This is a genomic window from Streptomyces sp. NPDC090127, assembly GCF_044746945.1.
Taxonomy (GTDB): Bacteria; Actinomycetota; Actinomycetes; order Streptomycetales; family Streptomycetaceae; genus Streptomyces.
Window position 1 is genome coordinate 381,419 of record NZ_JBIVDE010000006.1, and the last position, 111,181, is coordinate 492,599.

102 protein-coding genes, 5 tRNA genes and 2 riboswitches (1 of these 109 only partly in view) are annotated in these 111,181 nt (G+C 71.5%); of the genes, 44 read left to right on the top strand and 63 right to left on the bottom strand.

Going from position 1 to position 111,181, the window contains the following annotated elements; translation table 11 throughout:
* Positions 1-1,156: 1,156 nt before the first annotated feature.
* Positions 1,157-1,435 (bottom strand): DUF397 domain-containing protein, encoded by a 279-nt coding sequence (locus tag ACIPPS_RS23680; RefSeq protein ID WP_401435414.1) that lies wholly within the window; start codon positions 1,433-1,435, stop codon positions 1,157-1,159.
* Positions 1,395-2,243, bottom strand: coding sequence for a Scr1 family TA system antitoxin-like transcriptional regulator (locus ACIPPS_RS23685; protein ID WP_401435417.1), 849 nt, complete (start codon positions 2,241-2,243; stop codon positions 1,395-1,397). The genes ACIPPS_RS23680 and ACIPPS_RS23685 overlap by 41 nt, the downstream gene beginning before the upstream one ends.
* Positions 2,244-2,327: 84 nt before the next feature.
* On the opposite strand from ACIPPS_RS23685, the gene ACIPPS_RS23690 reads away from it, so the two are divergent.
* From ACIPPS_RS23690 to ACIPPS_RS23700, 3 genes are all read left to right on the top strand, one after another.
* Positions 2,328-2,744 (top strand): ATP-binding protein, encoded by a 417-nt coding sequence (locus tag ACIPPS_RS23690; protein ID WP_401435419.1) that lies wholly within the window; start codon positions 2,328-2,330, stop codon positions 2,742-2,744.
* Positions 2,745-2,947: 203 nt separating this feature from the next.
* Positions 2,948-3,997 carry an ABC transporter substrate-binding protein gene (locus ACIPPS_RS23695; RefSeq protein ID WP_401435422.1) on the top strand — a complete coding sequence of 350 codons (1,050 nt, stop codon included), beginning with the start codon at positions 2,948-2,950 and terminating at the stop codon, positions 3,995-3,997.
* Positions 3,998-4,000: 3 nt separating this feature from the next.
* Positions 4,001-4,936: a siderophore-interacting protein gene (locus ACIPPS_RS23700; protein WP_401435424.1), complete on the top strand. Its 936-nt coding sequence runs from the start codon at positions 4,001-4,003 to the stop codon at positions 4,934-4,936.
* Positions 4,937-5,156: 220 nt separating this feature from the next.
* Here ACIPPS_RS23700 and ACIPPS_RS23705 read toward each other — a convergent pair whose 3' ends face one another.
* On the bottom strand, positions 5,157-6,758 hold the full coding sequence (locus tag ACIPPS_RS23705) for a beta-N-acetylhexosaminidase (protein WP_401435427.1): 1,602 nt from the start codon (positions 6,756-6,758) through the stop codon (positions 5,157-5,159).
* Between the two features lie 256 nt (positions 6,759-7,014).
* On the opposite strand from ACIPPS_RS23705, the gene ACIPPS_RS23710 reads away from it, so the two are divergent.
* Positions 7,015-7,290 (top strand): hypothetical protein, encoded by a 276-nt coding sequence (locus ACIPPS_RS23710; RefSeq protein WP_361969256.1) that lies wholly within the window; start codon positions 7,015-7,017, stop codon positions 7,288-7,290.
* A gap of 34 nt (positions 7,291-7,324) precedes the next feature.
* Positions 7,325-9,142 carry a glutamine--fructose-6-phosphate transaminase (isomerizing) gene (glmS, locus tag ACIPPS_RS23715; RefSeq protein ID WP_401435430.1) on the top strand — a complete coding sequence of 606 codons (1,818 nt, stop codon included), beginning with the start codon at positions 7,325-7,327 and terminating at the stop codon, positions 9,140-9,142.
* A 250-nt stretch (positions 9,143-9,392) separates the two neighbouring features.
* Here the strand turns inward: glmS and ACIPPS_RS23720 are convergent, their stop codons facing one another.
* Both ACIPPS_RS23720 and ACIPPS_RS23725 read right to left on the bottom strand, forming a co-directional pair.
* Positions 9,393-9,956 carry a GPR1/FUN34/YaaH family transporter gene (locus ACIPPS_RS23720; RefSeq protein ID WP_401435433.1) on the bottom strand — a complete coding sequence of 188 codons (564 nt, stop codon included), beginning with the start codon at positions 9,954-9,956 and terminating at the stop codon, positions 9,393-9,395.
* Between the two features lie 165 nt (positions 9,957-10,121).
* Entirely contained in the window at positions 10,122-10,643 is a 522-nt protein-coding gene (locus tag ACIPPS_RS23725) for a universal stress protein (protein ID WP_401435435.1), read from the bottom strand.
* Positions 10,644-10,973: 330 nt separating this feature from the next.
* On the opposite strand from ACIPPS_RS23725, the gene ACIPPS_RS23730 reads away from it, so the two are divergent.
* From ACIPPS_RS23730 to ACIPPS_RS23760, 7 genes are all read left to right on the top strand, one after another.
* Entirely contained in the window at positions 10,974-11,414 is a 441-nt protein-coding gene (locus tag ACIPPS_RS23730; protein WP_401435437.1) for a hypothetical protein, read from the top strand.
* A gap of 397 nt (positions 11,415-11,811) precedes the next feature.
* The gene (locus tag ACIPPS_RS23735) at positions 11,812-12,984 is read left to right on the top strand and encodes a helix-turn-helix domain-containing protein (RefSeq protein WP_401435440.1); all 1,173 of its coding nucleotides are present in this window, start codon (positions 11,812-11,814) and stop codon (positions 12,982-12,984) included.
* 207 nt (positions 12,985-13,191) lie between these two features.
* The gene (orn, locus tag ACIPPS_RS23740) at positions 13,192-13,794 is read left to right on the top strand and encodes an oligoribonuclease (RefSeq protein WP_401435443.1); all 603 of its coding nucleotides are present in this window, start codon (positions 13,192-13,194) and stop codon (positions 13,792-13,794) included.
* 152 nt (positions 13,795-13,946) lie between these two features.
* Positions 13,947-14,019, top strand: a tRNA-His gene (locus tag ACIPPS_RS23745).
* A 186-nt stretch (positions 14,020-14,205) separates the two neighbouring features.
* Positions 14,206-15,888 (top strand): aspartate-alanine antiporter, encoded by a 1,683-nt coding sequence (gene aspT / locus ACIPPS_RS23750; protein ID WP_401435445.1) that lies wholly within the window; start codon positions 14,206-14,208, stop codon positions 15,886-15,888.
* Positions 15,889-15,897: 9 nt separating this feature from the next.
* Positions 15,898-17,601: an aspartate-alanine antiporter gene (gene aspT, locus ACIPPS_RS23755; RefSeq protein ID WP_401435447.1), complete on the top strand. Its 1,704-nt coding sequence runs from the start codon at positions 15,898-15,900 to the stop codon at positions 17,599-17,601.
* Between the two features lie 55 nt (positions 17,602-17,656).
* Positions 17,657-19,312: a bifunctional aspartate transaminase/aspartate 4-decarboxylase gene (locus ACIPPS_RS23760; RefSeq protein ID WP_401435449.1), complete on the top strand. Its 1,656-nt coding sequence runs from the start codon at positions 17,657-17,659 to the stop codon at positions 19,310-19,312.
* A gap of 98 nt (positions 19,313-19,410) precedes the next feature.
* Here ACIPPS_RS23760 and ACIPPS_RS23765 read toward each other — a convergent pair whose 3' ends face one another.
* From ACIPPS_RS23765 to ACIPPS_RS23775, 3 genes are all read right to left on the bottom strand, one after another.
* Positions 19,411-20,916, bottom strand: coding sequence for a cellulose binding domain-containing protein (locus tag ACIPPS_RS23765; protein ID WP_401435452.1), 1,506 nt, complete (start codon positions 20,914-20,916; stop codon positions 19,411-19,413).
* 411 nt (positions 20,917-21,327) lie between these two features.
* Entirely contained in the window at positions 21,328-22,725 is a 1,398-nt protein-coding gene (locus ACIPPS_RS23770) for an ATP-binding protein (RefSeq protein WP_401435454.1), read from the bottom strand.
* Complete coding sequence (locus ACIPPS_RS23775) at positions 22,722-23,423, bottom strand: response regulator transcription factor (protein WP_401435456.1); 702 nt, start codon at positions 23,421-23,423, stop codon at positions 22,722-22,724. Before ACIPPS_RS23775 ends, ACIPPS_RS23770 begins: the two co-directional genes overlap by 4 nt.
* A 78-nt stretch (positions 23,424-23,501) precedes the next feature.
* On the opposite strand from ACIPPS_RS23775, the gene ACIPPS_RS23780 reads away from it, so the two are divergent.
* Positions 23,502-24,062 carry a hypothetical protein gene (locus ACIPPS_RS23780; RefSeq protein ID WP_401435458.1) on the top strand — a complete coding sequence of 187 codons (561 nt, stop codon included), beginning with the start codon at positions 23,502-23,504 and terminating at the stop codon, positions 24,060-24,062.
* 30 nt (positions 24,063-24,092) lie between these two features.
* Here the strand turns inward: ACIPPS_RS23780 and ACIPPS_RS23785 are convergent, their stop codons facing one another.
* Together ACIPPS_RS23785 and ACIPPS_RS23790 are read right to left on the bottom strand one after the other, a co-directional pair.
* Complete coding sequence (locus ACIPPS_RS23785; RefSeq protein ID WP_401435823.1) at positions 24,093-24,968, bottom strand: spermidine synthase; 876 nt, start codon at positions 24,966-24,968, stop codon at positions 24,093-24,095.
* Positions 24,969-25,219: 251 nt separating this feature from the next.
* Complete coding sequence (locus ACIPPS_RS23790; RefSeq protein WP_401435460.1) at positions 25,220-25,723, bottom strand: hypothetical protein; 504 nt, start codon at positions 25,721-25,723, stop codon at positions 25,220-25,222.
* 222 nt (positions 25,724-25,945) lie between these two features.
* Here ACIPPS_RS23790 and ACIPPS_RS23795 point away from each other — a divergent pair, with 222 nt between their 5' ends.
* Positions 25,946-27,235, top strand: coding sequence for a tetratricopeptide repeat protein (locus ACIPPS_RS23795; RefSeq protein ID WP_401435462.1), 1,290 nt, complete (start codon positions 25,946-25,948; stop codon positions 27,233-27,235).
* 301 nt (positions 27,236-27,536) lie between these two features.
* On the opposite strand, the gene ACIPPS_RS23800 is transcribed toward ACIPPS_RS23795, so the two are convergent.
* Entirely contained in the window at positions 27,537-28,136 is a 600-nt protein-coding gene (locus ACIPPS_RS23800) for a histidine phosphatase family protein (protein ID WP_401435464.1), read from the bottom strand.
* 148 nt (positions 28,137-28,284) lie between these two features.
* Here ACIPPS_RS23800 and ACIPPS_RS23805 point away from each other — a divergent pair, with 148 nt between their 5' ends.
* From ACIPPS_RS23805 to ACIPPS_RS23815, 3 genes are all read left to right on the top strand, one after another.
* Entirely contained in the window at positions 28,285-29,475 is a 1,191-nt protein-coding gene (locus ACIPPS_RS23805; RefSeq protein ID WP_401435467.1) for a hypothetical protein, read from the top strand.
* Positions 29,476-29,548: 73 nt separating this feature from the next.
* Entirely contained in the window at positions 29,549-31,138 is a 1,590-nt protein-coding gene (locus tag ACIPPS_RS23810; protein WP_401435469.1) for a hypothetical protein, read from the top strand.
* A gap of 50 nt (positions 31,139-31,188) precedes the next feature.
* Positions 31,189-32,517: an AAA family ATPase gene (locus tag ACIPPS_RS23815; RefSeq protein ID WP_401435825.1), complete on the top strand. Its 1,329-nt coding sequence runs from the start codon at positions 31,189-31,191 to the stop codon at positions 32,515-32,517.
* A gap of 47 nt (positions 32,518-32,564) precedes the next feature.
* Here ACIPPS_RS23815 and ACIPPS_RS23820 read toward each other — a convergent pair whose 3' ends face one another.
* Positions 32,565-33,146 (bottom strand): peroxiredoxin-like family protein, encoded by a 582-nt coding sequence (locus ACIPPS_RS23820; RefSeq protein ID WP_401435471.1) that lies wholly within the window; start codon positions 33,144-33,146, stop codon positions 32,565-32,567.
* A gap of 67 nt (positions 33,147-33,213) precedes the next feature.
* Between ACIPPS_RS23820 and ACIPPS_RS23825 the strand changes: the two genes are divergently transcribed.
* From ACIPPS_RS23825 to ACIPPS_RS23840, 4 genes are all read left to right on the top strand, one after another.
* Entirely contained in the window at positions 33,214-33,828 is a 615-nt protein-coding gene (locus ACIPPS_RS23825; protein ID WP_401435474.1) for a TetR/AcrR family transcriptional regulator, read from the top strand.
* Between the two features lie 97 nt (positions 33,829-33,925).
* Positions 33,926-34,282: a hypothetical protein gene (locus ACIPPS_RS23830; protein WP_401435476.1), complete on the top strand. Its 357-nt coding sequence runs from the start codon at positions 33,926-33,928 to the stop codon at positions 34,280-34,282.
* Positions 34,283-34,511: 229 nt separating this feature from the next.
* On the top strand, positions 34,512-35,183 hold the full coding sequence (locus tag ACIPPS_RS23835; protein WP_401435478.1) for a bifunctional DNA primase/polymerase: 672 nt from the start codon (positions 34,512-34,514) through the stop codon (positions 35,181-35,183).
* Positions 35,174-35,247, top strand: a tRNA-Lys gene (locus ACIPPS_RS23840). The genes ACIPPS_RS23835 and ACIPPS_RS23840 overlap by 10 nt, the downstream gene beginning before the upstream one ends.
* Before the next feature lie 114 nt (positions 35,248-35,361).
* On the opposite strand, the gene ACIPPS_RS23845 is transcribed toward ACIPPS_RS23840, so the two are convergent.
* Positions 35,362-36,645: a M6 family metalloprotease domain-containing protein gene (locus ACIPPS_RS23845; protein WP_401435480.1), complete on the bottom strand. Its 1,284-nt coding sequence runs from the start codon at positions 36,643-36,645 to the stop codon at positions 35,362-35,364.
* A 324-nt stretch (positions 36,646-36,969) separates the two neighbouring features.
* Between ACIPPS_RS23845 and ACIPPS_RS23850 the strand changes: the two genes are divergently transcribed.
* Positions 36,970-39,015 carry a putative bifunctional diguanylate cyclase/phosphodiesterase gene (locus ACIPPS_RS23850; protein ID WP_401435482.1) on the top strand — a complete coding sequence of 682 codons (2,046 nt, stop codon included), beginning with the start codon at positions 36,970-36,972 and terminating at the stop codon, positions 39,013-39,015.
* A gap of 314 nt (positions 39,016-39,329) precedes the next feature.
* Here the strand turns inward: ACIPPS_RS23850 and ACIPPS_RS23855 are convergent, their stop codons facing one another.
* Positions 39,330-41,033: a glycosyl hydrolase family 18 protein gene (locus ACIPPS_RS23855; protein WP_401435484.1), complete on the bottom strand. Its 1,704-nt coding sequence runs from the start codon at positions 41,031-41,033 to the stop codon at positions 39,330-39,332.
* A gap of 246 nt (positions 41,034-41,279) precedes the next feature.
* Positions 41,280-42,359, bottom strand: coding sequence for an LLM class flavin-dependent oxidoreductase (locus tag ACIPPS_RS23860; protein WP_401435486.1), 1,080 nt, complete (start codon positions 42,357-42,359; stop codon positions 41,280-41,282).
* Positions 42,360-42,489: 130 nt separating this feature from the next.
* Here ACIPPS_RS23860 and ehuB point away from each other — a divergent pair, with 130 nt between their 5' ends.
* The 6 genes from ehuB (at position 42,490) to ACIPPS_RS23890 (ending at position 46,514) form a co-directional block, all read left to right on the top strand.
* Entirely contained in the window at positions 42,490-43,344 is an 855-nt protein-coding gene (gene ehuB, locus ACIPPS_RS23865) for an ectoine/hydroxyectoine ABC transporter substrate-binding protein EhuB (RefSeq protein ID WP_401435488.1), read from the top strand.
* Positions 43,341-44,000 carry an ectoine/hydroxyectoine ABC transporter permease subunit EhuC gene (gene ehuC / locus ACIPPS_RS23870; RefSeq protein WP_401435491.1) on the top strand — a complete coding sequence of 220 codons (660 nt, stop codon included), beginning with the start codon at positions 43,341-43,343 and terminating at the stop codon, positions 43,998-44,000. Before ehuB ends, ehuC begins: the two co-directional genes overlap by 4 nt.
* On the top strand, positions 43,997-44,647 hold the full coding sequence (ehuD, locus tag ACIPPS_RS23875; RefSeq protein WP_401435493.1) for an ectoine/hydroxyectoine ABC transporter permease subunit EhuD: 651 nt from the start codon (positions 43,997-43,999) through the stop codon (positions 44,645-44,647). The genes ehuC and ehuD overlap by 4 nt, the downstream gene beginning before the upstream one ends.
* On the top strand, positions 44,637-45,419 hold the full coding sequence (gene ehuA, locus ACIPPS_RS23880; RefSeq protein ID WP_401435496.1) for an ectoine/hydroxyectoine ABC transporter ATP-binding protein EhuA: 783 nt from the start codon (positions 44,637-44,639) through the stop codon (positions 45,417-45,419). Before ehuD ends, ehuA begins: the two co-directional genes overlap by 11 nt.
* A gap of 167 nt (positions 45,420-45,586) precedes the next feature.
* The gene (locus ACIPPS_RS23885; protein ID WP_137989151.1) at positions 45,587-46,345 is read left to right on the top strand and encodes an IclR family transcriptional regulator; all 759 of its coding nucleotides are present in this window, start codon (positions 45,587-45,589) and stop codon (positions 46,343-46,345) included.
* A gap of 95 nt (positions 46,346-46,440) precedes the next feature.
* Positions 46,441-46,514 (top strand) — tRNA-Lys (locus tag ACIPPS_RS23890).
* 76 nt (positions 46,515-46,590) lie between these two features.
* Here the strand turns inward: ACIPPS_RS23890 and ACIPPS_RS23895 are convergent.
* The 6 genes from ACIPPS_RS23895 to ACIPPS_RS23920 form a co-directional block, all read right to left on the bottom strand.
* Positions 46,591-47,253 carry a response regulator gene (locus tag ACIPPS_RS23895; protein ID WP_401435500.1) on the bottom strand — a complete coding sequence of 221 codons (663 nt, stop codon included), beginning with the start codon at positions 47,251-47,253 and terminating at the stop codon, positions 46,591-46,593.
* Positions 47,184-48,488 carry a sensor domain-containing protein gene (locus ACIPPS_RS23900; RefSeq protein WP_401435503.1) on the bottom strand — a complete coding sequence of 435 codons (1,305 nt, stop codon included), beginning with the start codon at positions 48,486-48,488 and terminating at the stop codon, positions 47,184-47,186. Before ACIPPS_RS23900 ends, ACIPPS_RS23895 begins: the two co-directional genes overlap by 70 nt.
* A gap of 108 nt (positions 48,489-48,596) precedes the next feature.
* Positions 48,597-50,267: an AMP-binding protein gene (locus ACIPPS_RS23905; protein WP_401435505.1), complete on the bottom strand. Its 1,671-nt coding sequence runs from the start codon at positions 50,265-50,267 to the stop codon at positions 48,597-48,599.
* Positions 50,268-50,292: 25 nt separating this feature from the next.
* Positions 50,293-50,883 (bottom strand): lytic polysaccharide monooxygenase, encoded by a 591-nt coding sequence (locus ACIPPS_RS23910; RefSeq protein WP_401435508.1) that lies wholly within the window; start codon positions 50,881-50,883, stop codon positions 50,293-50,295.
* Positions 50,884-51,019: 136 nt separating this feature from the next.
* The gene (locus ACIPPS_RS23915) at positions 51,020-52,750 is read right to left on the bottom strand and encodes an SPFH domain-containing protein (protein ID WP_401435510.1); all 1,731 of its coding nucleotides are present in this window, start codon (positions 52,748-52,750) and stop codon (positions 51,020-51,022) included.
* Positions 52,751-53,731: 981 nt separating this feature from the next.
* Entirely contained in the window at positions 53,732-55,153 is a 1,422-nt protein-coding gene (locus ACIPPS_RS23920; RefSeq protein ID WP_401435513.1) for a peptidoglycan-binding protein, read from the bottom strand.
* 184 nt (positions 55,154-55,337) lie between these two features.
* Between ACIPPS_RS23920 and ACIPPS_RS23925 the strand changes: the two genes are divergently transcribed.
* Positions 55,338-55,411: transfer RNA gene (locus ACIPPS_RS23925), tRNA-Lys, on the top strand.
* Positions 55,412-55,838: 427 nt separating this feature from the next.
* Here the strand turns inward: ACIPPS_RS23925 and ACIPPS_RS23930 are convergent.
* The 13 genes from ACIPPS_RS23930 to ACIPPS_RS23990 form a co-directional block, all read right to left on the bottom strand.
* On the bottom strand, positions 55,839-56,525 hold the full coding sequence (locus tag ACIPPS_RS23930) for a class F sortase (protein WP_401435827.1): 687 nt from the start codon (positions 56,523-56,525) through the stop codon (positions 55,839-55,841).
* 45 nt (positions 56,526-56,570) lie between these two features.
* Positions 56,571-57,185, bottom strand: a complete 615-nt coding sequence (locus tag ACIPPS_RS23935) for a hypothetical protein (RefSeq protein WP_401435515.1) — start codon at positions 57,183-57,185, stop codon at positions 56,571-56,573.
* Between the two features lie 107 nt (positions 57,186-57,292).
* A complete protein-coding gene (locus ACIPPS_RS23940) occupies positions 57,293-58,072 on the bottom strand; it encodes an HAD-IIA family hydrolase (protein ID WP_401435518.1) in 780 nt (259 codons plus the stop codon).
* 81 nt (positions 58,073-58,153) lie between these two features.
* Positions 58,154-59,713 (bottom strand): alkaline phosphatase family protein, encoded by a 1,560-nt coding sequence (locus ACIPPS_RS23945; protein WP_401435520.1) that lies wholly within the window; start codon positions 59,711-59,713, stop codon positions 58,154-58,156.
* A gap of 150 nt (positions 59,714-59,863) precedes the next feature.
* Positions 59,864-60,931, bottom strand: a complete 1,068-nt coding sequence (locus ACIPPS_RS23950; RefSeq protein WP_401435522.1) for a 2-aminoethylphosphonate ABC transporter substrate-binding protein — start codon at positions 60,929-60,931, stop codon at positions 59,864-59,866.
* A gap of 22 nt (positions 60,932-60,953) precedes the next feature.
* Positions 60,954-61,751, bottom strand: coding sequence for an ABC transporter permease (locus tag ACIPPS_RS23955; protein ID WP_401435524.1), 798 nt, complete (start codon positions 61,749-61,751; stop codon positions 60,954-60,956).
* The gene (locus tag ACIPPS_RS23960) at positions 61,738-62,640 is read right to left on the bottom strand and encodes a 2-aminoethylphosphonate ABC transporter permease subunit (protein ID WP_401435527.1); all 903 of its coding nucleotides are present in this window, start codon (positions 62,638-62,640) and stop codon (positions 61,738-61,740) included. The genes ACIPPS_RS23955 and ACIPPS_RS23960 overlap by 14 nt, the downstream gene beginning before the upstream one ends.
* Complete coding sequence (locus ACIPPS_RS23965; protein WP_401435830.1) at positions 62,633-63,694, bottom strand: ABC transporter ATP-binding protein; 1,062 nt, start codon at positions 63,692-63,694, stop codon at positions 62,633-62,635. The genes ACIPPS_RS23960 and ACIPPS_RS23965 overlap by 8 nt, the downstream gene beginning before the upstream one ends.
* Before the next feature lie 206 nt (positions 63,695-63,900).
* Positions 63,901-64,602 carry a phosphonatase-like hydrolase gene (locus ACIPPS_RS23970; RefSeq protein WP_401435529.1) on the bottom strand — a complete coding sequence of 234 codons (702 nt, stop codon included), beginning with the start codon at positions 64,600-64,602 and terminating at the stop codon, positions 63,901-63,903.
* 5 nt (positions 64,603-64,607) lie between these two features.
* Positions 64,608-65,759, bottom strand: coding sequence for a TIGR03364 family FAD-dependent oxidoreductase (locus ACIPPS_RS23975; protein ID WP_401435532.1), 1,152 nt, complete (start codon positions 65,757-65,759; stop codon positions 64,608-64,610).
* A gap of 217 nt (positions 65,760-65,976) precedes the next feature.
* Complete coding sequence (locus tag ACIPPS_RS23980) at positions 65,977-66,741, bottom strand: GntR family transcriptional regulator (protein WP_401435534.1); 765 nt, start codon at positions 66,739-66,741, stop codon at positions 65,977-65,979.
* 90 nt (positions 66,742-66,831) lie between these two features.
* Complete coding sequence (locus ACIPPS_RS23985; protein ID WP_401435537.1) at positions 66,832-67,962, bottom strand: LPXTG cell wall anchor domain-containing protein; 1,131 nt, start codon at positions 67,960-67,962, stop codon at positions 66,832-66,834.
* Positions 67,963-68,086: 124 nt separating this feature from the next.
* Complete coding sequence (locus tag ACIPPS_RS23990; RefSeq protein ID WP_401435539.1) at positions 68,087-69,337, bottom strand: ROK family protein; 1,251 nt, start codon at positions 69,335-69,337, stop codon at positions 68,087-68,089.
* Between ACIPPS_RS23990 and ACIPPS_RS23995 the strand changes: the two genes are divergently transcribed.
* Positions 69,336-70,418 (top strand): Gfo/Idh/MocA family oxidoreductase, encoded by a 1,083-nt coding sequence (locus ACIPPS_RS23995; protein WP_401435542.1) that lies wholly within the window; start codon positions 69,336-69,338, stop codon positions 70,416-70,418. The two genes, ACIPPS_RS23990 and ACIPPS_RS23995, sit on opposite strands and share 2 nt — an antisense overlap.
* Entirely contained in the window at positions 70,415-70,888 is a 474-nt protein-coding gene (locus tag ACIPPS_RS24000) for a heme-degrading domain-containing protein (protein ID WP_401435545.1), read from the top strand. Before ACIPPS_RS23995 ends, ACIPPS_RS24000 begins: the two co-directional genes overlap by 4 nt.
* A 221-nt stretch (positions 70,889-71,109) precedes the next feature.
* Here the strand turns inward: ACIPPS_RS24000 and ACIPPS_RS24005 are convergent, their stop codons facing one another.
* The 4 genes from ACIPPS_RS24005 to ACIPPS_RS24020 form a co-directional block, all read right to left on the bottom strand.
* Positions 71,110-71,967: a fumarylacetoacetate hydrolase family protein gene (locus ACIPPS_RS24005; RefSeq protein WP_401435548.1), complete on the bottom strand. Its 858-nt coding sequence runs from the start codon at positions 71,965-71,967 to the stop codon at positions 71,110-71,112.
* A gap of 134 nt (positions 71,968-72,101) precedes the next feature.
* Entirely contained in the window at positions 72,102-72,797 is a 696-nt protein-coding gene (locus tag ACIPPS_RS24010; protein WP_401435551.1) for a YidC/Oxa1 family membrane protein insertase, read from the bottom strand.
* An 81-nt stretch (positions 72,798-72,878) separates the two neighbouring features.
* Positions 72,879-73,217, bottom strand: a complete 339-nt coding sequence (locus tag ACIPPS_RS24015; RefSeq protein ID WP_401435553.1) for a DUF6412 domain-containing protein — start codon at positions 73,215-73,217, stop codon at positions 72,879-72,881.
* A gap of 22 nt (positions 73,218-73,239) precedes the next feature.
* Positions 73,240-74,055 carry a class E sortase gene (locus ACIPPS_RS24020; RefSeq protein WP_401435555.1) on the bottom strand — a complete coding sequence of 272 codons (816 nt, stop codon included), beginning with the start codon at positions 74,053-74,055 and terminating at the stop codon, positions 73,240-73,242.
* Positions 74,056-74,118: 63 nt separating this feature from the next.
* Between ACIPPS_RS24020 and ACIPPS_RS24025 the strand changes: the two genes are divergently transcribed.
* Positions 74,119-75,117 carry an SEC-C domain-containing protein gene (locus ACIPPS_RS24025; RefSeq protein ID WP_401435832.1) on the top strand — a complete coding sequence of 333 codons (999 nt, stop codon included), beginning with the start codon at positions 74,119-74,121 and terminating at the stop codon, positions 75,115-75,117.
* A gap of 115 nt (positions 75,118-75,232) precedes the next feature.
* Complete coding sequence (locus tag ACIPPS_RS24030) at positions 75,233-78,370, top strand: DUF3427 domain-containing protein (RefSeq protein ID WP_401435557.1); 3,138 nt, start codon at positions 75,233-75,235, stop codon at positions 78,368-78,370.
* Positions 78,371-78,430: 60 nt separating this feature from the next.
* On the opposite strand, the gene ACIPPS_RS24035 is transcribed toward ACIPPS_RS24030, so the two are convergent.
* Positions 78,431-79,177, bottom strand: coding sequence for a hypothetical protein (locus ACIPPS_RS24035; protein WP_401435560.1), 747 nt, complete (start codon positions 79,175-79,177; stop codon positions 78,431-78,433).
* Between the two features lie 258 nt (positions 79,178-79,435).
* On the opposite strand from ACIPPS_RS24035, the gene ACIPPS_RS24040 reads away from it, so the two are divergent.
* Both ACIPPS_RS24040 and ACIPPS_RS24045 read left to right on the top strand, forming a co-directional pair.
* On the top strand, positions 79,436-81,211 hold the full coding sequence (locus tag ACIPPS_RS24040) for a DUF262 domain-containing protein (RefSeq protein WP_401435563.1): 1,776 nt from the start codon (positions 79,436-79,438) through the stop codon (positions 81,209-81,211).
* A gap of 82 nt (positions 81,212-81,293) precedes the next feature.
* Positions 81,294-81,596, top strand: a complete 303-nt coding sequence (locus ACIPPS_RS24045) for a hypothetical protein (RefSeq protein ID WP_401435566.1) — start codon at positions 81,294-81,296, stop codon at positions 81,594-81,596.
* A gap of 439 nt (positions 81,597-82,035) precedes the next feature.
* Here ACIPPS_RS24045 and ACIPPS_RS24050 read toward each other — a convergent pair whose 3' ends face one another.
* The 4 genes from ACIPPS_RS24050 to ACIPPS_RS24065 form a co-directional block, all read right to left on the bottom strand.
* Positions 82,036-83,340, bottom strand: a complete 1,305-nt coding sequence (locus tag ACIPPS_RS24050; RefSeq protein WP_401435569.1) for a DUF445 domain-containing protein — start codon at positions 83,338-83,340, stop codon at positions 82,036-82,038.
* Between the two features lie 17 nt (positions 83,341-83,357).
* On the bottom strand, positions 83,358-84,347 hold the full coding sequence (locus ACIPPS_RS24055) for an ATP-binding cassette domain-containing protein (protein WP_401435572.1): 990 nt from the start codon (positions 84,345-84,347) through the stop codon (positions 83,358-83,360).
* Positions 84,348-84,430: 83 nt separating this feature from the next.
* Entirely contained in the window at positions 84,431-85,207 is a 777-nt protein-coding gene (locus tag ACIPPS_RS24060; protein WP_401435835.1) for an ABC transporter permease, read from the bottom strand.
* A gap of 19 nt (positions 85,208-85,226) precedes the next feature.
* Positions 85,227-86,027: an ABC transporter permease gene (locus tag ACIPPS_RS24065; RefSeq protein WP_401435838.1), complete on the bottom strand. Its 801-nt coding sequence runs from the start codon at positions 86,025-86,027 to the stop codon at positions 85,227-85,229.
* Between the two features lie 234 nt (positions 86,028-86,261).
* Between ACIPPS_RS24065 and ACIPPS_RS24070 the strand changes: the two genes are divergently transcribed.
* Complete coding sequence (locus ACIPPS_RS24070; protein ID WP_401435574.1) at positions 86,262-88,691, top strand: transglycosylase domain-containing protein; 2,430 nt, start codon at positions 86,262-86,264, stop codon at positions 88,689-88,691.
* Here the strand turns inward: ACIPPS_RS24070 and ACIPPS_RS24075 are convergent.
* The 3 genes from ACIPPS_RS24075 to ACIPPS_RS24085 form a co-directional block, all read right to left on the bottom strand.
* Positions 88,685-89,005: a DMT family transporter gene (locus ACIPPS_RS24075; RefSeq protein ID WP_401435577.1), complete on the bottom strand. Its 321-nt coding sequence runs from the start codon at positions 89,003-89,005 to the stop codon at positions 88,685-88,687. The two genes, ACIPPS_RS24070 and ACIPPS_RS24075, sit on opposite strands and share 7 nt — an antisense overlap.
* Positions 89,006-89,037: 32 nt before the next feature.
* Positions 89,038-89,107, bottom strand: a riboswitch (guanidine-III (ykkC-III) riboswitch).
* A 70-nt stretch (positions 89,108-89,177) separates the two neighbouring features.
* Entirely contained in the window at positions 89,178-89,516 is a 339-nt protein-coding gene (locus ACIPPS_RS24080) for a co-chaperone GroES (protein ID WP_260229654.1), read from the bottom strand.
* A gap of 46 nt (positions 89,517-89,562) precedes the next feature.
* A complete protein-coding gene (locus tag ACIPPS_RS24085; RefSeq protein WP_401435579.1) occupies positions 89,563-89,883 on the bottom strand; it encodes a DUF3618 domain-containing protein in 321 nt (106 codons plus the stop codon).
* A 122-nt stretch (positions 89,884-90,005) separates the two neighbouring features.
* Here ACIPPS_RS24085 and bcp point away from each other — a divergent pair, with 122 nt between their 5' ends.
* From bcp to ACIPPS_RS24100, 3 genes are all read left to right on the top strand, one after another.
* Positions 90,006-90,479 (top strand): thioredoxin-dependent thiol peroxidase, encoded by a 474-nt coding sequence (bcp, locus tag ACIPPS_RS24090; protein WP_401435581.1) that lies wholly within the window; start codon positions 90,006-90,008, stop codon positions 90,477-90,479.
* A 148-nt stretch (positions 90,480-90,627) separates the two neighbouring features.
* On the top strand, positions 90,628-92,130 hold the full coding sequence (gene proP, locus ACIPPS_RS24095; RefSeq protein WP_401435583.1) for a glycine betaine/L-proline transporter ProP: 1,503 nt from the start codon (positions 90,628-90,630) through the stop codon (positions 92,128-92,130).
* A 198-nt stretch (positions 92,131-92,328) separates the two neighbouring features.
* Positions 92,329-92,401 (top strand) — tRNA-Leu (locus ACIPPS_RS24100).
* Positions 92,402-92,453: 52 nt separating this feature from the next.
* On the opposite strand, the gene rdgB is transcribed toward ACIPPS_RS24100, so the two are convergent.
* The 4 genes from rdgB to ACIPPS_RS24120 all read right to left on the bottom strand — a co-directional run bounded on the left by rdgB (position 92,454) and on the right by ACIPPS_RS24120 (position 94,659).
* Positions 92,454-93,056, bottom strand: coding sequence for an RdgB/HAM1 family non-canonical purine NTP pyrophosphatase (rdgB, locus tag ACIPPS_RS24105; RefSeq protein ID WP_401435585.1), 603 nt, complete (start codon positions 93,054-93,056; stop codon positions 92,454-92,456).
* 8 nt (positions 93,057-93,064) lie between these two features.
* The gene (locus tag ACIPPS_RS24110; protein WP_401435841.1) at positions 93,065-93,421 is read right to left on the bottom strand and encodes a hypothetical protein; all 357 of its coding nucleotides are present in this window, start codon (positions 93,419-93,421) and stop codon (positions 93,065-93,067) included.
* A gap of 153 nt (positions 93,422-93,574) precedes the next feature.
* A complete protein-coding gene (gene rph, locus ACIPPS_RS24115; protein WP_401435588.1) occupies positions 93,575-94,306 on the bottom strand; it encodes a ribonuclease PH in 732 nt (243 codons plus the stop codon).
* 119 nt (positions 94,307-94,425) lie between these two features.
* Positions 94,426-94,659, bottom strand: a complete 234-nt coding sequence (locus ACIPPS_RS24120) for a glucose PTS transporter subunit EIIB (RefSeq protein ID WP_401435590.1) — start codon at positions 94,657-94,659, stop codon at positions 94,426-94,428.
* Positions 94,660-94,895: 236 nt separating this feature from the next.
* On the opposite strand from ACIPPS_RS24120, the gene ACIPPS_RS24125 reads away from it, so the two are divergent.
* Entirely contained in the window at positions 94,896-96,194 is a 1,299-nt protein-coding gene (locus tag ACIPPS_RS24125; protein WP_401435592.1) for a PTS transporter subunit EIIC, read from the top strand.
* 278 nt (positions 96,195-96,472) lie between these two features.
* Positions 96,473-97,738, top strand: coding sequence for a PTS transporter subunit EIIC (locus ACIPPS_RS24130; RefSeq protein WP_401435595.1), 1,266 nt, complete (start codon positions 96,473-96,475; stop codon positions 97,736-97,738).
* A gap of 103 nt (positions 97,739-97,841) precedes the next feature.
* Here ACIPPS_RS24130 and ACIPPS_RS24135 read toward each other — a convergent pair whose 3' ends face one another.
* Entirely contained in the window at positions 97,842-98,594 is a 753-nt protein-coding gene (locus tag ACIPPS_RS24135) for an MBL fold metallo-hydrolase (RefSeq protein WP_401435598.1), read from the bottom strand.
* Positions 98,595-98,782: 188 nt separating this feature from the next.
* On the opposite strand from ACIPPS_RS24135, the gene ACIPPS_RS24140 reads away from it, so the two are divergent.
* On the top strand, positions 98,783-99,334 hold the full coding sequence (locus ACIPPS_RS24140; RefSeq protein ID WP_401435601.1) for a type II toxin-antitoxin system PemK/MazF family toxin: 552 nt from the start codon (positions 98,783-98,785) through the stop codon (positions 99,332-99,334).
* 34 nt (positions 99,335-99,368) lie between these two features.
* Here ACIPPS_RS24140 and ACIPPS_RS24145 read toward each other — a convergent pair whose 3' ends face one another.
* The 10 genes from ACIPPS_RS24145 to clpS form a co-directional block, all read right to left on the bottom strand.
* The gene (locus ACIPPS_RS24145; RefSeq protein WP_401435603.1) at positions 99,369-100,319 is read right to left on the bottom strand and encodes a PLP-dependent cysteine synthase family protein; all 951 of its coding nucleotides are present in this window, start codon (positions 100,317-100,319) and stop codon (positions 99,369-99,371) included.
* A gap of 5 nt (positions 100,320-100,324) precedes the next feature.
* On the bottom strand, positions 100,325-100,603 hold the full coding sequence (locus ACIPPS_RS24150; RefSeq protein ID WP_401435606.1) for a MoaD/ThiS family protein: 279 nt from the start codon (positions 100,601-100,603) through the stop codon (positions 100,325-100,327).
* 98 nt (positions 100,604-100,701) lie between these two features.
* Positions 100,702-100,800: a putative leader peptide gene (locus ACIPPS_RS24155; RefSeq protein WP_361962636.1), complete on the bottom strand. Its 99-nt coding sequence runs from the start codon at positions 100,798-100,800 to the stop codon at positions 100,702-100,704.
* Positions 100,801-100,844: 44 nt separating this feature from the next.
* A complete protein-coding gene (locus ACIPPS_RS24160) occupies positions 100,845-101,648 on the bottom strand; it encodes an ABC transporter ATP-binding protein (RefSeq protein WP_401435608.1) in 804 nt (267 codons plus the stop codon).
* A complete protein-coding gene (locus ACIPPS_RS24165; RefSeq protein WP_401435844.1) occupies positions 101,645-102,706 on the bottom strand; it encodes a FecCD family ABC transporter permease in 1,062 nt (353 codons plus the stop codon). The genes ACIPPS_RS24160 and ACIPPS_RS24165 overlap by 4 nt, the downstream gene beginning before the upstream one ends.
* Positions 102,707-102,780: 74 nt before the next feature.
* Positions 102,781-103,755: an ABC transporter substrate-binding protein gene (locus ACIPPS_RS24170; RefSeq protein WP_401435611.1), complete on the bottom strand. Its 975-nt coding sequence runs from the start codon at positions 103,753-103,755 to the stop codon at positions 102,781-102,783.
* A 59-nt stretch (positions 103,756-103,814) separates the two neighbouring features.
* Positions 103,815-103,886: riboswitch (cobalamin riboswitch) on the bottom strand.
* Between the two features lie 111 nt (positions 103,887-103,997).
* Complete coding sequence (locus ACIPPS_RS24175) at positions 103,998-104,423, bottom strand: Mov34/MPN/PAD-1 family protein (RefSeq protein WP_401435613.1); 426 nt, start codon at positions 104,421-104,423, stop codon at positions 103,998-104,000.
* A gap of 77 nt (positions 104,424-104,500) precedes the next feature.
* Complete coding sequence (locus ACIPPS_RS24180; protein ID WP_401435616.1) at positions 104,501-105,952, bottom strand: amino acid permease; 1,452 nt, start codon at positions 105,950-105,952, stop codon at positions 104,501-104,503.
* Between the two features lie 300 nt (positions 105,953-106,252).
* Positions 106,253-106,840, bottom strand: a complete 588-nt coding sequence (locus ACIPPS_RS24185) for a DUF2017 domain-containing protein (protein ID WP_401435618.1) — start codon at positions 106,838-106,840, stop codon at positions 106,253-106,255.
* Positions 106,840-107,154 carry an ATP-dependent Clp protease adapter ClpS gene (gene clpS / locus ACIPPS_RS24190; protein ID WP_401435621.1) on the bottom strand — a complete coding sequence of 105 codons (315 nt, stop codon included), beginning with the start codon at positions 107,152-107,154 and terminating at the stop codon, positions 106,840-106,842. The genes ACIPPS_RS24185 and clpS overlap by 1 nt, the downstream gene beginning before the upstream one ends.
* A 103-nt stretch (positions 107,155-107,257) precedes the next feature.
* Here clpS and ACIPPS_RS24195 point away from each other — a divergent pair, with 103 nt between their 5' ends.
* Together ACIPPS_RS24195 and ACIPPS_RS24200 are read left to right on the top strand one after the other, a co-directional pair.
* On the top strand, positions 107,258-108,586 hold the full coding sequence (locus ACIPPS_RS24195; RefSeq protein WP_401435624.1) for a nicotinate phosphoribosyltransferase: 1,329 nt from the start codon (positions 107,258-107,260) through the stop codon (positions 108,584-108,586).
* A 109-nt stretch (positions 108,587-108,695) separates the two neighbouring features.
* Positions 108,696-109,283 (top strand): isochorismatase family protein, encoded by a 588-nt coding sequence (locus ACIPPS_RS24200; protein WP_401435626.1) that lies wholly within the window; start codon positions 108,696-108,698, stop codon positions 109,281-109,283.
* 23 nt (positions 109,284-109,306) lie between these two features.
* Here the strand turns inward: ACIPPS_RS24200 and ACIPPS_RS24205 are convergent, their stop codons facing one another.
* Together ACIPPS_RS24205 and ACIPPS_RS24210 are read right to left on the bottom strand one after the other, a co-directional pair.
* Positions 109,307-109,612 (bottom strand): hypothetical protein, encoded by a 306-nt coding sequence (locus tag ACIPPS_RS24205; RefSeq protein ID WP_401435628.1) that lies wholly within the window; start codon positions 109,610-109,612, stop codon positions 109,307-109,309.
* A 124-nt stretch (positions 109,613-109,736) separates the two neighbouring features.
* Positions 109,737-111,181: the 3' portion of an immune inhibitor A domain-containing protein gene (locus ACIPPS_RS24210; RefSeq protein WP_401435630.1), read on the bottom strand. Its footprint extends 991 nt past the window's final position; only the last 1,445 of its 2,436 coding nucleotides appear in the window; its start codon lies beyond the right edge, outside the window; its stop codon occupies positions 109,737-109,739.

Genomic DNA, 111,181 nt, shown 5'->3' on the forward strand with positions numbered 1-111,181 from the left:
GGGCCCGGAGCCGGGCGGCCGGAAGCCGGGGCGGCCCGGAGCCGGGCGGCCGGAAGCCGGGGCGGCCCGGAGCCGGGCGGCCGGAAGCCGGGGCGGCCCGGAGCCGGGCGGCCGGAAGCCGGGGCGGTTGGGAGCCGGGCGGTCCGGAGCCGGGCGGTCCGGAGCCGGGCGGTCCGGAGCCGGGGCCTTGCGGGTCTCTGGCTTCCTGGGCGGTCGAGGCCCTGGGCCCGGTGAGTCTCTGGCTCGGCCGCCCTCGTTCCGAGTGTGGCGGGTTCCACCGGCGCCTCAAGGGCGCTCCTTCGTCGCGTCGCTTCGCGATGGCCTGACGGCCACCCTTGACCCGCCGCCTCCACCCGCCTTTTCACACTCGGAGGGCGGCCGGGGGGCGTGGCCACGCGACCAGGCCGGGGGCGGCGCGGCTCGGCTCAGCGCCCGCAGCCCGGCGGGTGGGACAACGCGGCGGTGGAATGGGGCGGCCCGGCGACGCCAAGCGTCCGCCCCCCGGTGGACAACCAGACATCATGCCCCGCTGGTCACCCTGGGTGGGTGGAGCGACGGTAACTGCCCGGACTACGCCTGCGGGACGTCGAATACCCCCGAAACGGCCCCCACCGAGGGCAGTTACCGCGAGTACGCCGCACTTTCTCCGGTTCAGACCCGCAGAACGGCAACCGGCGGCACCGGAAGCTCCGCCGACGACGGCAACCGCGCGAAGTCGCCCCCACCGTCCGATTCGTCCCCGCAGGCGGGCCATTGGCGCGGTGCTACCGCGAGTACGGCGCAGTTACACCCGTCGGCCCCGACTCTCACCACCCACCGGGCAGTGACCAGCGGGGCATGAGGCCCGGCCGCCCACCGGCCGTCGCGCCGCCAAGCCGTGCCGGGCCGCCCCATTCCACTGCCGCGCCATCCCACCCACGCGGCCGCAGGCGCCGATCCCAGCTCAGACACCCGCCCGGCCCCCCGCGTGGCCACGCCCCCCCCCGGCCGCCCCCCTCGTCCCTCAGGCGACCGGGGGCGGTGGGTCAAGGGTGGAGCGTTAGCGGAATCGGCGTAGCCGACGCGACGAAGGAGCGCCCTTGACGCACCGACCCCGGTCGCCACACTCAGAACGAGGGTGGCCGGACCAGAGGCTCGCGAGGGTCCGTCGCCACGGTCAGCCGAGGAGACCTTCGGCCGTGGCCGTCACGAACGCGGAGAACGCGGCGGGGCTCGCCAGGAAGACGGGGCCCTCGGGGTCCTTGGAGTCCCGGACGGCGACGTGAGCGGCGAGGTCGGCGACCTCGATGCACTCGCCTCCGGTATTGCCGCTATAGCTGGACTTACGCCAGGCCGTGGCGCCAAGGGGCGCGCACTCAATGCAGTCGCCACCGTTGGGGCCGCTGTAGCTGGACTTACGCCACTGCGCGCTGGTCAGGCCCTGGTTGGTCCCCATAACGTTCCTCCATCACGCGCATGATCAGTTCCGCTGAATCCTCCACGGAGAGGGCGGACGCCTGCAAGTGAGCGTAACGAAGAGCGGCTTCCTTGACCGTGTCGGAATCGGCGGTCATGTGTCCCGCGATGAGGTCCTCCGTGTAAACGATGTCCGGATCGCCGTCGAACCGAAGCGCAGTAAAGGATCCGATCAGGCTGGCGTGCTCACCCGCCGCGAAGGGCAGTACCTGGATCCGCAACCAGCGGTTGGCTCGGAAACCCAAAAGGTTCGCGAGTTGGTTTCGCATGGCCTCTCGGCCCCCGATCGGCCGATGCAACGCCGCCTCGTCCAGGATGACCCAGGCCATCGGCGGCTGCTTCCTGTTCAGGATGCGCTGGCGCTCCATTCGAGCAGCCAACAGCCCTTCGAGGTCGTCGGGCAGACCCGTCACCAACACCGCCCGCGCGTACTCCTCCGTCTGGAGCAACCCGTACACGAGCTGCGCCTGGTACGTAGAGATGTACGTCGCCTTCGCCTCCATCTCCGCATACGGCTGGAACCACGTAGGCAACTGGCTCTTCAGAACCAACCCCACCAGCCGCGAGAACAACCCGCCCGTCATCAGCGCCGCGTCGAGCCGTTCCGAGAACTCGCGTGTGGGGACCTTCTTCGCCGTCTCTATCTGGCCGATCAGCGACGCCGTGCAGTAGACGATGTCGCCCAACTGCTGCTGGTTCAGCCCCGCCTCCTCCCTCAACCGGCGGAGTTCCGAGCCGTAATAGTCCAGCGGCGAGGCGCTCGGATCCAGACTGCGGATGTTGGCCACGACGAGGTCACCCCCAAGCTCACGCATCGCTGCGTTCGTTTCGCTCCGTAGCCGAGCGTAACCAGATCACCCCACTCTGGTGCCATGAATCACGCAACCGACCTCTATCCGGCGGAACTTCGCCACAGCTACCGCATGGGCTTCACCGTCGGTGAGCACTCCGCCGGTCACATGCGCCGCATCCTGCGCATGTTCCTCCACCGTTGGGGGCTCGACCACCTCACCGACGCCGCCGAACTCGCGCTCACCGAGCTCGTCGCCAACGTCGTACGGCACGTTCCCGGGCGCCGCTGCACCGTGCTGATCCTGCGGGAGCCGCACGCCCTGCGGGTGGAGGTGGCCGACCCGGCGCCCGGGTCGCTCTACGCGAAGGCGGCCGATCCGCTCGCGGAGGGCGGGCGGGGGCTCACGCTCGTCGAGGCCGTGACCGACCGATGGGGCGTGGAGCCGTCCGCCGACGGCAAGACGGTCTGGTTCGAGTGCGACAGCGCACCGGCCTGAACCTGCCCACCCCGCCGACCCGCTGACCCGCCGACCCGTCACTCCGCCCAACCCGCCGACCCGCCGACCCGTCACCCCGCCCGGCCCGCCGACCCGTCGCCCCCGCTCCGACCGGAACCCACCCCTCCAGATCGACAGAAGTTAGGTTACCCTACCCTCACATCGCCCAGGCCTGACCGGCCCGCACCGAAAGCGACTTCGCCATGCCCAGCAACGCCCGAGCCACCTCCCTCACCCGTCGCGGTCTGCTCGCCGCAGGCGGCGCCCTCGGGCTCGGCGCCGCGCTCGCCGCCTGCGGCAGCGAGAAGGCCGGAAGCGACGCTTCCTCCGGCACCTCGGAGAAGGCCGGCCCCTGGAAGTTCACCGACGACCGGGGCGCCGCCGTCGAGGCGAAGTCCACGCCGAAGAACATCGTCGCCTTCACCGGCATGGCCGCCGCCCTCAAGGACTTCGGCATCGAGGTCAAGGGCGTCTTCGGTCCGACCACGGTCAAGGACCCGAAGACGGGCGAGGTGAAGCCGGACGTCCAGGCGGGCGACCTCGACATCGCCAAGGTCAAGGTGATCGGCAACGTCTGGGGCGAGTTCAAGATCGAGGAGTACCTCAAGCTCAACCCGGACGTCCTCATCACGGACATGTGGGAGAAGAACGACCTCTGGTACGTCCCGGCCGAGCAGAAGGACAAGATCCTCAAGGTCGCCCCGAGCGTCGCCCTGTGGGCCTCGGACAAGTCCATGCCGTTCGTGCTCCAGCGCCACGTCGACCTCGCGGCCTCCCTCGGCGCCGACGTGAAGACCAAGAAGGTCCAGGACGACAAGGCCCGCTTCGAGGCGGCCGCCGAGCGCGTCCGGCAGGCCGCCAAGGCCAAGAAGGACATCAAGGTCCTGATCGGCTCCGGTTCCCCCGACCTGTTCTACGTCTCCACCCCGGTCCGGCCGACCGACACGCTCTACTTCAAGGAGCTGGGCGTCAACCTGGTCACCCCGACCGCGCTCGACCAGGGCGGCTGGTTCGAGGGTCTCAGCTGGGAGAACGTCGACAAGTACCAGGCCGACATCATCATGCTCGACAACCGCACCTCGGCCCTCCAGCCCGAGGCGCTCAAGGCCAAGCCGACGTGGGCCGCGCTGCCCGCCGTCAAGGCCGGCCAGGTCATACCGCGTGTGACCGAGCCGATCTACTCGTACGCCAAGTGCGCCCCGCTCCTCGAGGACCTGGCCAAGGCCCTGGAGAACGCGAAGAAGGTGTCCTGACCCATGGCGAACGCCGAGACCGCCCCGTTCCAGTTCTTCCGCCTCCAGGTCGACCGGACGAGGCGGCTCGGCCCGTCGCTGGTCCGTGTCACCTTCACCGGCGAGGACCTGACGTCCTTCGCCTCCGGCGGGCGCGACCAGTCGCTCTCCCTCTTCCTCCCGCACCCGGGCCAGCAGGCCCCGGTCCTGCCGCCGTTGGACGACGGCGCGGACATGTACGCGATCCTCGGCGCCTGGCGCGCGATGCCGGCCGACGAGCGGGCCGTGATGCGCTCGTACACCGTCCGCGAGCAGCGTCCCGGCCCCGTCGGCCGGACCGACGGACAGACCGGGGGTCTGAGCGACGGCCGGACCGTCGGCCAGAGCGACGGCCGGACCGACAGCCCGACCGGCGGACAGGCCGAGGTCGACATCGACTTCGCCCTCCACGAGGACGGCGGCCCCGCCGGCCGCTGGGCGCGGCAGGCATCGCCCGGTGACCGCGTCGTCGTGCTCGGCCCCGCGACGCCCGCCAACACCGCCGTACGCTTCCAGCTCCCGCCCGACGCCGACTCCGTCCTCCTCTGGGCCGACGAGACGGCCCTGCCGGCCGCCGCAGCGATCCTGGAGTGGCTGCCCGCCGGCACGCCCGCGCAGGTCTACCTCGAAGTCCCGTACTCCGGTGACCGGATCGAGCTGACCACCGAGGCCGACGCCACCGTCACCTGGCTGGTGCGGGAGGAGGGCGCACCGTCCGCCGTGGACGCGGTGCGCGCCGCCGAGTTGCCGGGCGGGGCTCCGTACGTCTGGATCGCGGGCGAGTCGGGTTCGGTGAAGGAGCTGCGCCGCCACTTCGTACGCGAGCGTGAACTCGACCGCCGCCGCGTCACGTTCGTCGGCTACTGGCGCAAGGGCCTCTCCGAGGACGCCCTGCGCGAGACGCCCGAGGACGCGGCGTAGCGACCGGCGCGGGCCCGGCGGAGAGTACGGTCCTCCGCCGGGCCCGTGCTTCGTTCGACCCAACCGTGCGCCGGGCCCGCGCTTCGTTCGACCCAACCGTGCGCCGGGCCCGCGCTTCCTTCGACCCAACCGTGCGCCGGGCCCGCGCTTCGTTCGACCCAACCGTGCGCCGGGCCCGCGCCTCGTTCCATTCAGCCGTCGGCCGGGCCCGCGCTGCGTCCTACTCAGCCGCGGGCCACGGCACCTGCGGCGACCGGTAGTAGTCGATGCCCAGCGCCTCGAACCGCGGCCCCTGCGCCGCGAGCCGGAGCTTGTACGCGTCCCAGTCGTGCGTGGCCGCCGGGGACCAGCCCAGTTCGGCCACGCCCGGCAGGCGCGGGAAGGCCATCTGGTCGATGTGCGCGCTCTGCGAGAGGGTCTCCGTCCAGAGCGGCGCCTCGACGCCCTTCACGGCCTCGGCGGGCGCCCCCGGGAGGTAGGCGGCCGGATTCCAGTCGTACGACCTGTCGACCTCGACGTAGCCGGCCCAGGCGAGGCCCAGCTTGGTGTCCTTGGTGTACTTCATGTCGAGGTAGACCCGGTCGGCGGGCGAGAGGATCAGCCCGGTGCCGTTGCGCGCCGCCGCGGCGACCTGCTCCTTCTCCGCGGCGCTCGTGCGGTCGAGGCCCCAGTACTGGGCGAGGGCGCCCTTGGCGGGCGTGGCGCCCGTCAGCTGGTGCCAGCCGACGACGGTCTTGCCGTACTTCGCGACGATCGGCTGGACCCGCTCCATGAAGGCCACGTAGTCCTCGTGGGGCGTGGAGTGCGCCTCGTCGCCGCCGATGTGGAGGTATCTGCCCGGGGTGATCGCGGCGAGCTCGCGGATGACGTCGTCCACGAAGTCGTACGTGATGTCCTTCGGCACGCACAGGGAGCTGAAGCCGACGGCGGTGCCGGTGTAGAGCGGCGGGGCGACGCCGTCGCAGTTCAGCTCGGCGTAGGAGGCGAGGGCCGCGTTGGTGTGGCCGGGCAGGTCGATCTCGGGGACGACCTCCTGGTGGCGGGAGGCCGCGTAGCGGACGATCTCCTTGTAGTCGGCCTTCGTGTAGTAGCCGCCGGGGCCGCCGCCGACCTGGGTGGAGCCGCCGTAGGTGGCGAGCCGGGGCCAGGAGTCGATGGCGATGCGCCAGCCCTGGTCGTCGGAGAGGTGCAGGTGCAGCTTGTTCACCTTGTAGAGGGCGAGCTGGTCGATGTACCGCTTGACCTGTTCGACGGTGAAGAAGTGGCGGGAGACGTCGAGCATCGCGCCGCGGTAGGCGTAGCGCGGGGTGTCGGTGATGGTGCCGCCGGCGATCTTCCAGGGCCCGGGCTGGACGGTCTTCTTCTCCACGGCTGCCGGGAGTTGCTGGCGCAGGGTCTGGACGCCGCGGAAGAGGCCGGTGGGCTTGTGGGCGGTGAGGGTGATGCCGGCGGTTCCGGACTCCAGCCGGTAGCCCTCGTCGCCGAGCGCCTTCTCGCCGCCGCTGAGGCGGAGCCGGATGCCGCCGCGCGCGTCGTCCTCGTCGACGACGCGCAGGGGGTGGCCGGTGGAGGGGCGAAGGATCCCGGCGAGGTAGTCGGCGACGGCGCGGGAGTCGCGGGAGTGCTCGTCGATCCGGATGCGGGTGGCGGCGGTGATCGTGTACGGCTGTCCGGCCGGGGCCACGGAGGCCGGGACCGGGACGATCTGGCCGAGCGGACGGGTCTCCGGGGCGGCGGTGGGGCCGACGGCGGAGTGGCTGACGGGGGCGGCCCCGACGCAGGAGATGCCGGCCGCCGTAAGGAGCAGCACGGCGCCGAGCATGCGGGGAAGCGTTCTGCGCTGTCTCACAGACTTGGTCCCTTTCGATGGGCTTCCGATGGGCCTCGCGGCTGTGGATATGCGTATCCGAACAGTCACCATGCGTACCGCGCACCCCTCCCGTGGTCAAGGTGTAGACCAATTTCTCCCTCAGGGAGGTGTAGACCAGTTCCCCCTCGGGCCGGTGATCATGAAGGTATCTGCCCGAATTCGGGCAGGATTCTTGCGAAGCGCCGGGGGTACCCCTCAGTATTCACAGGTGCTCGATCGCCGCCCGTCGCATGACGACCTCATCGACCACCTGGTGCGTAGCACCGCGCTCCAGCGCGGTGAGGCCGCCCGGGTGGTGCTCGACGTGCTGGCGTACTTCGACGAGTCGACCGAGGACTTCGTCCGTCGCCGCCACCGCGAACTGCAGTCCGGCGGCGCCGTGAACGCCGAGATCTTCGAACGCATCGCGGCGGAACTGCCGCACCGCGCCGTGGCGCCACCGGAGCTCTCGCTCCGGCAGCTGCGCCGCATCGTCTACGGCTGAGCACGCTCACCAACCTGGAGGGGTAAGAACCTTTATGTGTGGAATCGTCGGTTACATCGGAAAGCGCGACGTGGCCCCGCTGCTGCTGGAAGGCCTGCAGCGGCTGGAGTACCGGGGGTACGACTCCGCCGGCATCGTCATCACCAGCCCGAAGGCCACCGGCCTGAAGATGGTCAAGGCCAAGGGCCGGGTCCGTGACCTGGAGGCCCGTGTCCCCAAGCGCTTCACCGGCACCACCGGCATCGCCCACACCCGCTGGGCCACCCACGGCGCGCCGAGCGACATCAACTCGCACCCGCACCTGGACCCGGAGAACAAGGTCGCGGTCGTCCACAACGGCATCGTCGACAACGCCCAGGAGCTCCGCGCCAAGCTGGAGGCCGACGGCGTCGTCTTCGCCTCCGAGACCGACACCGAGGTCATCACCCACCTGATCGCCCGCTCCCAGGCCACCACCCTGGAGGAGAAGGTCCGCGAGGCGCTCAAGGTCATCGAGGGCACCTACGGCATCGCGGTCATGCACGCCGAGTTCAACGACCGCATCGTGGTGGCCCGCAACGGCTCCCCGGTCGTCCTCGGCATCGGCGAGAAGGAGATGTTCGTCGCCTCCGACGTCGCCGCCCTGATCGCCCACACCCGCCAGGTCGTCACCCTCGACGACGGCGAGATGGCCACGCTGAAGGCCGACGACTTCCGTACGTACACGACCTCGGGCGCCACCACGACGGCCACCCCGGAGACCGTGGAGTGGGAGGCCGCCTCCTACGACATGGGCGGCCACGACACGTACATGCACAAGGAGATCTCCGAGCAGCCCGACGCGGTCGACCGCGTGCTGCGCGGCCGGATCGACGACCGGTTCTCCACCGTCCACCTGGGCGGCCTGAACCTGGACGCCCGCGAGGCCCGCACGATCCGCCGGATCAAGATCCTCGGCTGTGGCACCTCGTACCACGCCGGCCTCATCGGCGCCGGGCTCATCGAGTCCATGGCCCGTATCCCCGCCGACGCCGAGCCGGCCTCGGAGTTCCGCTACCGCAACCCGGTCGTGGACCCCGACACCCTCTACATCGCCGTCTCCCAGTCCGGTGAGACGTACGACGTGCTGGCCGCCGTGCAGGAGCTGAAGCGCAAGGGCGCCCGTGTCATCGGCGTCGTCAACGTGGTCGGCTCGGCCATCGCCCGCGAGGCCGACGGCGGCGTGTACGTGCACGCGGGCCCCGAGGTCTGCGTCGTCTCCACCAAGTGCTTCACCAACACGGTGACCGCCTTCGCGCTGATCGCCCTGCACCTGGGCCGCATCCGCGACCTGTCGGTGACCGACGGCAAGCGGATCATCGAGGGCCTGCGCAAGCTGCCCGGCCAGATCAGCGAGATCCTCGAGACCGAGGACGAGATCAAGAAGATCGCCGAGGCGTACGCGGGCGCCCAGTCGATGATGTTCATCGGCCGCGTGCGGGGCTACCCCGTCGCCCTGGAGGCCTCCCTGAAGCTCAAGGAGATCTCGTACATCCACGCCGAGGCGTACCCGGCCTCCGAGCTGAAGCACGGCCCGCTCGCGCTGATCGAGCCCGCCCTGCCGACGGTCGCGATCGTCCCCGACGACGACCTGCTGGAGAAGAACCGCGCCGCCCTCGAGGAGATCAAGGCCCGTTCCGGCCGTATCCTCGCCGTCGCGCACCAGCCGCAGGCGAAGGCCGACCACACCATCGTCGTGCCGAAGAACGAGGACGAGCTGGACCCGATCCTGATGGGCATCCCGCTCCAGCTCCTCGCCTACCACACGGCGCTCGCCATGGGCCGCGACATCGACAAGCCGCGCAACCTGGCCAAGTCCGTCACGGTCGAGTAGCCGGCGGTCCCCCGCTCCGGCGAAGCCGAGAGCAGGGGGACTCCGGGCCTGTCCCCCGGAGCTCTCGACCACGGCCGGGAAAGCCCGTCCGCCCGTCTTCCGGACCTGTCCCCGGAGGGCCGGACGCCCGGCCGGACACGAAGCGGTCCCCGCGCACCTCACCGGTGCGCGGGGACCGCTTTTTTCTCGAGACGAGACGTCAGCCGGGTCTCGGCCCGGGTCTCGCCCGGGACGGCGGCCCGCCGTGGCGTCAGCTCGCCGGCGCCGCCCTGCGGCCCGAGCGGCTCACCGACGTCGGCCAGTGGGCCACCGCCGCCGTCGCGCCGTACCAGGCCGCCAGGCCCGCCACCGCGGCGACCCAGCCGCCCGCCTTCGCCAGACCGCCGTTGCCGGCGAGGGCCCCGATGCCGAGCAGCAGCAGCGCGACGAACAGCAGCCCGTAGACGCCCTGTCCGAACAGACCACTGCCCGCGGACGCCATGGTCAGGGTGAGCGCGAGGAGCGCCCACAGCAGCAGGAAGAGACCGCTCGCCTCGGCCGACCCGCCGTCGCCGACCCCGGTCCCCCAGGTGAACCAGAAGGCGCCGAGCGCCGAATAGGCGGTGCCCTCACCGGCGTCGCCCGCCCGCAGGGCGAGCAGTCCGACGAGGAAGAGCGCCACCCCGCCGACCCAGGTGGCGAGGGATGCGGCGTCCGACGCCGCGACGTTGTCGATGACGCCGGTGCTGCCGACGCCGAAGGCCAGCAGGGTCAGTCCGAGCGCGAGGTGGCCGAGAGTGGAGGTCGTGTTTCCCGCGGCGACGTCATTGTCCACGGCGGGCTCCCTTCAGATGCGCAGTTGTGCTGCGTGAGCTGCTTGTTTCCGGTGACCTTTAACTACCCTTCACAAGCACACAAATCACCTGGCGGTGGCCGAAATTATCGCCGCGCCAAGGGAGTTGACGCGGCGCGGAGAGAGTCGGGGCTCAGGGACGGGCGGTCACGGGATGACGATCACGGGCCGCTGCGCGCGCTTGGCGAGCCGGCCGGCCACCGAGCCGAAGAGCCGGCCGACGATCCCGTGCGTCGAGCCGACCACGATCGCGTCGGCGGAGTACTCCCGGCCGACCTCCTCCAGCTCGTGGCAGATGTCGCCGCCGCGCTCGACGAGGATCCAGGGCACCTCGGCCAGGTAGTCCGCGCAGGCGAGCTCCAGACCGAGCACCTCGGTGCGGTGGTCCGGGACGTCGACGAAGACCGGCGGCTCGCACCCCGCCCAGACGGTGGTGGGGAGCCGGTTGGCCACGTGCACGATGATCAGGCCGGAGCCGGAGCGGCGCGCCATGCCGATGGCGTACGCGAGGGCCCGCTCACTGGAGGTCGAGCCGTCGAAGCCGACGACCACTCCGTGCTGAAAGGCGGGATCACAGGAGTGACGTGGCTGTTCCACCGCGAGGGGGTCGACCGTGGAATCGGCGACGCGCTTGCGGTCCGCGGGTTCGGGGAATTCGTGACCGGCCATCGGTGTCTCGGCGAAGAAGATCCTTGTGGGAAGGGAAAGCGAAGGTCGTACGGAACAACTGTCGGCGGAGCTGTGTCCGGGAATCATCTTCCCAAGCCCATACCCCCAAGGGTACGGCGACACCTCTCTCCTGCCCAGAGCCGTCCATGCCCACACGCGGGGCCCGCACGGCGTTCCAGGGAGCATGCACGAGCCCGTCCCGTTATGGCAATGCCGCTTGTGCCCTACAGGTGTCCGTACGGGGGGCCAAACGGACGCCCCCGACAGTGACCGGAACGTTCCGCTTCTCGTTGCCACAGGTCCAGTCACCCGTCGCAGGGAGCCCCGCCCGTGCCCGCACCAACGGCCGCCGCCACCGCCCGCCCCGCCGACCTCCACGCGCCCGCCTCCCCCGCCGCCCCGGCGCGAGGACCCGGCCGCCGACGCTCCCCGGAGCCGCCGGGGCGCGCGACGGAGAACGCGGCGGGGGGCGGGGCGGGGGCCGCCTCGGGGGCCGGGTCCGCCGGGGCGGCGGACTCGGCCGCGGAGTCGGCGGGCGACGTCGTCCGGTGGGCCGCCTTCTGCTGCGTCCTGGTCCCGGTCGTGCTCGTGGCCTACGGCACCTCGCTGGGCGGGGCCGTCGGGACGGCGCTCGGGCTCGCGGCGGTGACGGCGGTCTGCCGGGTGCTGCTGCGCCGTGCGGAGCACGGTCTGCGGGCCGAGGCGGCGGCTCCTCGCGCGACCCCCCGCGCCCACCGCTCGCACGGCGGCCGGAACCACCGCCAGGGCTGAGGAACCCCCCGCGAAGCTGACGCATTCGCACACTCACACCCATGCGTTTTCAGCCAAGTTCCAGATGCCGGCGAGTCCTTGGCGGAATGTCCCCTCAACCCTGGTGCCACCAGGCCCGAAAGCCTCGTGGCGGGCCCACGCACCCTACGGGGACGGGCCATGCGGGGGACGCGCACTTCCCTGCGCGGCCCACGAGTGGAACCCTTCGTGATCGAATGCTTCGCGCCAAGTTGCCTTGTCGACAATGTGCCGGATCGAGAACTTGTCACGCCGGCGCCACGGAACACAGTAGATTCGATCATGGGTATCGAAGACTGGGGTCTCGTGCAAAACCGAGGGGAATCGTGCAGGAGCGACAGGACCAGGGAGACGCGAACACCGAGGGGGGCTTAGCGTCATGAGCCAGGACTCCGCCGTAACGGAGGCCGCACGGAAGTTGTCCGGGCGCCGCCGCCGCGAAGTAGTCGCGGTGCTGCTGTTCAGCGGCGGCCCCATCTTCGAGAGCTCCATCCCGCTCTCCGTGTTCGGCATCGACCGGCAGGACGCCGGAGTACCGCGTTACCGGCTGCTGGTGTGCGCCGGCGAGGACGGCCCGCTGCGGACCACAGGGGGCCTCGAACTGACCGCGCCGTACGGCCTGGACGCGATCAGCCGCGCCGGCACCGTCGTCGTGCCGGCCTGGCGGTCGATCACCTCGCCGCCGCCGCCGGAAGCACTCGAAGCGCTGCGCCGGGCACACGAAGAGGGCGCGCGGATCGTCGGGCTGTGCACCGGCGCGTTCGTGCTCGCCGCCGCCGGGCTGCTCGACGGCCGCCCGGCCACCACACACTGGATGTACGCGCCGACGCTCGCGAAGCGCTATCCCTCGGTCCACGTGGACCCGCGGGAGCTCTTCGTCGACGACGGGGACGTCCTGACGTCGGCCGGCACCGCGGCCGGAATCGACCTCTGTCTGCACATCGTGCGGACCGACCACGGCGCGGAGGCCGCGGGCGCCCTGGCGCGCCGGCTGGTCGTCCCGCCGCGGCGCAGCGGCGGGCAGGAGCGCTATCTCGACAGGTCTTTACCTGAGGAGATCGGCGCCGACCCGCTCGCGGAGGTCGTCGCCTGGGCCCTGGAGCACCTCCACGAGCAGTTCGACGTGGAGACGCTCGCGGCCCGCGCGTACATGTCACGGCGTACGTTCGACCGGCGCTTCCGGTCGCTGACGGGGTCCGCCCCGCTCCAGTGGCTGATCACCCAGCGGGTGCTCCAGGCGCAGCGGCTGCTCGAGACCTCCGACTACTCGGTCGACGAGGTCGCGGGACGGTGCGGCTTCCGCTCGCCGGTGGCGCTGCGCGGGCACTTCCGCCGCCAGCTCGGCTCCTCGCCGGCCGCGTACCGCGCGGCCTACCGGGCCCGGCGCCCGCAGGCAGAGACGACGACGGCGGTGCTCGACCCGCTGGTGCCGTCGCAGGGGGCGCAGGTCGTCCGGCGCCCCGGGGGCGGCCCGCTGGACCCGGGCAGGTCGCAGTCCGACGCGTACGCCACCGGGCGCGCGGCCCTGCCGGGCCAGCGCAGCGCCCCCTAGGGGGCGCCCAGATCGCGCGTGCCACAAGCCGCGCCACGTCACAACCGACGGGCGTCCGGGGTCACCTCTCCCGGGCGCCCGTCGGCGCGTGCCCGTCCGCACGCGTCGGTGCATGCCCGTACGCGCCCGTCACCGCAGGCCGGAACGCACTCGCCCCCGTCGACCTGTGCCGGTCCGATCCGGGAGGCACCCCCTAAGGTAGGACGCATGAACGATCGCATGGTGTGGATCGACTGCGAGATGACCGGGCTCTCGTTGACGGACGACGCACTCATCGAGGTGGCCGCACTGGTCACCGACTCGGAACTGAACGTGCTCGGCGACGGCGTGGACATCGTGATCCGTCCGCCGGAGGCGGCCCTGGAGACCATGCCCGAGATCGTGCGCCAGATGCACACCTCCTCGGGCCTCCTCGACGCGCTGGCCGACGGCACGACCCTCGCCGACGCCGAGGCGCAGGTCCTCGCCTACGTGCGCGAGCACGTCAAGGAGCCCGGCAGGGCGCCGCTGTGCGGGAACTCGGTCTCCACCGACCGGGGCTTCCTCTCGCGGGACATGCCGGCGCTGGAGAGCCATCTGCACTACCGGATCGTCGATGTCTCCTCGGTCAAGGAGCTGGCCCGCCGCTGGTACCCGAGGGCGTACTTCAACAGTCCGGAGAAGAGCGGCAACCACCGCGCGCTCGCCGACATCCGCGAGTCCATCGCCGAGCTGCGCTACTACCGCGAGGCGGTCTTCGTCCCGCAGCCCGGACCGGACTCGGACACCGCGAAGCAGATCGCGGCCCGCCACGTCCTCCCGCCGCAGTAGCCCGGCGGACCGGGCAATCCCCCAGCTCGCGCCCCTGACGCCCTGACGGCTCCCTGACGGCCCCCGGTCGAATGCGGGCGCGAGCACCCTCCCGGACCCTGTAGACTTCTTCTCGGCCGGTCGGGGAAACCTTCGGGAAACCGCCGGTCATGGTGGGTGTAGCTCAGCTGGTAGAGCACCTGGTTGTGGTCCAGGATGCCGCGGGTTCGAGTCCCGTCACTCACCCTGAAGGGTCGAGGTCCCGGTTCGAAAGAACCGGGGCCTCGGTCGTTTTCCGGAGCCGTTCAAGCGCACCCGTTCGACGGTCACCCGTTCGGGCGTGACGTCGAGCCCCGGGCCGGAACGGCACGCTAGCGTCGCCCCATGTCCGTTATCTTCACTTCTGTCCGCCCTCGGGCGCGGTGAGGCCGCATGGGAGTCCTCCGTGACAACCCCGAACTGGCCCTCTTCCTCTGCCTCGCCGCCGGCTATCTGCTCGGCAAGCTTCGCGTCGGCCCACTCACCCTCGGCGGCATCTGCGGCACGCTGATCGTCTCGCTGCTGCTCGGCGCCTGGGCGAAGGTCACCATCTCCGACGACGTCAAGACGATCTTCTTCGCGCTCTTCATCTTCTCGCTCGGCTACATGGCCGGTCCGCAGTTCTTCGCCAACCTCAACAAGAAGAGCCTCCGCTTCTTCGCCCTCTGCTTCATCGAACTGGTCTCGGTGGTCGGCATCGCCTACGGGCTCGCCAAGGCCTTCGACCTCGACGTCGGCACCGCCTCGGGCATCCTGGCCGGCGCCGCCACCGAGTCCGCCGTCGTCGGCACGGCCACCGAGGCGATCGGGAACCTCTCCGACCTGACGCAGGACCAGATCACCCAGTACCAGGGCCATGTGGCCACCGCGTACACCGTCTGCTACCTCTTCGGCCTGGTCACCATCGTCATCTACACCAGCCAGATCATGCCGATGCTCCTGCGCATCAACCTCCGGGACGCCTCCCGGGAGCTGTGGGAGCGGCTGCGCGGCGGGGGCGGTGCGCTGGAGGACGACGAGCGCGAGGCGCTGCCCGGCATGGTCGGCCGTACCCATCTGGTGACGACGGCCGACGGCCGGACCGTCGGCGAGCTGGAGGACTCCTTCGGCGGCCGGGTCACCGTCGAGGCGGTGAAGCGGGGCGGCAAGACCCTCACCCCGCCGCCCCGGGACTTCGAGCTGACCCTCTCCGACCTGGTCCTGATGGTCGGCCGGCGGGCCGACATCATCGCGGCGGGCCGGATCATCGGCCCGGAGACCCCGGCCGTCCCCGGCCTCGACACCCCGCTCGCCACCCAGCAGGTCTCCCTGACCGACAGGTCGGTGGTGGGCAAGAGCCTCGACACCCTGCGCAAGGAGCACCCCGAGTTCGCCTCCGGCGGCGTCTACGTCACCGATGTGCTGCGCAACGAACAGCACCTGCCGGCCACGCCCGAGACCGTCGTGCACCGGGGCGACGTCGTCACGCTGGTCGGGGCCCGCTCGGGCCTGGGCAAGCTGGTGTCGAAGATCGGCGCGGTGGTGAAGAACGACGCCACCGACTTCATCTACCTGGGGCTCGGCATCGCCTGCGGCTCGCTGCTCGGCCAGATCGTGGTGACCTTCGGCGACGTCCCCATGTCGCTGGGGACCGGCGGCGGCTGTCTGATCTCGGGGCTCCTCTTCGGCTGGTTCCGCTCCCGTACGCAGACCTTCGGGGCGTTCCCGCCGCAGGCCGCCTCCACGCTCAAGGACATGGGGCTCGCCATCTTCATCGCCTGCACGGGTCTGGTCTCGGGTCCGCAGGCCTGGCCGCTGCTCAAGGAGTACGGGGCGCTGCTGCCGTTCGCCGGGATCGCGATGGTCCTCGTCCCCGCCACGCTCTCGCTGATCGTCGGCCGCAAGCTGCTGAAGATCGAGAAGCCGCTGCTGATCGGGGCCATCGCGGGACAGCAGTGCTCGACGCCCGCGATCACCTCGATCACGCAGGTGGCGCAGAGCTCGGTGCCGATGCTCGGCTACACGATCACGTACACGCTCTCGAACTTCCTGCTCCCGCTGACCGGTCCGTTCCTCGTCGGCGTCCTGGGAGCGTGAGCGGCCTTCATGATCGATTTCCTCAACCGGAACATCTTCCAGCCCCACCCCGAGCTGCTGGTCTTCCTCACCGTCGCCCTCGGCTTCCTCTTCGGCAAGCTCCGCTACCGGGCCATCGCGCTGGGCGCCGTCACCGGCTGTCTGGTGGCGGGGCTGCTGCTCGGGGCGCAGTTCAAGGTGACCGTCGACGGCACGGTGAAGAACCTCTTCTTCACCATGTTCCTCTTCGCGCTCGGCTACAAGGTCGGCCCGCAGTTCTTCCGGGGGCTGAAGAAGGACGGCATGCCCCAGGTGATCAACGCGGTCGTGGTCTGTGTGACCGGCCTGCTGGTCTGCTGGGGCTTCGCGGCGATGCTCGGCTACGGCCCCGGCCTCTCGGCCGGCCTGCTCGGCGGGGCGCTCACCCAGTCCGCCGTCATCGGCGTCGCCCAGGACGCGATCGGCAATCTGCCGGGGCTGTCCGCCGACCAGATCAAGAACGAGGAGAACCTGGTCGCGATCGGCTACGCCGTCACGTATCCGCTCGGCACGATCCTCTGCGCGATGCTGCTCGCCAACGTCATCCCCCGGCTCTACCGCCGGGACCTGGCCGCCGAGTCGGCCGCGCTCGCCGCCGAACTCGACGCCCCCGGGGACAACCCCGACCTCGCCGAGGGCTACTACGAGGTGGTCCTCCGGGCGTACCGACTGGAACGCCCCGATCTCGTGGGCCGGACCATCGACGACTTCGAGCAGCAGCAGAAGGCGCTGGGCCACCGCATCTACCTCACGCGGGTGCGGCGGGACGGCGCCATCCTGGACCACGACCAGTCCACGGTGCTGCGCGAGGGCGACGTGCTCGCGGTGAGCGCGCTGCGGGGTTCGCTCGTCGCCTTCGACGCCCGGACGCACATCGGCGCGGAGACGGACGACGTCGACCTGCTCGGCTACCAGACGGAGACGCTGCACGTCGTCGCCTCGGACAAGGAGCAGCTCGGGAAGAGCATCGCGGAGCTGCGGCGCGAGCCGTTCATGGTCGGCGTCTTCGTCGACAAGCTCTACCGGTCCGGTGCGGAGTTCCCGTACCGGCTCTCCACGAAGCTGGAGCGCGGCGACACCGTCATCCTGTCCGGGCCGAAGCGGCTCGTGGACCCGGCGGGCCGGGCGCTGGGCAAGCCGGTGCCGACCTCGTTCGCCACCGACATGCTCTGGGTCGGGCTCGGCATCTTCCTCGGCGGCTGCGTCGGCATCCCCGCGCTGACCGTGTCGGGCGTGCCGATCTCGCTCTCCACCTCCGGCGGCGCGCTGATCATGGGTCTGGTCTTCGGCTGGATCCGCGGCAGGTACCCGACGTACGGCAATGTCCCGCCGGGCGCCCAGTGGTTCATGGACACCCTGGGGCTCTGCCTCTTCGTCGCCGTCGTCGGCATCAACGCCGGGCCGAGCTTCACCAGCGGTCTCTCGGAGGCCGGCTGGGGGCTGCTGCTGTGGGGCGCGGTCGCCACGGTGATCCCGCTGGTCGTGGGGTTCCTGGTGGGCCACTACGTCCAGAAGATCCGTTTCCCGATCCTGATGGGCGTCCTCGCGGGCGACCAGACGACGACCGCGGCGATCGGCGCGATCAACGAGTCGTCCAAGTCCCAGATCCCGACGCTCGGTTACACGATCCCCTACGCGGTCGGCAACGTGCTGCTGACCATCTGGGGCGCCGTGATCGTCATCCTCCACCACTGACGCCAGGCCGGGCCACGCCACGCCACGCCACGCCACGAAGGAACAGGTGCATCCCATGCCGAAGACCACGTTCAGCCGCGAGGAGATCAAGTCCTACGCGCAGCTGTCGCCGTTCGAGCTGAAGGACATGTTCATCCGGATCGCGCAGACCGCGCAGGCCGACGAGCCGGGCCAGAAGGGGAAGACCCAGACGCAGATGCTCAACGCGGGGCGCGGCAACCCGAACTGGGTGGCCACCGGTCCGCGCGAGGCGTTCCACGCGCTGGGCTACTTCGCGCTCGCCGAGTCGCGCCGGGTGTGGACCGCCGACGACCTGGGTGGGATGCCGGAGAAGGTCGGGGCGGGCGAGCGCTTCGACACGTTCGCCCGCCGCCACCCGGACCTGCCCGGCATCGACCTGCTGGTGAAGTGCGTGGCGTACGCGGTCGAGCGGTTCGGCTTCGACAAGGACGCGTTCGTGCACGAACTGACGGACAGCTCGATCGGCGACAACTACCCGGTGCCGGACCGGATCCTGGAGCACACGCAGGAGATCGTGCGGGGCTACGTCTCGGACGAGATGTTCGCCGGGAACCCGCCGGACGGCGCCGGGAAGCTGTCGCTCTTCGCCACCGAGGGCGGCACGGCGGCGATGTGCTACATCTTCGACTCCCTGATGAAGAACGGGATCCTGCGCAAGGGCGACCGGATCGCGCTGATGGTGCCGGTCTTCACGCCGTACATCGAGATCCCCGAGCTGGACACGTACGAGTTCGACGTGGTCCGGGTCGAGGCGAGCATCTTCGCGGAGACCGGCGTACGGGAGTGGCGCTACCCGGCCGAGGAGGTCGCCAAGCTGGCCGACCCGGCGGTCAAGCTGGTCTGCCTGGTGAACCCCTCGAACCCGCCGTCGCTGGCGCTGAGCGAGCGGGTCGCGGGCCAGATCAAGGACATCGTGGCGACGAGCAACCCGAACCTGATCATCGTGACGGACGACGTGTACGGCACGTTCGTGCCGGGCTTCCGCTCGATCGCCGCCGACCTGCCCCGCAACACCCTGCTGGTGTACTCGTACTCCAAGCACTACGGGGCCACCGGCTGGCGGCTCGGGGTCATCGGCCTCCACGACGACAACGTCGTCGACGCGATGATCGCCGGGCTTCCGGCGGAGGAGAAGGACCGGCTGAGGCGCCGGTACGGCACGCTGTCGCTCGAACCGGAGAAGATCCGCTTCATCGACCGGCTGGTGGCGGACTCCCGGCAGGTGGCGCTCAACCACACGGCGGGCCTGTCGCTGCCGCAGCAGGTGATGATGACGCTCTTCTCCCTCTTCGACATGGTCGAGGAGGGCCAGGCGTACAAGGAGCGGATCCGCGGGATCGTGGCGCGCCGCCTCGGACTGCTGCTCGAAGGGGCCCAGATGAAGATCGCGGAAGATCCGAAGCGGGCCGCCTACTACATCGAGCTGGACCTGCTCGCGGAGGCCGAGCGCGTCCACGGGAAGGACTTCGCGGCCTACCTGGAGAAGAACTACGAGCCGGTCGACGCGCTGTTCCGGCTGGCGGAGCAGACGGGCGTGGTCCTCCTGAACGGCGGCGGCTTCGACGGCCCGCAGTGGTCGGTACGGGTGTCGCTGGCGAACCTGGACGACCTGGACTACCTGAAGATCGGCCACCACCTGCGGGCGATCTTCAACGACTACGCGGAGGAGTGGCGGACCGCGAAGGCGTGAGAAGGGGCGCGCCCCGGCCGGGGGGTAGGGGCACCGGCCGGGGCGCGCGTTGTGGGGGGACAGGGGGGTCGGAGGTCTCCCTCGGGAGAGGGGGCCGGCTACTTGTAGGCGGCGAAGGCCTTGGTGAAGGCCAGCGGCTGCTGGAGGATCGAGGAGCAGGTGGCGTCGGCGTGGTTCACGGCGCCGGCCGCGCACTGCTTGTCGCGGGTCGAGGACCACATCGACAGCCAGCCGATGCCCTTGGCCTTGGCGAAGTCGACCAGCTGGGTGGCGTCGTCGACCGTGAAGATCTCGGTCGTGACGTCGTTGACCCCGATCATCGGGGTGACGGCCACGGCCTTCCAGGCGGCGGCGTCGCTCAGGCCGAGGACGCCCTTGATCTGGGCCTGGGTGGCGGTCGCGGCCTGGACGGCGTACGTACCCATGTCGGCGCTGTAGGCCGGTCCGTAGTCCATGGCCATGATGTTGACCGCGTCGATGCGGACGCCGTTGCGCTGGGCGTCGGCGAGCAGGTCGACGCCAGGCTGGGTCAGGCCCTCGGGCATGACCGGCAGGGTGAAGGAGACGTTCAGGCCGGGGTGTGCCTTCTGGAGCTGGGCGATGGCCTGCGCGCGGCGGGTGTTGGCGGCCGTGTCCGGAAGGGCGGCGCCCTCGATGTCGAAGTCGACCTTGGTGAGCTTGTACCGGTCGACGACCTTGCCGTACGCGGCGGCGAGGTCGGCGGAGTTCGCGCAGTTCAGGGCCAGCTCGTGGCCGGCGGCGCCGCCGAAGGAGACCCGGACGTCGCCGCCCTTGGCCCGCAGGGCGTCGATCTGGGCGGCCACCTTGTCGCTGCCCAGGTCGGTCACCCCGCCCCAGAGCGGGGCGCAGGAGCCGCCGGAGGTGATGAAGGCGAGGTTGAACTCCTTCGCCCCGGTGGCGTCGGCGGTCGCGAGCATGTCGTACGTCGGGTAGAGCGAGGTGTCGACGTAGGGGGCGAACTTCGCGGCGGCGGCCGGGGTCCCGGTGGCGGTGGCCGTCGGGGTGGGCGTCGGGGCGGTGGTCGAGGGGCTCGCGGTGGCGGTCGGGGCCGCGGTCGTCGGGGCGGTGGTGGCGGGCGCGCTCGGGGTCGCGGTGGCCGTGGGCTGCCCGGTCGGCCGCCCGCTGGGGGTCGGGGTGGCGCCGCCGACGGAGCAGGAGGCCTTGTTGATCAGGCAGTTGGCGGGGTCGCCCGCCTCGCCCGCCGCCGAGGTCACGAAGCCGACGGTGACGGACTGCCCGGGGGCGAGCTCCTTGTTCCAGCTCGCGGGCTTCACGGTGACGTGCCGGCCGGAGACGGTGTGGTCGCCGTTCCACAGCGAGCCGATGGTCGTCCCCTCGGGCAGGTCGAACTCCAGCGTCCAGCCCCCCGGCTGGACGCTGGAGGTCTCGTTGGTGACGACGTACTGCCCGGTGTAGCCGCCGTTCCAGGAGCTGGTGCGGGTGTACGCGGCCCCCACGGCGGCGGCCTGCGCGGTGCCGGTGAGCGCGAACGCCGCGCCGCCGGCCACGGCCGCCGCGACGACCGCGCCGATGACCTTCGTCCTGCCGCTCGTCCTGCGCCGGTGCGAACTGGTGGTGCTCATCGCGTGCCTGCCTCTGTGCCGGGGGTGGGGGGTGGCTGCGGCAGCACGCTAGCGACAGACAAACGGACAAATGCCCAGGAGAGGGCCAGGGTTGGGGATCCTTAGGCTCCGCTTAAGGACCGCATCGGGACGAGGAAAGGTTCAGAGGCGGTACGGAGGCGTTCCGCGGCGGGCCGGGCGGCGTTACCCGGGGGCCGGGCGGCGTTCCGCGGGCGGGGCGGGCGGCGTTCCCCGGGCGGGGCGGGCGGCGGTTCCCCGGGCGGGGCAGGCGGCGGTTCCCCGGGCGGGCCGGGCGGCGTTCCCCGGGGGCCGGGCGGCGTTCCCCGGGGGCCGGGCGGCGTTCCCCGGGCGGGGCGCGCCGCGCCGGGGGTGTTCCTCGTTCCTCAGCGGGTGCGCGCGCCCGGGTGTTCCTCAGCGGGTGCGCTGGGCGGACGGCTTCTTGCGGCGGCCGCGCTGGCCGCGGCGGCCGGCCGTGCCGCCGGAGCGGCGCCCGTCCAGGCCGATCCAGATGCGGACCTCGGTGCCGCCGAGCACCGAGTGCCCGATGCGGACGTCCCCGCCGGTGGCCTCCGCCATCTGCCGGACGATGTCCAGGCCGAGGCCGGTCGAGCCGTCCCGGTGGCCGCTGTTGCCGCGCGTCAGGGCGGCGGCCGGGTCGGCGATGCCCGGTCCAGCGTCGGAGACCAGGACGATGACCGCGTCGTCGCCGTTGTGGACGTCCAGGGAGAAGGCGGTGCCCTCCGGGGTGTGCCGGAAGACGTTGCCGAGCAGCGCGTCGAGCGCGGCGACCAGTTCGGGCCGGGCGACCGGGATCCGTACCGGGCGCTCGATGCCCGCGACCCGTACCTTACGGCCCTCGTCCTCGGCGAGCGCGGACCAGAACTCCATCCGGTCCCGTACGACCTCGGAGGCGTCGCAGCCCGCGCCGGGCCCCGTGGCCTGGGTCTGCGGCTTCGCCTCCCGCGCCGTGCGGATGATCGTGTCGACCTCGCGTTCCAGCTGCGCGACGGCGGCCCGGGTCTGCTCGGCCGCGGGGCCGGAGCCGAGCGAGGCGGTGTTGAGCCGGAGCACGGTCAGCGGGGTGCGCAGCCGGTGGGAGAGGTCGGCGGCCAGTTCGCGCTCGTTGGCGAGGAGCTGGACGACCTGGTCGGCCATCGAGTTGAAGGCGATCGCGGCCGACTTCAGCTCCGGCGGCCCCTCCTCGGGGACCCGCGCGCCGAGCTTGCCCTCGCCCAGGTCGTGGGCGGCGCCCGCGAGACGCTGCGCGGGCTGGACCATCCGTACGCCGAGCCGGTCGGCGACGGCGACCGAACCGACGATCAGGGCGATGCCGACACCGGCGAGCACGAGCCAGGCGGTGGCGACACCGTTGGTGGCCTCGCCCTCGGGGACGAAGAGTTCGACGACGGCGACCTGGCCGGAGGAGAGCGCCGTGGGCTGGAGCAGCACCGAGCCGCCCTCCACCTCGGCGATGGAGGCCCGCCCCAGCTCCCGGGTGGTCCGCAGGTCCTTCTCGGCGGCCCGGCGCGTACCGATCTCCACGGCCTTGGCACCCGGTTCGTCGGCCGCCGGGACGTGGACGGCCATCCGCCCGGCGGCGCCGTCCTCGGTGGTCGCCACGGCCCGGTCGAGCTCGTCGCGGTCGGTGGTGATGGCGAGGACCGGCGCGAGCCCGGCGGCGCGCCGCTCGGCGTTGGAGAAGGCCCGGTCGCTCGCCATCTCCTTGACGACGAGTCCGAGCGGTACGGCGAAGGCGACGACGACCATGGCGGTGACGGCCAGCGACACCTTGACGAGGGCCCATCTCACGGCTGCTGCTCCCGGGGCGGTTCGAGCTTCACGCCCACCCCGCGCAGGGTGTGCAGATAACGGGGGCGGGCGGCCGTTTCGCCCAATTTGCGTCGCAGCCATGACAAATGTACGTCGATGGTCTGGTCGTCCCCGTAGGACTGCTGCCACACCTCGGCGAGCAGCTCCTTGCGCGGCACGACCACACCGGGCCGGCCGGCCAGGAAGGCGAGCAGGTCGAACTCCCGCCGGGTCAGGTCCAGCCGGCCCCCGTCGAGCTCCGCCTGCCGGCGCAGCGGGTCGATGGAGAGCCCACCGACCTGGATCACCCGGGACGGCGGCGCCTCCCCCGCCGCGGCACGCGAGCGCCGCAGCACGGCGGCCATCCGCGCCGAGAGGTGCTCCACGGAGAAGGGCTTGGTGAGGTAGTCGTCCGCACCGTCGTTGAGCAGCCGGACGATCTCCGTCTCGTCGTCCCGCGCCGTCGCGATGATCACCGGGACGTCGGTGATGCCGCGCAGCATCTTCAGCGCCTCGGACCCGTCCAGATCGGGCAGTCCGAGGTCCAGGATGACCACGTCGAAACGGAAATGGGCGACCTCGCGCAGCGCCTCCAGGGCCGTGCCGACGCTCCGTACGGTGTGGGAGGCCTCGGTCAGGTGCCGGATGAGGGCGGAGCGCACGAACTGGTCGTCCTCGACCACGAGCACACTTGCCATGGCCCGCACCGTACGCCATACGGGGGAACCCGAGGCAAGGTCCACCCTGCGGGACGGCCCGGGCGGCGGTGGTGCAGTATGGCCCGGATGCGTAGAGGACTCGTTCACGCCATGGCGTGGTCGCTCGCCACGGGCGCGGCGGTCACGCTCTCCTGGTGGGGTGTGCACACGGTGATGGCCGGCACGGTCTACGACCCGCCGCGCGCCCTGCCGATCCCGGCCGGACCGAGCAGCGAAGGACCGGACGCCGGGGGCGTCGGGCTGCCCGCCTCCTCGTCCACGCAGCGGCCGAAGCCGCCCCCCACCTCGACCCCGCCGACCGGCCCCGGCACGCCCACCGCGCCCACGTCACCGACCCCCTCGCACACCCCCACCACCCCGAAGCCGCCCACCACGGAGCCGGCGCGGGACGACGGCGGCAGCGTGAAGAGCTACACGGTCGACGGCGGCCGGGTCGCCTTCGACCTCGGCGAGAGCTCGGCGGAGCTGGTCTCCGCCATCCCGGCCTCGGGCTGGCAGATGCAGGTGTGGAAGCAACCCACCTGGATCCGGGTCACGTTCACCAGGGACGGCCGTGAGCTGTCGGTCTTCTGCGTGTGGCACGACACCGCGCCCCGCGTGGAGATCGAGGACCGCTAGCCTCCGCGCGGGAGGCCGGGGCTCGCCTCGTCAGCGGAACACGGCGGCCGGCGGTACGGGCGAGGGTTTGGCGCTGGCGTCGGTGACCGGGGTCGCGCCGCCTGCGAAGTCGACGAGTGCCCGGCCGTGTTCGACCCGGCCGGGGTGCGGGTCGGTCGCCACCCGGCGGGTCAGGTCGGCGACGGGCAGCTCGCGGTCGGAGGCCAGGAGCACGGCGTTGCCGAAGCGGCGGCCGCGCAGCACGGTCGGGTCGGCGGTCAGCGCGAGCTCGGGGAAGACGGTGGCGGCGGTCGCGATCTGGCCGCGCAGATGCGTCAGCGGCGGCCCGTCGGCGAGGTTCGCCGCGTAGAGACCGCCCGGCCGCAGGGCCCGGCGGACCTCGGCGAGGAACTCCGCGCTGGTCAGGTGCGCGGGGGTGCGGGCGCCGCTGAAGACGTCGGCGATGATCAGGTCCGCCCAGCCGTCCTGCACCTTGGCGAGCCCGGCACGGGCGTCGGTGGAGCGGACCCGGATGCGGGCGGTCGCGTCGAGCGGCAGCTCACGACGGACGAGCTGGACCAGCGAGCCGTCGAGCTCCACGATCTGCTGGGTGGAGCGAGGCCGGGTGGCGGCGATGTAGCGGGCGAGCGTGAAGGCCCCGCCGCCGAGGTGGACGACCTGGAGGGGCCGGTTCGGCGGGGCGGCGAGATCGGCTATGTGGCCGAGGCGCCGCTGGTACTCGAAGGAGAGATGGGCCGGGTCGTCGAGGTCGACGTGCGACTGCGGGGCGCCGTCGATGAGCAGCGTCCAGCCGCGGGGCCGCTCCCGGTCGGGTATGAGCTCCGCGAGTCCGCCGTCGACGGTCTCGACGACGGCGACGGCGGCTGCCGCCCGTTCACGCTGTCTGTTCCTGGCCACGTGCCCCATTATCGGCATGCGCGCCAGGTACCCGCCCGACGAGCGCGGGGGCCGTGTGCGCCGGCGCGCCGGGAGTACGTGCCGGGCGCCGCGAGCCGGGCCGCGTACACCGGTGCCGCGCGCGTGCGTGCCGGGCGCCGCGGGCCGGGCCGCGTACACCGGTGCCGCGCGCGTGCGTGCCGGGCGCCGCGGGCCGGGGTCGAGAGCCGGGCGCGCGCACGTGCCGGGCGCCGCGGGCCCGGCATGATCCACAAGCCCCCCTAGCGGCAGCCGTCGGCCGCCTCGATGAGACGGGCGGCCTGGCCGAGGGCCTCGCGGAGCACGGCCGGGTCGGTGACCTCGCCGGTGTCGCCGGGCGGCAGCAGCCAGCCGGCCGGGCGCGGCGCGTCACCGGCGGGCTCGGGAAGCTCGGGCAGTTCGGCGAGTTCCGGCAGTTCGGGGATCCGCAGGCCCCGGCCGGAGGTCTGCGTACACGCGCTGCCCGGCATGTCCCAGCCCGCCGCCGTGCCGGGCGGTACCAGGAAGCCGAGGGTGTCGCAGGCGCCGTCGTGCAGCACGGGGCCGACGGCCGGGGTCCCGCCGCGACGGAGGATGTCGACGGCTTCCAGGCCCTGGCGGACCGGCACGGTCACCAGGTCGCAGGGGGCGGCGTGCGGGGCGCCACCGACAGGGGCCGCGCCGGCAGGGGCCGCGCCGGCATGGGGGGCACTGGCGTCCGGGGTGGGTGCGTGCAGTGCGGTCGACTGCGATCCGATCTCCAACAAGGGACCCCTCCTCGCTCTTGAGAAGACACGTTCCGTCTCTCCACATGGTTCAACGCCCGTGCGCGTCAACGGCTACGGCGGCACGCCGCCGCAAAGGATGGCAGTTCATGGCAGATTGCGAGCGAGATATCCGATTTATGGCAAAACTCTGCGTGCGCGACCGGTCACAGCAGGTACGTTCTCCCCCGCCGGAACACCGGCAGCACAGGAGAGGGCTCGGCCATGGCGGTGTCAGGGGCAGTTCCCAATCTCGCCTTCCGCCGGCTCCGCGGACAGCACTCGCCGGCGGAGTTCGCCGCGACGGTCCGACGGGCGGCGCGGGAGATCGGCGAGCAGGTCGCGTGCGACGCCCGCTACATCGGGCGCGTGGAGGCGGGTGAGATCCGCTGTCCCAACTACGCGTACGAGCGGGTGTTCCTGCACATGTTCCCCGGTCTCGCCCTGGCGGACCTGGGCTTCTCGGCGCGGGAGACCGTACGCGGCCGTCGGCCGGCCGTCCCCGCCGGGGCACCGCCCGGACCCGCCCTCACCACCCGGAACGATGAGGAGAGCGACGTGCTGCGTCGCGCATTCATGACGAGCGGCACCGCCACCGTGGCGGCCGTCTCGCTGGGACTCGGCGGCACGGCCGTCGCGATCCCCGCCCCGCGCGGGGCCCACAGGATCGGCGAGGCCGAGGTCCGCGCCGTCGAGGACGCCGTACGGCAGATCCGGCTGCTCGACGACCGGCACGGCGCCGAGGGCCTCTACAAGGCCGCCGCCCAACCGCTGCGCGCGGCGTACGCGCTGCTCGACGCGGGCACCACGGCCCGCCGCTCCACCGAGGACCGGCTGCACGCGGGCGCCGGCGAGCTGGCGATCTCGGTGGGCTGGCTGGCCCACGACTCGGGCCGCTTCGACGACGCCCGGTCGCACTACGCGGAGGCCCTGGCCACCGCGCGCGTGGCGGGCGATCCCGCCCTGGAGGCACACGCCTTCTGCAACACGTCGTTCCTGGCCAGGGACGCGGGACGGTTCCGGGAGGCGGTCCGGGCCGCGCAGGCCGGGCTACGGGCCGCCCAGCCGCTTGCCTCCCACCGGCTGCTGTCGCTGCTCTCGCTGCGGGAGGCGGGCGCCTGGGCGGGACTCGGTGACCGGTCCGCCTGCGAGCAGGCCCTCGGCCGCGCGCACGGCCACTTCGCCAAGGGGCAGAGCGACCGGGACCCGGAGTGGATGTCGTTCTTCGGGGAGCCCGAACTGGAGGCGCTGGAGGCGCACTGCTGGTCGGCGCTGGGCGACTGGGGCCGGGCGGCCCGCCACGCCCACCGCGCGACCGTCCTGCAGAACCCCCACTTCGCCCGCAACCTGGCCCTCTACCGGGCCCAGCTCGCCAGCAACCTGGCCCACGCGGGCCGCCCGGACGAGGCGTCGGCGGAGGCCCGGCGCGTGATGGACTCCCTGGGCGACGTCCAGTCCTCCCGCATCCGCCGCATCCTCACGGAGACGAGCGAGGTCCTGGCGACGGCCCGCTGATGGGCGCGGGGCTGGTGCCCGCGGGGCGACCGGGGCCGGGCGGGGGGCTGGTGCACGCGGGCCGACCGGGACACGCGCGGGGCTGGTACACGCGGGCCGACCGGGACACGCGCGGGGCTCGTGCACGCGGGCCGACCGGGTCAGGCGCGGCGACCGGGGCCGGGCGACCGGAGCAGGGACACGCGCGGCGACCGGGGCCGGGCGACCGGAGCTGGGACACGCGCGGCGACCGGCAGGCGGCTCCCCGCGCCGAGGGACTCCTCGTGCCGAGGGTCGGCAGGCCGGGCCACCCGGCCTGCGGCTACTGCCACTCCATGTGGCCGGTGTCGTTCCAGCGCTCCACCGCCGGCTCGCCGTACGCCCAGCCGAGGATCGACAGGCTCGTGGGGTCGAGGCGGATCCGGGCACCGAAGGAGACCTCCTCGCCCAGCCAGCGGGCGGCGAGCGAGCGCAGGATGTGGCCGTGCGCGAAGACCAGGACGTCCCGGTCCTCCGACCGCGCCCACTCCACGACCTCGTCCGCCCGCGCCGCGACCTGGGCCAGCGACTCGCCCTCGGGCACGGCGTCGCGCCACAGCAACCAGCCGGGCTGCCGCCCCTGGATCTGCTCCGGGGTGAGCCCTTCGTACGCCCCGTAGTCCCACTCCATCAGCGCGTCCCAGTCCTGGGCCCCCTCCCCGAAGCCGGCCAGGTCGCAGGTCTCCCGCGCGCGCACCAGCGGGCTCGTGCGGACCTCCACGCCCGGCAGACCGTTCCACGCCCCCCGGTGCAGTCGCTCGCCGAGCAGCTTCGCGCCGCGTCGGCCCTCTTCGAGGAGGGGAATGTCCGTCCTGCCGGTGTGGCGGCCGAGCAGGGACCATTCGGTCTGGCCGTGCCGGGCGAGCAGGATGCGCGGTGCCATGAAGGCTCCTGAGTCTTCGACGGGGCTGTGTTCAGGGTGTACCTCCATCATCTCCCACCTGAATTCCGGACGACATGCGGGCGACCCCGGCGGGCCCGTGAGCACGAACGACGGTCGGATGTCAGTGGCGGATGGGAGACTTCCGCGGGTGAGCGAATCCCTCGACAGCGGAGCCTCCCCCCCTCCGCAGACGACACGACGGCCCGGGGCCTCCCCCGCCGCGGCGAAGCCGCGCGTCCGGGAGCGGCTCGCCGAGCTGCGCGGGCCGGCCGTGGTGCCGCATCCGCTGGACGCGCGGGCTCTGGCGGCGCTCGCCGCCAACCCCGGCTGCCGGCGGCGCGCGCTGCTCGACGGCGCCGGGGTGGACAAGACCGCGCTCGCGGCGAAGCTCGGCTCACCGGCCGCGTTCGGGCAGTCGCAGTTCGCCTTCATGCGGGGCAACGCCTTCGAGGCGAAGGTCAAGGCGGACGGGGGGCGTGAGCTGCTGCGGCTGCTCGGCATCGAGGAGCCCGGCGAGGTCCGGGTCCCGGACCTCGCGGCGGCCGGCCCCGAGGGCCGCGCCGCCCGCACCGCGCTCGCCCTGCGCGAGGCGACGGCCGCCGGGGCGTGGGCGCTGCTCGACCACCCGATGCTGGCCCTGGAGGTGGCGGGCTCGCCCGCCTATCTGGAGCCCGACGCCGTGGTGGTGCACCCCGACCGCCGGTGGACGGTCGTGGAGATCAAGTCCTTCCCGATGATCGACGGTTCGGCGGACGCGGCCAAGGTGGGCGCGGCGGCCCGCCAGTCGGCGGTGTACGTACTGGCCCTGGAGCGGGTCGCGGCGCTGACCGAGGGCGCCGAGGTGGCGCACCACGTGCTCCTCGTCTGCCCGAAGGACTTCTCCAACCTGCCGACGGCCTCCGTCGTCGACGTACGCAAGCAGCTGTCGGTGACCCGCCGTCAGCTGGCCCGGCTCACCCGCGTCGAGGACATCGCGGCCGCGCTGCCGCAGGGCGTCACCTTCGACGTGGAGGCCTGCTCGGCGGACGAGCTCACGGCGGCGGTGGAGTCGGTCCCGCACGCGTACGCACCGGAGTGCCTGTCCGCCTGCGAGCTGGCCTTCCACTGCCGCGACCGGGCCCGGCAGGCGGAGGCCGTGGAGACGCTGGGCCGTTCGGTACGGGGCGAGTTGGGCGGCCTGACGACGGTCGGCTCGGTTCTGGCGGCGGCGCGGGGCGAGGGGGGCGACGCGACCGACCCGACGGTCGAGGCGCTCCGCCGGGCACGGGCCCTGCGCGACGAGGCGCTCGCGACGGCCGTCCCGGCCGCCAGGTCCGACCGGACGACGCCCGCATGCTGACCCGCCACCCCCAGCCCGGCCGGACCGCCGCGCGCCCGCGCCCCTGCGTCGACCGAGCCTTCGGAGGCCGCTCATGTCGCTGATCTCCACCCTCGCCCGCATGGAGGCCGTCGAGGCCGGGCGGGCCCAGCCGCTGGCCACGGTCCGGCACCGGCACGTCTCGGAGCGGCCCCTCGTCCTCGTACCGCTGACGACGGCCGGGGAGGCGGGTGCGCCGCTCGGCGCGCTCGTCGGGACGGACCGGGACGAGCCCCGGCTCCTGGTCGTCGCGCAGCCGCGCGACCGGGACCTCCGGTTCGCGTTCCTCGCCGACCTGGCCGAGGAGGTCCTGCCGTACATCGACGCGTTCACCGACGTCGTCGAGGCGGCCGAACGGAACGAGACGGACCCGGAGACGGGCAAGAAGGTCAAGGTCGAGGTCGATCTCTGCGCGGACGCGCCGCAGTTGGTCGTGCCGAGCCGGGCGGGCGTCGAGTACGTCCGGCTGCTCGGGCGGTCGATGCGGTTCCGGCGTACGGCCGAACAGGACCCGGAGACGCCGTTCCCCGCCCCGCCGCGCGTACCGCTGCTCGGCCGCTGGCTCACCCACCTCGGCGAGCGGGCCCGCGTCCCGGGCTCCTCGCTGCTGCTGTCGGCGACGGACCTGCTGAACCGGCACTGGGCGACCGGCCAGTCCTCCCTGGAGGACCAGCACCTCGGCGCGCTCCTGGCCTGGATCGACCCCGACGACGGCGTTTCCGGGGCCGAGGCGGCGCTCCGTGCCGAGCTGGGCCGGGACCGCGAGGGTCAGCTGCTCTGCCCGCCGGCCGGTCCGGCGACCGACCCGGCCTTCGACAACCGGCTGCTCGCGCCCGCGATCGAGCGCTTCGACCGAGCCCGGCAGGCGCTGGCCGCCGCCGAGGACGGCGCGAGCGCCGACGAGCGCCTTGCCGAACTGCACCGCGCCGAGCGGGAGATCCGTCGGCTGATCGCGTCCCAGCTCAGGCCGACCTGGGACGCGGTGTGGCGCGCGCTCGACCTGCTGCGGGAGCTTCCCGAGGGCGCGCGGGTGCCCGACCGGTGGACCCGCGACCGCTGGTCGTTCACCGGACACCGTGACCGGGTGGCCGCGGGCGAGCCGCCGCAGCCCCGCCGCGACGACGCGGTGGCGGCGGCCCAGAAGCTCGCCACGCGCGAGGCGGCGCAGGGCCAGCTGGACGCGCAGGAGGCCCTGGACGACCCGCTGGTGCTCGCCGGACGCCGGCTCGCGGGCGAGGCGTTCGTCGCGGAGGTGGTGGAGGTGACGATGGCCTGGTCGGAGTCGAAGCGCCCCTCGCCGCGCCCGCTGCTCACGGTCCGTACGGACGACCGGCCGCACCTGGGCGCCGGGGTCAAGGTCTTCCGCTCGCTCGAAGGCAAGCCGCAGACGGCGGAGTTCGTACGGCACGAGGAGGACGGCTCGCTCGTGCTGCGGGTCACCGACCGGATGGGCCGCGCGAAGGAACCGGCCGAGGGGTCGGTGCCGGAGAAGGGTGAGCTGCTCGCCTGGACGCTGTTCGAGCACGACCAGCGGATGGGCGCGAAGCTGCCCGACCCGGAGGAGACGCCCTGGACGCACGGCGGGCCTCCGCGCGCCGACGTCGCCGAACTGCCCGACGCCATGACGCCGGAGGACGTGCTGTGACCCCCGAGCCCTTCACCCGTACGCCCCTGTCCCCCGAGCCCTCCACCCGCGTGCCCTTCGATCCCTCGGCCGAGGCCGCGAGGGCCACCGCCGGGATCCTTGCGGACACCCTGCACGGGGACGCCCGGGGCGTCGTCGTGGACTCGCCGCCGGGTGCGGGCAAGTCGACGCTCGTGGTCCGCGCGGCGCTCGAACTCGCTGCGGCGGGGCGCCCGTTGATGGTGGTCGCGCAGACGAACGCCCAGGTGGACGATCTGGTGCTGCGGCTCGCGGAGAAGCAGCCGGACCTGCCGGTGGGGCGGCTGCACTCGAACGACAGCGATCCGTACGACAAGGCCCTCGACGACCTGGAGAACGTACGGAAGTCGGCGAAGGCGGGGGACCTGGCGGGTCTGGACGTGGTCGTCTCGACGGCCGCGAAGTGGGCGCACGTGAAGAACGTCGAGCCGTGGGCGCACGCGATCGTGGACGAGGCGTACCAGATGCGTTCGGACGCGCTGCTCGCGGTGGCGGGGCTCTTCGAGCGGGCGCTGTTCGTGGGAGACCCGGGGCAGTTGGACCCGTTCTCGGTGGTCGGCGCGGAGCAGTGGGCGGGTCTGTCGTACGACCCGTCGGCGAGCGCGGTCTCCACGCTCCTCGCGCACAACCCGGAGCTGCCGCAGCACCGGCTGCCGGTGTCCTGGCGGCTGCCGGCGTCGGCGGCGCCGCTGGTGTCCGACGCGTTCTACCCGTACACCCGGTTCCGCAGCGGTACGGACCACGGCGACCGGCGGCTGACGTTCGGGGTTCCGTCGGACGGCTCGGGGCCCGACCGGGTCCTGGACGAGGCGGCCGAGTCGGGCTGGGGCCTGCTGGAGCTGCCCGCCCGGCACACCCCGCGCACGGACCCGGAGGCGGTCGGGGCGGTGGCCCTGGTGGTGCGGCGCCTGCTCGACCGGGGTGGTGCGGCGGTCAGCGAGCGGGGGCCGGACCCGGTCCCGCTGACCCCGGACCGGATCGCGGTCGGCACGGCCCACCGCGACCAGGCGGCGGCGGTCCGCGCGGCGCTGGCCGACCTGGGCGTCACGGGCGTGACCGTGGACACGGCGAACCGCCTCCAGGGCCGGGAGTACGACGTGACGGTCGTCCTCCACCCGCTGTCGGGCCGCCCGGACGCCACGGCCTTCCACCTGGAGACGGGCCGCCTGTGCGTCCTGGCCTCCCGCCACCGCCACGCCTGCGTCGTCGTCTGCCGCGCGGGCGTCGCCGACCTCCTGGACGACCACCCGTCGACGGAACCGGTCCAGCTCGGCGTCACGGTCAAGTTCCCGGACGGCTGGGAGGCGAACCATGCGGTCCTCTCCCATCTGGCGGAGCACCGCGTGCCCTGGCGTCCCTGACAACCGGGCCCGGGGGCGGTGCCCTTCGTCGTGGGTGGGGGCTGTGGTCAGGGGTTCGGGGTGGGGGTGCGGCGGGTCTCGGTGGCCAGGGTGAGGAGGGTGTCGACCGGCCACTGGTCGTCGGCGTGGGCGCCGTACTTCGCGGCGGCCACGCGGCCGTCCGAGTCGATCAGGAAGTCCGCCGGCAGGCCGAGTCGGCCGCCCCGCGGGCTCCGCACCGGCGGCCGTTCACGCCCGCGCAGCATGCCCCAGGTGCCGAGCGTCACGGCGCGGACGATCGGCCCCCAGGCGCGCGGGGAGAGCAGCGAGCGGGGCGAGGCCTCCACCCCGAACGCCGCGTAGAGCCGTTTGTCCGGGTCGGCGACGACGGGGAACGGCAGGCCGTCCAGGTGGGGGTGCAGTTCCCGCGCCGGCGAGTGGAAGACCACGACCTCCTGGATTCCGGCCGACTCGATCTCGGCATGCCGGCGGACGATCGACCGCAGGTGGAAGTGGCAGATCGGGCAGCCCGCGAAGCGGCGGAACTGCAGGTGGACGAGCCGGTCGGGGTCGGGGTCCGGTAAGGCGACGGACGCACCGAGGACCGGGTCGAGGCGGCTGACGGGAACGCGTGCGCCGGGCACGAGCATGGGCACCCCCAGGTAGGCGTACGGTGTACTCCCATCAGCATAGGCGTACGGTGTACGCTGTCAACCCATGCCGCGCCCCCGCTCCCTCACCCAGGACCACCTGGCCGCCGCCGCCCTCGCCGTCATCGACCGCGACGGGCTCTCCGGCCTGTCGATGCGCGCCGTCGCCCAGGAGCTCGGCATGAGCACCATGGGGCTCTACCGGTACGTCGCCGACCGCGACGAGCTGGAGGGCCTCGTCGCCGAGCGCGTCCTCAGCTCCGTCGACCCGACCCCGCCGCCCCCGGGACCGCCCTGGCGGGACCGGGTCGTGGAGCTGGTCGCCCGTCTGCGCACGAGCGTCGGCGCGCACCCCGCGGCCGTACCGCTGACCGTCAGCCACCGGCACCGGCTGCCCGGGCTGCTCCGCTGGTCGGAGTCGGTCCTGGAGCTCCTCGCCGAGGCGGGCGTCGAGGGCGAACGGCGGGTCGTCGCCCTGCGCGGCCTCGTCGCGTACGTCGTCGGCGCCATCCAGCTCGAACACCTCGGGTCCCTCGCCGGCGCCGGCACGAGCACCATCGCCGATCTGCCGCGGGAGCACTTCCCGTACATGGCGGAGGCGGCCCGGGACGCGCCCGGGATCGACGCCGAACGGGAGTTCTTCGGAGGGCTCGCGGTGTACCTGCGCGGCCTCGGGGACTGAGCGCGTCCGCACCCTCGTCTCGCCCTCTTGCGCGGCGCGAGACAATGGAAGTCGGCCCGGGAGTCCGGGCCGTGCGTGTGCGAGGAGGAGAAGGACCATGGCGGAATCCGCGGAGCGGCACGAGCAACGGCGACTCCGGCCCGCGCCGCTGATCTTCGAGCCCGCAGAGGCGACCGCGGATCCGGAGCACTTCTTCGACCTGGAGTCGATCGACGACCCGCGCGAGCTGCTGGCGCGGGCGACGGAGCTGACGCTCGCGTTCCGCGCGGCGACGGACCGGGCGATCGAGTACCAGGCGATGGCGGCGGCCCAGCTGGCCGACCCGCGCCGCTTCGACCGTCTGACGGCTGCGGACGTCGCCGAGCGCGCGGAGTGGACCGAGGACTACGCCCGCCGCATGATCGACTTCGGCCGGGACCTGCTCCGCGGCTCCGGCGCCCCGACGGACGACTGAGTCGGGGCCCGAATTCCCCGCGGGCGGACGGCCGAGGTCGGGCCCCGCACGGGTAACGACCGACGGACGGCCGACGTCGGTCGCCGGATGTCCGACGCGCGGCGGATGCGCCGGACGACTGGACCGTTTGGCATATGCCGGGGCGAAAGATACTCCTCCGGCACCCGCCCTGTCCGGGTTTCCGGCAACACGCTGAAACAACTCCGTCACTGCCGGTAGATCTTGACGCATGAGTGCATGGCTGCGAGACGAGACCCCCCTGAGCCCGGCCCAGAGCGACACCGACGAGCGGCGGAGCGAGCGGCACGACATCTTCCGGTTCCTCCGGGACCCGGACGACCGCCGCCATCACTCCGCCCACGTCACCGCCGCCGGCGCCGACTGGCTCGCCTCCGCCGCCGCGTACCCGCGCTCCACGCTCGCGCTCTGGGAGGCCCGCCCCTCCGCCCCCGCCGTGCTGTCCTGCGGGACGGCCTTCGACGTCGTGAACGTGGACGCCCTCTTCGGACGCCGGATGCTCGACCGGCTCTGGGCCGAGGGCCCGGGCTCGGGGCCCGTCGCCGTCCACCGGGGCCGGATGCTGCTCTTCGCCGCGCCCGGCACCGCCCAGCGGTTACCGGCGCTGCTGCACTGGGAGGAGTGGGGCGACTCGGTCCCGCCGCCGCTCTGTCACGGCCTCGGGGACGCCGTCACGATCCCCCCGCTCACCCCCGCCCGGCCGGTCGATCCCCGCTGGGTCGTCGCCCCCGACACCCGGCATCCCTGGCTGCCCGGCCCCGAGGTCATGCTCTGGGCGTGCGTCCGGGCGGTCCGCGCCGCCTCCGCCGCCGACGTGCGGATATCGATTTTTCCTGGCGCCGATCAGAGTGCTAAGGTCTACGACGTCAGCAGGCGCCGCTAGCTCAGTTGGTTAGAGCAGCTGACTCTTAATCAGCGGGTCCGGGGTTCGAGTCCCTGGCGGCGCACAGACGAAGAAGGCCCCTCGCGCAAGCGGGGGGCCTTCTTGCTGTACGACGACGGGGGCGGCGCCGTCACGACGACAGCGGCCGGTGCCGCCACGACGACAGGGCCCGGCGCCGTCACGACGACGGGGACGGCACCGTCACCTTCACCGTCCAGGCTCCCGCCCCCGTCCGGTCCGCGACCTCCACCCGCGTGCCGTCGCCGGGGACGGTGAACGTCTCGCCCACCCCCAGCGGCGCGTCCGCCAGCGGCGGGTACACCGACCGGTCGAAGCAGGCCTCGGTCCGGGGGTGGGTGTCCACGACCTCGATCGGGCCGTCGCCGGACGCCGCCTCGTTCCGTACGCGGTAGATCAGCACGCCCTCCTTGCAGGTGCCCTCGTCGTTGCCGGTGGCGCCCCGGGCCTCGATCGCGAGGGCCGACCCCATGCCCGTACGGACGACCGCGAGGCGGTTGCCGAGCGAGCCGCCGGCCACCGGAGCCGCCGCCAGTGCCTCCAGGCTGAACAGGCTGCTGCCCGGCCCCTGGACACAGGTGACCTGGTGCCGGTCCAGCCAGCCCAGCTTCCACTTGTGCCAGCCGAAGGGCTCCGGCGCGAGCCCGAACTGGCTGCCCATGACGTCCCAATCACCCACATGGGTGTCCCAGTCGCCCTTGCCGTCCACGGGCCGGTGGTAGAGGTCCGGCAGGTCGAAGACGTGCCCGGTCTCGTGCGCGAGGACGTTGCGGTCCGGCGGATGCCGCTCGAAGACGGTGACGACCCGCTTGATGTCCTTGCCGTCGACCGTGAGCGGCTGCTCCAGGTTCACCACCTTGGTGGCGTCGGAGTCCACGCCCGGCGCGTCGGGGTCGGCGACCAGGTAGACGATGTCGTACCGGGCGAAGTCGACCTTCCGGTCCGCCGCCGCCAGCGCGTCGCGCAGATACGCCGTCCGCTTCGCCGCGTCCCAGTCACGCCGTATCGAGTAGTCCGTCGACGCCTTCGGCATGGCCGTCCACTCCGGCCGGGCGTCCGCGCGCAGCGCGAAGCGGCCGTACGAGGCGCGCCGGAAGAAGTCGCTCGTGCCGGGGAAGTGGTCGGCCGCCAGCTCCCCGGGGCTGGTCAGCGGCTCGGAGTCGGGGAACGACAGGAAGATCATGACGGCGTCGAGCGAGCGGGCCGGCTTCGGATACGCGGCGTTCCAGGTGTCGAGGCCGAGGGAATGGTGCGCGGCGGTACGGGGCAGGGCGCACGGCCCTGCCGTCGAGGCGCCCACGGCGGGGCCGGCCACGAGCCCGGTCGCGGCGAGCGCCACGAGGGAGGTGAAGGCGGCGGCGGAGGCGCGCAGCCGCGCGCGGTCCACTCCCCCGGGTGGCTGCTGACCCCTCACGTGGACCTCCGGCTGCGGAATGCGGGACACCTCAACCACCTTGTGACGGTTTGCGGTGTTTCGCACTATTCCGCTGCCCCAGTCGGGTGAGCGGGCGACACGGGGTCGACGCGACACGAGCCCTCAACGGCTCACGGAACGTCACAATCGGTCAGGCCGTCACAGTCCCCCGTCAGACCCGCGCAGAAACGATCGGCCGGACCGTGCGGGGCGACGTCCGGGGGCGCTCGCCGAGCCGCGGGGCGGCCGTGAAGCTGGAACGGCCCCCGGGGCAGCCTCTATGATCGGCACACTTTCCTTGGCCGACCATCCCGACCACGTCTGTACGGCCCGACTGCACTACGGGAGCGAGCGGTGAGCGGAACCCCCGAAGGACCGGTGCACGCCCGGCTCTCGCCCGTACGGGAGCCCGCGCTCCCGATCACGGAGCGTCACCACGACCACCCGGACGGCCATCCCGTCCCGGGCAGCCCGCCGTCCGAAGCCGAACTCCGCGACTACCGCGCCGCCTTCCGCGCCGCCCAGCTCGCCATGGCCGTCGTCGACCAGGACGGCCTGGTCGTGTCGGCCAACGACGCCCTCGGCACCCTCTTCGGCACCGGGGCGGCCGCGCTCCGCGAGCAGGCCGCCGCCGACCTCGTCGACCTCGCCTCCGACGGCCGCACCTGGCACGCGTACCGCGAGGTGCTGCGCGGGCGCCGCTCCCGCTTCCGCTGCACCCGGCGGCTCAAGCACCCGGACGGACGCTCGCTCTGGGCCGAGGTCACCGTCTCCCCCGTGCCCGAGAGCCGCCGTGTGCTGCTCTCCATCGCGGACATCAGCGACCGGCGCGAGCTCCAGGCCCGGCTGCGCCACCTCCAGATGCACGACCCGGTGACCCGGCTGCCCAACCGGACGCTCTTCTTCGAGCGCCTCTCGGTCGCCCTGGAGACCGCCGCCGCCCAGGACGAGGCGCACGAGGCCCAGCAGGCGCACGAGGCCCAGCAGGCCCAGCAGGCGCACGAGACCCACCAGGCGGACGGGCTCCACCGGGCGCCTGCGTCCCACCCCGCGCCCGCGCCCGCGTCCAACCAAGCGCACGAGACCCGCCCGTCGCACACGTCCCGCCCCTCACACACGTCCCACCGGTCCTATGAGTCGTACGGGCATGGCGGAACAGGGCGGATCGGGCTCTGCTACCTCGACCTCGACGGCTTCAAGGCGGTCAACGACACCCTCGGGCACCGGGTCGGAGACCGGCTTCTCGCCGCCGTGGCCGCCCGGCTGACGGAGTGTGCGGACAACGACGGGTACACCAGGAGCGGCGGCCACCTGGTCGCGCGGCTCGGGGGCGACGAGTTCGCGATCCTCGTCGAGGACTCCACCGGGACCGAACAGCTCGCGGATCTGGCGCAGTCCGTCCTCTGCGCCCTTCAGCGCCCCTTCGACCTCGCCGGGCAGCGGCTCTCGGTCTCCGCCTCGATCGGGGTCGTGGAGCGCGGCGCGCGCGGGACGACCGCGACGGGTCTGATGCAGGCCGCCGACACCACGCTGTACTGGGCGAAGGCCGACGGCAAGGCCCGCTGGACGCTCTTCGACCCCGAGCGCAACGCCCACCGGATGACCCGGCAGGCGCTCTCCTCCACCCTCCGGCCGGCCGTGGAGCGCGGTGAGTTCGGCCTCGAGTACCAGCCGCTGGTCGGACTCGCGGACGGGGCGGTGCACGGGGTGGAGGCGCTGGTGCGCTGGAACCATCCACAGTTCGGCACGCTTCCGCCGAATCGGTTCGTCGGCATCGCCGAGGAGGACGGCTCGATCGTCGAGCTGGGACGGTGGGTGCTGCGGACCGCGTGCGCGCAGGCCCGGCAGTGGCAGAAGGACCATCCGCGCGAGCGGCCGCTGTTCGTGAGCGTGAACGTGGCCGTACGGCAGGTCTGGGACTCCGACCTGGTCGCGGACGTGGCGGGCATCCTGGCGGAGACGGGGCTCGCGCCGCATCTGCTCCAGCTGGAGCTGACCGAGTCCGCGGTGATGGGTTCGGCGGGCCGGCCGCTCCAGGCGCTCCAGGCGCTGAGCGACATGGGCGTGCGGATCGCCATCGACGACTTCGGCACCGGCTATTCGAACCTGGCGTACCTGAGCCGGCTCCCGGTCTCGGTCCTCAAGCTGGACGGATCGTTCGTGCGCGGCTTCCAGGACGAGGCGCACGCCAATCCGGCGGACGAGCTGATCGTGGAGGCGCTGGTGCAGCTGGCGCACCGGCTGGGTCTGACGGTCACCGCCGAGTGCGTGGAGACCTCGGGGCAGGCGACCCGGCTGCGGCGCATCGGCTGCGACACGGGCCAGGGCTGGCTGTACTCGCGGGCGGTGGCCCCGGACCGGATCGCGGAGCTGATCGGCTCGTCGCCGCTGCCGGTCTGACCGGCTCGTCGCCGCTGCCGGTCTGACCGGCTCGTCGCCGCTGCCGGTCTGACCGGCGGGCGAATCGGGGCGCCGCGGCACGCTGCCGATGAGGCGCGGCGGAAGGTCCCGGAACCGGCCTCCCCTGCCGTCCGCCCGGCCGGAGGCATGGAACTGCCCCCGGCCGGAGGGACATTCCGGGCGGGGGCAGTGGTTCTGGGGTGCTCAGCGGGGAGCCGGCTGGCGCCCCGCTGAGCGGTGGGGGGTGGGCCTGTCGTTCCGAACGGGACCTAGCAGGCGCCCTGGTCCTTCCGGACGGTCCTTCCGGACGGGACCTAGCAGGCGCCCTGGTCCTTCCAGACACCCCACTCGCCGGTCGTGCCCGGCGCCTCGTTCTGCGTCCACCACTGGGCGAGCCACTTGCGGCCGTTGTGGGAGACGACGGTCCCGCCGTTGTAGACCGTTCCGGCCACGTACGCCGGGACCGAGCCGCAGCCCGTGGGCGGCGTGGTCGGCGGGGTCGTGGGCGGGGTGGTCGGAGGCGTCGTGGGCGGGGTGGTGGGCGGCGTGGTGGGCGGGACGGTGGTGCCGCCGAGGGCGGCGCTGATCTGGTTCAGGAGCGTGATGTTGTTGTCCAGGCCGAGGAGCGAGTACATCATCGCGCCGGCCAGGCCGCGCTGCTTGCCGTAGTCCACGCGGGCCTGGACGGACCGCTGGTTCAGCCCGGTGAAGAACTCGCCGTCCTTGTAGAAGTACGAGGCCTTGGCCTGGTCGTCCCAGTAGGTGGTCGCCGCGTTGTCGACGATGCCGCCGAGCTCCTTGTAGTGGGCGATGCCGGCCTGCTGGCTGAGCGGACGGGCGCCGGAGCCGCCGGTGGCGGGCTGGGCGAGACCGCCCGCGGCACCGGCCGGGACGCCCTTCCAGCCGCGGTAGTAGAACTCGTAGCCGAGCGTCAGCTTGTTGGCGGGGAAGCCGCCGGCGATGCCGTAGGCGGGCTTGCCGTCGATCCAGGAGTCGATCGCGTTGTCGATCGAGTACTTCTCGGTGCCGGGCGCGATGGGGTCGGTCGGGTCGTTCGAGCCCGAGTACAGCGGGGACTGGTGGTACGTCGGCCCGTCGCCGTCCCAGGCGCCGTGCATGTCGTACGTCATGATGTTCGCGTAGTCGAGGTACGCGCCGATCTTGTCCGTCTCGATGTACTTGATCTTGTCCTGGCCGGCCGGGAGGGCCGCGGTCAGCAGGTACTTCTTGCCGCCGTTGGCCGCGCCCTCGGCGTCGAGCTGCTTGCGGAACTCCTGGAGCAGGAGGGTGAAGTTCTGCTTGTCCTCGGGGCCGTAGTGGTTGCCGAGGTGGCCGCCGGAGGAGCCGGGGTACTCCCAGTCGATGTCGATGCCGTCGAAGATGCCGGCCGCGGTGCCGGGGCCGCCGAAGCCGCCCTCCACCGGGAGGTCACCCTTGATGTACTGCTTGATGCAGGAGGCGACGAGCTTCTTGCGGGAGGCGTCGGTCTTGGCCGCGTCGTGGAAGAACTTGGAGTAGGTCCAGCCGCCGAGCGAGATGTTGATCTTCAGGTGCGGGTACTTCGCCTTCAGCTCCTTGAACTGGTTGAAGACGCCCACGATCGGCTGGTTCCACGTGTCGGCGACGCCGTCCACGCTGTCGGCCGCGCCGAAGGACTTCTGGTAGTCGGCGTAGCTGTCGCCCGCGCCGTCGCCCGCGTTGGGGTTGTTGTCGTCACCGGCGGCCTTGTTGGCCTCGAAACAGGTGAGGTCGGTGGGGTGGATGTTGCCGAACGAGTAGTTGATGATGTCCAGTTTGCCCGCGATACCCCGGGTGTCGAGGTGCTTCGGGTAGAAGGCGTTCCCGTACACGCTCCACTGGTCGTAGTACGCGATGCGGACGTTGCCGTCGGCGGCTGCGGCGGCGGTCGTGGTGGAACCGGCCGCCTGGGCGGAGCCGATGCCGACGGTCGCGGCGAGCGCGCCTGCGGCGAGTGCCGTGCTCACGAGCGCGGCTATCAAGGGCTTACGGGGGTGCACGTTCGGCCTCCGAGGGGGTGACGCGATACGGGAGTTGGAGCAGTGATAGCCCCTGCGCGAACAGCACGTCAATGGTCTGAACCAGATTGAGGACTAGACCAATTGGCAGGAGAAAGGCCTTGTCAGAGCGGTGCAGCACAAAAGCGGACCGCCCGCCACCACAGGTGACGAGCGGTTTAAGGTTCGCTTAGGAGTGCCGGGGCCGACTGTTGCGCCATGAACCAACCGGCCTGCGACACCCAGGTTTTACTCGGCCGGAACGCCGTCCTCCGGCATCCCGTACGCGTCCGCGATCAACGCGTAACTGCGCAACCGGGCGTCGCCCCCGTGGGCGTTGGCCGTGATCATCAGCTCGTCGGCCCCCGTGCGCCCCCGCAGACCGTCGAGGCCGGCCCGGACCTCGTCCGGCGTGCCGTGCACGATGTTCGCGAGCCAGCTGTCCACGAACTCCTGCTCGGTGGGGCTGAAGGGGTACGCCTCCGCCTCCTCGGGCGTCGGGATCAGACCCGGCCTGCCCGTGCGCAGCCGCAGCATCGACAGCGCGCCGGTGAGCACCTGGCGGCGGGCCTCCTTGGCGTCCTCGTTCGCCAGCGCGGCGACGCCGATCATGGCGTACGGAGCGTCGAGGACCGCCGAGGGGCGGAAGGAGTCCCGGTAGAGGTCGAGCGCGGGGACCGTGTTCTGCGCGGAGAAGTGGTGGGCGAAGGCGAAGGGCAGCCCGAGCGTGCCGGCCAGCCGCGCGCTGAAGCCGGAGGAGCCGAGCAGCCAGATCGGCGGCCGTCCGGCGGGCCCCTGCACCGGGCCGGGCACGGCGTGGATCCTGCTGTACGGGTGCCCGTCGGGGAAGTCGTCGTCCAGGAACCGGGTCAGCTCGGCCAGTTGCTGCGGGAAGTCGTCCGCGCCCTCGTTCAGGGTGCGGGTCCCGCGCAGGGCGGCGGCGGTGGCGCCGTCCGTGCCGGGCGCGCGGCCGAGCCCGAGGTCGACCCGGCCGGGGGCGAAGGCCTCCAGCGTGCCGAACTGCTCGGCGATCACCAGCGGGGCGTGGTTGGGCAGCATGACCCCGCCCGAGCCGAGCCGGATGCGCTCGGTGTGGGCGGCGAGATGGGCCAGGATCACGGCCGGCGAGGACGAGGCGACGCCGGGCATCGAGTGGTGCTCGGCGACCCAGTGGCGGTGGTAGCCGCGCCGCTCGGCGAGCTTGCTGATCTCGACACTGGTGGCCAGCGCCTGGCTCGCGGTCCGTCCGCTGCCGACGGTCACCAGGTCCAGTACGGACAGCGGTACGGGCGAATCCCCGTGTGCCGTGCCCCGAATCGCGTCGCTCACCGTGTGCCGACCCTTCTGCGCGAAGACGTGTGTACGACCACGCACAACAGGAGGCTGGCTCCGGTTATTCCGCGGATCGAAAGGAATGAGCCACTCAAGTTCGGGTAGCCGCGCGCCCATGCCTCGACCCATGAACCAGATACGACGGCGGACCATGCTGTGGGGGACCGCGGCCGCCGCCACCACCGCGGCCACCGGCTGCGCGCGGGTCGCCTCGGGCGACGCCCTCGGCCGGCTCAGATCGCAGGGCACCGTGCGTCTCGGCATCGCCGGCGAGGTGCCGTACGGATACGTCGACGAGCAGGGCGCGTTCACCGGGGAGGCCCCCGAGCTGGCCCGGGTGATCTTCGGCCGGCTCGGCGTCCCGGACGTCCAGCCCGTCGCCACCGACTTCGCCTCCCTCATACCCGGGCTCGGCTCGCAGCAGTTCGACGTGGTGTCGGCCGGGATGTACATCAACAAGGAGCGCTGCGCGCAGGTGCTCTTCGCGGACCCCGAGTACCAGATGCTCGACTCCTTCATCGTCCGCAAGGGCAACCCGCTGAACCTCCGCTCGTACGAGGACGTCGTCCGCGCCAAGGCCCGCTTCGCGTCCGGCAGCGGGTACGCCGAGATCGCCTACGCGGTGGCCGCCGGCTATCCGGAGCGGGACATCGTGGTCCTCCAGGACCAGGTCGCGGGCCTGAACGCGGTCGAGTCCGGCCGTGTCGACGTCTTCGCCGGCACCGCCCTGACCGCCCGCTCGGTGGTCCGCAAGTCCAGCAGGGCCGAGGCCACCGAGCCCTTCGCGGCCGTCGTCGACGGCAAGCGGAAGATCGACGGCGGCGGCTTCGCCTTCCGCCCCACCGACACCGGCCTGCGGGACGCCTTCAACACCGAGCTGCACCGCATGAAGAAGAGCGGCGAACTCTTCCGGATCCTGCGGCGCTTCGGCTTCACCCAGGCCGAGATGACCACGCTGACCGCCGAGGAGCTGTGCCGATGACCGCCGGACTCTGGCAGAACTGGGTCCTGCCCGGCATCTGGATCACCCTCCAGCTCCTGATCGCCTCCACCGCGCTCGCCGCGGTCGTCGCCTTCACCGTCGGCACCGCCCGCACCCACCGCTCCCGCGCCGTCCGCTTCCTGGCCGGGCTCTACACCGAGGTCTTCCGCGGCACCTCCGCGCTGATCCTGATGTTCTGGCTGTTCTTCGTCCTGCCGCCGCTGGTCGGCTGGCAGCTGGTCCCGATGTGGGCGGCGATCCTCGCGCTCGGCCTCTCCTACGGGGCGTACGGAGCCGAGATCGTGCGCGGCGCCCTGAACGCCGTACCGAAGGCGCAGCGCGAGGCGGGGGTGGCGCTCAGCTTCACGCCCTGGCAGCGGCTGCGTCTCGTCCTGCTGCCGCAGGCCGTGCCCGAGATGATCCCGTCCTTCTGCAACCTGCTCGTCGAGCTGCTCAAGGGCACCGCCCTCGTCTCGCTGCTCGGCGTCGGCGACGTCTCCTTCGCCGCGTACCTGGTACGGCTCGCCACCCAGGAGAGTGGCGGGATCTACACGGTCACGCTGGTCGTGTACTTCGTGATCGCGCTGGTGATCACCCGCTCGATGAAGGCGCTGGAGAAGCGCACCAAGGCGAACCTGGGGGTGGTGGCCAAGTGAACTGGGACTGGTCCGCGGTGGTGGACTTCCTGCCGCGCTTCTGGGACGGCGTCCTCATCACCCTCCAGGTGCTGGTGCTCGGCTCGCTGATCTCGTTCTCGCTCGGCCTGGTCTGGGCGCTGGGCTTCCGCTCCGGCAGCAGGCTGGTGCGCTGGCCGGTGCACGCCGTCACCGAGTTCGTCCGCACCACTCCCCTGCTCGTGCAGCTCTTCTTCCTCTTCTTCGTGCTGCCGGAGTGGGGCGTGCAGTTCTCCGCCCTGACCACGGGCACGCTCGCGATCGGGCTGCACTACTCGACGTACACCGCGCAGGTCTACCGGGCCGGCATCGACGCCGTACCGGCCGGGCAGTGGGAGGCGGCGACGGCGCTCAGCCTGCCGCGCCACCGGACCTGGGTGGCGGTGATCCTGCCGCAGGCCCTGCGCCGGATCACTCCCGCGCTCGGGAACTACGTCATCGCGATGCTGAAGGACACCCCGATCCTGGCCGGAATCGGTGTGCTCGAACTCCTCCAGCAGACCCGTCTCGAATCCGCCGCCACCTTCCAGTACACCGAGCCGCTCACCGTGGTCGGGGTGGCCTTCGTCCTGATCGCGTACCCCGCGTCCCTGCTCGTCCGCACCCTGGAGCGCCGCCTTGCCCACTGAAGCCCTTGATCCCGCCCGCGAAGCCCTCGACCCCGCCCGCGAGCTCGTCCGATTCGAGAACGTCACCAAGCGGTTCGGTGACCAGACGGTCCTCGACGACCTCAGCTTCTCCGTCCGTCCGGGGCAGCACGTCACCCTGATCGGACCCTCCGGTTCCGGCAAGACGACGATCCTGCGGCTGCTGATGACCTTGGAGACGCCCGACGCGGGGACCATCCGGGTCAACGGCGGGAAGCTCTACCCGGCCGGGGAGAAGCACCGGCGGGAGGTGCGCCGGAAGATCGGGATGGTCTTCCAGCACTTCAATCTCTTCCCCCACATGTCGGTGCTGCGCAACATCACCGAGGCGCCGGTACGGAGCCTGGGCAGGAGCCGCGAGGAGGCCGAGGCGCGCGGGCGGGAGCTGCTCGACATGGTCGGTCTGTCCGACAAGTGCGAGGCCAGGCCCGCGCAGTTGTCCGGCGGGCAGCAGCAGCGGGTCGCGATCGCGCGGGCGCTGGCGATGGAGCCGCAGGTGCTGCTGCTGGACGAGGTGACCTCGGCGCTCGACCCGGAGCTCGTGGCGGGCGTGCTCGACCTCCTCCGGGAGATCGCGTCCACGACCGACATCACCATGATCTGCGTGACGCACGAGATGAACTTCGCCCGGGACATCTCCGACGAGGTCCTGATGTTCGACGAGGGACGGGTGATCGAGTCCGGTTCTCCGGAAAAAATCTTCTCGGCTCCGGAGCACGCGCGTACCCGTGAGTTCCTCGGCGCGGTGCTCTGACCTGAGACTCTCGCACGGTGCTGTGACCATGGCATATGCCAGAGTGGTGCGCCCCAGCGTACGGCGCTGGGGCGCCGCATCAATCTCGCCAACAGCCGCCCCGAAAAGGGTGCTTGACGGCTATCGTGGTACGGAAGCTTGCGGTCACAACCTGGTAGGGGGAAACCGTGGCGCTGAAGCCCGAGCCCACTGCGCCGTTCCACTCGGTGCAATACGCCCTGCGCGTCCTTGAGACGGTCTCACGGCACGGTGGCGGGGTGACGGACGTCCAGATCGCTCGTGAGACCGGTCTGCCCGTCGCCCACCTGTCCTCCCTGCTGCTGATGCTCCGTCGCGAGGGTTACGTCGAGCAGGTCGCCGACGGCGCCTATGTGATCGGCGACTCCCTGGTCCTCCTGGGTTCCGGCCTCACCCGGCGCGAGGCCCTGGAGGGCAAGCTCCAGGAGACACTGACCGAGCTGCGCGACTCCGTCGGCGCCGCGGTCTACATCAGCCGGTACATCGACGGCGAGGTGAAGATCACCCAGTTCGCCGACGGGCCGCGCACGCCCAAGGTCAACGAGTGGGTGGACTTCCGCTCGGCCGCGCACGCGAGCGCGGTCGGCAAGTGCCTGCTGACCCAGCTGGACCAGAACGGCCGCCGGGACCACCTCTCGCGCCACAAGATCGCCCGGCTCACCTCCCGGACGATCACCAACGAGAAGGTGCTGTTCTCCAAGCTCGACAGCCAGCCGCCGACGGTCCCGGTGCTCGACCTCCAGGAGTACGCGGTGGGCACGGTCTGCGCGGCGGTGCCGCTGACGGCCGGCGCGGCCGTGGGCTGCCTGGCGCTGTCGCTGCCGATCGAGCACGCCCACCGGCTGCGCTCGGCGGCCGACACGCTGAACCGCAGGGCCGCTCCGGTGGTGCTCTCCCTGGCGATCTGAGCAGGTCGGGGCGGAGACGGGGGATGTGATCCGGTCCTCGGGCGTGGTGGTCGGAACCACCCCCGGGGACCAGGTAGTATTTTCTCTGTCAGCAGGCGCCGCTAGCTCAGTTGGTTAGAGCAGCTGACTCTTAATCAGCGGGTCCGGGGTTCGAGTCCCTGGCGGCGCACAGACGGAAGAAGCCCCTCGCGCAGGCGGGGGGCTTCTTCGTGCTTTCCTCCGCCCCGCTCCCCGCTCCCGCCGTCCTACGCCCGGAGATAGGTGAGGACGGCGAGGACCCGGCGGTGCGTCTCTCCCGCGGGCGGCAGGTCCAGCTTCCCCAGGATGTTCCCGATGTGCTTGCCGACGGCCGCCTCGGTGACGACGAGCCGACGGGCGATCTCGCCGTTCGAGTGCCCCTCCGCGACAAGGCCGAGGACCTCGCGCTCGCGCGGGGTCAGCGCCGCCAGCGGATCACGGCGGCGACGCAGCAGCTGCCGTACGACCTCGGGGTCCACGACCGTGCCGCCGTCGGCGACCCGGGTGAGCGCGTCGAGGAACTCCTCGACCTGGCCGACCCGGTCCTTCAGCAGGTAGCCGACGCCCGTGCCGTCGCCCGCGTCCAGGAGGTCGGCGGCGTAGCTCCGCTGGACGTACTGGCTCAGGACGAGGACGGGCAGGTCCGGGCGCTCGGCGCGCAGGGCGACGGCGGCGCGGAGCCCCTCGTCCTGGAAGCCGGGCGGCATCCGGACGTCGGTGACGACGATGTCCGGATCGTGGGCGGTGACGGCCGCGCGCAGTCCGTCCGCGTCGCCCACGGCGGCGACCACCTCGTGGCCGAAACGGGCCAGCAGCCCGATCAGGCCCTCGCGGAGGAGGACGCTGTCCTCGGCGAGGACGACCCGGAGGGATCGGGCAGCGGTCGGCACGGGATCTCCACTCGTAGGACGGTCGGCCCGTCCGGCGGGCTGATGATCGTCAGTGTGCCATCGAGGACGGCGAGCCGGTCGGCCAGTCCGGTGAGGCCGGTACCGCGGGCGGGATCGGCCCCGCCCCGCCCGTCGTCCTCCACCGTGAGCGTCAGGCGGTCCGGATCCGTGTGCCGGGCGCGGACGCGCGCGCGGGTCGCGCCGCTGTGCCTGCCGATGTTGGCCAGGGCCTCGCAGACGGCGAAGTAGCCGGCGCTCTCCACGGCGGTGGGCAGCCGGGGCAGGTCGATGTCGGTGGTGACCGGGACGGCGGAGCGGTCGGCGGCGTCGGTGAGGGCCGCGGCGAGGCCGTAGTCGGCGAGGACCTGCGGATGGATGCCGTGGATGAGTTCGCGCAGCTCGGTCAGGACCCGGCCGGCCTCCGCGTGGGCCTGGGCGATCCGCTCGGCGAGCGGTCCGGGCGGGGCGTCGAGCCGGGCGATCCCCAGCGTCATGGTGAGGGCGACCAGGCGCTGTTGGGCGCCGTCGTGGAGATCGCGTTCGATCCGCCGCCGCTCGGCCTCGAAGGCGTCGACGAGCCGCGCCCGGGAGGCGGTGACCTCACCGATCCGCTCGCGCAGCTCGGCCTCGCGCGGGGCGAGCAGGGCGCGGCTGAGGGCGGCGCGGGCGCCGGCGAGCGCGCCCAGCGGGTAGAGCAGGGCGACGAGGAGCAGCGCCCCGAGCAGGGCGGCGGCGAACGCCTGCGGATAGGAGGTGACCAGGTACGCCTTGACGACCTTGGCCTCCTGACCGTCGACGGCGAGCTGGAGCGGGGTGCTCATCAGGGCGGCGGGCAGGCCGAGGGCGACGGCGAGCACGATCAGGTCCAGCGGCCACAGGACGGTGGCGTGCAGGACGGCGTACGCGAGCTCCCGCCAGGTCGCCTGCTCCCGGACCCGGACCCGGAGCCAGGCCGCGAGACCGGGTGCGTCGGGCACCCGGTGCGGGTCGGCGGCCGGGTCGAGGTCGACGAGCCGGAGCCGGCGGCGTTCGAGGCCGCCGAGGGCGACCCCGGCGAGGAGGAGCAGCGGCAGGCCGACGAGGACGAGCGAGAAGACGACGAGCAGCAGCAGGACGAGGAGCGCGGGTACGCCGGTCACCACCCCGGTCGCCAGATACCCGGCGGCCCGCCAGGGCCAGCCGGTCCGCGGATACCGGGCCCGGGTGAGGGCCTGCCAGGGGGTTCGGGGCGTCATGGGGATCACGGTAGGCGTGGGCCGCGGGACGGGGCCATGGGCCTGGGTGGCGTACGGGGGTGGGTCTGGCCCTACCCCGGTACGCCACCGGTCCCGTGCCCGTCGGGGTCAGGTCGTGGCGCCCGGGCCCCGGGGTGACCGGTCGTGGACGGCGTACGTGGAGCGGAGGTCGGTGAGGGCCCGCGGGGTGAGGCGCTCGTACGGGCTGTGCGGCGTGGGGCGCCACCAGACCGGGTCCGGGCAGAGGAAGGACTCCCGGCGCAGGGCCACGCGGTGGATCTTGTTGGTGGCGGTCAGGGGGAGGGCGGGGACGATCCGTACGAAGCGCGGGGGCATCTTGGTGCCCAGGTCCGGCTGGGCGGCGAGGAACGCCGCGAAGGCGATCGGGTCGAACGCGGCGCCCTCGCGCAGGGCGAGCGCCGTCATCACCTGGTCGCCCGCGACCGGGTCGGGTATCGCGTAGACGGCGACGCCCGCCGCCCGCTCCCAGCGGGACAGGATCTGCTCGATGACCGCCGCCGCGAGGTTCTCGCTGTCGACGCGCAGACGGTCGTCCGTACGGCCGGCGAAGTACAGGAAGCCCCTCGCGTCCCGGTAGAAGAGGTCGCCGGTCCAGTACCAGCCGCCGCGCAGCCGGGCCGCGTCCGCCCCGGGGTTGCGCCAGTAGCCCTCGAAGGGGTTCCGGCCCCGGTTGACGAGTTCGCCGATCGCGACGGAGGCGTTGCGCAGCCGCCCCTCGGGCGAGAGGTCGGCCGGCGGGCACTCCTCGCCGGTCGCCGGGTCCACGACCGCCAGGTCGTCGTGCGGCGCCGCCCGGCCGATCGCGCCGACCGGGGTGTCGGGGGTCCGCTGGATCGCCGCGCCGCCCTCCGACGAGCCGTAGCCCTCGACGAGCCGGGCGCCGAAGCGGGCCTCGAAACGGGCCGCGTCCACCGCCCCCGCCTCCGTACCGAAGCCGAGCCGCAGCCCGTGCACGCGGTCGTCAGGACCGGCCGGGGTCGCGAGGAGGTACTGGATCGCCCGGCCGACGTACGTGAAGTAGGTCGCGCCGAACTCCCGTACGTCGGTGAGGAAGCCGGAGGCCGAGAAGCGGTCCCGCAGCGCGACGGCCGCACCGGCGGCGAGCGCCGGGGCCCAGTCCGCGATGACCGCGTTGCCGTGGAACATGGGCATGCAGACGTAGTGGACGTCGTCGGGCCGCACCCCGAACTGGCCGACGAGCGAGCGGCCGGCCGCCGCCAGGCGGCCCTGGCTGCAGATCGCCGCCTTGGGCGCGCCGGTCGAGCCGGAGGTGAAGTAGAGCAGCATCCGGCTGCGGGGCGTCACGGGGCGGGCGACGGCCGCACCGGGTTTCGCGCCCTCGAAGGGGGCCAGCAGCTCCCGGTAGGCGTCGGTGTCGGTCACGAGGACGCGTACGCCCGGCAGGGGAAGCCCGTCGAGCAGGGGAAGGTACGCGCGCTGGGTGACCAGGACACGGCAGTCGGTGTGCGTGATGTCGCGGGCCAGTTCGGCGCCGCGCCGGGTGGGGTTGACGCCGGCGACGGCGGCCCCCGCGAGGGCCGCCGCGCTCAGCCAGAGCGGGAATTCCGGTGTGTTGTCGAGCAGTACCCCGAGGTGCGGCTCGGCACCCCGGGGCAGCAGATCGACGAGCAGCGCCGCCCGTGCGGCGGCCCCGGTGGCGACCTGGTGATGGCTGAGGACCGTGTCCCGCGTCCTCAGGCCGACCCGGTGGTCGCCCCACTGCCGTCGCACGAGCTCCGCCACGGTGGCTTCGGTCATACGCCGGACGGTAACTGACGCTACGTCAGAACTGAACATCCGAACACGCGTAGAACGCGTTCGAGGTGTCCGCGATCGTCCAGACCGCCAGGATCACGTGGCGCCCCGTCTTGCCCCCGGGGAGGGTCCCCGAGTGCGAGAGCGTGGCCGGCGGCTGCGCGTTGTTGTACGGGACGGTGAGGAACGGCTGCGGGTCGAGTGCGGCCCGGGTGAGCTTCTGGGTGCCGTTCCAGCCGTTCTTGGTGATGTAGTACTTGAAGTCGGTGGTGCTGTGCCGGGCGGTGAACTGCCAGCGGAAGGTGTGACTCTGGCCCGCGTTGAGCTTCGTCGTGGGCCAGGCGCCGCCCCGGGGGTCGTCGAGCTGGGCGAACTGGGAGTTCCCGCCGGCGCAGATCGTGCCGTCGGCGGGCCCGCCGCCCGGGAAGCCCTTGGGGCCCTCGACCGACTGCGGCTCCCACTGGATGTTGCCGCAGTTGGTCACGGTGCCGTTGGCGCAGAGCTTCTGTCGACTGATCGGTGAGTCGGTGTAGCCGTGGCTGCTGGCGCTGCTGGTGGCGAAGAGGGAGGCGCCGGCGACGCCGAGCGCCACCGCCGCCACGCCTATCTTTTTGCGCATGCTGTCGCTCCTGATGAACGTGGGGGAGTTCCGAGCCGTGCTGCACGCGTGCGGGGGTGTTGCCTGTGCGGTAGTGCCTATTCCGGTCTAGACCAAGTACCAAGGTATTGACGGAACTTGAACATGTCCATACCAGTCACGCGCCTTCCACAGGACCCGTCCGACCGGTGTAGAACGCCACCGTCAGGTCCTTGACCAGCGCCTTGCGCTCGTAGTCGTCCAGTTCGACGAGACCACGCGTGGTCAGCCGGTGGACCACGTCGTCCACGGCGTCCACGACGGAGGTCAGCACGCTGTCGCGGTGCTTGGCGTCGATCGCGGCGATCCGGCGGCGCTGCATGGCCGCCGCGATCTCGGGGGCGTACTCGATCCGGGTCGGCTGGGCCGAGAACACGTCGATGCCGACCGGGGCGCACTCGGCGGAGAGCATCCGGGTCAGCGCCTCGCCGACGGCCTCGGCGTCGCGCAGGGTCGGGGCGTCCTCGTGGAAGGCGTCGGCCGGGAGCTGGGAGAGGACGCGGGCCATCGCCGCCTCGACCTGCTCGCGCAGGTACTCCTCGTGACCTTCGACGCCGAACGCGGCGCGGACGGTGTCCCGGATGCGCCAGACGACGAGGACGACGACGTTCAGCGCGGTGCCCTTGGCGTCGACCGAGGCGAGCGGCTCGCTGCGCCAGTGGCGCAGGCGGACGTCGACCCGGCGGCGCAGGAGGAGGGGGCTGACCCAGACGAGGCCGGTACGGCGGACGGTCCCCCGGTAGTCGCCGAAGAGGGTGAGGACGAAGGCGTAGCCGACGCGACCCCGGCCGAGACCGCCGAGCGAGAAGAGGGTGGCGAGGACGCCGGCGGCGAGCAGGGCCCACTGGCCGAGGTGGATGCCCTGGTACGGGCGTGGGGGGAGCCGGAGCATCTGGACGAGCTGCTCGGGGACGGCCCCGGTCCACCAGAGGATCGCGGCGCATCCGGCGAGCGCGAGCATCCCGCCCACGACCCCCATCCACCCGGGCAGCACGGGCCCGGCCCGCTCGACGAGCTTGGGGTCGGCGGTGGGCGCGGGGCGGGAGGCCTGGGGGCGGGCGGGGGCGGGGATGGCGGCCTTGGGGGATGCGGTGTTGGGGGATGCGGTGGTGGGGGATGCGGTGGTGGGGGATGCGGTCTTGGGTGGCTTGCCGCCCTGGGTCTTGCCGCCCTTGGGGGTCTTCTTCGCCTTGGTGGTGTCGGCCTTGGGGGCGGGCGGGGTGGGGGCGGCCATCGCGACGGTGGCGGGACCGCCGTCGTCGTCCTCCCGGGCGACGCGGGTGCGGGGGTCGGGCTCGGGCTCGTCGCGGAAGAGCAGGTGCACGGGGATCGACCCGGTCGTGTCGACGCCGATCACGTTCTTGCGCCGCACGGCGGGCCGCGCGGCGACGTGCGCCTCGGCGACGACGGGCACGGCGACGACACCGACCTCCCCGCGCACGATCCGCCGCAGGTCGAACCCACGGCGGGGCTCGTCGCCGACGGGGGTGGGGGTGGGGGCGTGGGGGGCGTTGACGCGGGTGGTGCCTGCGTGGGGGGTGCTGGCGTGGGGGGCGGGTGTGTCGGTGGTGGGGGCCTCGGGGGCGGGGCGCGGGGCGGGTGTGTCGGCGGCGGGGGTATCGGGAGTGGTGCCGGGGGCCGGTCCGGCGAGGGTGGTGGTGGCGGGGGTGGCAGCCGTGGCGGAGGCGGCGGTGGCGGCGGAGGTGGCGGTACGGGACTCGGCCGCCGCGCCGGTCGGGGCCTCCGCGAGCGCGGTCGCGGCGGGGCGGTTCACCGCGCCGGCGGGCGTCGGCGTGCCATCGATACCGAGCGCCGCGCGGAGCGCCGCGGCCCGGGCGGCGGCGTCCACCTCGTACGCGGTGCCGCTACGGACACCGGCCGCGCCGGGGGCGGGGGCCGCCGGGGGCGCGGTGGAGGGCCCGGTGACGGGCGTGACCGGGGTGACGGGAGTGGCGGGAGTGATGGGAGTGGCGGGGGTCGTGGGAGCTCCCGGCGCGACCGGGGTGACGGGGGTCCCGGGCGCGTTCGGGGTGACCGGGGTGACCGGGGAACCGGGTGCACCGGGTGCGCCCCCGGCACTGGGTACACCTGAGGCAGCCGGCGTATCCGAGGTGCCTGGGATCCCCGAGGCGCCCGCCGTAGCCGAGGTGCCCGAGGCGCCTGGCGTACCCGAGGTTCCCGGGATACCGGAGTTACCCGAGACGCCCGAGGAACCCGGCGCACCCAAGACGCCCGAGGAACTCGGCGCACCCAAGGCTCCCGGGAGACCCGAGGAACCCTCAGTACCCGAGGAACCCTCAGTACCCGAGGCTCCGGGCCCACCCAAGGAGCCCACCCCACCCGCCGCGTCCAAGGAACCCGCCGTACCCGCCGTACCCTGGGCGGCGTCCGCGCGCGTGGTCCCCGGAGTCGTCGGAGTGGCGGTGGTCGGGGTGGTGGTGGACCAGGGGGCGGTGGTGGTGAGGAGGCTCGGCGGGGCGGCCGTACGGGAAGGGGTCGCCGTCCCCGGGTGAACCGGGGCAGCATCGGGTTCCGGCGCCTGATGCCCCGTCATCGCGCCGTGGCCCGGCACGGGCTCCGGCTGTCCCGGCGCTCCGGAGACGGTGGCGCCCAGGGAGAGGGCCTCCGGGGCGGCCGGGCCCGGGCCGGACCGCTCCTGGCCGATCCACGCCCCGTCGGACCGCTCCTCCGGCGGGTGGCCCGTCGGTCTCGGGGCGCGCGGCTCCGTCGTCAGACGGCGGGCCGTCCGGGCCGCGTCGCGGCTGGCCGCCGCTCCCGAGTCCGGATTGGGGGTCGTTGCGGTCATGGAGTCCACCTCATGCTCTCGGGGTCATCGGAACAGGCGCCGCCAGGTCTCCGGGCCCGGGTAGCCGTCGGCCGCGCCGCCGCGCCATCCCTGTGCCCGCTGGAACGCCTCGACATTGCGACGGTCCGCCTCGCTCCAGCGCGGACCAGGACCCGACAGGTAGTGCTTGCCGTAGCCCCGCTTCACCAGCTGTTTGCCCAGCTTCTCCACATATGCGTTGGATTGGCCCGGACGGAAGTAGCCACGCCCGGGAAACCCCGGCGCATTCGCGCTCGAACCCCCCGAACCACTCGAACCGCCGATGCCCCGCCCCTGCCCCGACACGAGCAGGCGCCAGGTCTGCGACCCCGGCAGGCCGTCCGCCTCCGCGCCCTTCCAGCCCTGCGCCCGCTGGAACGCCTGAGTCGCCCGCCGGTCCGCCTCGCCCCAGCGCGGGCCGGGACCCTGGCGGTAGTACGCCGTGCCGCCGCGCTGCACGAGCAGCCTGCCGAGCTGGGTGACGTACGCGTTGTTCGCGCCGGGCCCGAACATCGCCGCGCCCGGGTACGGCGTCGCCGTCGAGGCCGCGCCTCCCCCGCTGCCGCCGCTCACGACGCCCTTGTAGCGGTAGGCCACGTAGCGGTCGGAGTTGTTCCAGTAGGACAGTGGCGTCGCCTGGCGACGGGTCCGCGGCTTGGTCTGCTCGTACGCGATGTACGACGTGTGGGTGTAGTCGGTCCAGCCGCCGAAGATCGTGACGTGCGAGCCCTTGGTCGGGTTGGCCGGGTTGTGGAAGAGCAGGATGTCGCCGGGCTGGAGCTCGCCGCGGCCGATCCGCTCGCCGAACCGGTCCAGGCTTCCGGTCCACTCGTTGCCGCGCAGGTTCCACGCCATCGAGATGTAGCCCGAGCAGTCCTGGCGGTAGCCGTCGGACCAGTACCGCTCCATCGAGTACGGGACCTGGGCGGACACCCATCGCTTGGCGCGGTTGACGATCTCGGCCCGGGTGGTCTTCCGTAGGGACTCGGTGGAGATCTGACTACCCGTCGGGGTCGCGCCGGGCGCCGGCTGCCCGGGCGGACCGGGGGCTCCGTGCAGCGGGCCTGCTCCGCCCTGAGGGGTGTCGTCGCCGGACCGGGCGGCGTCGGGATCCGCGGGAGCGGCCGGATCCGCGGGAGCGGCCGATCTTGTGGGGGTGAACGGTCCCGCAGGGGCGGCCGGCCCCGCGGGGGCGTCCGTCGGCCGGGCGGGGGCGTCCGTCGGCCGGGCGAGGGCGCTCGCGCCCCCGCCGCCGAGCACCACGCCCGCCGCGGTCACCAGGACCAGCGCGCGGCGCGCCCCGTGCGCCGCCGGGTGACCGCCCGCCCGGACGGGGAGGCCCAGGGCGAGATCGCGCCGCTGCTGGGCGCAGCCCGCGCAGCCGCAGTCGGCAGCGGGCTCGAACTCTTCGAAGACCGGCACACTCATGCGATTCCCCTCCACACTCGTCAAGATCTTTTGGCCCTTGTGCACGGGCGCCAGTGTCTCAACTGTCCGGACATATCGCATTTTGACGGATCGAAGGCCTGATACGACCATCCGACAGGCCGGAAGAGACCGTTAATGGTCCGGAGCACACCTGGGTGTCGGGTAGAGTTATCCAGGTCAGCACGCGCCGCTAGCTCAGTTGGTTAGAGCAGCTGACTCTTAATCAGCGGGTCCGGGGTTCGAGTCCCTGGCGGCGCACGCGCAGTCGAGGCCCCCTCACCATCGGTGAGGGGGCCTCGATCGTTTTCCACGCGGAGAGGATGGCGGCGCCGACTCCGCTCCGTAGCGCCTCGGTCACGTTCCGGCCATCCGGCCCCTCCCTCGCCCTCCCGCCCCAACCGTCCATCTCCGCTGGCAGGTTGGCCGACCAGGGGCGGAACTCCCGTACGGAACAAGTCGATCTCCGCAGGGCGTCACGGAGGTCGAGGCGGAGGCACGTGGGCCCGTTCTACAGTGGCGGAACCCGAACCTCCCGCGTCGGCGCCGGGCTTCTCCCGCAGCCCGCGCGCTCGCGGTCGAGGCCGGCCCGGCCGTCGGTCGCCCGGTCGCGCGGTCCGCGAGCAGCGATCCGCGGTCCGACGTCCGTCGGCCGGGCTCGGTGATCAACGGCGACGGCCGACGGGGCTCACGCCTCGCCCGAGCCCGTACCCGACCCGGCGCCCGAGCGCGCACTTGCGCCCGTGGCCGTACCCGTGGGCGCCGCACTCGTACCCGTACCCGTCCCCGTCAGATACGCGGAGACGACCACGTTCGCCGTGTAGGTGCCGGACGCGCGGTCGAAGGTCCCGCCGCAGGTGATCAGGCGCAGCTCGGCCCGGCCGGCCTGGTGCTGGCCGTACACCTTCCGCGCGTCGAAGCGGTCCCGGGGGAAGACGCGGACGTCGTCGATCGTGAATTCGGCGACCGATCCGTCCGTACGGGTCACCCGCACCGTGGCGCCGGGGCGGGCGGCGCTGAGGCCGTAGAAGACGGCGGGGCGGGTCTCGGTGTCGACGTGGCCGACGAACAGGGCCGCGCCCACCGCGCCAGGCTGCGTGCCGGAGCGGAACCAGCCCACCGAATGGGGCATCTCGAACGGCGGCGGGTCGATGGCGCCCCCCTGGTCCAGGCCGCGCCCGACGACCGGCGCCGTGATGCCGAGCGAGGGGATCTCCACCCGGCGCGGTTCGGCGGGCGCCATGGGCCGGTGGGCCGGGGGCAGCGGGGCGCCGAGGGGGCGGCCGACGGCCGCGATGTCGCCGGTGGCGGGGGCGGAGGCACCCCCGGGCAGCTCGGCGATCTCCCGGCCGCCGAGCCAGAGCCCGAGGACCAGGACCCGTTCCCGTCGCCCGGCCCGTTCCCGGAGCCGGGGGACATGTCAGTCGCCTGCCCGGCGGCCCCGCGCGCTGCGGAAGGCGACGGCCACCGCCGCGACCGCGGCCAGGCCCAGGCCGACCAGGGTGTACGGGGTCCCGAGGCCGTTCTCGCTGGTGGTCTGGGCGACGCCCGGTGCCACGGGCGCCGCCGGGACCGCCGGAGCCGCCAGGGCCGCGCCACCGCCACCGGCCCTGACCGGGGCGTACGGGCTGGGGTGGTGGGTCGGCCGGTGGGTGGGGTGGTGCGTGGGCTCGGGCTTGTGCTTCTCGACCTGGACCACGCCCACATCGCGGTGCTCGCGGCCGTCGCAGGTCACGGTGACCTTGTAGGCACCGCGCTCCAGCCCCGGCTTGATCGTGGTGACGCCGTAGAGGCGGTGGTCGCCTCCGTCGCGGCCGGTGAGCTCGGCGTCGCCGACGAACGCCTTGGACCTGGCGGCGCCGGTCGTGCCCTTGCAGCCCTGCACCCGCACGTCGACGTCCGCGCCGGGCTTGACCGTGGACGGGGTGACGGTGACCTTGACACCCTCCCCGGCGACGGCGGTACCGGCCGTGGGGGCCAGTACCAGAATGGCGGCCGCCCCTGCGGCACGGAGAGCAATGGGACCTGAACGCATCGTGACCTCCTGGTACTGGCAGGGTCACCCGGTTCGGCCGCTTCCGCATCCGCAGGGGTCCGGTCGGGCGTCCTGCGACGCCGCTGACCAGCGCTTCCGCCCGGAGACTAGACCCTGTCGACCAGGTCGGCGATCGAGTCGACGATCTTGGAGGGGCGGAACGGGAAGCGGTCGATCTCGGCCTGGGTGGTGAGCCCGGTGAGCACCAGGAAGGTCTGCATGCCCGCTTCCAGGCCGGCCAGGATGTCGGTGTCCATCCGGTCGCCGATCATGGCGCTGGTCTCGGAGTGGGCGCCGATGGCGTTCAGGCCGGTCCGCATCATCAGCGGGTTCGGCTTGCCCGCGAAGTACGGGGCCTTGCCGGTGGCCTTCGTGATGAGCGCGGCGACGGAGCCGGTGGCCGGCAGCGGTCCCTCCAGGGAGGGGCCGGTCTCGTCGGGGTTGGTGCAGATGAACCGGGCGCCGGCGTTGATGAGCCGGACGGCCTTGGTCATGGCCTCGAAGGAGTACGTCCGGGTCTCGCCGAGGACCACGTAGTCGGGGTCGTGGTCGGTGAGGACGTAGCCGATGTCGTGCAGCGCGGTGGTCAGGCCGGCCTCGCCGATGACGTAGGCGGTGCCGCCGGGGCGCTGGTCGTCGAGGAACTTGGCGGTCGCGAGCGCCGAGGTCCAGATGTTCTCGACCGGCACCTGGAGGCCCATGCGCGCGAGGCGGGCGTGCAGGTCCCGGGCGGTGTAGATCGAGTTGTTGGTGAGGACCAGGAAGGGCCTCTCGCTCTCCCGCAGCTTCTTGATGAACGCGTCGGCGCCGGGGATCGGAACGCCCTCGTGGATGAGGACGCCGTCCATGTCGGTGAGCCAGGATTCGATCGGCTTGCGCTCTGCCATGTGCGGGGACTCCTGCCGTACCAAAATCGTGCGGTGTGCTGGGGGCGCCCCCACAGCGCTGTGGCGACGCCCCCAGCCTAATCAAGAGGCCGTGACCTTGACCCCGTCGATCACCCAGTACCAGTTGTTGGAGCCGGTGTAGCGGAAGCGGAAGCTCACGCTGGAGGACCCGGCCGGGACGTTCACGGTGAGGGACTGGGGCTGGGAGATCACGTCGGAGGTGTAGCTCTTGACGACGGTCGGCGTGCCGCCGTTGAAGACCGCCTGGACCTGGGCGGTCTGGCTGCCCTCCTGACGGTAGAAGGTGGTGAAGTCGAGGGTCGCCCGCGTCTTGCCGGAGACGCTGTACGCCGGGGTGACCAGCGTCGAGTCGTACGTACCGGAGAAGGACTTGTCGGCCCACTCGTCGGAGTCGGCGACGGCGAAGACGCCTCGGGCGCGGACGTTGAGCTCACGGGACTGGTCGCGCTGGCTGCGGGACCAGAACTCGTCGGTCGCGAAGGCCCAGCCGCGCCACTCGGTCATGCCGCCGGTGCCCATGGCGTTGTTGATGACGGACCAGCCGCTGGGCGCGGTGTGGGTGAAGCCGAGCACTCCGGCCGGGATACCGGTCTCGTCGACGCGCCCGCCGAGGGAGGAGTGCAGCGCGTCGAACGGGTCGGTGGAGCGCTGCTGGATCGGCTTGCCGTCCAGGCCCCAGGCGGGGTCGGGAACGATGCCGAGCTGGTGGAAGACGGTCGCGGCGACGTCGACGAGCCGGGTGTCGATGGGCCGGGCGCCGGCGGCGATGCCGGGGCCCTGGGCGAGGACGAAGGTGCGGCGCTCCTCGATGGCGGAGCCGCCGTGGCCGCCGCCGTCGGTGTGGCCGTGGTCGGTGGTGACCATGACCGTCCAGCGCTCGGTGGCGTAGGAGGGGCGGGCCTTGATCGCGGCGAGGAGGCGGCCGAGGTAGGCGTCCTGGACGGCGATGGCGTCGAGGTACTTCTGGCTGGCGGCGCCGTAGGAGTGGCCCATCTCGTCGGTCTCGCCGAAGTAGACGAAGAGGACGTCCGGGTTCTGGTTGCGGAGGATGGACTCGGTGGCGTCCGTGATGATCTTGTCGTTCACGGCGTAGTCGTTGTTGTAGACGAGCTTGGCGTCGGCGCCGGGGGTGACCGTGCCGTGCGTGTCGAGCTCGGGCCAGTCGACGGCGGCGAAGAGCGAGAGGTCGGGGCGGACCTGGTTCAACCGGGCCAGGAATCCGGGGTACTTGCCGTAGTTCTTGCCGGTGAAGGTGTTGTCCTTCACGCCGTGCTTGTCGGGCCACACACCCGTGGAGATGGTCGACCAGCCGGGGCCGGAGGAGGTGGCGGCCATCGGGTTGGCGTAGAGCAGGGACAGGCCGTACGTGCCGCCCGCCATCAGGGACTTCAGCGTCGGCGCGTCGGCGGCGTCAATCCGGTCGTACCGCAGCCCGTCCATGCCGACGACGAGCACCTTGTCCTTGCTGGTGCCGTTCGGGAGCGTGGGGGCGGCGGTGGCGGCGGCGTGGGCGGCCGGCGCGGTGACGACGGCGCCGGCCGCCGCGGCGGCGGCGGTGGCGCCCGCGGCGGCGAGCACGGTGCGGCGGGACATGCCGGTGGATATGCCGGAGAGCGGCATCTCGGATCCTCCGTAGAAGGGGGTGACGACACGCCAACGCCCCCGATTCCTCGGGGGCGTTGGTCCGTACCCGTTATCTTTCCGCGATCTACGGAGGCTGACCAGAGCCGTACGGTGAACTCTTGGCGGCCGGTGGTTGGCGGCCGGTGATCAGCTTCCGGTGGCCGTCTTCCACGCGTCGACGTACGTGGTCAGGTTCGTGTCGATGTCGACCCAGTCCGGCTCGAAGACCTCGACGCCCTCGATCAGCTTCGCCAGCTCGATGGCGTTGGCGTCGGTCGCCTTGACGTCCTTACGGGCCGGGAAGCCGCCGCCGACCGCGCTGACCTCGCGCTGCGCCTGCTCGGCGAGCATGAAGTCGAGCAGCTTCTTGCCGTTCTCGGTGTGCGGGGCCTTGTTCACCAGGCCGGCGGCGTACGGCAGGGCGAACGTGGTGGGCTTGCCGCCCTCCTTGGCCGGGAACCAGATGCCGAGGTTCGGCATGGACTTGGACTGCGCGAAGTTCATCTGGACGTCGCCGTTGGCGACGAGGATCTCGCCCTTGTCGACCTTGGGGGCGAGCTTGGAGGTGGAGGAGGACGGGCCGACGTTGTTGGCCTGGAGCTTCTTCAGGTACTCCATCGCCGGCTCCTTGCCGCCGAAGTCGTTCATCGCCTTGATGACGACGGCCGTGCCGTCACCCGCGACACCGGGGGTGGAGTACTGGAGCTTGTTCTCGAACTTCCCGTCGAGGAGTTCCTCCCAGGTCGTGGGGGCCTCCTTCAGCTGCTGCTTGTTGTAGATGAAGCCGAAGTAGTTGTTGACGACCGAGGTCCACTTGCCGTCGGCGGCCTTGTTCCCGCCGTCGACCTGCTCCGAGCCCTTCGGGGCGTAGGCCTGGAGGAGCCCCTTGGAGTCGGCCTGCTGGATGAAGGGCGGCAGGGTCACGATGACGTCGGCCTGGGTGTTGTTCTTCTCGCGGACGGCGCGCTGCACCATCTCGCCCGAACCGCCCTCGACGTACTTGACCTTGATGCCGGTCTCCTTCTCGAAGTCGGCGAAGACCTTGTCGTACCAGCCGTCGCCCTTCTCCCCCTTGAGACCGTCGGCGCTGTAGACGGTGACGATCTTCTCGTCGGAGGCGGCGGAGGAGCCACCGCAGGCGGTGAGGCCGGCGGCGAGGGCGAGGCTGCCGGTGACGGCGGCGATCGGCTTGACGAGCTTGGACGGGGTACGCATGACGTCGTTCTCTCCTGGAGGCTTAGCGGTAGGACGCTTTGGTACGGATACGGGAGACCGCGAGCAGGACGATCAGGGTCGTGGCCATCAGGACCACGGCGAGCGCCGAGCCGGTGAAGAGGGAGCCACGGTCGGTGGCCGTGAAGATCAGCACCGGCAGGGGCATCCAGTCCGGCGGGTAGAGCATCATCGTGGCGCTCAACTCACCCATGGACAGGGCGAAGCAGAGCCCGGCGGCCGCGTTCAGGGACGGCAGCAGGAGCGGCAGCTTCACCGTGAGCAGGACGTACGCGGGGCGGGCACCGAGGCTCGCCGCCGCCTGCTCGTACATCGGGTCGAGACGGAGGATGGCCGCCGAAACCGACTGGTAGGCGAACGCCGTGACAAGAATGGTGTGCGCCAGGATCACGATCCAGCGCGTTCCGTTCAGCAGCACCGGCGGCTGCGAGAAGGCGACCAGGACGGCGAGGCCGACGACGACCGAGGGCACGGCGACCGGCAGCATGAACAGCGCGTCGAGCAGCCGACGGCCGTTCTTCCGCAGCGAGTGGGCGACCAGCGCCGCCCAGGTGCCGAGGGTCAGCGCGAGCGCGCTCGCCGTGACGGCGGTGACCAGACTGGTGGTCAGCGCCTGGAGCGACTCGCCGCGCACGGCGGACGCGTAGTGCTCCCCCGTCGGCCCGGAGGGGAAGGCCCCGGACCAGTGGGTCGAGAACGAGGCGGCGAGGATCACCAGGAGCGGGAGGGCGAAGAGCGGGACGAAGAGGACCGCGAAGAGGGCCCAGGTCGACCACCTGCCCGTACGGCTATGCACCAACACGACGGCTCACCACCCGGTAGAGGCCGTAGAGGCCCACGGAGATAGCGACGTTGACGACGGCGACGACACAGGCGGCGGCGTAGTCGGATTCGAGGATGGCCTTGCCGTAGACGAGCATCGGGAGCGTGGTGACGCCCTTGGCGCCGGTGAAGAGGACGATCCCGAACTCGTTCAGGCACATGACCAGGACGAGGCTTCCGCCGGCGGCGAGCGCCGGCAGCGCCTCGGGCAGGATCACCCGCCGGATGATGCGCGGCGGCTTCGCCCCGAGCGAGGAGGCGACCTCCAGCTGTGCGGTCTCCATCTGCGAGAACGCGGCGAGGAGAGGGCGCATCACGAAGGGCGTGAAGTACGTGATCTCGGCGAGGAGGACGCCCCAGGGCGTGGTCAGGAACTGGAAGGGCCCGCTCTCGGCGCCCGTGAGGTCCGTCCACAGTCCGTTGCCGATGCCGACGGTGCCGTAGAGGAAGAGCAGGGCGAGCGTGATCAGGAAGGACGGGAAGGAGAGGAAGACGTCGATGAACTTCGCCACCGCCTTCCCGCCCGGGAACGGCACGAACGCGATGATCAGCGCGAGCGCGAACCCGAGGACCAGACAGCCGACGGTGGACCCGACGGCCAGCCACACGGTGGTGACCAGCGCCTCCCGGAAGGCCTCGGACCCGAAGACGTCGGCGTACGCGCCGGGGGCGAGGGACTCCTGGACGACGAGGGCCAGGGGGTAGAGGAAGACGAGCGCGAGGACGGCGACGGGCGGAAGGGCCCAGACCCAGGTGGGGACGGTACGGGAGGCCTTCGGAGGGCGCGCGTCCACCGGGGCGGGCCGGGCCGGCGGCACGACGCCCCGGTCCCGCTCGGCCGTCAGGACCGGTGTGCCGGTGCTAGCCATCGGACACCCCGGCCCCCAGCAGCACCCCGTCCTCGGGCGCGAAGTGCAGGGTGACCTCGTCCCCGAGCACCGGCGTCTCCCGCAGCTCACGGACGTCCGCCGTGACGCGATGGCCCCGCACGTCGACGTACAGCCGGTGCGTCGACCCCCGCCACTGCACCTCCGAGATCCGCCCCCGCAGCGCATTCGGCCCCTCCCCCAGACCCATGAGGTGCGGCCGTACGCACAGGGTGGCGGCGGCCCCCGGGGCGACGCCGTCGGTGGCGACCCGCAGGGCGGCGCCGCCGAAGGCGACCCCGTCCGCCGTGACGGTCACCGGCAGCAGGTTCGCGTTGCCGACGAAGGACGCCGTGAACTCCGTACGGGGACGGCGGTACAGCTCCTGCGGCGTGCCGCAGTCCTGGAGCCGGGCCCTGTCCATGACCGCGATCCGGTCGGCGAGGGTCAGCGCCTCGACCTGGTCATGGGTGACGTACAGGATGGAGACGTCCGGCAACTCGCGGTGCAGACGGGCCAGTTCCGCGAGCATCCCGGAGCGCAGCTGGGCGTCGAGCGCGGACAGCGGCTCGTCGAGGAGCAGGACGTTCGGGCGGATGGCCAGCGCGCGGGCGATCGCGACGCGCTGCTGCTGCCCGCCGGACAGCTCGCGCGGGTGGCGCTTGGCGTAGGCCGCCATCCCGGTCATCTCCAGGGCCTCGGCGACCCGGGCGGGGATCTCGCTCTTCGGCGCCTTCTGCGCCTTCAGGCCGAAGGCCACGTTGTCCTCGACCCGCATGTGCGGGAAGAGGGCGTACTGCTGGACGACCATCCCGATACCGCGCCTGTGCGGCGGCAGGGCGGTGACGTCACGGCCGCCGATGAACACCCGCCCGGAGACCGGCTGCACGAACCCGGCGACGGCGCGCAGGGCGGTGGTCTTGCCGGAGCCGGAGGGCCCGAGGAGCGCCATGACCTCGCCGGGCTCGACGGTCAGGTCGAGGGAGTCGAGGACGGTGGTGCCGCCGTAGGCGACGGAGACGGAGTCGAACCGGATGCCGCTGCGGGTGGCCTTCACGAGGTGCGGCGAGGCGGCGGGGACGGGTGGGGTGGCTGCGGGGGCGGGGGCGGCCGCGGTGGCCGCGGTGGCCGCGGTGGCCGCGTCCGCCGGGGTGGCTGCGGTGGCCGCGTCCGCCGGGGTGGCCGAGTCCGCCGGGGTGGCCGCGGTGGCCGCGTCCGCCGGGGTGGCCGCCTCGTTCGTCGTGACGGCGGCGTCGGGGGCCGTCACCGGTGGGCCTCCGCCCGGGCTATGGCCGCCGGCAGGTCGGCGACCGAGCCGAGGACGTGGGTGGCTCCGTGCTCCTTGAGCGCCGCCTCGTCGTGCGCGCCCGTGAGCACGCCCGCGACGATCCCGGCGCCCGAACGGACGCCGCTGAGCATGTCGTACGAGGTGTCGCCCGCGACCGCGACGTGCCGGACGTCGTCGACGGCTCCGGTACGGAGGAAGGCGCCGAGGACCATGTCGGGGAAGGGGCGGCCCCGGCCGCCCGCGTCCGCCGGGCACAGGGTCAGCTCGACCAGGTCCTGCCAGCCGAGCGCGTCCAGGATGGCGTCCTGCGTGACGCGGGCGAAGCCGGTGGTCAGGACGACCGTCCGGCCCTGGTCCTTCAGCTCGGTGATGGCCTCGGCCGCGCCGGGGACCGGCGCGATCAGACCGCCGGCAACCAGCTCGCCGTACGCCTGCTCGAAGGCGACGTTGGCCTGCTGGGCGCGGGTCTCGTCACCGCCGAAGAGGTGGCGGAAGACGGAGATCTTGGACTCGCCCATCGTGGCGCGGACGTAGTCGATCATCGTGGCCGGGTCCTCGCCGAGGCGCTCGGCGGCGGCGCCGAACGCGCGCTCGACGAGACCGCCGTCGGCGACGGTCGTGCCGGCCATGTCGAGGACGACGAGGTTCGTCAGGTTCATCAGGTTCTTCGTGGTCATCAGGATCACCAGCCCAGTTCGTCAGCGGTCGTTTCGGCGATGGCGGGCGAGCAGGTCATGCCGCGGCCGCCGGGTCCGGTCACCAGCCAGACGCCTTCGCGGACCTTCTGGCGGTGCACGACCCGGGTGGTGTCGGTGCACTGCGCGTACACGCCCGCCCAGCGGCGCCGGATCTTCGGCAGCGGGCGGCCGAGGAAGGACTCCACGACGCGGACCAGGTGCTCGTAGGGGTCTTCGTGGGTGTCGAAAGCGAAGGGGTGCTCGTACTCGTGCGTGTCGCCGATGGTCAGTCCGCCGTCGAGCCGCTGCACCATCAGGAGCTGCATCTTGTGCGCGGCGGCCGTCGGGTCCTGCGCCTGGCCCGCGTTGAGGGCGTCCAGGGCGTCGGAGGCGTACGCCGGGTAGTAGCGGAAGGAGTCGGCGTCGGCGACGGAGGTGGTCAGCGGCTCGCCGAGCGGGTCGGTCTGCATCATCTGGAGGCGGACCCTGCGGACCGGGATGTCGCCGGCGATCTCGCGGACCAGTCCGCTGAGCGCGGCGCCGGTGGCGAGGACGACGGCGTCGCCGGTGTGCACCTCGCCGCGGTCGTCGCGGACGGCGGCGTCGCGCATGCCTTCGGCGCCGGAGACGTCCCGGACCTCGCGGTTCGGCAGGAAGGTGTACTTCCCGGAGGCCAGCAGGGCCTTGCGCAGCGCGAGTTGGGCGGTGCGCGGCTCGACGGCCGCGTCGCGCTCGCAGAACAGCGCGGCCTGGGCCACACCCTTCTCGAACGCGCCGCGCAGGGCCGGATTGACCTGCAGGGCCTCGTCGGCGGTGAGCAGCTTGTAGCCGCGGGCGGCCGCGTCGGGCCGGGCCAGGGCGGCCTCGGCGACGGCCAGCTCCAGATCGCCTCGCACGGGGGTGAGCGAGCCGATGGCCCGGAAGCCGAGCTCGGGGACGCGGGCGCCGATGCCCTCCCAGAGCTCGCGGGCGCGCAGCGCGGTGTCCAGCTCCTCCCCGCCCGCGCGGCCGCTCACCCATATCTGGCCGAAGTTGCGGAGCGAGGCTCCGCGCGCCTCGGCCTCGCGCTCGATGTGTACGACCTCGTGGCCGCGTTCCACTGCGTGCCAGGCGTGCATGGTTCCCACCACGCCGGCTCCTACGACGATCACCTTCATGCCGTCCACGGTCCTGGGGGCGAGTGGCCCGGAACGATCCGGAGGGCAACGGGACGGTGAACGGGGTGACAAGGTTGGCCTAGACCCGTTATCTTCTCGTTATCAATGGCCGCTCTCCCGAAAGTCGTGGCCAAGGCCGAAGGCCGAAGGCTGAGGGTCGGTGGTCGGTGGTCGGCGGTCGGTGGTCGGTGGTCGGCGGTCGGTGGTCGGCCGTGGGTCAGCCCTGGTGCCCCAGGTGCGCGGTGAAGCTGAAGCGGTCGCCCCGGTAGAGGGTGCGGACGCGCTCCAGCGGGCTGCCGGACGTGTCCCGGGAGACGCGGTGGATGAGCAGCATCGGCAGGGCGGGCGGGGTGCCGATCAGCAGGGCCTCGCGGGGAGTGGCGAGCACGGTCTCGATCCGCTCGTCGGCGTCGCCGAAGGCGATGCCGAGCTGCTCGCGGAGGTAGCGGTAGAAGGAGGAGTCCGGGTCGAACTCGGCGTCCAGGCGCGGGACTCGGGCCACGGCGACGTACGTGCTCTCCAGACCGACCCGCTCGTCGTCGGCGAGCAGCACGCGCTCCATGTGCCAGACGGGCTCGCCCCGTCGGACCCCGATCTCGGGCGCGAGAGCGTCGGGGCAGGGGAAACGGTCGAGGGAGATGAGAGAACGGCCGGGCCGGCGCCCCTGACGCCGTACGCCCTCGGTGTAGGAGGCGAGCGAGAGCGGCTGCTCCAGCTTCGGCCCGGCGACCACGGTCCCGCGCCCCTGGCGGCGCAGCCGCCCTTCGAGCAGGAGCTCGCGCAGGGCCTGGCGGACGGTCTCCCGGGAGACCTCGTAACGGACGGCGAGGTCACGCTCGGTGGGCAGGAGCCCGCCCTCACCCAACTCGTCTATCAGCGAGGCGACTTTCGCCTTCACCGCGTAGTACTTGGGGATGCGTCCGTGCTCGGGGATGCCGGAGCGGATGGGTGCGCCAGGTGCCTGGTCGTTCGGGTAGTCCACCGGGGGATGCTCGCAGATGGGAATGAACAGGTGGGTGTACGGAGAGTGACGCGGGGTGCGGGGCGGGCCGCTGCACGAGGTGGTGAGGGGTCAGGTCCGCCCGTGATCGGGACCGTCGGCGGGGCGCCGGCGGCGGGCGGCGAGGAAGAGACCGGCCCCCGTGAGCACCAGCGCCCCGGCGGCCGGGGCGAGGACGACGGCCGACTCGGGCCCGGTCTGGGCGAGTTCGGGCCGTACGGGGAGGGGCGGGCGGCCCGGAGGGCGCGGCGCGGGGCTGGTGTCGCCGGGCGGGGGGGCGGTCTCGCCCGGCGTGGCCTCACTCGGGGTGGATTCACCCGGGGTGGATTCGCCCGGGGTGGGTTCCGCCGGGGTGGATTCCGGCTCCTCCGGCACGGCGCCTTCGGGGGTGATGGCCAGACGGTATGCGCCGGACTCGCCCACCCAGTCCCCGTCGTCCCCGTGACGCTGAACGATCGCCGCGTTGGCGACGACCTCGTTGGGAGCGGCGCCCTCGCGGAAGGCGAGCCGGACGGGGACGGTGACGGTACGGCCGGCGGGGACGACGAAGCCGGCGAACTCCCGGTCGACCACCTCGCCCGGCAGGCCCGGGAGTTCGGAGAGGCCGGAGAGACCGGAGGCGTCGGGGAGGCCGGAGGCTTCGGAGAGACCGGAGGCGTCGGAGAAGACGCCCACGCTCTCGTCCTCCTCCGTCGCCTCGAAGGTCACGGGGCGCCAGCGGCGGGCCCCGGCGTCGTAGAAGTCCATCCGGATCTGGCCGGGTTGAAGGACACGGTCCCGGTCGACGAGGGCGAGAACGGGGTGGATGCCCTGGCAGGACTCGGCGGTGGTGTTGGTGAGGTCGACCTCGAAGGTACGGAATCGGTCACCGGGGACGTACGTGCGGGGCCCGCCGTGGATCCGGGTGGCGATGGGGAAGTCGGGTTCCGTCGCCTCGCCGCAGGTGGGGTCCTGGGAGGGCCGGCCGGGCGCGGCCTTCTCGTCGGCGGGGACGTTCCCGTCCGCAGGGGCCTTCTCGTCCGCGCGGACGGTCCCGTCCGCGCCGGGGGCGCCCGGCTCGGTGTCCGCGCGGGCGCCGAGGTCGGCTCCGGGGGCTGGGCCGGGGGCCGGTTCCGCCGAGGACGGGCCGACGGCGAGTGCGAGGACGGTGGTTCCGGTCGTCGCGGCCGTGACACCGAGGGCGAGGGCGTGACGCAGTCGCATGGGCGGGTGCCTTTGCTGCTCGCGGGCGTACGGGACGGCCGCGACGCTGCCACAGGGACGGCACCCGTCCGGGCAACGACGCGGGGCGCGCCCCCGGACAGCCCGAGCATTCCGCCCGATCAGCCTATTTTCCGAAGAGTGGCGCGAGGATCAGCTGCGCCGCGCCCTCCGCGACGGCGTACGGAGACATGACACCGGAGACCGGCGTGCCGAGGCCCGCCCCCGCGAGGACCGCGCCGACGCCCCCCACGAACGCCTCCGGGTCGGCGGTCACCACCCGGCCGCCGAGCACGACCCGGTCGATGTCCAGGAGCCGTACGAGATTCACGGCGCCCGTACCGAGGACGCGCGCCGCCTCGGGCACGTCGCCGCGCGCGACGGCCGCCAGGCACAGGACCTCCAGACAACCGCGCCCGCCGCACCCGCAGGGCGGCCCGTCGAGCAGCACGGTCTGGTGCCCGAACTCCCCCGCCCCGGTCCTGGCCCCCCGGTGGAGCACGCCGTCGAGGACGAGGCCGGAGCCGAGCCCCGTACCGAGGTGCAGGTAGGCGAACGAGTCGGCGGTGGGTGCCGTGGCATGGAGGGCGAGCCCGAGGGCGGCGGCGTTGGTGTCCTTGTCGAGGGCGACGGGCAGCCCGAGCCGCCGCGCGAGCTCCTCGCGGAGCGGGACGCCCTCCCACTCGGGGAAGCCGGTCACGCGCCCGGGCGTACCGGAGAGATGATCGAGCGGCCCGGGCATGGCCACACCGACGCCGAGAACGGCGGGGGTGACCACTCCCCCCACCTCGCCCCCCGCCTCGCCGGAGCCCTCGCCCGCACGGTCCTCACCCTCCCCCGCACGGTCCTCTCCCCCCACCGCACGCGAGACCGCGCCCCCCACCGCCTCCACAGCGCGCGCCACCGCCGCGTACACGGCCGGGGCCTCCGCGCCCAGGTCGAGCGGGGTGCGCCGTACCGCGACCCGTACCCCCGCCAGGTCCACCAGGACGGCCGTCAGTTCGTCGCGGTCCAGGTGTACGCCCACCGCGTACGCGGCCGAGGGGACCAGGCGCAGGACCGTACGCGGCTTGCCGCCGGTCGAGGCGCGGTGACCGGCCTCCCGGGCCAGGCCCTCCGCCCGCAGCCGTGCCGTGATCTTGCTGACCGCCTGCGGGGTGAGCCCGGTCCGTTCGGCCAGCTCCAGGCGGCTGATCCCGGCCGCGCCCGCCGTCCGCAGCAGGTCGAGGACGAGCGCCGCGTTGTGGCTGCGCAACGCCGGCAGATTGACCCCCGACTCCGTCCTGGAAGTCCTGACACTCCTGTTCACCACCCCATTCTCCTCCTCGCTTGCACTTTGGCAACAGCGTTGCTTAAGTGGATCCATGACTGGGTTCATGACTGGCACCGACACCGCCCCCCTCCGCGTCGGACTCGTCGGCTACGGCCTCGCGGGCTCCGTCTTCCACGCCCCGCTGATCGCCGCGACCGACGGCCTCGTCCTCGACACGGTCACGACCGGCAACCCGGAGCGCCAGGCGCTGGCGCGCGCCGCGCACCCCGGCGTGCGGATCGCGGAGACGCACGAGGAGCTGTGGGCGCGGGCGGACGAGCTCGATCTGATCGTCGTCGCCTCCCCCAACAAGACGCACGTACCGATCGCCACCGCCGCGCTCACCGCCGGCCTCCCGGCCGTCGTGGACAAGCCGGTGGCCGGGACGGCCGCCGAGGCGCGTGAGCTCGCCGCCCTCGCCGAGGAGCGGGGCCTGCTGCTCTCCGTCTTCCAGAACCGCCGCTGGGACAACGACTTCCTGACCCTCCGCCGCCTGATCGCCGACGGCGCGCTCGGCGAGGTCCAGCGCTTCGAGTCCCGGTTCGAGCGCTGGCGCCCGCAGCTCAAGGGCGGCTGGCGCGAGTCCGGCGCCCCGGAGGAGATCGGCGGCCTGCTCTACGACCTCGGCAGCCACGTCGTCGACCAGGCGCTGGTGCTCTTCGGTCCCGCCGTCCAGGTGTACGCCGAGTCCGACGTCCGCCGCCCCGGCGCCGAGGCGGACGACGACACGTTCCTCGCGATCACGCACGCGAACGGGGTCCGCTCCCACCTGTACGTGAGCGCCACCACGGCCCAGCTCGGCCCCCGCTTCCGTGTCCTGGGCTCCAGCTCCGGGTACGTGAAGTACGGCCTCGACCCCCAGGAGGGCGAGCTGCGCGAGGGGCTCCTCCCCCGGCCCGGCGTGGCGTGGGGCGTGGAGCCGGAGTCGCAGTGGGGCCGGCTCGGCGCCGGCGAGTCCCCGCTGACCGGCGGCGGCATCCCGGTCCCGACGCTGCCGGGCGACTACCCGGCGTTCTACGCGGCCGTCGCGGCGGCCGTCCGCGGCACCGGTACGAACCCGGTCACCGCGCACGAGGCCGCGGCCGCCCTGGACGTACTGGAGTCGGCGCGCCGCTCCGCCCGCGAGGGAATCACGGTGACGCTGTGAGCGAGATCCCCGAACTGGAGGCCCAGGAGCGGAACCTGGTCCTGCCCCGCTTCACGTACGAGGACGCCTGGACGCTGGGCTCGCTCCTGGTCGAGCTGGCGCGCGAGCGCCGTGCGCCGGTCGCGATCGACATCCGGCGCGGTGCGCAGCAGCTGTTCCACTGCGCGCTGCCGGGTTCGAGCGCGGACAACGACGCGTGGATCGACCGCAAGCGCCGGGTCGTCGAGCGGTACGGCGAGAGCTCGTTCCTGGTGGGTGCCCGGTTCCGGGCCAAGGGGAGGACGTTCGAGGAGTCCTCGCGCCTGGACCCCGACCGGTACGCCGCGCACGGCGGTTCGTTCCCGGTCGCGGTCGAGGGGGCGGGGGTGATCGGCTCGGTGACGGTGTCGGGGCTGCCGCAGGCCGAGGACCACGCGATGGTCGTCGAGGCGCTGGAGCGGTTGCTCGGTTCGTACACCGCGGACGACTGACGAGGACGCCACCGCCGAGGGCAGTACGGCGGTGACACCCTCGGTCACGGTCAGGTCAGTCGGCAGTCACCACCCGACATCCGGCATCCGGCATCCGGCACACCCGGCACCGAGCACCGAGCACCGAGCACCGAGCGACTCAGCCACTCGGTGCTCGGTCACTCGGTGCTCGGTCACTCAGCCACTCGGCGCCTGCGCTGAGCGACGACCTCGATCGGTGGTCAGGCGTCCTTGAGCTGCTGGCGCTGCCGTCCGAGCCCGTCGATCTCCAGCTCCACGACATCACCGGCGCGCAGGTACGGCTTCGGCTCGGGCTGCCCCATCGCGACGCCGGCCGGGGTGCCGGTGTTGATGATGTCGCCCGGGTACAGGGTCATGAACTGGCTCACGTAACGGACGACCTCCGCGACCGGGAAGATCTGGTCGGAGGTGTTGCCGTCCTGCTTTAGCTCGCCGTTGACCCAGAGGCGGAGGCCGAGCGCCTGCGGGTCCGGGACCTCGTCGGCGGTGACCAGCCACGGGCCGAGCGGGTTGAAGGTCTCGCAGTTCTTGCCCTTGTCCCAGGTGCCGCCGCGCTCGATCTGGAACTCGCGCTCGGAGACGTCGTGCGCGACGGCGTAGCCGGCGACGTGGGCGAGGGCCTGCTCGTCGGTCTCCAGGTAGCGGGCGGTGCGGCCGATGACGATGGCGAGCTCGACCTCCCAGTCCGTCTTGGTCGAGCGGCGCGGTACGAGGACGGTGTCGTCCGGGCCGACGACGGTGTCGGGGGCCTTGAGGAAGACGACGGGCTCGGCCGGGGTGGCCGCTCCGGTCTCGGCGGCGTGGCCGTGGTAGTTCAGCCCGATGCACACGACCTTGCCGATGCGGCCGACCGGCGCGCCGATCCGCAGCCCGGTCGCGTCGAGCGCGGGCAGCACGCCGGCGGCGAGGGCGGCCCGTATCCGGTCGAGGGCGGACTCGTCGGCCAGCAGGCCGCCGTCGACGTCGCCGACCAGGGCGGACAGGTCGCGGAGCGTGCCCTCCTCGTCGAGCAGGGCGGGACGCTCGGCACCCGCCGGACCGACTCGCAGCAGCTTCATGGTCTTCTCCCTGTGGTCGAGGTGGGCCCCGGGGAGTGGGCCCTGGTGTACCCCGGCCGATGGAGTGCGGCCATCGGAGGCGAATGAGGGTTGGTCGATCCTCCAAGAGTTTCGACCAGTCGGCAAGACCCTGTTCACGGACTGGACCGGTAGAGGGCGGCGCGCTCGAAGACGGTCCAGGTGGTGCTGGTGACGATGTAGAGGGCGGCGGCGAGGGGGACGACGGCGACGCTGATGAGGGTGGCGAAGGAGAAGAACGGCATCAGCTTGTTGATGGTCCCGGCGCCGGGCGTCGCGGGCATGCCGGTGTCCAGGGGCTGGGCGGCGAGCTGCGCCTTCGTACGCCGGAAGTTGAAGGTGGCGACGGCGGCGACGATGACGAAGAGGACGAGGTAGACCTGCCCGGCCGGCCCGAAGGCGCCGCCGTGGGTGAGGGCGTCGGCCCAGTGATCGCCGAGCGGGGCGGCGAAGAGGCTGTGTCCGGCCATGCGGTCGCCGGAGAACAGGTGGTACATGAGGAGGAACGCGGGCGCCTGGAGGAGGCTCGGCAGGCAGCCGGCGAAGGGCGAGACCTTCTCCTTGGCGTGCAGCTCCATGACCGCCTGCTTGAGCCGCTCGGGCTGCTTGGCGTGGCGGGTGCGCAGCTCGGCGAGTTGCGGGGCGAGGCGGGTACGGGCCTGCTGGCCGCGGGCGGCGGCGCGCGAGAGGGGGTGCACGGCGAGCCGGACGACCATCGTGAAGAGGACGATGGCGGCGGCGGTCGCGGCGGTGGCGAAGAACGGCTGGAGCAGCTCGGCGAGCTGCTCGACCAGGGTGGCGAAAACGGACATGGGGACCCTCCGAGGGTCTCGTCGTGCCGGAAGGGGAACGTCGGCATGACGGATCCACGCAGGACCTGTGGCGGGGTGTACCTACGCGGCCGTCGGAAGGAGACGGCCGGGTGCCCGGGGCCTACGGCGCCCGGAGGCGTCGGGGTCGCGTTGGGGCAGGAAGGCGGTGCGTTGCTGGCGGTCGCGCAGGGCGGTGCGTACCCGGGTGGGGGGTACGGGCGCGGGCGCGGGGGCGCCGATCAGGGCGCAGACGACGCTGGTCGCGGCGAGGGCGACGGCGGCGGAGAGGCTGGAGCTGTCGGAGAGGAGCAGGTCACCGAGGGCGAGGAGGAAGAAGACGGGGGCGGCGAGGCGCAGGACGAGATTCCCGATCACGCGGCTCCCCCTCCCTCTGCTGCTGCTGCCGCCGAATGACGACATCCACACGTGTTGTACACGCTTGTTATACACGCTTGGCCCAGACGATGAGCCGATAGGTGGAGCTGAACTCGGGGGTGCAGGTGGTGAGGGTCAGATAGGCGCCGGGCTGGGAGTAGCCGTAGGAGGGTTTGACGAGGGAGCGCGGGACGGGCTGGATCACGCCGGTGTCGCGGGGCGAGGTCTGGGCGAGGACGCGGTCGACGACGTACTCGTACGACGCGTCCCTGGTCTGCACCCGGATGCGGTCGCCCTTGGTGAGCCGGTTGATGTGACGGAAGGGCTCGCCGTGGGTGTTGCGGTGACCGGCGAGGGCGAAGTTGCCGGTCTGGCCGGGCCCGCCGGTGTTCGGGTAGTGGCCGACGTACCCGCGGTCGAGGACGGAGCGCTTGCCGACGCCACGGGCGATGGGGGCGGTGAGGCCGATGCGGGGGATGCGGATGATGGCGTACGCGAGCGAGCTCCCGCCGGCGTGCCCACCGGTGGACGGCCCTGCCGCAGCGGGACCTGTGGGGCGGGAGGCAGGCCCTTCGGACGCGGTCGGCGAGGTCGGGACGAGCGACGGGGAGGGGGGCGGGGACGAGGACGCAGGATCGACGACCTGGTCCGGTGATCCCTCCCACTCCCGTTCGAGGACGCGCACCTGCTCGCCGGCCTGGGCGCGGGCCTGCTGGTTGGTCCACCAGAGCTGGTGGACGACGAGCAGCAGCAGAACGACTCCGCAGGTGACGACGGCCTCGGCGGCGCCCCACAGCAGGCGGGCGGGCGTGCTCCGCACCCCGCGCGTCTGGACGACGACCGGCACTCCGCCCCGCACCCTGTCCCGCACCCTGTCCCGCACGCGGGGCACGATAGGTGCTGGGGGGCCAACTCTCCAGGGGTGTACAGCAGTACGGTGGTCGACATGCGCCCCGACATGCCTGCCGACCACGCCACCGAAGCCGAGCGCCTGCTGCGCACCGCCGCGCGGTACCCGGAGGACCAGGAAGCCCTGCTGCTCCAGGCGGCGGCGCACCTGGAACTGGCGGGCGACCGCGAACGGGCGACGACGCTCTACGACCAGCTGCTCTCGTCCTCGAACTCGCCCCTGATCAGGTCGCTGAAGGCGGCGAACCTGTGGGAGTACGGCCACGAGGCGGAGGCGCGGGCGATCATCGAGGGCCTGCGGACGACGACGGCGCCCGAGGCCGCGCCGTGGGAGATCATCGCGGAGACGCTGGCGGCGCACGACGAGCTGACGCTGGCGGAGACGGTGGCGACGGAGGCGGCGACGCACCTGGCGCCGGAGGCGGCGGGGCAGGACCTCCCCCACGCCGCGCAGTCCCTCCTGGTGACCCGCCACAGGATCCGCCGGATGCTGGCGCTCCCGCACGACGACTGGGACACCCTGGCGGACAGCCTGCACAGGGCGGAGGTCCCGCTGGACGAGCTCCACGACCCGAAGCGCCTGTGGTCCCTGGGCTCCTCGGACCCGGCGGAGCTCCAGGCGGAGATCGACCGCCTCCGCAGCGAACTGGGCTCCTACCGCACGGCCCTCTCCCGCCCCTTCCCGGTGGCGGTCCTGCACTGGCCGGAGCCGGAACTGGACGAGCTCCTGACGTCGTACCCGGAGCTGGAGTCGGAATACCCGACGTACCGGGCCCACCTCACGGACATCGAGGCCTCCCTCCGCGAACTGGCGGCAGCCGGCACCCCCAACCTGGGCATCGTCCCGGCCACGGTCCCCTCCTACGAAGCCTTCGCCGCCTCAGAATCCACCACCCCGACCAACGCCGACCTCCTCCCCCAATACGCCACCACCCTGGCAGCCCGAGGCCGAGCAACCGCCTGGCCCCCGGCCCGGGGGGCGGCGTGCTGGTGCGGGTCGGGGAGGACTTACGGGGAGTGCCACGGGGCGGAGTGACACCGGCCCGGGCTCACCGGATTTCGACCGCCCATTCCCGCCAATGTCACGGTTCACCCTGCGTTGACAGTGCCGCCTGGTATCACTGGGGTGGTCTGCACGGGGAGGGGAAACTGTGGCGCGTCGAGACATAGGCGATCAGCCGATTTCGGGGCTGTACGAGCAGCTCATCACGCTGCGACTCGAGAACCATCTCAAGGGGCTCGAGTCCGAGGGGTGGCACGCTATCGATGGCACAGTGAGTCCGTCATCGGCCCCTCACGTCATCGCACGTCACGTGGCCGAGACCACGCGTCACATCTTGGAGCGGTTGCCAGAGACAGAGCGCGTGCATGCGGCGAACCACATCCTCGAGTCGATGAGCACGATCGAAGGCGCGCGTGAGTGGGTGGACCTCGTCGCCGAGGGGCCGCGGCAACTCCTCGCCATTGCCGAGCAAGAGGCGAAGGGCGTCTACACCATTCGCCCCGCTACCCCCCTTTCCGAGACGGCGTTGATCACCAACTCGCCTGAGGACCCGAGTCTCGGTTTCGAACTGCGTGCAGAGCTCGCGACAGCCGACCGAGTGGACCTCCTGTGCGCCTTCGTGAAGTGGCACGGGCTGCGCGTCATCGAGCAGTCGCTTGAGGCAGCGCATGCGCGTGGCGTACCGATACGCGTCCTCACCACGACGTACATCGGCGCTACCGAGCGCCGCGCTTTGGACCGCCTCGTGCAGAGATTCGACGCAGAGGTCAAGGTCAACTACGAACTGCGCTCCACCCGCCTCCATGCCAAGGCGTGGCTCTTCCGGCGGAAGAGCGGCTACGACACTGCGTACGTCGGCAGTTCCAACCTGTCCAAGGCAGCGCTCCTCGACGGCTTGGAGTGGAACGTCCGACTCTCGTCCGTTGCGACCCCCGATGTCATTCGTAAGTTTGAAGCAACGTTCGACTCCTACTGGAACGACTCCTCCTTCGAGCCCTACGACCCGGCTCGGGACTCCACTCGCCTCGACGAAGCCCTCCACCTGGCCGGCCGCGGCACCAGTAGCGTTCCTGGCCGCCACATCACGCTCTCTGGTCTGGAAGTACGTCCTTACCCCCACCAGCGGGACATGTTGGAGCGACTTCAAGTCGAACGGGAAGTCCACGACCGCCATCGCAACCTCCTCGTAGCCGCGACGGGCACGGGGAAGACCGTCATGGCCGCCCTTGACTTCAAGCATCTGCGGCAGAAGCACGGGAGAGAGCTGCGCCTCCTGTTCGTAGCGCACCGTCAGGAGATCCTGCGCCAGTCCCTGCGCACCTACCAGGACGTCCTTGTCGATGCCAACTTCGGCGAGGAGTTCCACAGCAGTCTGGCGCCATCGGAGTGGAAGCACGTCTTCGCCAGTGTCCAGTCACTGGGAGAGCGGGCCCTGGCCGACCTTCCGCCCGACCACTTCGACGTCATCGTGATCGATGAGTTCCACCACGGTGTTTCGCCCACCTACCGACGGATCGTCGAGCACTTCTCTCCCCTTGAGCTGCTCGGCCTCACGGCCACGCCCGAGCGGATGGACGGCCACAACATCCAGGACGAGTTCTTCAACGGTCGTATTGCTGCGGAAATGCGACTGTGGGAGGCGCTGGAGAACGACCTACTGAGCCCCTTCCACTACTTCGGTGTCACGGACAACACCGATATGAGCGCCGTCGCCTGGAAACGAGGGGCCTACGAACCCTCTGCCCTCAGCGACCTCTTCACCGGCCACGACGCCCGCGCGCGCCTCGTGGTCCAGGCCGTTAAGGACAAGGTCACGGACCCGGGCTCAATGCGCGCCCTGGGCTTCTGCGTCTCGGTTGACCACGCGCGCTTCATGGCGGACTTCTTTCGCCGCGCCGGCCTCAACGCAGTCGCCCTCTCAGGCGAGACTCCGCGAGCGGAGCGCAAGGGAGCACTCGATGCGCTGCGCTCCGGTCAGCTCCAGGTGATCTTCTCCGTCGACCTCTTCAACGAGGGCCTGGACATCCCCGACGTCGACACCCTGCTCCTGCTTCGCCCCACGTCGAGTGCGACCGTCTTCCTTCAGCAGTTGGGGCGGGGGTTGCGCCGCAGTGAAGGCAAGGCCGTCCTCACCGTCCTCGACTTCATCGGCCAGCACCGCAAGGAGTTCCGCTTCGAGGAGCAGTTCCGGGCTCTCACCAACCTGACCCGCAACCGTCTGCTCGCGAACATCGAGCATGACTTCCCACAGCTTCCTTCTGGCTGCCAGATCGTCCTTGAGTCGAAGGCCAAGGAGCTGATCCTCGAGAACATTCGCAGCCAGATCGGGATCAACGTCACCCAACTCGCTCGCGAGGTCCGTCAGTACGGCGAGCTCCAGCTCGCCACCTATCTCCACGAGAGTGGGCGGGAGCTGAAGGAGATCTATCGAGGCAACGGAAATTCCTGGACAGGGCTTCTGCGTCGAGCCAAGCTGCTGCCCGAGACGGCGCCTGAGGGCGAGTCGGCGCTCCTGAAGCGCGTCTCCGCGTTCCTCCACGTCGACGACCCCCAGCGGGTCGCGATCTACACGAGGCTCCTTCAGGACGATGCGCCCACCTACGAGGAGCTCAACGAACGGGACCGTTCATACGCGCGCATGTTCTACTTCTCGGTCTGGCCGTTGGGGGGCTTCTCCAGCTACCAAGAAGCGTTGGACTCACTGAAGCCGCAGCAGGCCTTCCGCGCGGAGATCCGCCAGGTGCTGGCCCACGTCCTGGACCGCGCGGACCACGTTCCGATCCCCCTTCTCGGTCCGCTTGCAGGTCTCCCGCTCACTGTCCATGCCTCATACAGCCGAGAAGAGATCCTGCCTGCCCTGGGCCAGTCTTTCATCGGCGGATTCATGCCGGGCCACTTCCGTGAAGGCGTCAAGTGGTGCGAGAGCATCCAGACGGACGCGCTCCTGATCACCTTGGAGAAGGACGAGAAGGACTTCTCTCCGCAGACCCGCTACCGGGACTACGCCCTGAACGACACCCTTTTCCACTGGGAGTCCCAGAACCAGACCTCGGAAACCTCCCCCACGGGCGTCCGCTACCAAACCCACAAGGGCCTCGGCAGCCACGTCCTCCTCTTCGCCCGCCGCTACAAGAAGACAGACATTGGCGGCCCCCAACCCTGGATGCTGCTCGGCCCCGCGCAGTACGCGGGCCACGAAGGAAGCAAGCCCATGGGCGTCACGTGGAAGCTCAGCCACCAGATGCCGGCTGACGTGTGGACCTACTCGACGCTCACAGCCGGATAGGCGGGAGGCAGCGAGCCCGTCGTATCGGTGTTTAAGGCGACAGGGCTCGCTGCCCACGGTCTACTCAGCGGTGATGCCGTCGACGACTTGGGTGATCTCCTTGACCACCCCGGAGCCCGCCTCGATCGCGGTCTGCAGCTGGGTGGCGCCAGCCGTCAGCACCACAGATGCGGCCACGAGATTCAGGAAAGCTCGCTTCCACCTGCCGCCGGACTGGGCATCGACACCTGTCAGCATCGTCGATGCCTGAGTGAGGGATCCCACCACCACGTTGGCCTCACGCGAGACCCGCGCGACACCGAAAAGCTCGGCATGCTCGATGAGCCAGAGCAAGTGGGTGATCTGGGCGACGATCTCGTTCCTGACAGACGATCCCAGCTCGGAGTCCGGCATTTCGGCCAGGATCTCGAGCCACGAGCGACAGCTTTCGGCGAGTTCCTCAAGGTTGGACCCACTCGGCGCCGCACTCGATCCACGCATCGCGGTCTCCAGCAGGTCTGCCGCCGAAGCCAGATGGTCGAGCGTCTCCTGCGCGACCAGCACCCGAGCGGGCCGCCCGATGTCGGACCACCCCAGGTCCGGCTGCACCACAGCCGTCCACCACTGTGGGAAGTAACGGGAATACCTGACCCTCTGCGCCTCGGGCAGGGCAAGGATCTGCTGAATCGTCTCGGAGAGAAGCCCCGCCACCTCGGCGTGCCGTCGAGCGAACTCGTCAGACCCCCACTCCGCTTCGAGCACCACAGCCCATCCATCGCGAAAATTCGGCGCACCGGAGCCCCATACCCGCGACAGGATCTCGTACAAGCCGTGCGGGCTTGTACTGGAAGCCATATCCCCAACCCCCATCACACAACTCAATGCCAGTAACCAGTGAAGTTATCAGACCATGCAGAGGAAGATCGTCCGGCACGCATCTATGGACGTTCTTCACAGAGTGGACAGAACTGCAATTATCCACCATTCCACGCGAAGCGATCGGTCCTTAATAGTGGAATCCGAGGCATTACCCGCGGGTCCACTGGCCGGGCGGTATTCTCGTGGAAAACTCGGGGAGGATAGCCCATGGCCATCATCAAGCACGCCGCCCGCCAGACCCTTGGGCAACTCATAGGGGCCAACAACCCCCCGGTCGAGGTGCCGGATGACAGCCAGCGCCAGTACGCGTGGGGGAAGCGCGAGGTAGACACGTACTGGGCGGATATCCAGAAGTTCATGCGCGCAAGGCGGACGGGCACCAAGGCCTCTTCGGAGTACTTCATCGGCCCTATCGTCACCATCACCGATGACAAGATAACGAGCCGATCCCTCCTGGACGGCCAGCAGCGGCTCACCACCTCGACCATCCTGATTGCCGCTATCAGAGACACGCTCGGCTCCATGGTCTCCACAGAGGCTCGAGTGATGGCAAACAACATCCAGCGAGACTACATAGCACGCAAGGATGGTCGACACTCTCAGCCGCAGTATTTCTTGACCCTTTCCCTCTTCGACCGTGATTTCTTCAAGGATTTCATCCAGGACTGGAACGAGACCACGGGAAAGATCTCTCAGACGGAAATACCGTCTCGGCCATCACACAAGCTGATCCAGGACGCCCATTCTATATTCGAGGGTCACATAGCGTCCTCCTTGAGCTCCATTCCTACCGATGACGAACGCATCGACTGGCTTGAGGAACTCAGGGATTGCCTGGTAAAGGGACTTGTGTTCGTCGAGGTCCAGACACCTACCTCTAGCGATGCCAACGAAGTTTTCGAAACTATTAACTCTCGGGGCAAGGACCTGTCCACCGTCGACCTCGTTCGAAACTTCCTCATGGAGAAGAGTCGTGGCGACGACGAAAAGGCCCGAGTCAACAGCGCGTGGAGCTCGCTCCTCGACGGCTTCGAGCGTCGCGAGGACATAGAGAAGTTCTTGCGCCACTTCTGGGTTGCTGGGCACGGAGACGTGCGTTCGCACAGCCTCTACACCACGATCAGGCGCGAACTGACCCAGCGTTTCGAAACCGACCTTCCGCGCTACGAGGTCCGGACCTTCGCAGCGGAACTACAGAACGCATCCGGCAGGTACATCGAGCTCATCACATCCGGAACAGGTCTCGAACAGCTGGACGCACTTCTCGATGAGATCAAAACCCTGGGAGCAGATGCCGCTTACCCGCTCCTGTTGGCCGTATCAGCCAAGTCCGAGTACAGCGAGGTCGCAAAGATCACGCAAGCCTTGATCAGCTACTACGTACGCTGGACGGTCGTAGGCCGCCGTGAGTCAACCCTCCTTGAGGAGAAGCTGTTTGATCTGGCCAAGCAAGTCAGCTCCGGGACCCCGCTCTCGAGCGCATTCGAACAGATCGTCAGCTGGACCCCCGAAGATACGGCGTTCCAGGCGGACTTCGAGAAGGCTCCTATCCCGAGGAGCACCCAGGCCCGCTACCTGCTCACCGCGATCGAGCAGTTCCTCCGCCAACGCGACGGGGTGGACGACGTGATAGTGGCCGGCACGAACACCGTTCACGTGGAACACATCTATCCGCAGTCACCGGACCCCGCCTACCGCCTCACGGAGCATGCGGCATGGGTGAATCGGCTGGGAAACCAGACCTTGCTGCATGGCAGGAAGAACCGCGTAGCTTCTAACAAGGCGTACCCAGAGAAGGTCGACGCGTACGGCTCGTCTTCCCTCCTCGTCACGCAGGGAACGGGAATCAGTCGTCTCTGGGACGCCGACAAGGATGGCTGGTCCACCAGCGGCATCGCGGAACGGCAGGCAGACCTGGCAAAGCTCGCTCTCGAGGTGTGGCCGATCGGTAGGCGCGACAGGGCCGGCTTCCTGGCTCCCTAGAGGACGGGTAGCCCCGGTTGTCTGCGGGGCGCGAAGTTAGGCTCGTAGGTCGAGACCGTCGTCTGTGAGAAAGGCCCCCGTCATGTCCCGCATCCCCTCCCCCGTCATAGCCGCCGCCGGGCTCGTCGGTGGGTATGCCGTTGCTCGGTGGACCAAGAAGCGGCCGTTGGGAGGGGTCGTGCTCGCCGGCGCCGGGGCCGTTGCCGTGCGGGAGTGGCAGCAGGTGGCCGGAGGGAAGGCCGCTGCCGGGCTCGGGGTCGCGTATGTCGCCGCGTTCGCCGGGTCGCATCCGCTCGCCAGGAAGGTCGGGGCCTGGCCGGCCGTGTTCTCCGTGGCCGGAGCCGTGGCCGCCGCCTCGTGGGCCGTGACTCGCGAGCGAGGCTGACCCATCCGGGGGCCCCGCGTTGAACGGGCCCCGACTCGCCGTCGTACTACTGGGTGCCCTCCCCATGAGCGCTGGGCGGGCGGGGCCCCCTACCCCTCTGCCCGCCCAGCGCGTGCCCGGCCCGGCCGGCCCGACCCAGCCCGGCCCGAAACGAACCGGACGAGGCCGTGTCCCCTGCGGCCTAGTCCGAAACGAACCTGACGAGGCCGTGTCCCCTGCGGCGCGGCGCGGCCCGGCGCGGCGCGGCCCGGCGCGGCGCGGCCCGGCGCGGCGCGTACGGACCGGGCCGGCGACACGCCCCGCCAAGCCCCGTCGGCGACACGCCCCGCTAGGCCCCGCCCCGCCAGCCCCCGTCGGCGACCCGCCCCGCCAAGCCCCGCCGGCCAACCCGCCCCGCCGGCGACCCGCCCCCCTAAGCCCCGCCCCCCACGCCCACCCCCTACGCCCCCGCCGCCCGGCTCACCGTGTAGATGAGCAAGCCTGCCAGTGCGCCCACCACCGTGCCGTTGATGCGGATGAACTGGAGGTCGCGGCCGATGTTCGCCTCGATCTTCTTCGACGTCTGCGTCGCGTCCCAGCCCGCCACCGTGTCGCTGATCAGGGACGTGATCTCGTCCCTGTACGTCGTGACCACGTACGCCGCCGCGTCCTCCGCCCAGCCCTCGACCTTCGCCTGGAGGCGGGCGTCCGTCACCAGGCGGCCGCCCAGGGAGATCAGGGACGCCCGGGCGCGCAGGCGGAGCTGGCTGCGGTCGTCCTCCGCCGCCGCGATGATCATGCCGCGCACCGACGACCACGCCGACGCGATGATGTCCTGGATCTCCGGACGGGCGAGCAGTTCGCCCTTCAGGCGCTCCACCCTCGCCCGCGTCTCCGTGTCGCCCTGGAGGTCCGCCGCGAAGTCCGTCAGGAAGCGGTCGATCGCGCCCCGCGCCGGATGCGCGGGCATGTCCCGCATCTCCGTGACGAAGCGCAGCAGCTCCTTGTAGACCCGCTCGCCGACCTTGCGGTCCACGAAGCGCGGGGTCCAGCCCGGTGCCCCGCCCTGGACCGCGTCCATCACCGAGTCCGCGTGGAAGACCAGCCAGTCGTGCGCCCGCGCGCACACCAGGTCCACCGCGCGGTGGTGCGCGCCGTCCGTGACGATCTTCTCCAGCGTCTTGCCGATCCCCGGCGCGACCTCCGCCGCCTCCGCCCGCCGCGTGATCGCCTCGCCGACCACCGCCTGCACGTCCGAGTCCCGCAGGATCGTCAGGGCGCCGCGCAGCGCCGTGGACAGCTCGCGCGTCACCCGGTCCGCGTGGTCCGGGTCCGACAGCCACGCTCCCAGCCGGCCCGCGATGCCCAGCGCCGCGAGCCGACCCCGTACGACGTCCGCCGACAGGAAGTTCTCGCCGACGAAGGACCCCAGGGTCGCCCCCAGCTGGTCCTTCTTCGTCGGGATGATCGCCGTGTGCGGGATCGGCAGGCCCATCGGGCGCCGGAACAGCGCCGTCACCGCGAACCAGTCCGCCAGCGCGCCCACCATCCCGGCCTCCGCCGCCGCCGCCACATAGCCGGTCCACGGCCCCCACCCCGCGTGCTCGGCCCAGGTCGCCAACCCGTACACGACCGCCACCACGCCCAGCAGGCCCGTGGCCAGCGTCTTCATGCGGCGCACGCCGCGGTGACGCTCGGCGTCCGCCTCCGTGTACGAGAACGCCACCAACGGCGGTCGCCGCGACTCGCTCCTCGTCTCGCCCATCACCCCACCTCCCTACATCAGTGACTTTCCGGACGCACCTCGAGTTCCCGCTGCCCGCCCCTTTCCCCGTACATCTTCGCGATCACGGCCTCGATGTCCGGCTCCCGCACCGACAGATCCACCAGCGGATACCGCTCCGCCACCGCCGCCACCAGGGGCGCGGCCGACATCGAGGAGGGGAACGCCAGCCACTGCCTCGGCCCTTCCGCGCGGAGGAAGCGGGCGCCCGGGAGGTCGATCGGAGGAAGGGGACGCTCCAGGTCCACCATCAGGACGCGTTCGCTCCCGCCCGCCTCGTGCAGACCCGTCAGCCCGCCGTCGTACATCAGCCTGCCATGGTCGATCACCATCACCCGGTCGCACAGCTGCTCGATGTCCGTCAGGTCGTGCGTCGTCAGCAGCACCGTCGTGCCCCGCGCGGTGTTCAGCTCGCGCAGGAACTCCCGTACCCGCGCCTTCGACACCACGTCCAGGCCGATCGTCGGCTCGTCCAGGTACAGCACGTCCGGGTCGTGCAGCAGCGCCGCCGCGATGTCGCCCCGCATCCGCTGACCCAGCGACAGCTGCCGGACCGGTACGTCGAGCAGGTCGCCCAGCTCCAGCAGCTCGACGCAGCGCGCCAGGTTCTCCGCGTACCGCTCGTCCGGGATGCGGTACATCCGGTGCATCAGCCGGTACGAGTCCTTCAGCGGCAGGTCCCACCAGAGCGTCGTCCGCTGCCCGAAGACCACCCCGATCCGCTGCGCCAGCCGGGTCCGCTCGCGCGACGGGTCGATCCCCGCCACCCGCAGCCGGCCCCCGCTCGGGGTGAGGATGCCCGTCAGCATCTTGATCGTCGTCGACTTCCCGGCGCCGTTCGGGCCGATGTAGCCGACCATCTCGCCCCGCGCCACGCCGAAGCTGATCCCGTCGACCGCCCGCACCTCGCGCTTCTCCCGGCGCAGCAGCCCCGTCTTGCGGCGTACCGAGAAGACCTTCTCCACCTGGTCGAGTTCGATGAATGTCATGGGCCCCGCGTCTCCTCAGCTTCCCGATCTGCGCTGCTTCCCGATGTGCTCTGCTTCCCGATCTCCTCAGCTTCCCGATCGACTCAGCTTCCCGTGCTCCGGTACGAGCGGAGGCCCGCCCGCCACGCCAGCGTCGCCAGGCCGCAGCACACCGCCGCCACCAGCGGCGACCCGAACGCCAGCCACCCCGGCACCCCGGCCGGCGCCTCCCGGCCCAGCACGTACAGCGCCGGCAGCCAGTTCACGAACGCCAGCGGTACGACGTACACGACACCCCGCACCAGGTCCTGCGCGAAGATCGTCGGCGGATACTGGAGCAGCGTGTTCCCGCCGTACGTGAACGAGTTCGTCACCTCCGCCGCGTCCTGCGCCCAGAACAGCACGGACGCGCCGACCACCATCACCGCGGAGAAGATCACCGCGCCGCTCACCAGCGCCACCGGCAGGAGCAGCAGCTTCAGCGCCGTCCACTCCACGTCGACGATGCACAGCGCCCAGACCAGCACGAACAGGCCCTGCGTCACCCGGCCGAGCCGCCGCAGCGCGAACTTGTCCGCCGCCACCTGCGCGAGCACCGGCGCCGGCCGCGTCAGGAACGTGTCCAGCGAGCCGTCCCGCACCCGCCTGCCCATCCGCTGCACCGAGCCCATCGTCAGGTCCGCGATGCCGAAGGACGTGCTGGTCGTGCCGTACAGGAACGCGACCTCGGCGAACGAGAAGCCGCCGAGCCCCCGCACCTGACCGAACATCAGCAGGATCACGACGAAGTCGAAGAAGGTGACGGAGAAGGAGGAGAAGAGCGTCAGCGCGAAGGAGGTGCGGTACGTCATCGTCGAGCGGATCCACATCCCCGCGACCATCCGGTACACACGCAAGGAGTCAGCCACCCTGCACCACCACCTTCCGGGTCGCCATCTGCTGCGCGAGGCGTCCCGCCGCGAGCAGGACCGTCGCCCAGGCGAGCTGGAAACCGTACGCACCCACGAGGCCCCAGCCCTCGTACTTCTCCAGATAGACGTCCGCCGGGATCTGCAGCATCGACGCCCACGGCAGCACCCGCGCCACCTCCCCCAGCACGCCCGGGAAGACGTTGAGCGGCAGCAGCATGCCCGAGAAGAAGAGCCCGCCCAGCCACGCGACCTGCACCACCCCCTGACCGTCCATCAGCCAGAACGCGGACATCGCGACCAGGTACCAGATCGCGAAGCTGACGACCGACCCCAGCGCCACGGCCAGCAGGAACGCGAGCCAGGTCGTCGCCCGCGACGGCAGCCGGACGTCGAAGGCGAGCGCCCCGACCGTCATCGGCACCACCCCGCGGGCGAGCAACTGATACGCGCCCCGGCCCGCGTTGGCCGAGAACCACCAGGCTTGGAGGTCCGCGGGGCGGTACAGGTCGACGGCGATGTCACCCGTACGGATCCGCTCGATCAGCTCGTCCTCGAACCCGCCACCCATCAACCCGCACACCGCGATCAGCCCCTGGCCGATCCACACATAGGCGAGCGCGTCCGCCATGTCGTAGCCGCCCAGCCGGGGCCGCTCGTCCCACAGGGCGATGAAGGTGTACGACAGGATGAAGCCGAAGACGGTGTTGGTGAACACCCCCGCCGCCGTGGCCATCCGGTACGTGGCATGGCGTCTGAACCCACCCGTGGCCACCGTCGCATAGAGCCGCAGCATGCCCCGTTCCCCCTTCGACGACTCGACGACTCGGCGACCACTCGATACCTGGGCGTCTCGGTGCCTCAGTGGCTCGACGACGTCATGACCCGATCGCACCAAAGCGCACGACCCTAGCGGCCCGCGCTCCGCCACCGCGAGTGCTTTTCGAGTCGCATTACGGAGGTTTTGGCCCGATACGTGCACTATGGGGTGGTCATGCCTCCTTCATCCGGTACGGGAGCTCCAGACATGAGCGACGACCAGCCTGATCGTTCCCACCGGCCCGGCTGGGCGCCCAGGGATCCCACCCTCCCCCCGCCTCCGCGTCGTCGCCCGCGCCGCTCGCGCCCCCGGCGCGTCCTACGGGCGCTCATCGGCACGTTCCTCCTCGCCGGCGTGCTGGCCGTCGGCGGCTTCCTCGCCGGCTACCTGCTCGTCGAGATCCCGCCCGCCAACGCCACCGCCACCGCCCAGTCGAACGTGTACCTCTACCGGGACGGCACCACGATCGCCCGCGCCGGCGAGGTCAACCGCGAGAACGTCCGCCTCGCGCAGGTCCCCCTCGCCGTCCGGCACGCCGTACTCGCCGCCGAGGACCGCGACTTCTCCTCCGCCCGCGCCGTCGACCCCAAGGCCATGGTCCGCGCCGCCTGGAACACCCTCACCGGCAAGGGCCGGCAGTCCGGCTCCACCCTCACCCAGCAGTACGTCAAGAACTACTACCTGGGCCAGGAACAGACCGTCACCCGCAAGGTGAAGGAGTTCTTCATCGCGATCAAGCTCAACCGCGAGAAGAGCAAGGACCAGATCTTCGAGGGGTACCTGAACACCAGTTACTTCGGCCGCAACGCCTACGGCATCCAGGCCGCCGCCCGCGCCTACTACGGCAAGGACGCCGGTGACCTCGACACCGCCGAGGGCGCCTACCTCGCCTCGCTCCTCAAGGCACCCAACGCCTACGACGTGGCGACCCACCCCGAGAACCGCACGAAGGCACTCGCCCGCTGGCGCTACGTCCTGGACGGCATGGTCAAGGAGCGGTGGCTCTCCCCCGCCGACCGGGCCGCCGTCACCTTCCCGACGCCGCAGACCGCCCGCCCCGCCACGGGGCTCGCGGGGCAGCGCGGCTACCTCGTCCAGGCCGTCGAGGAGTACCTCACCTCGCACGGCGTCATCGACGAGAAGACCCTCGCCGGCGGCGGCTACCGCATCACCACCACCCTGGAGAAGGAGAAGCAGGACACCTTCGTCACCGCCGTCGACGAGCAGGTCATGACCCGGCTCGACCCGGCGAGGAACCCCGCCGACCGGTTCGTACGGGTCGGCGGCGCGGCCATCGACCCGGCGAGCGGCCGGGTCGTCGCCCTGTACGGCGGCATCGACTACACCCGGCAGTACGTCAACAACGCGACCCGCCGCGACTACCAGGTCGGCTCCACCTTCAAGCCCTTCGTCCTCGCCGCCGCCCTGCAGAACGCCTCGCTCACCCAGGACGGCGAACCGATCACCCCGAACACCTACTACGACGGCGCCGACAAGCGGCCGGTCCAGGGCTGGACCGGGGCCGTGTACGCGCCGGCCAACGAGGACGACGCCTCGTACGGCGAGATCACCGTCAAGACCGCCACCGACGACTCGGTCAACGCCGTGTACGCGCAGATGGCCGTGGACGTGGGGCCCGCGAAGGTCAGGGAGACCGCCGTCGCCCTCGGCCTGCCCGCCCGCACCCCCGACCTCAACGCGTCCCCCTCGATCGCGCTCGGCCCGGCCACCGCGAGCGTCCTCGACCTGGCCGAGGCGTACGCCACCCTCGCCAACCACGGCCGCCACGGCACGTACACCCTCGTCGAGGAGGTCACCAAGGACGGCGAGACCCTGAAGCTGCCGGCCTCCGCCCCCCGCCAGGCGGTCAGCAGGGAGGCCGCCGACACGACGACGGCGGTCCTGCGGAGCGTCGTGGAGAGCGGTACGGGAACGGCGGCGCTGGCGGCCGGGCGACCGGCGGCGGGCAAGACGGGCACGGCCGAGGACGACAAGGCCGCCTGGTTCGCGGGCTACACCCCCGACCTGGCGACGGTCGTCACGATGATGGGCCAGGACCCGGAGACGGGCAAGCAGATGCCGCTGCACGGAGCGCTCGGGCAGCCCCGGATCAGCGGCGGCGGGGCGCCGGCGCAGATCTGGGCCCAGTTCACCCGCGACGCGCTGGCGGGCACGGAGCCCCGGGACTTCGAACTCCAGCTGGGCGAGGGCGCGCAGGACTGGCTGGAACCCGTCGACCCCTCACAGCCGGACCTGCCGACGGAGGGAGACGAAGGGTCCCCGCGAGACGAGACCGCCCAGGCGGGCCCGGAACGCCTTCGCGACCAGCCCCCGGGCCGGACTGCTCAGGAGCTGCGGGGGCAGGACCTGCGGGGCCAGGACCTGCGCGGACAGGACCCGAGGGGCCAGGACCCGAGAGGCGGGCCGTACGAGCGGGGTCCCGGCCAGACCGGGCCGCACGAGCCAGGTCCCGGCCAGACCGGGCCGCACGAGCCGGGTCCCGGCCAGACCGGACAGGAGCCGCGCGGCGGACAGGAACCGCGCGGCGGCCCGGACCAGCGCGGCCCGGACCAGCGCGGGCCGTACGAGCGCGGGACAGAGCCGCGCGCCCCCGAGCAGGCGCTGCCGGGTCAGTGACCCGAGGTCGCCTTCAGACCCACCACCGCCACCAGCAGCAGCACGACGAAGAAGATCCGGGCGGCGGTCGCCGGCTCACCGAGCACCACCATGCCGAGCACCGCCGCACCGGCGGCGCCGATGCCGACCCAGACGCCGTACGCCGTACCGATCGGCAGCGTCTTGGCGGCGTGCGAGAGCAGCATCATCGAAGCGACGATCCCCAGGCCGGTGAAGACGCTCGGCCAGAGACGGGTGAAACCGTCCGTGTACTTCATGCCGATCGACCAGCCGACCTCGAGCAGACCGGCGACGATCAGAAGAACCCAAGCCATGACGACGAACCTCCGCGAGACGGAACAACAGGGGTGCGTCGTCTTTGCGTGAAGCCCGGTACGGCGCGTCTCGTCGGGTGTCTCCAGCGTAGCAAAGGGCAGACAAAAGGCCTGGTGACACCGGTCACCAGGCCTTCGGCCGATCGGCAGGGACAGCCGTCCCGAAGGCGCCCTACAGGTAGAGCCCCGTCGTGTCCTTGGAGCCCTCGAAGCGGTCCGCGGCCACCGCGTGCAGGTCGCGCTCCCGCATCAGGACGTACGCCACGCCCCGCACCTCGACCTCGGCTCGGTCCTCGGGGTCGTACAGAACCCGGTCACCGGTCTCGACCGTACGGACGTTCTGGCCGACCGCGACGACCTCGGCCCAGGCCAGCCGACGGCCGACGGCGGCGGTCGCCGGGATGAGGATGCCCCCGCCCGAGCGCCGCTCCCCCTCGGGGGAGTCGGTCCGGACCAGCACGCGGTCGTGGAGCATCCGGATGGGCAGCTTGTCGTGGGTGTTGTCGCTCACGGTCCGAACCTACCTGGCCGGGCGTGTCGGCCGTACCCGGGAGTGGTCATCCCCCGCGCTTGCGCGAGGTGACCGCGAGCAGCCCGACGAGGGCCACCGCGACGAGCGCCACCGGAACGACCCGTTCCAGCCGCGGCGCGCCGTCCTCGTGCGTGAAGCGCGCCTTCACGTCGGACACGGTCCGGTTGACGGCGGCGAACGCGCGTCCGGCGGTGTGGTCGACCGTGGAGGCGACCCTCGCCTTCGCGTCGCCGACGATGGTCTTCGGGTGCACCCGAATGCCGATCTCGTCGAGAGTGACGGCGAGCTGCTCGCGCCGGCGGACGATGTCCGCCTCGATCTGCGCAGGGGTCCTGGCGTCCGACACCGCGCTGCCTCCGTAGTCGTAATCGGTCGTTGACGGACAGTCTCTCAGTTTCTTGGTCCGCGGTCTGTCTCAGGCCCCCATTAGGCTCGGGCGTGTACGCCCAGAAACCCCCGAGGAGAGCCATGAGCGAGCGACTTCAGCCCGGTGACACCGCCCCCGCCTTCACCCTGCCCGACGCGGACGGCAACGAGATCTCGCTCGCGGACCACAAGGGCCGCAAGGTCATCGTCTACTTCTACCCCGCCGCGCTCACCCCCGGCTGCACGAAGCAGGCCTGCGACTTCACCGACAACCTCGACCTGCTGGCCGGCGCGGGCTATGACGTCATCGGCGTGTCGCCGGACAAGCCGGAGAAGCTGGCGAAGTTCCGCGAGCAGGAGCACCTGAAGGTCACGCTGGTCGGCGACCCGTCGAAGGAGACGCTGGAGGCGTACGGCGCGTTCGGTGAGAAGAAGCTGTACGGCAAGACGGTGACCGGCGTGATCCGCTCGACGGTCGTGGTGGACGAGGACGGCAAGGTCGAGCGCGCGCTCTACAACGTGAAGGCGACGGGCCACGTCGCCAAGATCCTCAAGGACCTGGGCATCCAGGCCTGAGGCGAGGGGCGAACGGCCCTCTCTCCGGGGCCGTCCGTCCCGCCGGGAACGTGACGGACGCCTCAATTCCCCGCCACTTCCGTTTGCGATCGTCATGACCGTGCAGACGTCCTTCTTGGACTGCCACCCCGAGAAAGGACGTACGGTCATGTCGGCCACCGACCGGACCACCCCCGAGGCCGACCCGGCCGCGGCCCGCAGACGGCACCCCCGGCTGTTCCGGGCGATCACACGGCGGCAGCAGCCGCCCCTGCGCCGGACGGACATCACGGTGACCGACGAGGCCGCGGTGAAGCGCGCCGTGAAGGCCGCCTCGCTGGGCAATGCCATGGAGTGGTTCGACTTCGGCATCTACGCCTACCTCGCCGTCACCCTCGGCCACGTCTTCTTCCCCGCCGGGAACGACACCGTCCAGCTGCTGTCGTCGTTCGCCACGTTTGCGGTCGCATTCCTCGTGCGGCCCCTCGGCGGCATGGTGTTCGGTCCGATGGGCGACAGGATCGGCCGCAAGAAGGTCCTGGCCCTGACGATGATCCTGATGGCGGTCGGCACCTTCGCGATCGGCCTGATCCCGTCGTACGCCTCGATCGGCTTCTGGGCCCCGGTCCTGCTGGTCCTCTTCCGCATGCTGCAGGGCTTCTCCACCGGCGGTGAGTACGGCGGCGCGTCGACGTTCATCGCCGAGTACGCCCCCGACCGCCGACGCGGCTTCTTCGGCAGCTTCCTGGAGTTCGGCACCCTCGCGGGGTACGTCGGCGCGGCGGGCCTGGTCACGGCGCTCACCACCTGGCTCGGCTCCGACACGATGGAGGCATGGGGCTGGCGCGTACCGTTCCTGGTGGCCGGGCCGCTCGGCCTGGTCGGCCTCTACCTGCGGATGCGGCTCGACGAGACACCCGCCTTCCAGAAGCTGGAGAGCGAGGCGGCGCGCGCCTCGGAGGCGGCCGACGCGGTGGAGACCTCCACCAAGGGCGACCTGGCCAAGATCTTCCGGCAGCAGTGGCCGACGCTGATCCTGTGCATCGCCCTGGTGGGCGCGTACAACATCACCGACTACATGCTGCTGTCGTACATGCCGACGTACCTCTCCGACGAGCTCGGCTACAGCGAGACCCACGGCCTGCTGATCCTGCTGCTGGTGATGGTCTTCCTGATGCTGATCATCACGCAGGTGGGACGGCTCAACGACCGGTTCGGCCGCAAGCCCGTCCTGATGGCGGGCATGCTGGGCTTCCTCTTCCTGTCGCTGCCCGCGTTCCTGCTGATCGGCCAGGGCGGCATCCCGGCGATCACGGCGGGCATGCTGATGCTCGGCCTCTCGCTGGTCTGCATGCTCGGCACGATGTCGGCGGCGCTCCCGGCGCTCTTCCCGACCGATGTGCGCTACGGCTCCCTGTCCGTCGGCTACAACGTGTCGACGTCGCTGTTCGGCGGTACGACCCCGCTCGTCATCACGGCCCTGATCGGCGCGACCGGCAGCAACCTGATGCCCGCGTACTACGCGATGGGCGCGGCGCTCGTCGGCGTGGTGGCGGTGGCCTGCATGAAGGAGACCGCCCAGCGCCCCCTGGAGGGCTCGCCCCCGTCGGTGGAGACCCCGGAGGAAGCGGCGGAACTCGTCATGTCCCAGGCTCCCGAACCGAAGTTCTGACGCCCACGAGCGCAGGAACGGCCCGCACCGGACACCGCCGGCGCGGGCCGTTCTTCGCGGCTGCCGACAGATGTCGGGACATCGACGAGGTCATCGCCTTCGACGGCGCCGAGAACCTGCGGCTGCTGTCCCAACTGCCGTGCTGTCACCACCACCTGGTGCCGAGGAGGGCAGCGGGTAAGGTAAGGGGCGCCACTCGCGCCCGTACGCCACCCGGTGAGCGGCGATCTTTAGGTGGTCGCGTATGTCGGTTCGAATCCGACCGGGCGCACCGAAGGCGACGGTCCAGCGCGTTCCACGCTGCTGGACCGTCGACCGTGTCCTCAGCCCAGCAGCTCCCGTACCACCGGCACCAGCGCCCGGAACGCCTTGCCGCGGTGGCTGATCGCGTTCTTCTGGGCCGGGGTCAGCTCCGCGCACGTCACGTCGTGACCGTCCGGCTGGAGGATCGGGTCGTAGCCGAAGCCGTTCGTGCCGACGGGCGCGTGGCGGAGGGTGCCCGGCATGCGGCCCTCCACCACGCGCTCCGTGCCGTCGGGGAGGGCCAGGGCCGCCGCGCACGCGAAGTGGGCCGCGCGGTGGGGGTCGGCGATGTCGCCGAGCTGGGCCAGGAGCAGCTCCAGGTTGGCGCGGTCGTCGCCGTGGGTGCCGGACCAGCGGGCCGAGAAGATGCCGGGCGCGCCGTTCAGGACGTCGACGCAGAGGCCGGAGTCGTCGGCGACGGCCGGCAGGCCGGTGGCCTGGGCCAGGGCGTGCGCCTTGAGCAGCGCGTTCTCGGCGAAGGTGACGCCGGTTTCCCTGACGTCGGGGATCTCCGGGTACGCGTCCGCGCCGACGAGCTCGTGGGTGAGGCCTGCGTCGGCGAGGATCGCGTGGAGTTCGGTGATCTTCCCGGCGTTGCGGGTGGCGAGGATGAGACGGGTCATGGTCCCGATTATCCCGGGGTGCAGACCTTTCCGATCTCGGCGGCCGCTTCGGTGATCGGCGTGATGTCCGGGGTGGTGTCGCCGTTGTCGACGGCGGTCTTCACGGTTTCGACGCCCTTGGTGAGGTCGTCGACGGCCTTGGACAGGTCGGCGTTGTCGGTCGTGTCCTGGAGGTTGCCGAGCTCCGTGGAGATGTCGTTCAGGGCCTCGTTGAGCTGCGTCGGGTCGTTGGAGGCGTTGGAGACGGCCTGCGAGAGCTTGTCGACGCTGGTGGCTATCGCGTCGGCGGTCGCGACACAGTCCATCGCCTTGTCGAGTGCTCCGCAGCCGACGAGGGTGGTGGTGAGTACGGCTGCCGAGGCCATGGCGAGTGCGAGACGGCGCTTCAAGACGGGTCCTCCCCGGTGGATATGGATGACGGGTGCACGACGGTGGCCGTACACCCGTGCCCATGATGACGCCGTGGCGGCCCGCGGAGTTCCGTACCGCGTGCCCTCCTTGGTCCCGGGAGGTTTTCCCTAGAGCGTTCCTTCGAGGGCCTTGCGCTGGATCTCGGCGAGTTCGGCGCAGCCGCCGGAGGCGAGGTCGAGGAGGGCGTTGAGCTCCTTGCGGTCGAAGGGCTCGGCCTCGGCGGTGCCCTGGACCTCGACGAAGCGGCCGTCGCCGGTGCAGACGACGTTCATGTCGGTCTCGGCGCGGACGTCCTCCTCGTAGCAGAGGTCGAGGAGGGGGACGCCGTCGACGATGCCGACGGAGACGGCGCCGACGATGCCGGTGAGCGGCTTGCGGCCGGCCTTGACGAGCTTCTTGCCCTGGGCCCAGGCGACGGCGTCGGCGAGGGCGACGTACGCGCCGGTGATGGCGGCGGTGCGGGTGCCGCCGTCGGCCTGGAGGACGTCGCAGTCGAGGACGATGGTGTTCTCGCCGAGGGCCTTGTAGTCGATGACCGCGCGCAGGGAGCGGCCGATGAGGCGGGAGATCTCGTGCGTGCGGCCGCCGATCTTGCCGCGGACGGATTCGCGGTCGCCGCGGGTGTTGGTGGCGCGGGGGAGCATCGAGTACTCGCCGGTGACCCAGCCTTCGCCGCTGCCCTTGCGCCAGCGCGGGACGCCTTCGGTGACGGAGGCGGTGCAGAAGACCTTGGTGTCGCCGAAGGAGATGAGGACGGAGCCCTCGGCGTGCTTGCTCCATCCGCGTTCGATGGTGACGGGGCGGAGCTGTTCGGGGGTACGGCCGTCGATACGAGACATGGGACGAGCGTAGCCGTACGCGACGGGGGCCCGGTCCCCTGTCGGACCGGGCCCCCGTCGGGGTGACTCAGCGGTGTGTCGGCTGTCCGCCGGTGGCGAGTCGACCGTGTGTCAGCTGCTCACATCATGTCTTCGATGTCGGCGGCGATCGGGTCGGCGTCGGTGCCGATGACGACCTGGATCGCGGTGCCCATCTTGACGACGCCGTGGGCGCCGGCTGCCTTGAGCGCGGCCTCGTCGACGAGGCTCGGGTCGACCACCTCGGTGCGCAGGCGGGTGATGCAGCCCTCGACCTCTTCGATGTTCTCGATGCCGCCGAGCCCGGCGACGATCTTCTCAGCCTTGCTGGCCATGTCTTTCTCCCTGTCCGTTCCTGTTCGAAGAACGTGAGTCTCGGCGCACCGACGGTCCGCTTTGTCACGGTAACCCACGGTTGGCCCAACTTCGCGAGCGAGTGCCCTCGTTCTGCCGAATGATGACGATCACCGGCGACCTGCCCTCAGCGGGCTCCGGGAGCCTACCGCAACTGGTCTACACCAGTCTGCAACGCGAGTCGGGCCCGTTCTGTTCCGGGTCAGGGAGGACGCCGATGAGTACGGACAGCGCAGCCGCCGCGCCGAAGAAGTCGATGTGGGGCGGCCTCTTCCAGGGGCTGCAGAAGATGGGGCGCAGCCTCCAGCTCCCCATCGCCGTACTGCCGGCGGCCGGCATCCTGAACCGGCTGGGTCAGCCGGACGTCTTCGGTGCGGACGGTCTCGGCTGGGACAACGTCGCCAAGGTGATGGCGGGCGCCGGTGGCGCCCTGCTCGACGGCAACCTGGGCCTGCCCCTGCTGTTCTGCATCGGTGTCGCGATCGGTCTGGCCAAGAAGGCGGACGGCTCGACCGCGCTCGCGGCCACGGTCGGCTTCCTCGTCTACTACAACGTGCTGCGCCAGTTCCCCGAGGACTGCCCGGCGGGCACGGCGGACATCAACGGTGGCTGCGTGGACCCGCAGCAGGTCTTCACCGGCTACACGTACCAGAACCCGGGCGTCTTCGGCGGCATCGTCATCGGCCTGCTCGCGGCCTGGTTCTGGCAGCGCTACCACCGGGTGCGGCTGGTGGACTGGCTCGGCTTCTTCAACGGCCGCCGGCTCGTCCCGATCATCATGACGTTCGTCGCGATCGTCTTCGCCGCGCTGTGCCTGTGGGTCTGGCCGCCGATCGGCGACGCGCTGGAGAACTTCAGCGACTGGCTGGTGGGCCTGGGCGCCTGGGGTTCGGGCATCTTCGGCGTCGCCAACCGCGCGCTGCTCGTGATCGGTCTGCACCAGTTCCTGAACGTGCCCATCTGGTTCCAGTTCGGCACGTACACCAGGCCGGACGGCACGACGGTGCACGGCGACATCCCGATGTTCCTGGCGGGCGACCCGGAGGCGGGTCAGTTCCTGACGGGCTTCTTCCCGATCATGATGTTCGCGCTCCCGGCGGCGGCGCTGGCGATCACGCACTCCGCGAGGCCGCACCGGAGGAAGGAGGTGGGCGGCCTGATGCTCTCGGTGGCGCTGACCTCGTTCGTCACCGGCATCACGGAGCCGATCGAGTACTCGTTCCTCTTCGTCGCCCCGCTGCTCTACGTGATCCACGTGCTGCTGACGGGTGTGTCGATGGCGGTCACGTGGGCGCTGGGGGTGAAGGACGGGTTCAGCTTCTCGGCGGGTCTGATCGACTACGTCATCAACTGGAACCTCGCGACGAAACCATGGCTGATCATTCCGATCGGGCTCGGCTTCGCGGTCGTGTACTACGTGATCTTCCGGTTCGCGATCACCAGGTTCAACCTCCCGACGCCGGGCCGTGAGCCGGAAGAGGTGGCGGAGGAGATGGACCGCGAGACGACGAAGTAGCCCGAACCGGAACGCCCCGAACCGGGGGCGTTCGCCCCCTTCGCGGAGCCCGCCAGGCCCCTGGACCTCACGGTCCGGGGGCCTGCTTCCGTTCACGCCGCGCGATGGTCCGAGCACACAGAATTCGCAGGTTCCTTATCTAAGTCTCACGTGCTACAACTGGTCTACACCACTCATTGGTGTAGACCACGCGGTCCAGTCCACCGCGTTCCACGAGACGCCGCCGTCACCCCCTTTTCCTTGTCCTCTGGCGGCGCCTTGCCTACTGGAGGAAGTTGATGAGTACGGCCACCGCCCAGGCCGCCGCTCCCGCGAAGAAGCGCGGATCCGGCCTGTTCCAGGGCCTGCAGAAGGTCGGTCGCAGCCTGCAGCTGCCGATCGCCGTCCTGCCGGCCGCGGGTATCTTGCTCCGTCTCGGCCAGCCCGACGTCTTCGGCAAGGACGGCCTCGGATGGGACAAGGTCGCCTCCGTGTTCGCCACGGCCGGTGACGCAGTCTTCGCCAACCTGCCGCTGCTGTTCTGCATAGGCGTGGCCATCGGCTTCGCGAAGAAGGCCGACGGCTCCACCGCCCTCGCCGCGCTCGTGGGCTTCCTGGTCTACAGCAACGTTCTGAAGGCCTTCCCGGTCACCGAGGCCGTCGTCAACACCACCGAGAACGGCGGCGTCGACGTCGCGGCGACGTACAACAACCCGGGTGTCCTCGGCGGCATCCTGATGGGTCTGCTCTCCGCGGTGCTGTGGCAGAAGTACCACCGCACCAAGCTGGTCGACTGGCTCGGCTTCTTCAACGGCCGCCGCCTCGTCCCGATCATCATGGCCTTCGTCGGCACCCTCGTCGGCGTGGTCTTCGGCCTGGTCTGGGAGCCCATCGGCAACGGCATCTCCAACTTCGGCGAGTGGATGACCGGCCTCGGTTCCGTCGGCGCCGGCCTCTTCGGCCTCATCAACCGCGCGCTGATCCCGGTCGGCATGCACCAGTTCGTGAACACCGTCTCCTGGTTCCAGCTCGGTGACTTCACCGACGCCGCCGGCAAGGTCGTCCACGGCGACATCGGCCGCTTCTTCGCCGGTGACCCGACCGCCGGTCAGTTCATGTCCGGCTTCTTCCCGATCATGATGTTCGGCCTCCCGGCCGCCGCGCTCGCCATCGCGCACTCCGCCCGCCCGGAGCGCCGCAAGGCCGTCCTCGGCATGATGATCTCCCTCGCGCTGACCTCCTTCGTCACCGGTATCACCGAGCCGATCGAGTTCACCTTCATGTTCATCGCCCCGGTGCTGTACGTGATCCACGCGATCCTCACCGCCATCTCGATGGCCGTGACCTGGGCGCTCGGAGTCCACGCCGGCTTCACCTTCTCGGCAGGCGCGATCGACTACCTGCTGAACTGGAACCTGGCCACGAAGCCCTGGATGATCATCCCGATCGGTCTGGTCTTCGCCGCGATCTACTACGTGGTCTTCCGCTTCGCGATCACCAAGTTCAACCTCCCCACCCCGGGCCGCGAGCCCGAGGAGGAGATCGAGGACCTCACCAAGGCGTGAGCCTGACGTGACCTCGTACGAAGGCCCCCGGAACCGTCCAGGTTCCGGGGGCCTTCGCCGTACGCAGCCGTACGCAGCCGTACGCGGCCGTCCGTGAGCGGGCTCAGATCTCGTACACCGCGCCCGCGTACGCCAGCTCCGACGGGCCGTCGAAGGTCGCGCGGGCGTCGTCGAGGTTCTGTTCGCCGTCCGTCCACGGGGGGATGTGGGTCAGCACCAGGCGGCCCACCGAGGAGCGGGTCGCCTCCGCGCCCGCCTCGCGGCCGTTGAGGTGGAGGGCCGGGATGTCCTCCTTGCCGTGCGTGAAGGACGCCTCGCAGAGGAACAGGTCCACGCCCGCCGCCAGTTCGTGCAGGGAGTCGCAGACGCCGGTGTCGCCGGAGTACGCCAGCGAACGGCCGCCGTGCTCGATCCTGATGCCGTACGCCTCCACCGGGTGGCACACCTTCTCCGTACGCACGGAGAACGGGCCGATCCGGAAGGAGCCCGACTTCAGGGTGCGGAAGTCGAAGACCTCGCTCATCGACGTGTCCGAAGGGGTGTCGGCGTACGCCGTGGTCAGGCGCTGCTCGGCGCCCTCCGGGGCGTAGACCGGGAGGGCGTCGCAGCGCCCGCCCTCGTGGCGGTAGTAGCGCGCGACGAAGTACCCGCACATGTCGATGCAGTGGTCGGCGTGCAGATGGCTGAGGAAGATGGCGTCGAGGTCGTACAGACCGATGTGGCGCTGCAGCTCGCCCAGGGCGCCGTTGCCCATGTCGAGGAGCAGCCGGAAGCCGTCGGCCTCTACGAGGTAGCTCGAACAGGCCGAGTCCGCGGACGGGAACGACCCGGAGCAGCCGACGACGGTGAGCTTCATGGAGCGTGAACCTCCGAGGGCGGAGAGCGGCGGGGGAGGTCGTGCGATGCGTCGAGCGTAAGGCGCGACCCCGCTCGTCGCTCCTCCGTGGCGGCCTGTTGTGGGCGAACTCACGGGCTCTGTCACCGGTTCGGATGGACCTGGGGCGGGAGCGCGCGGGGTGCTGGCGACCGGTAACGTCCTGGGGTATGGACACGTCCTGGTGGCCGGCGCTCGTCGCGGTCGTGGTGATCGCGCTGGTGGTGGCGCTGGTGGACGGCCGGAAACGGTCGGCGCGGCGGCCCGGTGGCGGGAAGCGCCCGTCGGCGCGGCGACCCGGAGGGGGAAAGCGCCCGTCGACGCGGCCTTCGACCGGTCCCTCGCCCCGGCCTTCGACCCGGCCCTCCACCCGGCCGCCCGTCCGGCCGCGCGCGCCGGGGACGGCGTCGGCGCGGGTCCCCCGGGCGGGCGAGATCTGGTGGGCCGACGTGCCCTACGAGGACGGCCCCGGATCGAAGGACCGGCCGTGTCTGGTGCTCGCGCTGCGCGGCGGCTCCGCGCTCGTCGCCAAGATCACCAGCAGGCACCACGACGAGCGGCCGGGCGTCATCGCGCTGCCGCCGGGCACCGTCGGGGACGCGCGGGGGCGGCCGAGCTTCCTGGAGACGGACGAGCTGCGGGAGGTCCCGGTGGGGGAGTTCCGCAGGAAGGTGGGAACGGCGGACCCGGTCGTCTGGGACCAGGTCCGCCACCTGGCGTGACCGCGGGGCGATCACCGCTCCGGGGGGATGCCTCTCACGCCCAGAGCTGGCCCTGGACCGTTTCGATCGCCTCTTCCGTCGTCGCCGCCGTGTAGAGGCCCGTCGACAGGTACTTCCAGCCGCCGTCCGCCACCACGAAGGCGATGTCCGCGCTCTCGCCCGCCTTCAGCGCCTTCTGGCCGACGCCGATCGCCGCGTGCAGCGCCGCGCCCGTGGAGACGCCGGCGAAGATGCCCTCCTGCTGGAGGAGTTCCCGGGTGCGGGTGACCGCGTCGGCGGAGCCGACCGAGAAGCGGGTGGTGAGGACGGAGGCGTCGTACAGCTCGGGGACGAAGCCCTCGTCCAGGTTCCGCAGCCCGTACACCAGGTCGTCGTACCGCGGTTCGGCGGCGACGATCTTGACGTCCGGCTTGTGCTCGCGCAGGTAGCGGCCGACGCCCATCAGGGTGCCGGTGGTGCCCAGGCCCGCCACGAAGTGCGTGACGGAGGGCAGGTCGGCCAGGATCTCGGGGCCGGTGGTGGCGTAGTGGGCACCCGCGTTGTCCGGGTTCCCGTACTGGTAGAGCATCACCCAGGAGGGGTTCTCCGCGGCGATCTCCTTGGCGACCCGTACCGCCGTGTTCGACCCGCCCGCCGCCGGGGACGAGACGATCTCGGCGCCCCACATGGCGAGCAGCTGGCGGCGCTCCTCGCTGGTGTTCTCCGGCATGACGCAGACGATGCGGTAGCCCTTGAGCTTGGCCGCCATCGCCAGCGAGATCCCGGTGTTCCCGCTGGTCGGCTCCAGGATGGTGCAGCCGGGGGTGAGCCGGCCGTCCTTCTCGGCCTGCTCGATCATGTGGAGCGCGGGGCGGTCCTTGACCGAGCCGGTGGGGTTGCGGTCCTCCAGCTTGGCCCAGATGCGGACGTCGTCCGACGGGGAGAGCCGGGGCAGGCGGACCAGGGGCGTGTTGCCGACCGCCGCGAGCGGGGAGTCGTAACGCATGTGGATCAGACCATGCCGCCGGCCACGGCCGGCAGGATCGTGACGTTGTCGCCGTCGGTCAGCTTGGTCTCGATGCCGTCGAGGAAGCGGACGTCCTCGTCGTTGAGGTAGACGTTGACGAAGCGGCGCAGCTGGCCGTTGTCCACGATGCGGGCCTCGATCCCGGCGTGGCGCTTCTCCAGGTCGGCGAAGAGCTCGGCGAGCGTCGCACCGCTGCCCTGAACGGCCTTCTCGCCGTCGGTGTAGGTGCGGAGGATGGTCGGGATGCGGACCTCGATGGCCATGGCGTGGGCTCCTGTCGGGAGTGGCGTGGAAGGCGCGCGGCTGTCGCCCCCGCGCGGGGTGTGGTGCTTCTCGGGGCGCTGGTCGGGAGCGCCCCCGCTCACATCGCGCTGGCGAGACGGCACAGGTCGACGTGCAGCCGCGCCACGAGCAGCGCGCTGCCCGGCGTCGTCACTTCGCTCACGTCGTGGGAAACCATGCGGTCATCGTATCGATTCCCGGTCCGGGTTCCGGAATGTGATCTCACATGGCGGACGCTTCCTGCTCGACTGGCGGACCGGGCAGGTAGAAGACGGTGGGCGTGCCGGTCCTCGGATGCGGGATGACCTCGGCTTCCACCCCGTAGACCGTCCGCAGCAGACGCGGGGTGAGGACGTCGGCGGGCGGCCCTTCGGTGACCACCCGGCCGCGCTCCAGGACGTAGATCCGGTCGCAGTAGGCGGCGGCGAGGTTGAGGTCGTGCAGCGCGAGGAGGTTGGTGGTGCCCAAGTCACGGACGAGGCGCAGCACTTCGAGCTGGTAGCGGATGTCGAGGTGGTTGGTGGGCTCGTCCAGGACGAGCAGCGCCGGGTCCTGGACGAGGGCGCGGGCGACCAGGGCGCGCTGGCGTTCGCCGCCGGAGAGGGTGGGGTACGGGCGGTGGGCCAGCTCGGCGATGCCGACCCGGGCGAGGGCGGCCTCGGCGAGCGTCCGGTCGGCGGCCGTGTCGCCCTCCCAGAAGCGTTTGTGCGGGGAGCGGCCGAGGGCGACGAGTTCGTGGACGGTCAGCTCGAACTCGGTGGCGCCGTCCTGGGGGACGGTCGCGATCCGGCGGGCGCGCGCCTTGGGCCCGAGGGCGGACAGGTCGGCGCCGTCGAGGAGGATGCTGCCGCCGGTGGGGGCGAGGGTGCCGTAGACGCAGCGGAGCAGGGTGGTCTTGCCGCTGCCGTTGGGGCCGACGAGTCCGATGGTCTCGCCGGGGCGTGCCGTGAGGTCGGCGTCGATCAGCCGGTTCTCGTACGAGACTCCCCGCAGGCGCAGCTCGGTCGGGCGGGGGGCGCGGCTCATACCGGGCTCCCTTCGGCGCGGCGGCGCATGAGCCAGAGGAAGAAGGGGCCGCCGATGAGGGCGGTGAGGACGCCGACGGGGATGTCCTGGGGCGCGGCGACGGTCCGGGCGGCGAGGTCGGCCAGGATCAGGGCGAGCGCGCCGCCGAGCGCGGCGACCGGCAGGAGGCGGCGGTGCGGCGCGCCGACGGCCATCCGGGCGGCGTGCGGGACCATCAGCCCGACGAAGCCGACGGCGCCGCTGACGGAGACCATGACGGCGGTGACGAGCGAGGCCAGGACGAAGACGGCCGCGCGGAAGCGTGCGGTGTCCAGGCCGAGGACGGTCGCGCCCTCCTCCCCGACGAGGAGCAGGTCGAGGGGGCGGGCGAGGGCGACCAGGAGCCCGGTGCCGAGGGCGACGACGACGGCGGGCAGGGCGAGCGCGTCCCAGCGGGCGCTGCCGAGGCCGCCGAGGGACCAGAACATCGCCTCCTGGAAGTGTTCGGGGCGGCGGGCCAGGACGAGGGCGAGCGTGGTGAGCGCGGACAGGATGTACGAGACGGCGACGCCCGCGAGGACCAGCCGGGCACCGGTCATGGTCGAGCCGCGCCGGGCCAGCGCGTAGACGAGGACGAGGGCGAACAGGGCGCCGGCGAAGGCCCCGGCGGGCATGGCGACGGTGGTGGTGACCCCGCCGCCGATGCCGAGGACCAGGACCAGGACGGCGCCGGCGGAGGCCCCGGAGGAGATCCCGAGGAGGAAGGGGTCGGCGAGCCGGTTGCGGACCAGGGCCTGCAGGACGGCGCCGACGACGGCGAGCCCGGCGCCGACGACCGCGCCGAGCAGCACGCGCGGCAGCCGGACGTCGAGCACGATCGTGCGGTACGGGGAGGGGGCGGCGCGGCCGGTGAGGATCTCGGCGACCTGGCCCACGGGTATCCGTACGGATCCGAGGGCGACCCCCGCGACGACGGCGAGGCCGAGCGCGACGAGCAGCCCGCCCACGACGAGCAGGTACCGCGCGGGCCCCCGGGCGGGGGCGGGCTGGTCGGACCGCACGGCCCGCTCAGGCCGCACGGTCTCCCCCGCCGTCGCCCCCGCCGTCTCCCCCGCCGCCGCCCCCGCCGTCTCCCCCGCCGTCGTCACGGCCGTCACCGGGCCGGGTGGAGCTGGGCGGAGAGCTTGTCGACCGCGGCCGGGACGCGGACCCCGAGGACCGCGTCCGAGAGGGGCATGACGGCGAAGCGCTTGTTCCTGATCGCCGGGACGTCCTTGAGGGCCGGGTCCTCCAGGAGGCGCTTCTTCTTCTGTTCGACGGTCGTGGAGCCGTAGTCGTAGATGACGATCACGTCGGGCTTGCGGGCGACGACCTGCTCCCAGGCCGCGTCACCGAAGGCCTTGTCGAGGTCGGCGAAGACGTTGCGGCCGCCGGCCCGGGTGATCAGTTCGTTGCCGATGCCCTTGCCGCCGGCGGTGAACGCGGTCTTGTCGCCGCTGTCGTAGACGAAGACGGAGACCGGGGCGACGCCCTTGAGCCGCCGCTCGGTCGCCGCGACGGTGTTCTTCGCCCCGGCCGTCCAGCGGGTGCCGCGCTCGGCGACGCCGAAGGTCCGGGCCACCTCGTCGACCTCCTGGTAGAGGTCGGCGAGGGAGGAGGCGCCCGTGGGGCAGTACTCCATGTTGAGGCGGCTGTCGATGCCCGCCTTCTTCAGGCCGTCCCGGCCGCGGCCCGCCGTGGCGTCGAAGGCGCTGGCGTAACCCCCGTAGACGAAGTCGGGGTCGGCGGCGAGCAGGACCTCCTTGGAGGGGTACTCCTTGGCGAGCACCGGCACCGCGTCGTACGCCTTCTTGTACGCGGGCAGGATCCGGTCGTCGAGGTAGGCGGTGCCGACGAGGGACTTCTCCAGGCCGAGGGCGAGCATGACCTCGGTGACGTGCTGGTTCATGGTCACGGCCCGCTTCGGCGGCGCCTTGAAGGTCGTCTTCACACCGCAGTTGGAGACGGTGTACGGGAACCCCGGGGCGGTCTTCGCCGAGGGGGCGGCCTGCTTCGCGGGGGCCGCGCAGGCGGCGAGCAGCGGAACGAGCGCGACGGCGGGCAGCAGGGTACGGCGGCGCCAGGTCATGACGGAGAGCCTCCTCCGGGGATTTCCACGTCCCCAGTCGGTGGTGAGAGGCGGCAGGTCAGTTCCTGGCTCCCGGCCCCAGGGGGCCGGTCACAGTGGCGGGACCGCGCCGGAGTAGCACCGGCTTCCTGGGTCCTGCCGCCCTTGATGTCGCGTCAGTGTCTCAGACCGTCACCCGCGGGTCCTCGACGGCCTTCACCGCGGGTCCCCGACGGCCTTCACCCGCGCGGACGCTGCGACCGTCACACGTACTCCTCGACGACCCGTACGTCCTCCTCCGTCACGACGCCGTCGACGATCGAGTACGAGCGGAACTGGAAGGGTCCCGCGGCGTCGGTGTCGGCGGTGGAGACCAGGACGTAGTGGGCGCCGGGCTCGTTGGCGTACGTGATGTCGGTGCGCGACGGGTAGGCCTCGGTGGCGGTGTGCGAGTGGTAGATGATCACGGGCTCCTCGTCCCGGTCGTCCATCTCGCGGTAGAGCTTCAGCAGGTCGGCCGAGTCGAACTCGTAGAACGTGGGCGAGCGCGCGGCGTTCAGCATCGGGATGAACCGCTCGGGGCGGCCGCTGCCGACGGGACCCGCGACCACGCCGCAGGCCTCGTCGGGGTGGTCCGCGCGGGAGTGTTCCACGATCTGGTCGTACAGGGCCCGGGTGATGGTCAGCATGTCGGACAGGATAAACAGACGGGCCGCTCGGTACCGAGGAGTGGTACGGAACGGCCCGGATGCCGAGACGGAGCAGGTCAGGAGCGCTTGACGAACGCCGCGCCCTGGGGGTTCCGCGCCTTCAGGACGAGGTAGGAGACGCCCAGGATCAGGCCCCACAGCGGTGCGCAGTACAGCGAGATCCGCGCGTCCTTGTCGATGCCCATCAGCACGATGACCATGCCGATGAAGGCGAGCGCGAAGAGGCTGCACCAGATGCCGCCCGGCGCCTTGAAGGACGACTGGGGCAGCTCGCCGCGGTCGGCCTTGAGGCGGAAGCGGACCTGGGAGACCAGGATCATGATCCAGGCCCACATGCCGGAGATGGTGGCGAAGGAGACGACGTAGTTGAACGCGTCGCCGGGCCACTGGTAGTTGATCCAGACACCGACCATCATCAGCGCCGCCGAGAACGAGGTGCCGACCAGCGGCAGGCCGTTCTTGGTGAGCTTGGTGAAGAACTTCGGGCCCTGGCCGTTGAGCGCGAGGTCGCGCAGCATGCGGCCGGTGGAGTACATGCCCGAGTTGCAGGAGGAGAGCGCGGCGGTCAGCACGACGAAGTTCACGATCGCGGCGCCGATACCGAGGCCCATCTTCTCGAAGGCCGCGACGAACGGGGAGATACCCGGCTGGAAGTGGGTCCACGGGACGACCGAGAGGATCATGATCAGCGCGCCGACGTAGAAGACGGCGATGCGCCACGGGACGGTGTTGATCGCCCTGGGCAGGACGGTCTTCGGGTCCTTGGACTCGCCGGCGGTCACGCCGACCAGCTCGACCGCGAGGAAGGCGAACATGACCATCTGCAGGGTCATCAGGGTCGAGCCGATGCCCTTGGGGAAGAAGCCGCCCTCGGACCAGAGCAGGCTGATCGAGGCGGTGTCACCGGCGTCGGAGAAGCCGACGGTGAGGACACCGGCGCAGATCAGGATCATGCCGACGATCGCGGTGACCTTGACCATGGAGAACCAGAACTCGAGCTCGCCGAAGAGCTTGACGGAGATCAGGTTCGCCAGGAACAGGACCACCGTGAAGATCAGGGCGAAGACCCATTGCGGCTGGTTCAGCCAGCCGTCCGCGTTCTTGGTCCAGTACTGCATGTACGCGGAGGCCGCGGTCACCTCGGTGATGCCGGTGACGACCCAGAAGAGCCAGTACGTCCAGCCGGTCACGAAGCCCCAGAAGGGGCCGATGAACTCGCGGGCGTACTCCGAGAAGGAGCCGGACACGGGCCGGTACATGAGGAGCTCGCCGAGCGCCCGCATGATGAAGAAGATGACGAGGCCCGCGATGGCGTACGCGAGGATCAGGCTGGGTCCCGCCTTGGAGATGCCCTTGCCCGCACCCAGGAAGAGGCCGGTACCGATGGCGCCGCCGATCGCGATCATCTGGATCTGGCGGGCGCCGAGTGCCCGGTGATACCCCTCGCCGTCGGCGGGGTCCGCGGCCTCATTGCCGTCGTGCTGCTTGTCGACCTGCACTGAGGTCATGGTGGTGCGCCTTTCTCCATGCTGATCCGCGCCGACTGCGTACGGCCGCGGATCAGGTCCTGATCCCCCCGGATGTGGATGGAGTGCTACCGGCGGTCTGCCGGCCAAAGCGCCCCCGGGAACAAGGGTGGTGTCCCGGGCGGTCGTGAAGATTTATCACGAGGGAAACGGTGATCGAGGAGGCGATCTGTGGCGCACGCCACATGAAAAAGGGGGCAAAAGCCACTCAAGAGGACCAGTACGAAGACTTTTTTGACGTATTCGTTATCCGGATTTGAGTGTCCGCTGAGCGAACAGCCCCTAGGCGCCGGGCATCAGGGTCTCGACGAGCGACTCCTGGAGCGCGCCGAGCCAGAGGTACGCCATCACCATCGGCTTGCGCGGGTCGGAGTCGGGCAGCCGGTACAGCTCCCCGCTCTCGTCCTCGTCGGCGACCTCGAGGCGGGTCCCGATCGTCAGCCGCAGGTCGTTGAGCGCGCCGAGCCAGGCCCGGGACTCGTCGGCGGTGAGCTTGAGGACGACGGCGTCCTCGTCGCCGTGGGTGCTGAGCCCGTCGAGGCCGCGGATCACCAGGAGGGCGTCCTGCCGCTTGCGCGAGCGCAGGTCGTTCTCGGTGAAGCGGCGGAAGTCGGCCGCCGCCGAGCGCAGCTCCTCGCTCTCGTCCGCGTACGCGTCGGGGAAGAGCCGCTTGAGCGCGGGGTCGCTCGGGGCCTCGCTCGGCCCCTCGGCGAAGAGCGCGGCCAGCGGGTCCTCGCCCTCGACGGGCTCGTCGCCCGGGCCGATCAGCTCCATGAGCTGGACGGCGAGGGAGCGCAGGATGGCGATCTCGACCTCGTCGAGCGCGACGGCCGCGCCGCCGCCGGGCAGGGCCTCGAAGTGGCCCGCCATCAGCCGCGGTCCTGGGAGAGGGTCGCCCACAGGCCGTAGCCGTGCATCGCCTGCACGTCCCGCTCCATCTCCTCGCGCGTCCCGCTGGAGACCACTGCGCGGCCCTTGTGGTGCACGTCGAGCATCAGTTTGTGCGCCTTGTCCTTGGAGTAACCGAAGTACGCCTGGAAGACGTAGGTCACATAGCTCATCAGATTGACCGGATCGTTGTGGACCAGGGTCACCCACGGCACGTCCGGCTCGACGACGGCGAAGGTCTCTTCTGCCGATTCCGTGCGTTCGATCTCAATTGGCGCGACGCTCACTGAACCCATGCTGCCACCTCGACAGAGGGGTCGCACAAACGGGTCAGCCCGCGCGCCGCCGCGCGCGACTAGAAATCGTCACTCTGACGATTTCTGCGGTAGCATCGCTGACATGAACGCTGCGGACCTTGGGCTCCCGGTGGACGTGCCGTCGACCGCGCTCTTCACCGACCAGTACGAGCTGACCATGCTCCAGGCGGCCCTCCAGGCCGGCACCGCCGACCGGCGCTCCGTCTTCGAGGTCTTCACCCGCCGTCTGCCCGAGGGCCGGCGCTACGGCGTGGTGGCGGGCACCGGACGGGTCCTCGACGCCGTCGAGAACTTCCGCTTCGACGCGGACGTCCTGGGCTTCCTGCGCGAGCAGTCCATCGTGGACGAGCCGACGCTCAAGTGGCTGGCCGGCTACCGCTTCTCGGGTGACATCTGGGGCTACCCCGAGGGCGAGGTGTACTTCCCCGGCTCCCCGATCCTGCGGGTCGAGGGCTCCTTCGCGGAGTGCGTGCTCCTGGAGACCGTGATCCTCTCGATCCTCAACCACGACTCGGCCATCGCGGCGGCCGCCTCCCGGATGTCGGGGGCGGCCGGCGGACGGCGGCTCATCGAGATGGGCGCCCGGCGCACCCACGAGCTGGCCGCGGTCGCCTCCGCGCGCGCCGCGTACGTCGGCGGCTTCGACTCCACCTCGGACCTGGCGGCCGGCTTCCGCTACGGCATCCCGACCGTCGGCACCTCGGCGCACGCCTTCACCCTGTTGCACGACAGCGAGCGGGACGCGTTCCAGGCCCAGGTGGCGACCCTCGGCCGCGGGACGACCCTGCTCGTCGACACCTACGACGTGGCCGAGGCCGTCCGCACCGCCGTCGAGGTGGCGGGCACCGAGCTCGGCGCCGTCCGGATCGACTCCGGTGACCTGCTGCTCGTGGCGCACCGGGTGCGGTCGCAGCTGGACGAGCTGGGCGCGACGAACACCAAGATCGTGGTCACCTCCGACCTGGACGAGTACGCCATCGCCTCGCTGGCGGCGGCGCCGGTCGACGCGTACGGGGTGGGCACCCAGCTGGTCACCGGCAGCGGGCACCCGACCTGCTCGATGGTCTACAAGCTGGTCGCCCGCGCCCAGTCGGCCGACCCGAAGGCGCCGCTGACGGCGGTGGCGAAGAAGTCCCTGGGCGGCAAGGCCTCGGTCGGCGGCCGCAAGTGGGCCGCGCGCCGGACGGACGCGGAGGGCGTGGCGGAGACCGAGGTCGTCGGCACCGGCCCGGTCCCGGCCGAACTCGCGGACCGGCAGCTCCTGGTCGAGCTGGTGAAGGGCGGCGACGTGGTGGCCCGCGAGCCGCTGGAGGCCGCGAGGGCCCGGCACATCGCGGCCAGGGCCGGACTGCCGATGTCGGCCAACCAGCTGTCGCGGGGCGAACCGGTGCTTCCGACGGAGTATGTGTAACACCCTGCGAGGCCCCCTCCCGAAGGGAGGGGGAAGTCTCTAGGCTCGAAGCCATTCCCCCGTCCGACACCCCCCGTTCCCGCCGCCGGCCCACCGAAGGACACCCGCCATGCACCGCGCATTGATCGTCGTGGACGTTCAGAACGACTTCTGCGAGGGCGGCAGCCTCGCGGTGACCGGGGGCGCGGACGTCGCCGCCGCCATCACCGACCTGGTCGGGCAGGCGGCCGGCGTCGCGTACCAGCACGTCGTGGCCACCCGCGACCACCACGTCGACCCGGGCGACCACTTCTCGGACACGCCGAACTACGTGACGTCCTGGCCGGTGCACTGTGTCGCCGGGACCGAGGGCGTCGGCTTCCATCCGAACTTCGCCCCGGCGGTCGCCTCGGGGGCGATCGACGCGGTCTTCGACAAGGGCGCGTACGAGGCGGCGTACAGCGGCTTCGAGGGGCGCGACGAGAACGGGATGTCGCTCGCCGAGTGGCTGCGGGCGCGTGACGTGGACGAGGTCGACGTGGTGGGGATCGCGACGGACCACTGTGTCCGGGCGACGGCGCTGGACGCGGCCCGGGAGGGGTTCCGTACGCAGGTCCTGCTCGACCTCACGGCGGGCGTCGCGAAGGAGACCACCGAGCGGGCCCTGGAGGAGCTGCGCGGGGCCGGGGTGGACCTCACGGGCAAGCCCGTCGTCTGACGGCCGGGGCCCGTGGCCGCTCCCTACGAGACCGTGGGCAGCGTCCGTATCGGATGCCAGAGCTCCTGGGCCGTGCCCGGGCTGGAGCGCCACAGCAGGCCGTCCGGGTGGTGGAGGACGGCGGTGATCTCGTCGGGGGTCGGGGGCTCCGCGTTGCCCCGGAGGTAGACCGCGCGCAGGCCCAGGTTCCGCAGCCGGGTCAGGGCGCGGGCGCGGTTCGCCGCGTGGACCAGGAAGCGGACCGTGGCCCCGTCGCCCGCCGGGCTCGGAAGCCCTATCGCGACGACCACGCTGCCACCTGGCAACTTGCAGAAACCTCCACCGGGCATGCCGACACCACTCCCCCTGTGCGTTCGCTGTCAATAAGAGTCTGGTCAGACGCACCTAAACACGATCGGCCGCCGCCCGCTAGAGGGCGACGGCCGATCATGCTTTGACCTGCGATGATGCGGACTACTTCGTGGACGGACCCACCTGGACGGTGATCGTCTCGCCGCTCTTCGGCTCGTTGACGACCGCGATCTTGGTGTTGGTGTCAGTTACCTTGACACCGGCCCGCTCAGTCTCCTGGTACCAGTACGTACCCTTCCGGTCGTCGAAGACCGGGTTGCCCGCCTGGGGCTTGATCCACGTCGCGACGTCCGCGTTGTGCAGCATGAAGCTGTCGGTGCGGTAGGTGCCGAAGGTCGCGTCGTGCGACTGGATGCGGTTGCGCATCAGGGTGCCGTTCGACCACTTCAGCGGCGTCGGGTGCGCGTCGACCGGGAGGACGAGGCCCTGGCCCGGGTGGACGGCCGTGTTGTTGTCCTTCTGCGAGGTGTCCCACAGCCAGACCAGCAGACCGTTCTGGTACGGGTAGTGCTCGACCCAGCTCGCCCGCTCACCGGTGAAGCCGAAGTTGTACGGGCCGACCTTGAGGGTCGCGTCGTACGACACGTACTGACGGTTCTCCGCGAGGTAGTACTGCTCGTACTCCTTCGTGAAGCCCTTGCCGATCCGGGTGAAGCCCTTCGACGTCCAGCCGTTGTCGCCGCCCTCGACGGTGTCCGAGAAGACCGGGGCACCGTCGGCGGTCAGCGTGATGGCGTCGGCCGCGAAGCCCTTGCCGCCCGCGCCGCCGTCCGTCTGGTAGCGGAAGCGGAGGTCGAACTTCTTGCCCGCGTAGGCGTCCAGCGGGAAGACGAGCGGCTTGTACGCGCCGGAGACGTCGGTCAGCGCCGGGGCGCCGCTCGCGTCGCGCGGCAGCGGCTTGCCGTCGACCGTGCCGTCCAGGGCGGTCCAGTTGGCGCCGCCGTCCGTGGAGACCTCGGTGTAGAGGTAGTCGTAGTCCAGCTCGATGTCGTACCAGCCCTTGAGCTCCAGGGTGGCCTTCGACCTGCCGGTCAGGTCGACCGAGCGGGTCAGGGTGTTCTTGAGGTCGTCACCCATGCCGCTCCACCACTGCGTGGCTCCCTCGGCGGGCGCGACGACATCGGTGGTGACCTTCTTCTTCGGCAGCTCGACGACGAGCGCCTGCGGGTTCTTGGTGTTGTACGCGGCCACGCCCAGCTTGTGGGTGGACTTCGTGGCGCGCTGGCCGTTGCTCACCTTGGTGTAGTTGAGCCAGCCGAGCTGGAGCTTGTCCCAGGCGGTCATGTCGCCGGGCAGGTCGCCGATGGACTCCTTGCCCCGGCCGAGCCAGGAGCCGGAGGACATCAGGGACCAGAAGCCGGTGGAGTTCTCGGCGCCGGCCTTGCCGGAGGTGTCGTACAGGTCCGGCAGACCGAGGTCGTGACCGTACTCGTGGGCGAAGACGCCGAGGCCGCCGTTCTCCGGCTGCATCGTGTAGTCGCCGACCCAGATGCCGGAGGTGCCGATCTGCGTGCCGCCGGACCGGTTGTTCGCCGGGCCCGTCTTGC

What these genes read in the sequence shown, in the direction of transcription:
- ACIPPS_RS23680 (WP_401435414.1), bottom strand. Translation starts at nt 1,435, where the DNA reads ATGGGGACCAACCAGGGCCTGACCAGCGCGCAGTGGCGTAAGTCCAGC.
- ACIPPS_RS23690 (WP_401435419.1), top strand. Translation starts at nt 2,328, where the DNA reads ATGAATCACGCAACCGACCTCTATCCGGCGGAACTTCGCCACAGCTAC.
- ACIPPS_RS23695 (WP_401435422.1), top strand. Translation starts at nt 2,948, where the DNA reads ATGCCCAGCAACGCCCGAGCCACCTCCCTCACCCGTCGCGGTCTGCTC.
- ACIPPS_RS23700 (WP_401435424.1), top strand. Translation starts at nt 4,001, where the DNA reads ATGGCGAACGCCGAGACCGCCCCGTTCCAGTTCTTCCGCCTCCAGGTC.
- ACIPPS_RS23705 (WP_401435427.1), bottom strand. Translation starts at nt 6,758, where the DNA reads ATGCTCGGCGCCGTGCTGCTCCTTACGGCGGCCGGCATCTCCTGCGTC.
- glmS (WP_401435430.1), top strand. Translation starts at nt 7,325, where the DNA reads ATGTGTGGAATCGTCGGTTACATCGGAAAGCGCGACGTGGCCCCGCTG.
- ACIPPS_RS23725 (WP_401435435.1), bottom strand. Translation starts at nt 10,643, where the DNA reads ATGGCCGGTCACGAATTCCCCGAACCCGCGGACCGCAAGCGCGTCGCC.
- ACIPPS_RS23735 (WP_401435440.1), top strand. Translation starts at nt 11,812, where the DNA reads ATGAGCCAGGACTCCGCCGTAACGGAGGCCGCACGGAAGTTGTCCGGG.
- orn (WP_401435443.1), top strand. Translation starts at nt 13,192, where the DNA reads ATGAACGATCGCATGGTGTGGATCGACTGCGAGATGACCGGGCTCTCG.
- aspT (WP_401435445.1), top strand. Translation starts at nt 14,206, where the DNA reads ATGGGAGTCCTCCGTGACAACCCCGAACTGGCCCTCTTCCTCTGCCTC.
- aspT (WP_401435447.1), top strand. Translation starts at nt 15,898, where the DNA reads ATGATCGATTTCCTCAACCGGAACATCTTCCAGCCCCACCCCGAGCTG.
- ACIPPS_RS23760 (WP_401435449.1), top strand. Translation starts at nt 17,657, where the DNA reads ATGCCGAAGACCACGTTCAGCCGCGAGGAGATCAAGTCCTACGCGCAG.
- ACIPPS_RS23765 (WP_401435452.1), bottom strand. Translation starts at nt 20,916, where the DNA reads ATGAGCACCACCAGTTCGCACCGGCGCAGGACGAGCGGCAGGACGAAG.
- ACIPPS_RS23775 (WP_401435456.1), bottom strand. Translation starts at nt 23,423, where the DNA reads ATGGCAAGTGTGCTCGTGGTCGAGGACGACCAGTTCGTGCGCTCCGCC.
- ACIPPS_RS23780 (WP_401435458.1), top strand. Translation starts at nt 23,502, where the DNA reads ATGGCCCGGATGCGTAGAGGACTCGTTCACGCCATGGCGTGGTCGCTC.
- ACIPPS_RS23785 (WP_401435823.1), bottom strand. Translation starts at nt 24,968, where the DNA reads ATGGGGCACGTGGCCAGGAACAGACAGCGTGAACGGGCGGCAGCCGCC.
- ACIPPS_RS23795 (WP_401435462.1), top strand. Translation starts at nt 25,946, where the DNA reads ATGGCGGTGTCAGGGGCAGTTCCCAATCTCGCCTTCCGCCGGCTCCGC.
- ACIPPS_RS23800 (WP_401435464.1), bottom strand. Translation starts at nt 28,136, where the DNA reads ATGGCACCGCGCATCCTGCTCGCCCGGCACGGCCAGACCGAATGGTCC.
- ACIPPS_RS23810 (WP_401435469.1), top strand. Translation starts at nt 29,549, where the DNA reads ATGTCGCTGATCTCCACCCTCGCCCGCATGGAGGCCGTCGAGGCCGGG.
- ACIPPS_RS23820 (WP_401435471.1), bottom strand. Translation starts at nt 33,146, where the DNA reads ATGCTCGTGCCCGGCGCACGCGTTCCCGTCAGCCGCCTCGACCCGGTC.
- ACIPPS_RS23825 (WP_401435474.1), top strand. Translation starts at nt 33,214, where the DNA reads ATGCCGCGCCCCCGCTCCCTCACCCAGGACCACCTGGCCGCCGCCGCC.
- ACIPPS_RS23830 (WP_401435476.1), top strand. Translation starts at nt 33,926, where the DNA reads ATGGCGGAATCCGCGGAGCGGCACGAGCAACGGCGACTCCGGCCCGCG.
- ACIPPS_RS23835 (WP_401435478.1), top strand. Translation starts at nt 34,512, where the DNA reads ATGAGTGCATGGCTGCGAGACGAGACCCCCCTGAGCCCGGCCCAGAGC.
- ehuB (WP_401435488.1), top strand. Translation starts at nt 42,490, where the DNA reads ATGAACCAGATACGACGGCGGACCATGCTGTGGGGGACCGCGGCCGCC.
- ehuC (WP_401435491.1), top strand. Translation starts at nt 43,341, where the DNA reads ATGACCGCCGGACTCTGGCAGAACTGGGTCCTGCCCGGCATCTGGATC.
- ACIPPS_RS23900 (WP_401435503.1), bottom strand. Translation starts at nt 48,488, where the DNA reads ATGACGCCCCGAACCCCCTGGCAGGCCCTCACCCGGGCCCGGTATCCG.
- ACIPPS_RS23905 (WP_401435505.1), bottom strand. Translation starts at nt 50,267, where the DNA reads ATGACCGAAGCCACCGTGGCGGAGCTCGTGCGACGGCAGTGGGGCGAC.
- ACIPPS_RS23910 (WP_401435508.1), bottom strand. Translation starts at nt 50,883, where the DNA reads ATGCGCAAAAAGATAGGCGTGGCGGCGGTGGCGCTCGGCGTCGCCGGC.
- ACIPPS_RS23920 (WP_401435513.1), bottom strand. Translation starts at nt 55,153, where the DNA reads ATGAGTGTGCCGGTCTTCGAAGAGTTCGAGCCCGCTGCCGACTGCGGC.
- ACIPPS_RS23935 (WP_401435515.1), bottom strand. Translation starts at nt 57,185, where the DNA reads ATGCGTTCAGGTCCCATTGCTCTCCGTGCCGCAGGGGCGGCCGCCATT.
- ACIPPS_RS23940 (WP_401435518.1), bottom strand. Translation starts at nt 58,072, where the DNA reads ATGGCAGAGCGCAAGCCGATCGAATCCTGGCTCACCGACATGGACGGC.
- ACIPPS_RS23945 (WP_401435520.1), bottom strand. Translation starts at nt 59,713, where the DNA reads ATGCCGCTCTCCGGCATATCCACCGGCATGTCCCGCCGCACCGTGCTC.
- ACIPPS_RS23950 (WP_401435522.1), bottom strand. Translation starts at nt 60,931, where the DNA reads ATGCGTACCCCGTCCAAGCTCGTCAAGCCGATCGCCGCCGTCACCGGC.
- ACIPPS_RS23960 (WP_401435527.1), bottom strand. Translation starts at nt 62,640, where the DNA reads ATGGCTAGCACCGGCACACCGGTCCTGACGGCCGAGCGGGACCGGGGC.
- ACIPPS_RS23970 (WP_401435529.1), bottom strand. Translation starts at nt 64,602, where the DNA reads ATGACCACGAAGAACCTGATGAACCTGACGAACCTCGTCGTCCTCGAC.
- ACIPPS_RS23975 (WP_401435532.1), bottom strand. Translation starts at nt 65,759, where the DNA reads ATGAAGGTGATCGTCGTAGGAGCCGGCGTGGTGGGAACCATGCACGCC.
- ACIPPS_RS23985 (WP_401435537.1), bottom strand. Translation starts at nt 67,962, where the DNA reads ATGCGACTGCGTCACGCCCTCGCCCTCGGTGTCACGGCCGCGACGACC.
- ACIPPS_RS23995 (WP_401435542.1), top strand. Translation starts at nt 69,336, where the DNA reads ATGACTGGCACCGACACCGCCCCCCTCCGCGTCGGACTCGTCGGCTAC.
- ACIPPS_RS23990 (WP_401435539.1), bottom strand. Translation starts at nt 69,337, where the DNA reads ATGAACCCAGTCATGGATCCACTTAAGCAACGCTGTTGCCAAAGTGCA.
- ACIPPS_RS24005 (WP_401435548.1), bottom strand. Translation starts at nt 71,967, where the DNA reads ATGAAGCTGCTGCGAGTCGGTCCGGCGGGTGCCGAGCGTCCCGCCCTG.
- ACIPPS_RS24010 (WP_401435551.1), bottom strand. Translation starts at nt 72,797, where the DNA reads ATGTCCGTTTTCGCCACCCTGGTCGAGCAGCTCGCCGAGCTGCTCCAG.
- ACIPPS_RS24015 (WP_401435553.1), bottom strand. Translation starts at nt 73,217, where the DNA reads ATGTCGTCATTCGGCGGCAGCAGCAGCAGAGGGAGGGGGAGCCGCGTG.
- ACIPPS_RS24025 (WP_401435832.1), top strand. Translation starts at nt 74,119, where the DNA reads ATGCGCCCCGACATGCCTGCCGACCACGCCACCGAAGCCGAGCGCCTG.
- ACIPPS_RS24040 (WP_401435563.1), top strand. Translation starts at nt 79,436, where the DNA reads ATGGCCATCATCAAGCACGCCGCCCGCCAGACCCTTGGGCAACTCATA.
- ACIPPS_RS24045 (WP_401435566.1), top strand. Translation starts at nt 81,294, where the DNA reads ATGTCCCGCATCCCCTCCCCCGTCATAGCCGCCGCCGGGCTCGTCGGT.
- ACIPPS_RS24050 (WP_401435569.1), bottom strand. Translation starts at nt 83,340, where the DNA reads ATGGGCGAGACGAGGAGCGAGTCGCGGCGACCGCCGTTGGTGGCGTTC.
- ACIPPS_RS24055 (WP_401435572.1), bottom strand. Translation starts at nt 84,347, where the DNA reads ATGACATTCATCGAACTCGACCAGGTGGAGAAGGTCTTCTCGGTACGC.
- ACIPPS_RS24060 (WP_401435835.1), bottom strand. Translation starts at nt 85,207, where the DNA reads ATGGTCGCGGGGATGTGGATCCGCTCGACGATGACGTACCGCACCTCC.
- ACIPPS_RS24070 (WP_401435574.1), top strand. Translation starts at nt 86,262, where the DNA reads ATGAGCGACGACCAGCCTGATCGTTCCCACCGGCCCGGCTGGGCGCCC.
- ACIPPS_RS24075 (WP_401435577.1), bottom strand. Translation starts at nt 89,005, where the DNA reads ATGGCTTGGGTTCTTCTGATCGTCGCCGGTCTGCTCGAGGTCGGCTGG.
- bcp (WP_401435581.1), top strand. Translation starts at nt 90,006, where the DNA reads ATGAGCGAGCGACTTCAGCCCGGTGACACCGCCCCCGCCTTCACCCTG.
- proP (WP_401435583.1), top strand. Translation starts at nt 90,628, where the DNA reads ATGTCGGCCACCGACCGGACCACCCCCGAGGCCGACCCGGCCGCGGCC.
- rdgB (WP_401435585.1), bottom strand. Translation starts at nt 93,056, where the DNA reads ATGACCCGTCTCATCCTCGCCACCCGCAACGCCGGGAAGATCACCGAA.
- ACIPPS_RS24110 (WP_401435841.1), bottom strand. Translation starts at nt 93,421, where the DNA reads ATGGCCTCGGCAGCCGTACTCACCACCACCCTCGTCGGCTGCGGAGCA.
- rph (WP_401435588.1), bottom strand. Translation starts at nt 94,306, where the DNA reads ATGTCTCGTATCGACGGCCGTACCCCCGAACAGCTCCGCCCCGTCACC.
- ACIPPS_RS24120 (WP_401435590.1), bottom strand. Translation starts at nt 94,659, where the DNA reads ATGGCCAGCAAGGCTGAGAAGATCGTCGCCGGGCTCGGCGGCATCGAG.
- ACIPPS_RS24125 (WP_401435592.1), top strand. Translation starts at nt 94,896, where the DNA reads ATGAGTACGGACAGCGCAGCCGCCGCGCCGAAGAAGTCGATGTGGGGC.
- ACIPPS_RS24130 (WP_401435595.1), top strand. Translation starts at nt 96,473, where the DNA reads ATGAGTACGGCCACCGCCCAGGCCGCCGCTCCCGCGAAGAAGCGCGGA.
- ACIPPS_RS24135 (WP_401435598.1), bottom strand. Translation starts at nt 98,594, where the DNA reads ATGAAGCTCACCGTCGTCGGCTGCTCCGGGTCGTTCCCGTCCGCGGAC.
- ACIPPS_RS24140 (WP_401435601.1), top strand. Translation starts at nt 98,783, where the DNA reads ATGGACACGTCCTGGTGGCCGGCGCTCGTCGCGGTCGTGGTGATCGCG.
- ACIPPS_RS24145 (WP_401435603.1), bottom strand. Translation starts at nt 100,319, where the DNA reads ATGCGTTACGACTCCCCGCTCGCGGCGGTCGGCAACACGCCCCTGGTC.
- ACIPPS_RS24150 (WP_401435606.1), bottom strand. Translation starts at nt 100,603, where the DNA reads ATGGCCATCGAGGTCCGCATCCCGACCATCCTCCGCACCTACACCGAC.
- ACIPPS_RS24155 (WP_361962636.1), bottom strand. Translation starts at nt 100,800, where the DNA reads ATGGTTTCCCACGACGTGAGCGAAGTGACGACGCCGGGCAGCGCGCTG.
- ACIPPS_RS24160 (WP_401435608.1), bottom strand. Translation starts at nt 101,648, where the DNA reads ATGAGCCGCGCCCCCCGCCCGACCGAGCTGCGCCTGCGGGGAGTCTCG.
- ACIPPS_RS24170 (WP_401435611.1), bottom strand. Translation starts at nt 103,755, where the DNA reads ATGACCTGGCGCCGCCGTACCCTGCTGCCCGCCGTCGCGCTCGTTCCG.
- ACIPPS_RS24175 (WP_401435613.1), bottom strand. Translation starts at nt 104,423, where the DNA reads ATGCTGACCATCACCCGGGCCCTGTACGACCAGATCGTGGAACACTCC.
- ACIPPS_RS24180 (WP_401435616.1), bottom strand. Translation starts at nt 105,952, where the DNA reads ATGACCTCAGTGCAGGTCGACAAGCAGCACGACGGCAATGAGGCCGCG.
- ACIPPS_RS24185 (WP_401435618.1), bottom strand. Translation starts at nt 106,840, where the DNA reads ATGGCGGGCCACTTCGAGGCCCTGCCCGGCGGCGGCGCGGCCGTCGCG.
- clpS (WP_401435621.1), bottom strand. Translation starts at nt 107,154, where the DNA reads ATGGGTTCAGTGAGCGTCGCGCCAATTGAGATCGAACGCACGGAATCG.
- ACIPPS_RS24195 (WP_401435624.1), top strand. Translation starts at nt 107,258, where the DNA reads ATGAACGCTGCGGACCTTGGGCTCCCGGTGGACGTGCCGTCGACCGCG.
- ACIPPS_RS24200 (WP_401435626.1), top strand. Translation starts at nt 108,696, where the DNA reads ATGCACCGCGCATTGATCGTCGTGGACGTTCAGAACGACTTCTGCGAG.
- ACIPPS_RS24205 (WP_401435628.1), bottom strand. Translation starts at nt 109,612, where the DNA reads ATGCCCGGTGGAGGTTTCTGCAAGTTGCCAGGTGGCAGCGTGGTCGTC.